This is a genomic window from Halomicrococcus pelagicus (genome assembly GCF_050954125.1).
The window spans coordinates 54531-160764 of the sequence record NZ_JBPBWC010000003.1; the positions used below are offsets into that span (position 1 = coordinate 54531).

The following is a 106234-nucleotide window of genomic DNA, read 5'->3' on the forward strand; positions in this document are numbered from 1 at the left end:
ACGTGGGCGCGGTCCACCGCGAGGTCGGCGGCGAAGATGCGTTCGTCGGCGGAGAGCGACGAGAGGAATCCCCGGGCCGGTCCGCCGGCGAAGCGCTCGCCGCGGACGACGTCCTCCTCACTCATCCGTTTCGCCGCCGTCGGTGGCGACGGCCTGCTTCTCCTCGGCCGCCTTCTCGGCCTCGTTCGCCAGGCGCGCCTGGAACCCGTGGTACTTGGCCACGCCCGTCGCGTCGGCCTGTTCGATGCCCTGGACGGTCTCGGTGTTGAACGACGCGGCGGCCTCCGAGTACACCGCGTAGTCGCTCTCGCGGGCCACCGGACGCGCCTGCCCGCCGTCGAACTTCACCGTCACCGTCCCCGTCACCTTCTCCTGCGTCTCGTCGACGAACCCCTCCAGGGCGTCCATCAGCGGATGGGCGAGCAGCCCCTCGTAGGCCTTCTCGGCCCACTGCTGTTCGACCTGCTGTTTGAAGCTGCGCTCCTCTTTCGTCAGGACGAGACCTTCGAGACCCTCGTGAGCCGCGAGGAGGGTCGTGGCGGCGGGGTGTTCGTAGTTCTCGCGCACCTTCAGACCAAGCATGCGGTCCTCCATCATGTCCGTGCGGCCGACGCCGTGCGCCCCCGCCAGTTCGTTCAGTTCCTCGATCAGATCGACGGCGTCTTTCTCCTCGCCGTCGAGCGCGACCGGGTAGCCCTCCTCGAACTCGATTTCGACCAGTTCCGTCTCCGCGCCGGGGGCGTCGGTCCACTCGTAGATGTCCTCCGGCGGGACGTACCCCGGGTCCTCCAGGTTGCCGCCCTCGATGGAGCGACTCCAGAGGTTCGTGTCGATGCTCCAGACGCCCTCGTTGCCGCCCTCGACGGGCAGGTCGTGGTCGTCGGCGTACTCCATCTCCCACTCGCGGGTCAGGCCGAGTTCGCGCACCGGCGCGACTACGTCGAGGTCGGAGCTACGCCAGACGGCTTCGAAGCGCAACTGGTCGTTGCCCTTGCCCGTACAGCCGTGGGCGAGCGCGTCGCAGTCGTGTTCCTCCGCCACGTCGAGGATGGCCTCGGCGATTATCGGACGTGCGAGCGCGGTTCCGAGGGGGTAGCCCTGGTAGGTGGCGTTCGCTTTCACCGAGTCGAGACACTGCTCGGCGAACGCTTCCGTGGCGTCGACGACGTAGTGTTCGAGACCCAGCGCTTCGGCCGTCTCCTCGGCCTCGTCGAACTCCGCTTCCGGCTGGCCGACGTCGACCGTGACGCCGATGACTTCGTCGTAGTCGTACTCCTCTTCGAGGAGCGGGACGCATACCGTGGTGTCGAGTCCGCCCGAGAAGGCGAGTGCAGCGCGTTTCATCGTACACCACCCCACGAGCTACAGCCCCTTAAATTCTTCTAAGAAAAATTAGAAATAAAGTCGTGGAGTAGACTAACGACGAGTTAGTGTCGAATGAGTCCGTACGAAACGAACGTCGGGTCGCGGTGGAATTGGAATTAGTGGGGCAGGGAGAGCCCCGGTCGTCGCGGGGAGAAGGAGACGGACACGCCGCTGGTCGCGAGGGCGACCTCGAACTGGCGCGTCCGCGTCATTGCTACCCTCTTCCGCCGCGCTCCGAATAAAGGCTTTCGGACAGGCAACGTTTGCAGTCGGAGTGCCGACAGTTCCGGCGAGCCGACCCTACACGTCTACGCGACCGCTCCCCGTATCTCGAAGCGTGCACCGCCGGACTCGCTCTCCGTAACGGAGACGGTCCAGTCGTGGGCGTCCGCGATGTGCCGGACGATGGTGAGACCGAGTCCGGTCCCGCCCCCGGTCGAGTAGCCGTGGTCGTACACGTCCTCGCGCTCTCCCGCCGGGATGCCGGGTCCGTCGTCCGCCACGTAGAACCCGCTCCCGTCGTCGAGCGCGCCGACCTCGACGGTCGCGTCGCGGCCGGCGTGTTCGACCGCGTTCCGGAACAGGTTCTCCAGCAGTTGCTGGAGGCGTTCGCCGTCCGCTTCGACCGTCGGGTCGTCCGCCGTCCGGAGGGTCGCGTCTCCCGTCTCCGTGGTCCGCCACGCGTCGGCGGTCGTCTCGGACAGGTCCTGAGGCGTCTTCCGGGCCCGCGCCTCGCCCTCCCGTGCCAGCGTCAGCAGTTTCTCTATCAGCTCCTCGATGCGTCCGTGCGCGTCCCGGACCTGCTCGAAGTCCTGGGCGTCGCCGCTCCTCTCGGCCGCGTTCAGGTACATCTCCGCGATGCTCAGGGGATTGCGCAAATCGTGTGAGAGCACGCTTGCGAAGTCCTCGAGGCGGTCGTTCTGCCGTCGGAGCACCTCGGCGTCTGCGCGCCGTTCCAGTTCGTACTGCAACCACTGCGAGACGAGTTCGACGAACGCCGACTCGCTGTCGGTGAACGACCGCTGGCGCGGCGGCCCGTCGGCGAAACAGAGCGTCCCGTACAGCTCCCCGTCCACGCGAACCTCCGTTCCGATGTAACAGCCGAGTCCGTACGTCTCGTACGCGGGGTCGTCGGACCATCCTTCGGACGCGGCGTCCCGGACGGCCAACGACTCCTCGCTGTCGAGCGTCTTCCGGCAGTACGTCTCCGAGAGGGGAGCCGTCCGGCCCGACTGGAGCAGTTCGTGGGACCCGACCGCGTCGACGATCTCGAACCTGTCGCCGTCGATGCGAGAGACGAATCCGACGTCGACGCCGAGTCGCTCCCTCCCCAGCGTCAGTAGCCGACGTCGCTTCTCCTCGAACGTCAGTTCGGCGTCCGACGCGGTCCGGTACAGCTTCTGCAGGTACGAGTCGTTCCCCCTGCGCTCGGCCGGGTCGCCGTCGTCGCTCGCAACTGCGTTCTCGACCCGGACCGCCAGGAGACCGAGCGGTTCGTCGTCGCTCCGGCAGTCGAGGTACTCCGCCGCTCCGCGTGCGAGCGCCGCCTCGGCGTCGCCGTCGTCCTCTCGCGCCACGAGGACGTACGGGAGGTCGGGTCGGCGCTCCCGAACGGTCGATAGCAGGTCGAGACCGTCGTCCGCGTCGCCGACGACGCAGTCGAACGACTCGTCGTCGAGCAGCGAGAGACCGCGCTCCCGGCGCTCGACCGTCGTCACCGCGAACTCCCCCGAGTCGTCGAGGGGGTCCACGAACCCCTCCCCGTCCGGCCGGTTTCGAAGATACAGTATCCGAACGGAATCGCCGGATGGCTCCATTGACCTATCCGTTTCTCCCGTCGAAGACTGTTAAAAGTAGTTGCCAGCCTGGTTCCCCCTTGCTTTATTCAGCACCGGCCCGGGACGGGCGACCGCTTCACGACACCGCTCGCGTTCGGCGTCGCCGCAGCGGTGGTCGCGGCTGCTCGCGCGGACGACCGGCATCCTCTTGTAGCGCGGTGGTCGACCTCCCGGCAGTGTACAGCCTCAACGTTCCGGTTCCCGGCGCGGTCGAACGCCGCGCCGAGGAGCTTCGCCCCGCGCTGCTCCCGTTCGACGCCGTCCGGGAGCGACGCACGCTCGTCTGCAAGCGACTCGGGGAATCGCCGGTCGGCGGCGGCCGCGCGAGCGAGGCGGCGCGACGTGACGGCGTCGCGCGCCTGCGAGAGCGGGTCCGGTCCGCGCTCGCCGGCGCCCCCGCGTTCGAGGCCCGCGTCGCGAACGTCGACTACTTCGAGCGCCCCGCGAGCGGCGACGCCCCCGTCGTCTACCTCGCCGTCGAAAGTCCTGGTCTCCGGAAGCTGCACCGCCGGCTGTGTTCGACGTTCGACCCCGTCCCCGGCATCGAGGGCGACGACTACGTTCCCCACGTCACGCTGGCCCGGGGCGGCCCCGTCGAGGCCGCCCGTCGACTGGCCGAACGGGAGGTCGAGCCAGTGACCTGGACCGTCGACCGGCTCAGCCTGTGGAACGCGACGTACGACGAGGCGGTCGATGAGTTCCGTCTCCCCGCCTGAACTACGGCGTCGGCGGGTCGCCGGGCCACGCGTCCCGGTCGGTGTAGAAGTTCAGCATGGCGAACTTCAGTTTCTCCGGCGCGACGTCGACCATCTCCTCGCGCTCCTCCGGCGGGAACGTCTCGCGGACGCTGTACTTGCCCATCTCGGAGACGCTCGCGGCGGTGTAGCGCTCGTCGAGCAGCACGCGGACGCCGAACTCCTCGGGCGACCGGATGACGCGGCCGAGCGCCTGCCGGGTCTTCCGTATCGTCGGAATCTCGACGGCGTACTCCCAGCCGGAGTCGTGGGCCGAGCGGTCGGCGAACGCGCGGTCGTAGGCGTCCTGGACGGCCTTCGACCTGTCGTCGAGGTGCGGATACGGGACGCCGACCACGACCACCGTGCGGGCGTCGTCGCCGTCGAAGCTCACTCCCTCCGCGAGGGTCCCCCAGAGCGAGGTGAAGAGGACGGCGTCGTCGTCCGCGGTGAACGACTGGCGCAGGTCGTCGGCCGAGGTGCCGGCCTCGTCGAAGTACAGCGTCGCGTCGAGGTCGGACTCGACGCGGTCGCGGTAGCGCTCCGCCTCCGAGTAACTCGGGAAGAAGACGAGCGTGTTCCCCGCGGTGAACTCGACGGCGTCCCGCAGCGCGTCGGCGATGACCGCCTGCGTCTCCGGGTCCGAGCGTTCGCTGGCGAACAGCGCGGGCGTCCCGACGGCGAACGTCCGGCGGTTCTCCTCGGGGAACTGGAGACCGTAGGCGAGGGTGATGGGGTCTTCGAGGCCGAGCACGTCCCCGAGCACGTCGAACGGTCGCAGCGTCGCGCTCATCAGGACGGTCGCGTACACTTCCGAGAAGAGCTCCTCCGTCACCTCGCGGGGGATGCAGGTGTACAGCTCGGCCCGGCCGTACACCTCGTCGGTCCCCTCATCGCGGCGCACCGACACCACGGGGTACTGGCCGAGTTCGTCCCCCTCGTCGACGAACGACTTGACGAACCGCGCCGCCTGCAGCGTCTGGCACTCCTTACGCGTCGTCGCGTCGCCGTTGCGGTACGCCTCCTCGTACTCCTCGTCGAGGTCACGGCCGAGCGCGAGCGCGTCGTCGAGTTCCGAGTCGAACCCGGGCCCGGTGTACTCCTGCAGGAAGTTCAGGGTGAGGTCGTCGCGCCTGTCGTCGTTGGCGATGGACACGTCCTCCCAGTTCTCGCCGACCTGCTCGCGCTCGCCGAACGAGAACGAGTCCTCGTAGGTCGTCCGGAGCGCGCGCTGGAACGCGGCGAGGACGTTGAACCCCGCGTCGCTCCGGTGGTCGTCGCTCTCCTGTAACTCGTCGAGAGCGCTGTCGACGGTGTTCTCGGTCAGCGTCCGGGTGGCGTGCTCGCGCGCGACGCCCTCGACGTTGTGCGCCTCGTCGAAGATGGTGACGACGTCCTCGGGGTCCCGGCCCAGCCACCGGAAGAACTGCTCGCGGATGGTCGGGTCGAGCAGGTGGTGGTAGTTGCAGACGACGAGGTCGACGCCCTCCATCCCGTCCTTCAGGAGTTCGTAGCCGCAGAGATGGCGCTGTTCGGCGTAGTCGTACACGTCGTCGGGGGTGCGAACGTCGTCGTACAGCCACTGGTAGAACTCCTCGTTGTCCCCCGTGAGGTTGTTGTAGTAGTGCTCGCAGACGTTCGCGTCCTGCAGGTTCTCCAGTTCCTCCTCGACCGCCTCGAGTTCGTCCATGACGGCGCTGCGGGCCTCGGCGGCCTCGTCGTCGCCCTCCTGGGCCCGTTCGAGCAGCTCCGCCTGGCGCTGTTCGAGTTCGCGCACGTCGCGCTCCGAATCGACCACCTCGTAGGTGTTGTCCCGGAGCACCTGACACTCCTGGTAGTCGACGTCGACGTGGCACATCGACCCCTTGCCGCGGAACACGACCGCGCGCAGGGGTTCCTGGTCGTTGACGGCGCGTGCCTCCCGGACGAACTGGCGCATCTGCTGGTGGACGTTGGTCGTGATGACGACCGTCTTGTCCTCCTCGCGTGCGTACTCTAGCGCCGGCACGAGCGACGACAGCGTCTTCCCCGTCCCACACGCCCCTTCGAAGACCACGTCCTGACCGCGAGACAGACCGTTGTAGATGCGGTCCATCGCCTCCCGCTGATTATCGTAGGGGTCGGCGTACGGGAAAAACCGCATGTACTCGCTGGTGGTCGACACGATACCGGGTATTCGCGCCTTAGTTCAAAAATCCTTGCCTATCCGAGAAGTGTCGTTTCGGCGGACGAACTGCGAACGACGACCGCCCAGTCAGCTGGCCGACTTCGACGTCGTCTCCTGGACCTCGGGCTCGATGTAAATCTTCTTGACGTGCTCGTTGGTGGTCATCATCTCGTCCTCGATGTCGGAGATGCGGTCGTCGATATCGCCGGTGTCGAGCGTCGAGTCGAACGCCACGTCGGCGGTGACGATGAGTCGCTTCGGCCCGAAGTAGACGGTCCGGAAGCCGACGACGTCGACGACGCCGTCCCACTCCTCGAGCAGTTTCCGGAGCGGCCGTTCTTCCTCTTTCGGCAGGCTCTCGCCGAGCAGGAGACGCTTGTTCTCCCACGCCAGCGCGACGGCGAAGCCCATCAGCATCAGGCCGATGAGGAACGCGGACGCCGCGTCGTACATCGGGTTCCCGGTCGTTCGCGAGAGGTAGACGCCGAGGAGCGCGATGCCGGCGCCGCTCAGCGCGATGGCGTCCTCGGTGAGCGCGGTCAGCGTCGTCACGTTGCTGGTCTTGCGGAACGCCTCGCGGAAGCCGCTCCAGTTCCGGCGTTCTATCTCTCCTTTCATCGCGCGGTACGCCTTCATGAACGCGTAGGTCTCGAACAGTATCGCGGCGACGAGCACGGCGTAGTTGACGTAGACGGGAGCGAACGTGACCCCGAGCAGCGTCACGGGGTCGAGCTGCTCCGTGTGGGGGTGCATCAGCGCGTCGTACCCGTGTTTCGCGCTCTCCCAGCCGGCGATGCCGAAGAGGAGAACGCTCACGAGGAAGCTGTAGAAGAACTGTGCCTTGCCGTATCCGAACGGATGTCCGCGGGTGGCCTCGCGCTTGCCGTACCGGATGCCGATGAGGAGGAAAATCTGGTTGCCGGTGTCGGAGATGGAGTGATACGTCTCCGAGAGCATCGCAGCGCTTCCGGTCAGCAGGAACCCGACGAACTTCAGCACCGCTATCGCCCCGTTGGCGAAGAGGGCGGCGATGACGACCGATTTGCTCTCTGCCATTACTCGAATCCCTCCCGGAGAGAGTAAAGAAGTTGTGACGGAAAAACACTCGACCGTGCAGTGCGTACGGTCGCCCGTGATTACAGTCGTCTCCGACACCCACAGCACGTCCGGCCACGAACTGTCCGGGCGACCCCTCGACGCGGTCAGGGAGGCCGACCTCGTCGTCCACGCGGGCGACTTCACGACCGAAGCCGCGCTCGACGCGTTCGACGCCGCGAGCGAGCGGTTGATCGCCGTTCACGGCAACAACGCGACGGCGGGCGTCCGCGAGCGACTGCCGTCGGCGCAGTCGTTCGAGGTGGACGGCGTCCGGTTCGCGCTCACCCACCGCGAGGAGGGCGGTAGCGTGGGGTTAGAGCTGTTCGGTCGTCAGCGCGGTGCGGACGTCGTCGTGTTCGGTCACTCGCACCGTCACGCCGTTCGAGACACTGGAGAGGTGACGCTTCTGAATCCGGGCAGTCACGCCCGGCCGCGTGGAAACCTTCCGACGCACGCCGAACTTCGACCCGACGGCGAGGCGCTGGCGGGGCAGGTTCAGACCCGGGACGGGTCGCTCGTCGAGGAGTTCCGCGTCGAAAGGTAAGGAAAGCCAATGGTGGTGTTTTCGGCGGAGGGCCGAAGCGGGGCGGCCACACCCTCCCCTACGATGGGCTGTATCAAGTAGTCTCGGTAAGCTCAAAAACGCGTTTTAGTTACCGGTTGCGCAGGTACCACCAGGTGGCGCCGAGCGCGAGAACGAGCGCACCCCCGGCGAAAAAGAGCAGTCCCGGCGGAAGCGTGGTCGCCGCGGTCTCGGCGGTCTGCTGTGCGGCGTCCTGCGACGTCGCTTCCATCGTCCCCATCGTCCCGGCCCCTCCGCCGCTCTCCGCGGGCTCCGGGCCGAGTCCGAACAGGTGTTCCTGGAACGCGTACTGCACGGCGGCGCTGACCGCGCCCAGCGCGACCACGATTCCGAGAACGCGCGAGAGAGCGTCTTTCAGTCCGGTCGTCTGCTCTTCCCGTCCGGCGAAGAGGACGAGCGGCTGGTCGGTCGGAGCGTACACCTTCATCTCGCGGCCCTTCTCCGAGTAGATGGTGTCGACTGACTCGATGAGGTCGGCCTCTTCCAAGTTGCCGAGGTGGTACTGGGCGTTCTGGAGCGACGTATCGACTCGCTCGGAGAGTTCCGACGCCGTGGCGGGGTCGTCGTGAAGTTCCGACAGGAGGGTCCGGGCCGTGTCGGACGAGAGCGCACCGAGCAGGTCGTCGGCGTCGTCGCTGTCGACACCGAGGACGCGCGGATCACCGCCCTGTGTCGGTTCGGCGTCCGAACTGGAGGGCAAGAGGTCTGCCATAGACGGGTCTATACGACCGCCAACCAATCAACTTTGTCACTATCCGCCGGAAAAACGTTGTGGCGGGAACGGCGAACCCCCGCCGGGACGCGTGAGTACCCGAAACGACTTTGGTCCGCCGACTGATACTCCGACGTATGACCCCCCTCGGACTCTTCGGCGACCTCCTTCAGGACCCGGTGTTCGTCGGCCTCCTGGTCGTCCTGCTGGCGTTCGTCTTCTTCATCTACCTGTTCGTTCGCCGCACCATCACCGGATTCCAGGAAGGCATCAACAAGGGCCAGCGCTGAGGGTACTCGTCCCGCCCGATTCGTCGGTTCGGACGCCGACGGATTCACCGGGGTAGCACCGATCGAACCGTCGTTCGTTAGAGCGCGTCCCGTATCCGCTCGGCGGCCGCCTCGACGTCTTCGCGGTCGACGTCCCAGTGCGTACAGAAGCGGGCGACGTGCGCGTCGAACTGCGTCCCGAGCACGCCGGCGTCCTCGCAGTCGTCGAGGAACGCGTCGGCGGTCCTGCCCGCGCTCTCGGTGCTGACGAGGACGATATTCGTCTCCGGCGGCTGGACGGCCAGACCGTCCACGTCGGCGAGTTCCTCGGCGAGCACCCGGGCGTTGTCGTGGTCATCGGCGAGGCGGTCGACGTTGTCCAGCGCGAGCAGGCCCGGCGCGGCGACCATCCCGGCCTGACGCATCCCGCCGCCGAACAGCTTCCGGGTCCGGCGCGCACAGGCGACGAACTCCTCGGTCCCGGCGAGCATCGACCCGACCGGCGCGCCCAGTCCCTTCGAGAGACAGAACATCACCGAGTCGACCTGCTCGGTGAACCGGGAGACGGGAACGTCACGAGCGACCGCGGCGTTGCAGACGCGCGCACCGTCGAGGTGGACCGGGACGCCGAGGTCGTGGGCCGCCTCGGCGGCGGCGTCGATCTTCTCCGGCGCGATGGCGACGCCGCCCTTGCTGTTGTGGGTGTTCTCCAGCGTCAGCAGACCGGTCCCGGGACGGTGGGCGTCCTCCTCGACGTACCCCTCGCGGACCTGTTCGGGCGTCGGCACGCCGCGGCTTCCGCCGTCGAGCGTGCGCACCTGGAGGGCGGCGTGCTGGGCGAGGCCGCCGAGTTCCCACTTGTAGACGTGGCTCTCGCGCTCGACCAGGACCTCCTGGCCGCGCTCGGTGTGGACGCGCGCGGCGACCTGGTTGCCCATCGTCCCGGTCGGCACGTAGAGGGCGTCTTCAGTGCCGACGAGGTCGGCCGCCCGCGCTTCGAGTTCGTTCACCGACGGGTCCTCGCCGTACACGTCGTCGCCGACGTCGGCGTCGCGGGCCGCGTCGCGCATCGCCTCGTTCGGCGTCGTCACCGTGTCGCTCCGGAGGTCTATCATGCATCGCTCTTTAGCGCGCCTGGTCAAATAACCGTGGGACGACGCCGAACCGAACGCGGAATCTCGGAGACCGACATCGAAAGCGGTTTTCGTGGGGTGGCAATATCTGCCACTATGGACGAACGCGTTCGGGAACATGCCGAAATAATCGTCAATCACTCGCTGGACGTCGAACCCGGCGACGCCGTCGTCGTTCGCGCACCCTCGGTCGCGGACGAACTGGCAGTCACGGTCAGCGAACTGCTGGGCGAGCGCGGAGCCTACCCCCTCGTGATGTCCGGTCGCCGCGACGCGAAGCAGGCGGCATTCCTCGCGGCCGCCGACCCCGCCGACCTCGACACGCCCGACCACGAGCAGGCGCTGTTCGACGCCGCCGACGCCGTGCTCCACGTCCGGGCGCACGCGAACGCCTCCGAGATGAGCGACGTGGACGCGGACACCCACGCGGCGTACAATCAGGCCTACCAGCCCATCCAGCAGGAGATTCTCTCGAAGCGCTGGTGTCTCACCCAGCATCCTTCCCCCGGGAGCGCGCAACTCGCCGAGATGAGTTCGCGCTCGTACGCCGACTTCGTCTACGGTGCGATGAACAAGGACTGGGAGGAACAGCGCGAACACCAGGAGCAGATGGTCGAGATACTCGACCCTGCGGAGGAGGTCCGCATCGTCTCCGGGGACACCACCGACCTCCGGATGAGCGTCGCGGACATGAAGACCATCAACGACCACGGGAAGAACAACCTGCCGGGCGGCGAGGTGTTCACCGCACCCGTCCCCGACTCCGTCGAGGGCGAGGTCCTGTTCGACAAACCGCTCGTCCACCAGGGACAGATCGTCGAGGACGTTCGCCTGGAGTTCGAGGGCGGCGAGGTCGTCGACTACGAGGCCGGGAAGAACGAGGACGTGCTCACCGGCGTGCTCGAGACGGACGAGGGCGCGCGCCGCCTCGGCGAACTCGGCATCGGGATGAACCGCGACATCGACCGGTTCACCTACAACATGCTGTTCGACGAGAAGATGGGCGACACCGTCCACCTCGCCGTCGGGATGGCGTACGACATCTGCGTGCCGGACGACCGCGAACCGAACGACAGCGCGGTCCACGTCGACATGATCGTCGACATGAGCGAGGACTCGCTCATCGAGGTCGACGGCGAGGTCGTCCAGCGTGACGGCACCTTCCGGTTCGAGGAGTAACGGTCCGAACTGGCCGTGAGTGACCGAGAGAAGCGAGGGAGCGAGCGGGGCGTTTTTGGTCCAGCTTTTTGCGAGGAGTGGTGGGCGAATGAAGTGAGCCCACCCGACGAAGTAAAAAGGTGGGACGCGGACGTTCCGGTTCGAGGAGTAACGGTCCGAACTGGCCGCGAGCGATACGAGTCACTCGAAGAGTGGCTCGGAACACGCGAACGGCATCGCCGTGAGCGAAACGATGGGGACGTTCGTACGCAGGCCGTCCAGCGCGATGCACGGTCGGACCTTCCTATAAAAGCCCTTCTCGGACGTGCTCATTCGGATGATATAAGCTGGAATTAGCCACTGCTATCTTAAACGCAATCGCGCGCCAGGACAGGGTATTATATAATACTTGTGGCCCCTGTGATTTAAGTGGGTGCGATTGTATAGCTGGAAACGTGTCGAAGGTAGCCTGTCCACAGTGCAGTCGTAATATCGCGCTCCACGAACTGGAAACCAAGACGGTCGCGCAGTCCAGCGGGTTCTCGACGAACTACCGCTGTCCGTTCTGCCGGACCGACATCCAGAACGTCGCGGAGCAGCTGTAGGTTCGCGACCGGTCGGTCCTCGCCGGCGACGAGGTGACCGCGCGCCCGTCAGCGAAGGTGCGTGAGTACCCTCGCGAGAAACCGGGACAGGAGTCGGGCGCGAAGTCGTTCACCGTCGACTCGCGTCGGGCGGCAGTCGCCGAGCCGCGAGTGTTCCTCGCGAGCCCAGTCGAGCGTCGCGACGCTGTACCGCGCTTCCGGAATCGACCGCCGAGTCATGCGTCCAGGGAGCAACGGCTCGTTGAAAAGGATTCCCGTCCGCGTCGCCGCACGGTAATCCGACGTTACGACTCGTCGAGCGACGACGCCACTCCCTCCGGTCGCCGTGCGGGCCTGCGGCTGGCAGGGTTCGAGTCCGTCGAGAACGCTCGCTACGCCTAGCTGTAGTGCGGCGAGTGCACGGGCACGATGGGATTTGAACCCACGGCCGTCGGATTAGAAGTCCGACGCTCTATCCGGACTGAGCTACGTGCCCTCGTCGTCCCATTCACGACGATTCGTCATAAGGAATGGGATTCCCGCTACCCGTCGAATCGATACAGAGACGTGACGTACGGGAGCCGATTGAACATCCAGTACGCGACCGGAAGTCCGACGATGGTCACCGCGAGGACGGCGGCGACGTTCGCCCAGAGCCAGCTCAGCCACCAGCCGACGAGGACGAAGTACACCGCCCGGACGACCAGGGACCGCTGGCCCCGTCCCGACCCGGGTTCGAGGCGGGAGCGAGGCTCCTTCAGCGTGAGCACGGTCGGCACCAGGTTGATGAGCTTGATGCCCACCGGCAGGAGGAGTACGGTGGCGTTCAGCGCCCACGCGACGTTGACGAGAATCGGGGTCGCCCACCAGCCGACGAGGAGGAACCAGGCGGCCCGGACGAACAGCGGACGTTGACCCATGTCGTCCCCCAAAGCGGCGACGGAACGAAAACCCGTCGCTACTGGCGGCGCTCCGGACCGCTCCAGTGTACCATAGCACAGCGCTTAAGCAGGGTTCGCGTGAACGAAACAACGATGAGAGTCATCGGGACCGTCGGCTTGCCGGGAAGCGGCAAGGGAGAAGCCGCGGCCGTCGCCGAGGAGCAGGACGTCCCCGTCGTCACGATGGGGGACGTCATCCGGGAAGCGTGCCGCGAGCGCGGCCTCGACCCGGCGGAACACCACGGCGCCATCGCCAAGAAACTCCGCGAAGAAGACGGACCGGACGCCATCGCCCAGCGGTCGCTACCGCGCATCGAGGACGCGCTGGAGGAGTCCGGGACGGTGCTCGTCGACGGCATCCGCTCCGGCGTCGAGGTCGAACGCTTCGAGCAGGCGTTCGGGGACGCGTTCTCGCTCGTCAGCATCGAAGCGCCGTTCGAGTTGCGAGCCGAGCGCCTCGGCGAACGCGGCCGCGACACCAGCGACGCGGACGTCGAGCGTCTCCGGGAGCGCGACGAGCGCGAACTCGGGTTCGGTCTCGACCGCGCGATGGAGCGGGCCGACGCGACCATCGACAACAGCGGGTCGCTCGAAGCGTTCCGCGAACAGGTCCGGGCGCTGTTCGACGACGGCGTCGCGGGACTCGAACGCGTCCAGGCGGCAGAACAAGCATGATTTACAGCATCGACGTCCAGATTACGGCCCCGGTGCGTGACACCGAGGTCCCCGACCGCATCGCCGACGCCATCACGAACGTCTTCCCCGACGCAGACGTGGAGGAGGGCCACGGCGAGATAGTCGCCGAGACCCACAGCGTCGAGCACTTCTCGGAACTGCTCCACCGCCAGGAGATACTCGACACCGCCCGCGGGGAGTTCTTCTCGGACCGCCGCGGCGACACTATCTCGTTCTCGCTGAAGAAGCAGGCCGCCTTCCAGGAGGTCGTCAACTTCGCGGTCGGCAACCCCGACGAACTCGGCGATATCCACGTCCGGATTCGGGTGACGGAGCCGACCGTCGAGGAGTTCGTCGACCACGTCGCTCCGCCAACGGAGGACGGCAAGCCCGTCACCGACGACTCCTGACGAACCATGCCGACAGCCCACAATGGAGACGTCGAACTCTACTACGAGACCGAGGGACCGTCCGACCGCGAGACGGTCGCGTTCGTCGAGGACGTCGGCTACGGCGCGTGGCAGTGGGGCTGGCAGCACGCCGCCGTCGCCGGGCCGTTCGAGTCGCTGGTCTGGGACAACCGCGGGACCGGACGCTCGGACGCGCCGCCCAGCGAACCCCGGCGAACCGACTCCGGTTCGGAGACGCCGGGACCGTACGACGTCGAGACGATGGCGGCCGACCTCGAAGCCGTGCTGTCGGCCCACGGCGCGCGGAAAGCGCACGTCGTCGGCGCGGGTCTGGGCGGGATGGTCGCGCTCCAGTACGCCCTCGACCACTCCCGCGCGCGGACGCTGACCCTGCTCGGCACGTCGCCCGGCGGTCCGCGAGCGCGACCGACGCCGACGGACGTGCGCGAGCAACTGTTGGTTTCGGAGAAATCTCGCGACGAACTCCGCGAGTCGCTGCGCCCTGCGATGAGCGAGGCGTTCTTCGCCGCCGACCCCGAGGAAGTCGTGGAGTGGCGACTGGCAGAGGACGCCGGTCCGGCCGCCCAGCGAGCGCAGTTCGCGGCGATGGACGCCTTCGACGCCAGCGACCACCTGTACGAGATTACCGTTCCGGCGCTGGTGCTCCACGGCACCGCCGACCGCGTCGTCCCGGTTGAGAACGGGCGCTCGCTCGTGGAGAACCTTCCACGGGGCGAACTCCGGGAGTTCGAGGACGGCTCGCACCTCTTCTTCCTCGAACGGTCGAAGGACGTCAACGACGAACTGCTCGGCTTCCTCGACGAACACGCCGAGCAGGACCTGGAGTGACCGCGCCGTCCCGCGGTCGACGCGCGGTTTCGTGGACGAACGTCCGGTCGAGCGAGCGGCGCGACGATACCGTAACGATGCCTTTAAACGCCGCGGAAGGGAAATCAGTCCTATGACGACGCTCTACGACGTTCCGGCGGATGCGCTCATCGACGCGCTCGCCGAGGACTTCGAGGATCGACTCGACCAGCCCGACTGGGCGCAGTTCGTGAAGACGGGCGAACAGCGAGAACTCCCACCCGAGCAGGAAGACTTCTGGGCGCGGCGCGCCGCCAGCCTCCTGCGGAAGGTCGCGACCAACGAACCCGTCGGCGTCGAGCGCCTGGCGACCGAGTACGGCGGCAAGAAGGGCGGTTCGACCCGCTACCGCGTCGCCCCCGAACACCGCACCGACGGCAGTCGGAAGGTCATCCGGACCATCCTGCAGCAGCTCGAGGACGAGGACCTCATCCAGGTCAGCGACGGCGAAGGTCGCCGGATCACCGCCGAGGGTCGCAGTCTCCTCGACGACACGGCGGGCGAGGTCATGGAGGACCTCGACCGTCCGGAACTCGAACGCTACGCCTGAGCCTCCGTCGACGAGCCGTTCTCGCTCCGGAGAGTTCGCACCGCAATACCCCCGCTCCGTAATAGTTTTTGCCAGTGGACAGTAAGTAACACGTAGAGCTATGAGTGGCAGTCCTGACGACGAACGACTCGAAGAACTCCGCAAACAGAAGATGGAGGAGCTGAAAGAGCAGGAGGGTCAAGAGGAGGCCCAGCAGCAGGCCCAACAGCAGGCCGACGCCCAGAAGCAGGCGATGCTTCGCAAGCACCTCACCGACGGTGCGCGCAAGCGACTCAACTCCGTCCGGATGAGCAAGCCGCAGTTCGCCGAGCAGGTCGAGCGCCAGGTCGTCGCGCTCGCCCAGAGCGGTCGCATCAACGGCAAGATAGACGAGGACAAGATGAAAGAGATCCTCCGCGAACTGAAACCCGACTCCAAGAGCTTCAACATCCGTCGCCGCTGAGATGGACCTCGGACTCCTCTACAGCGGGGGCAAGGATTCGACGCTCGCCGCCCTCCTGCTCGACGACTTCTACGACGTGACGCTCGTCACCGCTCACCTCGGCGTCACCGACGACTGGCGACACGCCCGGGAGACGGCCGAGACCACCGGGTTCGCCTTCGAGACGGTGGAACTCGACGACGACGACGCCACGGAGGCGGTCGAACAGATGGTCGAGGACGGCTACCCCCGGAACGGCATCCAGCAGGTTCACCAGCGCGCGCTCGAAGCCGTGGCGGAGATGGACTTCGACGCCATTGCCGACGGGACCCGACGTGACGACCGCGTTCCGACCGTCTCCCGCGCGCAGGCCCAGAGCCTGGAGGACCGCCACGGCGTCGACTACATCGTTCCGCTGGCGGGGTTCGGTCGCGGTGCGGTCGACCGCCTCGTCGAGGCGAACCTCTCGGTCGAGGCCGGACCGAGCGAGGAAGTCCGGAAGGCCGACTACGAGGCGGAACTCCGGGCGCTACTGGCCCGCGAGCACGGCGAAAACGCCGTCGAGGACGTGTTCCCGGACCACGAACAGACGTACGTCACCGGACTGGTCGCCGACCGCTGAGCTCCGGCGTGCCGTCTCACTCGGTCGGCGGCGTGACGTCCGTCTCCTTCGCGGCGTCCCGCCAGGAGTGGACCGGACGCCAGTCGAGCGTCGACCGCGCCTTGGCCGTCGAGAGCGCCGAGTCGTCGCCGGAGACGGCACACTCCTCCGGCACCTGGTCGAACGTCTTCCGGAGCGCCTGCTCGATGGGTCGGTCGAGGTAGTTGTCCGCCGCCGCCACGAGGTACGGTTCGTGGCCGTCGAAGTCGCCCGCCAGCGACCGTTCGACGGCGCTGGCCAGGTCCCGGACATCGACGTACGACCAGCAGTTGCCCGCGCCCGCCGCGAGGTCGCCGCGAACGTCCCGGCAGTCGTAGTCGCCGGGGTACTGCACCCAGGAGGAACGCAGCGATGCGACGGGGACGTCGTGGCGACGGGCGACCATCCCGGCTATCTCCTCGCCGACCACCTTCGCAGTGCCGTGTGGGTCCTCGGGCCGCCGCGGATGCTCCTCGTCGACCGGGAGGTACTCCGGGGGCGTCCGCTCGGCGGAACACGAGAGCCCGTAGGCGCTCTCGCTCGACGCCCACGCGATGCGGGCGTCGTTGCGTCCGGCCGCGGTGAGGACGTTGTACGCGCTCGTCACCTCGTTCTCGAACACGCGCATGCCGGCGTGGCGCTCCGGCGACGGGAGCGCCGTCCAGTGGATGACCGCGTCGGGGTCGACGCTCCGCACGAGTTCCGCCGTCTCCGACTGGTCGGTCAGGTCGGCGGCCCGGAACGCCACGCAGTCCCGAGCGTCGACGCCGTCCGGACACGAGAGGGCTACGCAGGTAACGTCCCACCCGCCCACGTCGAGATGTCCCGTGAGCCACCGCACCGCGCGGTCGCTCCCCCCGGTCACGAGAACGGAATCAGCCATACTGGACCCTCGACGTTTGAGTCTTGGCCATGTGGACAGGCAAGTCCGGTTCTTCAGTAAACATTCTGGCTCTGCGCCGTCATCTTTCCGTAACAGGAGACGCAAATAACGCCGGTCCGGGAAACTTCCGGGCAGTCACGCCGTTCCGGCCGGCGGAACCGCACCGACGACGACGGCGGTTTCGCGCGAAGTTCGGCCCCGGCCCCGAACCGACCGCCGCCGAGCAACGAATCTTTAAACGGTCTCAATCCCTAGACGAGCGTATGAAATGGAAGGCAGACTGGGGGCTTCGGGCCCGGATGGGCCTGACGATGTTCCTGCTGTTCGCGCTGTACGTCGTCTTCGTCGGCGTGCTGTGGGCGTACACCTCGGGGAGCCTGTTGCTCATCGTGTTGCTCATGGGGAGCTTCTCGCTCGGCCAGTTCTTCTTCAGCGACAAACTGACGCTGTGGAGCATGGGCGCGAAGGAGGTGAGCGAGAACGAGTACCCCGAACTGCACGGGACGGTCGGTCGACTCTCCCAGCAGGCCGACTTGCCGAAGCCGAAGGTCGCCGTCGTCGACAGTCGCGTCCCGAACGCCTTCGCGACCGGTCGCTCGCAGAAGAACGCCGCCGTTTGCGTGACGACGGGGCTGCTGAACGCGCTGGACCGCGACGAACTCGAGGGCGTGCTCGCCCACGAACTCGCCCACGTGAAGAACCGCGACATGGTTGTGATGACCATCGCGTCGTTCCTCTCGACCATCGCGTTCCTGGTCGTGCGCTGGGGCTGGTGGTTCGGCGGCGGCGACCGGCGCAACCAGGCGCCAATCTGGGTCGCCATCTTGGCGTCGCTGGTCGTCTGGATAGTGAGCTACTTCCTCATCCGCGCGCTGTCGCGGTACCGGGAGTTCGCGGCCGACCGCGGCGGCGCGACCATCACCGGCAAACCGTCGGCGCTGGCGTCCGCGCTGCTGACCATCGACGGTCGGATGGACCGCGTGCCCCAGGACGACCTCCGCGAGGAGTCGGAGATGAACGCGTTCTTCATCATCCCCGTCAAGAGTGGCTTCGTCGGGAAACTGTTCAGCACGCACCCGAGCACCGAGCGCCGCGTCGAGAAACTGCGCGAACTCGAACGCCAGATGGAGTCGGCCTAATTTAACCGCGACGTCGCGCGCACCCGACCCGCAGACACATTTCCTCGCGGCACCAGTGTATGGTGGGGTTTCCATGTCAGAGGAGAGCGACAAGTACCCGGAGGAGTCCGGACGTCGACGGTTCGTCAAGGGCGTCGTCGGCAGCGCGGCGCTCGCCAGCGTTGGCGTCGGTAGCGCCACCCTCCTGAACGTATCGACCGAACCGTCCGGTAGCGGCGGGGGCATCACGCAGTACTTCGGCATCGAGATCGTCGACGGTCCGGCACCGAGGGGGATGCCACAGATTCCCATCGAGATAGACGACGAGGGGTTCCTGCAGGGCGTGTTCCCGGAAGCCCAGACCGTCGAACGACAGGGCCGGGAGGTCCAGGTCGCCCAGACGCAGATCGGCGGCATCACCTACTCCGCGGAGTGGTTCCAGTACTGCGGCGTCCAGACGTACCCCGGGGTCCGTCCCGACTCCGACCAGGACAACTACTTCCGGTACGCGGAAAGCTCGGAGTACGAGTGGCAGACGGAGGAGGTGTCGGCCGGCGACCGCGTGAACGTCTCCGACTTCGAGGACTACGAGACGTGGGGGAACGACATCGGCGTGGCGGGGCTCGGCAAGCCGGCGATGGCGACGTGGCGCTCCCAGGACGTGCCGCCGTCGGGGACGCTGCCCGTCCAGGTGCTTCGCGTCTCGCCGGACCAGTTCGAGCGGATGCAGGAGAACGTCGACGCCGGCCAGTGGCTGGAGGCGAGCATGCAGGAGAACTTCGTGGCGTGGCTCAACAAGTGCACGCACTTCTGTTGCGTTCCGGCGTTCAAGGGGACGCCCCAGAGCGCCAAGTTCGGGGCCGCCAACGACGTCTACTGTCCCTGCCACCAGTCGGTGTACAACCCGTTCAACCCGGCGGAGTACACGTTCGTCGCACTGCCGCGGCCCGAAGACGAGTGAGTCAGGGCGTCTTGACGTAGGCGTAGCCCTCCGACTGGAGTTTCGTGAGTTCGCCGACGCCGGCGGGGACCGTCTCGACGCCCTCCAGCAGGTCGTCGTTCGAGTAGTCGAACGCCTCCATGCTGTTGGCGCACGCCTTGAACACGACGCCGCTTTCGGCGAGCGACCGCACTTTCTCCGGAACGGTCGAGTCCGTCGTGAGGAGTTTGACGCCGGCGCCGTTGGCGACGAGCGCGACTCGCTCGACGTCCGTGGTGCCGTCGTCGAGGAGGTTCTTCACGTTCGCGGTGGCGTGTTTCTGGTGCTCTTCGCCGCTGCTGAAGTGGAAGACCGTGCTCATCGTTGTCGTCTCCGTGGTCGTCGTTTCGGTGTCCGTTTCGGTGGTCGCGGTCGATTCCGTCCCGGTTTCGGCGTCGGTCGGCGTCGTTCCGGCGTCGGTGCCCGTGCCGGAACAACCCGCGAGCGCGACCGCGGTGCCGGCACCCGCCAGTTCGAGGAACCGACGGCGAGAGTGGGTTCCCATCGGTCGCACGGAGGGGGCGAATCGTCTTTGTTAACTGGTACATAAAATCGCGGGCGTCCGGTCGAACCTCCGAGCCGTCGCCTCCGGCCGCCTACTCGAACTTCTCGAGCAGCCGACCGTAGAAGCCGTCCTCTCCCCCATCTGCCAGCTTCTCGACGATGAGTTCCGGCGTCGAGCGCGCGAGGTGGTCCTTGACGGGCGAGCGCTCGACCACGAGTTCGCCGTCGACCAGGCCCTTCGCCTCGATGCCGTCGACGGCCACCGGGTAGTCGGCGACGTCGCGTATCTCGTCGGCGAGGTGCGAGACGAACACGCCGGTCACGTCGCGTTCGCGGAGTTCTTCGAGGATGCCCGCGATAATCTTCGCGCTCGCGCCGGGTTCCGTGATGGACTCCAGTTCGTCCACGAGCACGAGTCGATTCCGCGCGCCGTCCGCGAGCGCTCCGAACTCGCGTAGCGTGGCCTCGAACGCGCCGGCGTCGAGGGTTCCCTGCGTCTTGGCGTGGTAGTGTAACTGCTCGAACCGCTGGAGGCGCACCGACTCGGCGGGAGCCGGCAGGCCCATCTGGGCGAGGACGACGACGAGCGCGACGAGGTTCAGCGTCGAGGTCTTTCCGCCGCTGTTGACGCCCGAGAGCAGCGCGACGCCGGAGACGCCGTAGTCCACCGGTTCGACTGCCTCGAAGGGGACGTCGAGCAGCGGGGAACGACCGCCCTCTATCTCGAACCCCCGACCGCTGAACTCGGGCATCGTGCAGTCGAAGTCCTCGGCGAATCGCGCGACGGCGAGTTCCACGTCGAGTTCCAGCGCGGCCTCGACCAGCCGTTCGGCCGGCTCGCGCCGGTCGGCCAGCGTCCCGGCGAGTTCCCGCTTCCGGCGCTCGGCCCGCCGCGACTTCGCCGTCTGCAACTCCTCGCGCAACCGCGAGACGACGCTCTCGTCGCGCTCGACCGGGAACGTGGGTTCGTCGGGGAACGCCCGCCGAGCGACCTCGGCCTCGCCGGCGTCGAGGACGAGCGCGTCGACCAGGTGGTCGCGGGCCGCCGCGACGGCCCCGTCGTACTCGTCGGCGAGCTCTCGGGAGAGCAACGAGTCGACGCCGGCACCTTGTTCGACCAGCGAGAGGAGGTCGGACCCCTCGATGGTGACGTCGCGCTCGCGGATGGCCTCGCGCATCCGGTCGTTGGCGACGCTCTCGGCGGCGGAGACGGCGGCGTCGAGGTCGGCCAGCGCGGTCGTCAGCCGGTCGAGTTCCTCGTCGCCCGCCACCTCGCCGTCGGCGTCCACCCGGGCCAGTGCGGCTTCGAGTTCGTCCAGGTCCAGCGGCGCGTCCAGGTCGGCGGCGCGATGGACCTCGGCGGCGGCGAGCAGGCGGTCCCTGTTCGCCGCGAAGAAGGCGAGCGGACGCTCGGGAACGACCTCGGCGGGGTCTTCCGTGGCGTCCGGTTCGACGCGCACGTCGCCCTCGACGGCGACGCCGGCGAACTCCTCGTCGAGCGCGACGACCGTCGAGTACCCCCGCGCGAGTTCGGCGAGTTCGCGCGCGTCGTCGACCACCTCCACAGGGAGTTCCGGGACGGCCTCGCGGGCGGCGGCGTACCGCTCGGCGTCGGTCGTCGCCAGACAGCGGTCTCGTACGGTCACGTCCGGGGGCGACGAGAGCGGTTCGACGCCGGCGAGCGCGTCGAGCACCTCGGGCGCGGGGTCGCGTTCCATCGCCCTCGCGGCGAACTCCCGCACCTCCTCGATGCGGGACTGAGCGGCGCTGGGATAGAACGTTTCGAGGCGCTTCTCGGCGTAGGTCGTCACCGTTCGCTCCTGCAACAGCGAGAGCGCGTCGCGGTAGAGTTCGCGCGCCCTGTCGGTCGCGAGGAACCCGCCGGGGTCGTCGTGCTTGGTCCGGATGGCGGCGCGCGCGATGGACGCCGCCCGCCCCTCGGTGACGCCGGGTGCGCGCGTCAGCGCCGCCACGTCGCCGGTTCTCAACGCGCGCTCCGGGTCGTCGAGTTCCGCCAGCGCGTCGGCCGTCTTCGTCCCGACGCCCGGTATCGCCTCGAACTCCATCGAGCGCGACTTTTCGCGTCACCGTTAAAAAACGTTCCCGACCCGGCGTCGCCCGGGTCGGAGTCGGCGCGACGCGACGGGGCCGACGCGAGGGGCTTTTGCCCGTCCGGACGCAACGACGGTGCATGTCGACTGTCGAGGAGAAACTGTCTGCCGTGCGCGAAGACCTCGCCGAACGGGACGGGGTGCTCGTCGCGTTCAGTGGCGGGGTCGACTCCAGCGTCGTCGCCGCCATCGCTCACGACGCGCTGGGGGACGACGCGGTCGCCTGCACCGCCAGGAGCGAGACGCTCCCCGAGGCGGAACTCGCGGACGCGAAACGCGTCGCCGACGAGATCGGCGTCCGTCACGAACTCGTCACGTTCAGCGAACTCGACGACCCCTCGTTCGTTGCGAACGACGACGACCGCTGCTATCACTGCCGGACGATGCGCCTCGGGAAGATGTTCGAGGCGGCCGAGCGCCTCGACATCGAGGTCGTCTGCGACGGGACGAACGCCAGCGACGTGGACGGCGACCACCGCCCCGGCCTGCGCGCAGTCGAGGAACTCGACGCCTACTCGCCGCTGCTCCAGCACGGCGTCACGAAAGCGGAGGTCCGGGAACTCGCCGACCGGTACGACCTCTCGGTGGCGGACAAGCCCTCCATGGCCTGCCTCTCCTCGCGCATCCCCACCGGACTCGACGTGACCGAGACGCGACTCACGCGCATCGAACGGGCCGAGGCCCTGCTTCGGCAGTGGGGCTTCGAGCAGTTCCGCGTCCGCGACCACGACGGCCTCGCGCGCATCGAGGTCGGCGGCGACGAACTGCCGCGGGCGCTCGACGAGGAGTTCGTCACCGCGGCTCGCGACCACCTCACCGACCTCGGATTCGACCACGTCACGCTCGACCTGCACGGCTACCGGACGGGGAGCGTGAGTCCGGACGAGACGACGGACGCCGCGAGCGCCGGCGACGGGAGCGCGACGGACGAACCGCTCGTCGAGGACGTGTTCGCGGCCGACTATCCGAGCGACGGCGAGTAGAAATCGAAGTGCGTTCGCACCCAAAGGGTGGCAGTTTGCTGGCACGCGAACTGCGGATAGCTGCTGGCACGCGAGCTAGGGTAGGCGCGAACGCTACCGCTAACTTGGAGTTCCACCCCCTTAGTAATCCGCAGGTTACGACGAAGGAAAGCGACCATTGTGACGTCGCCCGGCGAGCGTGCGTCGCGGCGTCGTCCGTCGGTCGCGGGCTACCTTCCCGTCCACTTGAGTAACAGCAGCGTTCCCTCGAACAGGAGGACCATGGTGAGCGCCACCATGAACGGAGCCATCCCGGTCGGGTCGGGGCTGAACAGGAAGGCGAAGCCCAGGAAGCCGCCCCAGAAGTACAGCCGGCGGTTGGCGAGCCACTGGCGGGTCGTCAGCCCCATCATGATGGCGAGCATCATGAGCAGCGGAATCTGGAAGACGACGGCGAGCACGCCCATCATCATCAGGATGAGGTTGAACGTCTTCGTCAACCCGAAGGCGATGGCGATGTCGGCGCTCTTGGTGTAGCTGAGGAAGTACGTGAAGATGGCGGGCAGGACGAGGAAGTAGGCGAACGAGATGCCGACGAACGCCAGCACGAGGCTCGTCGGTACCGCCGCGAGGTAGTACCGGCGCTCGTGGGGATACAGACCGGGACGCATGAACAGGTACGTCTGGTACACCATCACCGGCAGCGCGACGACGAGTCCGGCGAGGCTGGCGACCTTCAGCTCCGTCAGCACCAGCGCCAGGGGGTGAAAGAGCCGGGGTCGCGCCTCGTCGACCGGGAGGATGGAGTTCCAGAGGAAGTTGATGACCGTGTCCGCGACGGGGAAGACGAAGACGCTCACCGTGCCGGCGACGACGAGGACGACCGCCAGCCGCTTTATCATCTCCTCGATGTGGGCCGCGAGCGGCATCTCCTCGTCCTGGAGTGGCTCGCTCGGCTGGTCGTTGACGGCCGGCTCGGGGTCCTCCGGCGCGTACATCTCGGAGTCGTCCGGTGGCTGAGGGGTCTCCTCGGACGACGGCGACTTCGAGATGTTGCTGCCCGGTGAGGCCTCCGACTCTTCGCCCATTCACCCGAAGCGTAACGCCCCAGTTCTTATAGGCTTTCTTCATCCTGGGAGACGAGAAGATTGATAACTGGCACGCGGCTACGGTTCCGAAAGCATGTCCACCTCGGGGAGCAGCGTCATCGACGAGGATACCGCCCAGACGGTCGCCAGCGGTCGCGAAACCATCGGCACGATGCTCTCGGCGGCACAGACCCATCTCCAGAAGGTGTTCATCGTCTTCGTCGTCGGATTCCTGGGCACGTTCTACGCGATGTCGATGGCGGTCTGGCCGTTCCTCAAGCGGGTCACCACGTCGGAGATGCCGCGGGACATCATGAACCAGGTCGAGATAATCGCGGTGACGCCGTTCGACGTCATCCTGCTGCAGGCGAAGATATCGATGGTCGCCGGCGTCGTCTTCGCCATCCCCGCGCTGCTCTACCTCGCTCGCGACTCGCTGCGTCGCCAGCAGTGGTATCCCGACGTCTCCATCTCCTACTGGAAGATAGCCGCCTTCCTCGTGCTCGCCGCCGGCCTGTTCGTCGGCGGTCTCTTCTACGGCTACTCGCTCTTCTTCCCCCTGATGTTCCGGTTCCTCGCGAAGAACGCGGTCAACGCCGGATTCAGCCCGAAGTACGGCATCGTCGAGTGGACCCAGTTCGTCATCATCCTCTCAGTGTCGTTCGGTCTGGCCGCCGAGATGCCGCTCATCATGAGCGGACTCGGCTACACCGGTATCGTCCCCTACGAGACGTTCCGCGACAAGTGGCGGTACGCGGTTCTCGCCATCTTCGCCTTCGGCGCGATGTTCTCCCCGCCCGACCCGTTCACCCAGCTGATGTGGGCTGCGCCGCTGGTCATTCTCTACGGCTTCAGCCTCTACCTGACGAAGACGGTCGTGACCATCAAACGAGGGAGCGGCGACGTGAGCCTGGGCGGGACGCTGCGGCGGAAGTGGAACAACGTCCTGGGTCTCACGCTGTTCGCGGCCGTCGGAACGTACCTCTTCGTCACCCAGGGCGGCGGCGTCTACGTCCAGGAACGACTGCTACCGATGCTTCCGGCGAAGTACAGTCTGGAGACGCTGCCCACCCTCCAGCAACTGTTCGGTCTCCCGCGGGAGACGGCCGTCCTGGCGGCCACCGCCGTCGTGGCGCTGGCCGTGCTGGTCGTGGCGGTGCTGTACTACCTCTTCACCGGCATCCAGGAGACGGCCGCCCCGGGCCAGGGCGAGGCGTCGGTCAGGCCGACCGGCGGTCCGGCCGACCTCGACGTGTCCACCCTCGACGCCTCGGGCGTTCGCGCGGCCCCGCCGGAACTGTTCGCAGAGATGAGCGAGGCCGAATCTCTCCAGCACGCCCAGTCAGCGATGGACGACGACGACCCCGAGAAGGCCCAGGCCATCCTCGACCGCTTCGACGCGGTCACCGAGTCCGGGGACGCCGACGCGGCGGGCGACGAGACCGGAACCGCGGACGCGACGACCGAAGCGGCCGCTGCGGCGAGCGAGGACGACGAGGACGGCGCGCCGCTCGCGGAGGACGTCGCGCGCCAGCCGAGCGAAAGCGGCGGTGGCGGCGGGAACGTCTTCCAGAGCACGGCCGCCGGGATGGCGGACGCGTTCACCGAGGAGGAGACCACCGAGGACGACATCGGCGGCTACTACTACGACCTCGCGTTCATCTTCCAGAGCCTCACCTCGAAGATGTTCCGCATCGTCGCGGTGTTCATGCTGGTGCTCGCGTCGGTGTTCGTCGCGCTCTACCGGGGCGGCATGAGCGCGATAAACGAGGACTTCACGTCGCGGGTCCCCCAGCACGTCATCGCCGAGGTGGTCCAGGACGGCGGCACCCTGCTCCCTATCGTCACCCTCCACCCCGTCGAGGCGCTCGTGTTCGAGGTGAAGATAAGCACCCTGCTGGGCGCGCTGACCGTCCTCCCGATGGTGCTGTACTACGCGTGGCCGGCCATCGAGGAGCGCGGCCTCGTTCGCGGCGGGGGCGACCGTCGCATCTTCTTCGTCTGGGGCGGCGCGCTGCTCGGCGGCCTCCTCCTCGGAAGCGCCATCGGGTACGGGTTCGTCGCGCCGAGCATCATCTCGTGGCTCGTCGTGGACGCAAACCAGGCCAACATGGAGATCGCCTACCGGGTGAAGAACTTCTTCTGGCTGGTGTTCGCGACCACCGTCGGCATCGGCTTCCTCGTCGACGTGCCGGTGACCATGCTGCTGTTCGAGCGGGGCGGCATCGTCTCCTACGACACCTTCCGAGAGCGCTGGCGGGTGTTCGTCATCGGCGTGTTCGCGGTCGCGGGACTGGTGACGCCGGACAGCCTCTACACGATGTTCCTCGTCGCCGTTCCCACCTCGCTCGCCTACGGCCTCGGACTCGCGCTGCTCTGGGTCGTCACCCTCGGCGGCCGGCGCGGCTGACCCCGGCCCACCGTTCTGCGCGAATCCGGCTCGGCGACGCCCTGCGGTGGCGCGTGACTTCTGACGGAGCGTTTAAGTTTCGGACCGATAATATCCGGATATGACCAAGATAAGCGTCGAAGTGCCCGACGAGCTTCTCTCGGACCTGGACGACCACGTCGGCGAGGACGGCAAGTTCGTCAACCGTAGCGAAGCCATCCGGGCGTCCGTCCGGAAGATGCTCGACATCCTCGACGAGATCGACGAACGCCACGGGAGACTGGAGGATGACTGAGGCAGGACGGCGAGGAGACGCGATCGGAACGGGCCAGCTGGCCATCGTCGGACTGTTCGTCACGGCGCTGGTGACAGCCCAGTTGACCGCGGCGAAGGTGTTGCAGTTCGGCCTGCCGTTCTCGCTGCCCGTGACGGGGGACGCGCTCGTCCTGCCGGGGGCGGCGCTCGCCTACGCCCTGACGTTCTTCGGGTCGGACTGCTACGCCGAACTGTACGGCAAGCGGCCGGCCCAGCGGCTGGTCAACGTCGGGTTCGTGATGAACTTCGTGATGCTGGCGCTGGTCTACTCGACTATCGCGGCACCGGCGGCCCGGTCCAGCGTCGACCCCCAGCAGTTCAGGACCGTACTCGGTGCGAGCACCAACATCGTCGTCGGAAGCCTGCTGGCGTATCTCGTGAGCCAGAACTGGGACGTAATCGCCTTCCACAAGATTCGGGAGTGGACGGACGGCGACCACCTCTGGGCGCGGAACGTCGGTTCGACGGCAAGCAGCCAGGCCATCGACACCGTCATCTTCGTCTCGGTGGCGTTCGCCGTCCTGCCGGAACTGGGCGTCAACCCCGAACTCGGCCTGCCGACGGGGGTCCTGCTGTCGCTGATGGTCGGCCAGTACGTCTTCAAACTGCTCGTCGCGGTGTTCGACACGCCGTTCGTCTACGCCGTCGTCGGCTACCTCCGGTCGCGCGGACACGTCGCGTCCCGCCCGCGAACGGCGGACTGACGCCGGGTCAGTCGACGCGTTCTGCGAACCCGAACCGCGGCTTCACCTCGTCGACGCGTATCTCGACCGTCTCGCCCTCCTCCGTGCCGGGAACGAACAGCGTGTAGTTCTCCACCTTGGCGACGCCGTCGCCCTCGCTGCCGACGTCCTCGATGGTGACTTCCAGTCTGTCGCCCTCGCTAACCGGCGCGGTGAGCCGACCCCGGGCGACCAGGTACACCTCCGAGGACTCGTCCCGGGAGGCGTCCGGACTCATCGTTCGGACGTACTGGAACTCGTCCTCGACGTCCGCCCGGAAGTCGTCCAGGTCCGGCCCCTGGAACACCTTCACGACGAAGTCCCCGCCCGATTCGAGCAGTTCCGTGGCCGTCTCGAACGCCTGGCGCGCGAGGTGGACCGAGCGCGCGTGGTCGACGGTGTACTCGCCGGTCATGTTCGGAGCCATGTCCGACATCACCACGTCCGCCTCGCCGACGGTCTCGACGACGTCCTCGCGGGTCTCCTCGTCGGTCATGTCGCCCCTGACGGTCTCGACGCCGTCCAGCGGGTCGATGCGCTGGAGGTCGACGCCGACGACCGTCCCCGACTCGCCGACGCGCTGGGCGGCGACCTGGAGCCAGCCGCCGGGAGCCGCGCCGAGGTCGACCACCGTCGCGCCCTCGTGGAGGAGGTCGGCCTCGTCGTCTATCTGCTGGAGCTTGTACGCCGACCGGGAGCGATACCCCTCCTGTTTGGACTTGTTGTAGTAGTGGTCCTTCGTCATTTACTTGCTGTCACGTTACCGACGCTGGCGTTTACGCGCTTCGCTCTCCCGCCCGGACCATCTCGCCGGCCATCCCAAGTCCGCCCGCGAAGGGTATCGCCATCGTCTTCGCCTCCGGCACCGTCTCGGACCACCGCTCGTACTCCGCCATCGACGCGAAGGAGTTCACGTAGGTGCAGATCTGTCCGTACGCGACCTCCGGGTCGAAGCCGTCCGTCGCGGCGTCGCCCGCGCCGAGCGACAGCACCGCGTCCGACGGAGCGAACGTCATGCTCTCGCGCCCGACCTCCGCGACGACGGTCTCCGCGTCGACCGGCGTCTCGGAGCGGATTCGAACCGTCCCGTCGGTCAGGAACGGGACGAGGAGTGCGTCGAGGTCGCAGTGGAAGTACCTCGTCTCGCCGTCGATGGTGGCCTCGTGGCGCGAGTCGTCGGTGAGACAGAGGTCCTCGACGGCCGGCGGCCAGTCGGTGGCCGTCCGGGCGCGCCGCCGGAACTGGTTGACCCACTCGCCGAGCGTTTCCGGTCGGTCCGAGAGGTCGAACGCCCGTGCGAACCGCGCGCCGAGTTCCGGGGGGACCGTTCGACTTCGGTACGACGATTCTTCGAACGACACCGTCTTTTCTGGGCTGTCGTGCGTCATGCGACTACACTTTGGAACCCGAAGCTATTAAGATACGGAGTCCAAAGTATAAGAGTGGATTCGGAGGTTCGAAGCTATGACCGAGAGCGACTGTCCGACCGGAGACCCGACCTGCTACTGTCCGCTCACCGACGTGATAGACGTCCTGGGGCGAAAGTACGCCATCCCGGTCGTCTGCGCCGTCGACGCGCACGGACGGCTCCGATTCGGCGACCTCGAAACCCACTTCCCGGACGCCAGCACGTCGACGCTGTCGGCGCGGCTGGACGACCTCCAGGCGGCGGGGCTGGTCGACCGGACGCAGTACGACGAGATTCCGCCGCGGGTCGAGTACGAACTCACCGACGACGGGCGCGAACTCGCCGACCGGCTCGAACCGCTGGTGGAGTGGGTCGCCGGCCGGGAGTGACGGGCGAGGAGGATGGACGGGCGGACGAACCCGAGCGGACGAGGACGGCGGGGCGAGGAGGACGGCGGGAAAGGTGGGGGTCGAGCGAGGACCGGCGGACGGAAGAGAGACCGGCGGACGGGAGCGCCTCTCGCGCCCACGCGCGCGAACGGGTGACTTTTTATGGCGGGGTTTCGTAGCCTCCGCCAACATGTTCAAGGCTATCGTGAGTGCCGACACGCTCCGGACTACTATCGACTCCGTGGGCGTGCTGGTGGACGAGTGCAAGATCCACCTCGAAGAGGATGGCCTCTCTATCAAGGCGGTCGACCCGGCGAACGTCGGGATGGTGGACCTGCAGCTCGACGCCGAGGCGTTCGAATCCTACGAGGCCGACGGTGGCGTCATCGGCGTCAACCTCGACCGACTGGACAGTATCGCCGGCATGGCGAACTCCGACCAGCTCGTCGAGATGGAACTCGACGAGGAGACGCGAAAGCTCCACATCCAGATCGACGGCCTGGAGTACACGCTCGCGCTCATCGACCCGGACTCCATCCGTCAGGAGCCGGACATCCCGGACCTCGACCTCTCGGCGAACGTCGTCATCGAGGGCACGGACATCGACCGCGCCGTCACCGCCGCCGACATGGTGAGCGACCACATCGCGCTCGGCGTCGACGAGGACGACGAACTCTTCTACGTCGACGCGGAGGGCGATACCGACGACGTCCATCTCGAACTCACCCGCGAGGACCTCATCGACCTCACCGTCGGCCCGGCGCACTCGCTGTTCTCTCTCGACTATCTCAAGGACATGAACAAGGCAATCCCGAAGAACGGCGAGGTCTCCGTCGAACTCGGCGAGGAGTTCCCCGTCAAGATGCACTTCGAGATAGCGGAGGGGCTGGGGCAGGTCTCCTACATGCTCGCGCCGCGCATCCAGAGCAACTGAGCGTTCTACGTCTCCTTCGGCCTACAGACTCCGGTCGATGACCGACTTCGCGGCCTCCGCCTTCTCCTTCCAGCCGTAGCCCGTCTCGTAGACGTGACGCTTCTCGTCGACCAGTTCCCCGGGCGAGGACTCCTCGAAGCCGCCCCGGTCCCACGTCCCGCTGTCCCGCAGCCACTCGACCACGTTCTCGCGGGTCTCCTCCCAGGAGAGACCGACCATCTCGTACCAGGCGACCATGGCGAAGACGGCGTTGTCGTGACAGCCCGGGACGCTGCCCTTCTCGTAGATGGTGCGCATCGGCTCGATGGTCGGTTCCGAGACGGTCTCGCGGAACTCCTCGGCCGACAGCAGGCGGAGCGCGCCGTCCGTCTCGACGACGCGCTGTTCGTGGCGCAGGCGGTCGAGCGCCGCCTCGTGGAGCGCGTCCCAACTGCCGTGGGCGGCTTCGCGCAGTTCGCGTTCGGTGCGGGCCTCGGCCGAGAGGACGGCCACCACGTCGACGTAGGCCTTCTCGATGTCGGCCCAGGGCTCCCCGTCGAACCGGCAGTCCGGGCCGTGGAGGTTCGTCGTGGTCCGGCAGTCCGGACAGGGGTACTCGAAACGTGGCACGCACCGGCGTTCGAACGCCGCGGTAATAACCCGTTGGGTTCGCTCCGGCGCGGGTAACGTCGCGTTTCCTCCCGGCGTCGAACCGACGCGGCGGGGTAATCGTTCGTTACCGTCGGACCGTCGCGTTTATCGGGGACCGGTTCGGAACGGGATAGCATGAACGCGCTCCACGCCCGGTACCCGTTCCTGTCGGCGGCCCGCGACGCGGTCCGCGAGGCGGACGTGGAGATCGCCGCCGTCGTCTCCGGCGACGGCGACCGCCATCCCGCCGTCGAGCGCGGCGTCGAACGCGTGCGCCGGGCGCTGATGGACGGCACGGTCCGACCGCCCGAGGACGGCCGGCGCTGGAACACGAGCGCGGAACTGCTCTCCTATCCCGTCGCGCGCCTGCTCGTCTCGCTGCTGGACGCGCCGGGGGCCGTGGAGAAGTACGCCAGCGCGGAGGCGGACACCGCCTACGAGACGTTCACGTACGACTTCGAACACCAGGACGACCGGACGCGCGAGACCATCGACCTCGACGCGCTGCTCGCGGACTTCGACCTCGCGGACGCGGTGGAGCGACGGCGGGAGGGGTTCGGCGTCGCGGTCGGCACCTACCTCTCGCTCGCGGCCGACCTGCGCGGGGACCGGTGGCGACTCGCCGGGCGACGACTCGGCGACGGGTGGGTCGCCATTACGGCGGCCGAACTCCACGAACTCCTCCGGGAGTCGGTGAAAGACCGCGTGGCGGCCGACCTCCCGCTGGACGTGCCCGAGGAACTCGCGGCCGGTCTCGCCGACGAGGTGTCGGAACTGGAGTCGTCGTTCACGGACGCCGACTTCTCCCACGACATCGACACGCTCGCACCGCCGCTCTTCCCGCCGTGTATGAAGGCGCTGGTCGAGCGTGCGCGGAGCGACGACGCGCTGGACGACCACTCGTGGTTCTCGCTGGTCGCGTTCCTCACCGGCATCGGTCTCGACGCCGACGAGGTACTGTCGTTCTGTGCGGTCGAGTCCGGGTCCCAGGCCGACAGGGTTCGCTACCGGGTCGAACGCGTCGCCGACGACGGCGACGGCCAGTACGCGCCGCCGAGCTGCGCGACGATGCAGGCGTACGGCGACTGCGTCGACCCGGACGAGCGCTGCGAGTCCATCACGCACCCCATGGCGTACTACGAGGATGCACTGGCCGACGGCGGCGAGGTGACGGACTGGCGCGAACGAGAAGCGTAGTTCTAGTGCTGGTTGGCCAGCCAGTAGCCGATACCGCTCATCAGGACGACGAAGGCGACGATGATACCGACGATGGCGAGCGCTCCCTGCTCCGTCAGACCGCCGCTGTCGAACCGCATGCCGACGACCATGGTCGCGACGATGAAGAACCCGACCGCAGCGACGGAGATGACGATATCGCGGAGCGTTTCGCGCTCGACGTTCATGGGCGTCCGTTCCCGCGGTGGTTTCAAAAACACTGCGTTTCGAAGTCGCTCCGACCGCGTCGAACGCGCAGCGGTCCGACTGCTCTCGCACCCGCCTCGCTCTCCTCGCTCTGCCCGCTCGTTGGCCCCTCGCCCTCCCTCGTCGGCCCCTCGTCGGCCGGTCGAATTGACCACCCCTCTCGGTCGCCGAAGCGGGGGTAGTTCAAGCCGCCGTCACCGCCGAATCTGACCGCGAGAGGCGTGTGAGCTTGCAGAAACAGGTGAAACTCTTACCAGCGTCCAGCCCCTACGATTGGATACGCGGACCCGACGGACGGCGCGACGAGAACGCCGGACAGCGCCGAGACAGTAGCCACGGTAGCCGTGTCGAGACGGACCGCACAGGAGGAAGCAACTATGCCAAACACAGCCGCTTCCAGGAAAGCATCGCTAGTACCGCTCCGCGAGACGGGCGAGGAGGACGCTCGCTCCCAGCGCGCCCGTGCGGAGCGGATGGCCGTCGCTCCGCTCGGCGGCGGTCTCTACGAAGTCGAGAGCCAGAGCAACGAGACGTACTTCGTCGACCTCCCCGGCGGCCGGTGTACCTGCCCGGACCACATGTTCCGCGGTGTCCGGTGTAAGCACGTCCGCCGGGTCGCCATCGAGATCAACGAGGGGCGGGTCCCCCCGCCGGGCGAGAAGGCCGCGGAGTGTACGTCCTGCGGAACGACGGTGTTCGTCGACGAGAACGCCGACGGCGTCCACCTCTGTGAGCACTGCGACCTGCCGACGGGAACGCCGGTCGTCGACCGGGAGTCCGGCGACCTGCTGGTCGTCGTCGAGGTGACCGACCGGCGCGCCGACGAGGTCGACGTGCCGGACCGCGACTGCACCGTCGCGGAGTACCCGAACAACGTCGACTATCCGGACGACGACCCGGTGGTCGAACTGCTCTACCCGCTTCCGAACGACCTCGGCCCGGGAGAGATTCAGCCGCGCCACCTCCGGCGCTACTCGTTCCCGCTCTCGCGACTCGAACGGCGCGAACAGCGGGACGACGAGCAGACGGCGCTGACGGACTTCCCCGCCACGACGCAGGAGGAGTAGGCGGCTACTCGGTGCCGTTCAGCTGGATGTAACGAACTTCTATCATGCGCTCGTCGGCTTCCAGGGCTTCTTTCGCCTCGTCGGTGAGCGCGTCGTCCAGATTGTAGACGGAGAGCGCCTCGCCGCCGATGGTGCCGCGGGCGTTGAACATCCCCGCGATGTTGACGCCGTGCTCGCCGAGAACGGTGCCGACGAACCCGATGACGCCGGGTTCGTCGCGGTTGCGCGCGACGACCATGTGGCCGTGCGGGATGGCGTCGACGCGGTAGCCGTCGATGCGGACGATGCGCGGGTCGTCGCCCGCGAACAGCGTCCCTTCGACGGTTATCTCCTCGTCCTTGCCGGCGACGGTGACCGCGACCAGGCTCTGGAAGTCCTCGGCCTGGCGGGTCTTGCTCTCGGTGACCTCGACGCCGCGCTCCTCCGCTATCTGGGGCGCGTTGACGGCGTTGACCTGCCACTCCAGCGGTTCGAAGACGCCCTTCTGGGCGCTCGCCGTGACGAGTTCCACGTCCTCCTCGGCGATGTCGCCCTCGTAACTCACCTCGACGCGCTCGATGCGCTCGTCCAGCAGTTGCGTGGCTATCTTGCCGGCGGTCTCGCCGATGGCGATGTACGGCTCGACGCGCGGGAACGCGCTCTTCTCGATGGACGGCGCGTTCAGCGCGTTCATCACCGGTTCCTCGTCGAAGGCGGCGAGCACCTGGTCGGCGGTGCTGGTGGCGACGTTCTCCTGGGCGGCCTCGGTGCTCGCGCCGAGGTGCGGCGTGACGACCACGTCTTCGACGTCGAGCAGCGGGTTGTCCGGGGAGACGGGTTCGTCGGCGAACACGTCCACCGCAGCGCCCGCGAGGACGCCGTCTTCGACGGCGTCGGCGAGCGCCTGCTCGTCGACGACCCCGCCGCGCGCGCAGTTGACGACGTATCCGCCCTCGAGCTGCGCGAGCTCCTCGTCGCCGATGAGTCCCTCCGTCTCGGGGGTCAGCGGCGTGTGGACGGTGAGGAAGTCGGCGCGAGCGAGGCAGCCGTCTAGGTCGACGAGTTCCGCGCCGAGCTGGGCGGCGCGCTCCTCGCTGATGTAGGGGTCGTAGGCGACGAGGTCCATCCCGAGGCCGTCGAGCTTGCGTGCGACCTCCTGGCCGACCCGACCGAGGCCGAGGATGCCGAGCGTCTTGCCGTTCAGTTCGGTGCCGAGGTAGTCGCCTTTCGCCCACTCGCCGTTCCGGAGGCGGGCGTGGGCCTGCGGGATGGAGCGCGCGACCGCGAACGCCATGGCGACGGTGTGCTCGGCGGCGGCGCGGACGTTGCCCTGGGGCGCGTTGGCGACGATGACGCCGTGTTCGGTGGCGGCGTCGATGTCGATGTTGTCGACGCCGATGCCGGCGCGGCCGACGATGACGAGGTCGGACGCGGCTTCGAACACCTCGCGCGAGACGTCGGTCCCGGAGCGGACGACGAGCGCGTTCGCGTCCGAGACGGCGTTCAGGAGCGCATCACCCTCGACGTCGTAGGCGGTCTCAACGTCGTGGCCCGCCTCGCGGAACCGTTCGAGGCCCGCGTCGGCGATAGGGTCCGTTACGAGTACCTTCATAGCAAGATAGGACGTTCTCATCGGGATAACCCTTTCTCTGTCTGCGAACCTTGCCAATATATTTCTACAATTAAAATGGGGAAATTTTCTGGGCGGAGCTGTCTGACGTTCGTGCGGGTGAGAAGAGCGGGGTCCGAACTCCACCCCGCGCCAGCCAGCGGCGGTGCGCGGATGGACCCGGCGAACCGGGAGGGCGACGACCGCGAGCGTTCGACGTTACGCCTCGGGGGCGAAGTTCCGCACGACGTAGACGGCACCGGCCGAGAGTACGGCGACCACGACGCCGACGAGGGCGGCGTTGAGCAGCAGATTGCTCACGGCGAGCTTCGTCCCGCCGACGAGGATGGCCGATGGGATACCCTCGACGGCACCCATGCCGGCGCTGGTGGTCATCTGCGCTTCGGTGCTGAGCTGCTGGGCCTGGCTGGAGAGCTCGGGGCTCGGGACGGGCTCTATCTGGGTCGAGGCAAGGAAGCCCACCAGCGTCACCAGCACGAACGAGCCGACGGCGGAACTCGCGGCGGCGTTGACGTACGCCTCGCGGTCCTCGACGTCGAGGGTGGTGCCGACGTACGTGCCGGTGAGGACGCCGAGCAGGGCCGCGAGCAGCGGCGCACCGTTGATAGCCTGCGACGCCAGCCGGTTCATGTGCATCTGGCTAAGTATCGCGCCGAGGTTCTCGACGTTGTCCTCCAGCACGTTCGACACCGTGCCGCTGAGGTCGGGCTGGAGCACCGCACCGCCGAGGAGGCCGACGGCGACGAGACTCAACCCGACGGCGAGTCCGACGATGGCGTACGTTCCGGTGAAGAACTTCAGGTACTCCTTCGTGCGCGGCTTCGTCAACAGCTGCCCGAGCGACTCCTGCTGCGGATGTGCGCCGGGTTGCGGTTGTGGTTGCGCCGGGGTCTGCCCCTGCGTCTGTACGTTCGCTTGTTGGCCGCTGTCTGACTGTCCTGACATCAGACACCAAATACGAACGATAGGTTTTATAATTTTGCTTATTGGCAGGGTGGCGGATAGCTTTTCGTTTCTTTACTGCCAAACAAGGTTAAATTCCAATGGGTCCGCATCCCGTTCCGACCGAACGGACGACTATCTGCCGGGAACACCCTCTTTTAACCCGGCCGACGACGAACGCGGGAGTGAATGAAGGTAGTCGCGTTCGACTTCGACGGCACGCTCTCGGACTCGGAGATGACGGTCCTGCTCGGCGAGCGCCAGGGGACCGTCGAGCGACGGTCGACGGACGGCCGCGCGGAGAGCGTCGACGTCGCCGAGGAGATGGCCGCCATCACCGCGCGGGCGATGAACGACGAGATCAGTTACGCGCGGAGTCTGCGGGACCGCGCCGCCCTGCTGGAGGGGCTCTCGCTGGAGGCGGCCGAGGAAGCCTACGGCGACGTGACCCTGCGGCCGGGCGCGGCCGACCTGCTCGACGCGCTCGCGGAGAAGGGAACGTACGTTGCCATCCTCACCGGTGGCTTCGAGGACGGCGTCCGCGCGGCCCTCGAACGCGAGGGCGTCGCCGTCGACGAGATAGTCGCCAACCGCCTGCCGGACGACGGCGAGGCGCTGACCGGCGAGGTGGAGGGTTCGCTCATCGAGGGAACGAAGGACGAGGCGCTGGAGCGACTCGCCGCGGAGAACGACGCCGACATGGTGAACACCGTGGTGGTCGGTGACGGTGCGAACGACCTGCCGATGCTCGAGGTCGCCGGTCTGTCGGTCGGCTTCGAGCCCAAGCCGGCGGTCGAACCGGCCTGCGACGTGGTCGTCTCGGACATGGTGGAACTGCGCGAGGTGCTGGAACGAAAGAACGCTATCTGACGGCGATTCCCGGCAGAGGGGCTGCCGACCGTGATATCACGCTTCTCGCTATCTTTATCTACTCTCGGAGCGTCTGAATTATCGGTGGATTTCGATGGAACGTTACACCCTCTTCGAGGAGATGGACCGGATGTTCGACCAGATGCGCTCGCAGATGTGGCTGCTGAGCGGCGCGGACGTGCGCGGGCACGGCGACGCCGGCGGACGGACCCCGGACGTACCGGAGACGCGACGTTCCGGCGACGTGACCGTCGAGACGACCGACGAGGCGGACGTCGAGCGTCGTGACGGGTCGACTGCGCCCGCGACCCGCGAGTACGATAGCGCCGCGACCGGCAGCGAGCAGTGGGGCACTCGCCTCGTCGAGCGCGACGGCGAGTTCGTCCTGGTCGCGGACCTCCCCGGCTTCGAGACGGACGACATCGAACTGACGTTCGCGGACGGCACCCTCGCCGTCGCGGCGAGTCACGAAGACGGCGAGGAGTCGTTCGCCCGTTCGCGCGAGGCGTCCGAGCGCGTCTCGATTCCGAAGGACGTCGACGCCGACGCCATCACCGCCAGCTACCGCAACGGCGTGCTGGAGGTCCGTCTTCCCCTCCTCGCCGACGAGGACGCCGTCCGCCGCATCGAGATAGACAGCTGAACGCTCCGTTCGGTCGCGAGCGCGTGACGCCTCGGGCCGGACGACGTGACCCGGACGGTCGCGTCACTGGTCCGGCGGCGAACGTCTTCCGAGCGTCACTCGGACCTGCTGGCGCTCGCCGTTCCGGACGACGGTCATCGCCACCGTCTCGCCGGGCCGCGACTCCGCGAGGACGCTGGAGAGGTCCTCGGCGGACTGGACCGGCTGGCCGTCGACGCGGACGATGACGTCACCGCCGACCGGTACCTCCACGCCCTCGACGGTTCGGGTGCGCTGGCTGCCCTGCAGGACGCCGCTCGCGGGGCTGTTCGCCAGTACGTCGACGACGAGCACGCCCTGCGCGCGTTCGAGGCCGTTCGCCTCCGCGACGACCGGCGACAGCTCCGTCGAACTGATGCCGAGAAACGCGTGACTGTAGCTCCCGTTCTCGACGAGCGAGGGGACCACCCGGCGTATCACCTCTGCCGGGATGGCGAACCCGAGGTTCTCGCTGGCCCGGATGCCGGCGGTGTTGACGCCGACGACTTCGCCGGCGCAGTTGACCAGCGGACCGCCGCTGTTACCGGGGTTGATCGGTGCGTCGGTCTGGATGACGTCCGGGATGGAGAACCCCTGCTGGCTGGGAATCGTCCGGTTGAGTCCGCTGACGATGCCCCGGGTGATGGTTCCCTGGAGGCCGAGCGGGCTCCCGAGCGCGGCGACCGGTGCTCCGGGTTCGGCCTGGCCGTCCGCCACCGGCAGCGGCGCGGCGTACCCCGGAACGTTCCGGACGCGCAGTACCGCGAGGTCGCTGTACGGGTCGGTGCCGACGACGGTCGCCGTCCGCCACTCGCCGCGGTCGAACTGTAGCTCCACGTTCGTCGCGTTGGCGACGACGTGCTGGTTCGTGACGACCAGGTTGTCGTCGTAGAGGAACCCCGACCCCAGGCCGGCCTGGCCGTCCTCGGTGGTGACCCGTACCGAGACGACCGAGTCGATGGCCCGGTCGTACAGTTGCGTGAAGTTACACTGTCGGCCCTGCTGCTGTTCCTGTTGGCCCGACGCCCGGTCGTCCTGTTGGCCGACGGACGCCGTCGCTGCCACCCCTCCCGCGCTCGCGGTCACCAGCGCGACCACGAGTATCGTGACGAGTCGATTTTGCATCCCGGACCTCCCACGACGCCGCGAGCAATGAAAGCCGCGGCCCACGAGTTGGGTATCGGCGAGCGGCGTGCCGCGACGCCGCGGTCTCCGGCCGCCGCTTCGACCACTATTCCCGGAACGACTCGACGGCGTCGCGGACGTACTCGGCCATCCGCTCGGCGCGGCGCTCGGCCTCCTCGCCCGTGACGTTCCCCTGCAGGAACAGCGACCGGATGTACGACACAGTGTTGACGAGTCGGTAGACGTCGCCTCGCTCGTCGAAGCCGTCCGGAAGCGGCCGCACCGACTCGTAGCCGGTGCGGAACGCCGACTCGGCGCGCTCGCCCTCGTTACTGCGTAGCGGAATCGCCGTCCGCCAGTAGTCGTGTTCGCCGGGACCGGCGAGCGCGTGCTCGAAGTCGATGACGCAGGTCACGTCCCCGCCGTCGGTCCCGACGTGGTCCGGCAGGTAGTTGCCGTGACAGAGGACGGGGTCGCCCGCCCCGGCGAGCAGTCCGGGACGGTCCCGGACGAACGCCAGCGCGTCGGCCGCCACGTCCGCGTACTCCCGTCCCCGGTCGTGGGTCGCCAGGAACGCCTGCCGGTCGGCCAGGAACGCACAGACCGCCTCGTGCCACGTCTCGCGGGCGTCGAGAGCGAGTTCGCCGCCCGCCGACTCGAAGAAGCCGGGGGCGTCGACGGTGGTCTCCTCGTGGAGCGTCGCCAGTCCTGCGCCCATCGTCCGGGCGCGCGCCTCGTCGACCTCTCCGGTCTCCTGCGGTGCGTCGTCGCACCACGCCGTGACGAAGTGGTCGGCACCCGCGGCGAGGACCCGGGGGACGGAAATCGACGTCTCCCGTCCGACGTGCCGCAGGATTTCGGCTTCGGTCGCCGGGTCGCCCTCGTCGCTCGTCGCTAGCTTGCAGACGGCGCGCCGCCCGTTGAGCGTGACCTCGTAGGTGACGTGGGGCGGTACCTCGTGGAGGGGGCCGCGAACCTCGTACTCGTCGGCGTGCGATGCCAGTCGCTCGCGTACGTCTCGTTTGCGTACGTCTCGTTCGTCCTCGTACATGGTTGGTTCGCCGCGTGACGGGCGGCGACCGGCCGGAGCGCATCGACCCTCGAGCGCGGGTGCTGCGGCTCCGGCCGAGAAGATAGACGGCTCACTCTTCTCCGCTTTCCGTCATAAATCTTCGGTCGTGGGTGAGCCCCGGAAAACGCTGTTCGTACGCCGCGATGCCGGTCGATGACCGCGATTACCGCGTCATCGCGACGGGACTACTCGTAAGCGGCAATCCCGGTCAGATCCTCTCCCAGCACCAGGGTGTGGATGTCGTGGGTACCCTCGTAGGTGTAGACGGTCTCCATGTTGGCCATGTGGCGCATCGGGGGGTAGTCGGTGGTGATGCCGTTACCGCCGAGCATCTCGCGGGCGACGCGGGCCTGGTCGCGGGCCATCCGGACGTTGTTGCGCTTGGCCATCGAGACGTGCTGGGGGCGCATGTCGCCGCGCTCTTTCAGTTCCGCGAGCCGGTGGGCGAGCAACTGGGCGGTCGTTATCTGGGTTGCCATCTCCGCGAGCTTCTCCTGCTGGAGCTGGAACCGCGCGATGGGGCCGCCGAACTGCTCGCGGTCGGTGGCGTAGTCGCGGGCCGTCTCGAAGCAGTCCCGGGCCGCGCCGACCGCGCCCCACGCGATGCCGTAGCGGGCCTGCGTGAGACACGACAGCGGCCCCTTCATCCCCTCGACGTCCGGCAGGACGTTCTCCTTCGGAATTCGGACGTTCTGGAGGCCGATTTCGCCCGTGACGGAGGCCCGCAGCGAGAGCTTCTCCTTGATCTCGTTGGTCGTCACGCCGTCGCGGTCGGTCTCGACGAGGAAGCCCCGGACGGGGTCGTCCTCGGCGGAGTGGTCGCGTGCCCAGACGACCGCCACGTCCGAGATGGGCGAGTTGGTGATCCACGTCTTCGAGCCGTTCAGCACGTACTCGTCGCCCTCTCTCTCGGCGCGAGTCTCCATCCCCGTGGGGTTCGAACCGTGTTCGGGTTCGGTCAGGCCGAAACAGCCCACCGCCTCGCCCGTGCCGAGGTCCGGCAGCCAGCGCTCTTTCTGCTCCTCGGAGCCGTAGGCGTAGATGGGGTACATCACGAGCGCACCCTGCACGCTGGCCATCGAACGCAGACCGGAGTCGCACGCCTCCAGTTCCTGCATCAGCAGGCCGTATGCTGTCTCGCTGACTCCGGGCAGGCCGTACCCCTCCAGGTTCGGCGCGTAGAAGCCGAGTTCGCCCATCTCTGGGATGACCTCGGTCGGGAAGGTGCCCTCCTCGAAGTGTTCGCCGACGTTCGGCTTGACGTTCTCCTCGACGAACTCCCGGGCGGTGTCCCGTATCATCCGCTCCTCCTCGTCGAGGTCGGCCTCCAGTGAGACGTAGTCCAGCATGGTTGTCCCTGTGGGACCGGACGTGAAAAACGCTCCTACTCGACGACCCAACACCTTCTGGTTCCGGCGACGGTCGTCGATTTACGCGTCGGTCGAGCGGCGAACGTTCGTCGGTCACTGAGTCGTGACGTCGGGGCCGCGACCCGTCTCCCGTCGCTCCAGATCGCTCGACGGCCGCCAGCACCGCGGATAGTCGGTCAGGTTCTCGTACCCCGATTCGGTGACGACGACGAGATCCTCGATGCGTACCCCGCCACGGTCGGGGTCGTAGACGCCCGGTTCGACCGTCACCACGTTGCCCGCTTCGAGTTCGGCGTCGCTCGACAGCGAAGGCGCTTCGTGCAGCGAGCGGCCGACGCCGTGGCCCGTGCCGTGGTACATGCCGACCTCGACAGCGCCGGAGTCGAAGCCGTGGTCGCCGAGCACGTCGGTCGCGCGCTCGTGGACGGCGCTCGCCCGTGTGCCGGCACCGCCGTCGAGCACGGCGAACGCGGCGTCCTGGGCGTCACAGACCGCGTCGTAGGCCGCCTGCTCCCACTCGCCGAGCGGACCGACGACGAACGTCCGCGTGCAATCGCCGTAGTAGCCCGCCGGGCCGCGCGGCGAGAGGTCGAGGAGGACGGTCTCGCCCGGCCGTATCTCGGCGTCGCCGGTGAAGTGGAGGTCGGCGCAGGTCGGCCCCGCGCCGACGACGGTGTTCCCCGCGCTCCGGACGCCACTGCCGGCGAGGACGGCGTTCACCTCGCGCCGGAGTCGCTCGGTCGTCAGCGGTTCGCCGTCCCGGAACACTTCTTCGGTTCCCGGCGTCGCGTCGGCGAGCACCGCCTCGGCGCGGGCCATCCCGCGCCGGGCTGCCGCCTGGACCGCCGCGATGCGGTCGCGCTCGGCCTCGGTCTTTCGCGCCCGGCCGAAGTCGGCGTCCGTGGTGGCGACGGCGAACGTCTCGGCGAGCGTCGAGACGGCATCGTACGGGGCGCTTCCGGGGACGAGCAGTCGCTCCACGCCGTCGAACTCCTGCAGGGTCTCGGTCGCTCGCTCGGCGGCGGTCGTGCCGTCCTGGCCCGCGGCGGTCCGTACGTCGCCCGGGAACTCCCGGCGCGCCTGCTCGGCGAAGAGGCGCGGCGCACAGAGCACCGCCCGGCCGTCGGCGTAGACGACGGCGTAGTCGCGGTCGGGGCCGGAGAATCGCGTGAGATGCCGGAGCAGGTCGTCGAACCGGTCGCCGACGTGGACGAAGGCGTCTGCCGCCCGGGCGTCGAGTCGGGTTTCGACGGCGCTGCGGACTCGCTCGAACGCCGCGTCGGAGTCGCTCGCGCCGGATGCGTCCGCTCGGAACGAGCGGCGTCGGTCGTCGCTCATGGCGTCACCACTCGTCGGTCGGTGATGAGCGTTCGCATACCGGGAGAACGCTCCGGAAAACATCGGCGTCGAACGAGCAGCAGTCTCCGGTCAGTCCTCGAACGACACGGCGTCGTCCCGCGTTATCGCGATGTCGAGGTAGGCCTCGGCCTGCTCGGCGTGAACGCCCTGGTCGACCAGGTCGCGGTCGTCGTCGTACTGGACGAGACCCGCCATCGCGAGCTTCGGCAACTGGGTGTGCCGCAGGGACGTGCGGACGTTCTGGAGGTGCTCGTTCGAGACGAGGTCGATAGCCTTGTCGGTCTCCCACGCCGCGACCGACTCGACGAGTTCGGCGGCCGTCACCGGCGTCTCGTTGTGGCGAAGGTAGTGGAGGACGTATCGACTACGTCGGGACGCGAGTGCATCGAAGAGGGCGTCTTGCGAGAGTGACGGCACGTTGGAGTCCGGTCCTGCCGGAGCCGACGTGCCCTGTGTCAAGCTTTCCTCCCTGTCCGTCGACTGGTTTCCCATATCAATAGGGAAAGTCGCGTTCAAGGGTGACTTTGGTGGCTAACTATTCATGCCGTTTATATCTTCGGCGAGCACCGAACCGACCGAACCGCAGTACTGCGGAGGGGCGCCGTCCGCGCCGGGGAAAACGGTGGAGATTCGACGAAAGTGGACCGACGCCACGAGCGAACGGCGGGCGAGGCGGGAACCGACCCTGGGCGGCGAGCCGAACGCTCGGTCGCTCTCACGCCGGAACCTCCCGCACGTCCCGGACGTAGTCGAGGAAGTTCTCGAAGACGAGTTTCGCCTCGCAAGCCGCGTCGTGGTTCTCGTCGGTGATGCCGTCGAGGACGCGCCGGATGCGGTCGTCCGGCAGGTCCTTGCCCCGGGTGACCTCCTCGGCGGTGGCCGTGTCGTACTCGGGGTGGAACTGGACGCCGAAGACGTCGCCCTTTCGGAAGCCGTGGTTGCCGTACTCGTTCTCGGCGATGGACTCCGCGTCGGGCGGCAGTTCGGCCACCTCGTCGGAGTGGGTCGTGAACGCGACGAAGCGCTCGTCGACGCCCTCGAACAGGGGCGAGTCGCCCGAGTGCCGTATCTCGCGGTAGCCGATCTCGTACTCGCCCATGTCCCGGACTTCGCCCCCGAGCACGTCTGCGAGCAACTGGTGGCCGTAACAGACGCCCAGCATCGGCATTCCGGTCTCGACGGCCTGCTCGACCCACTCTTTCACCTGCGATATCCACGGCTCGTCCCAGTAGACGGACGAGCGCGACCCGGAGACGACCGCACCGTCGAACTCGAAGTCGCCGGGGAGATGGCCAGACGTCACGTCGAACTCGACGAGGTCGGCGTCGAGTTCCCGACGGAAGTTCCGTCGCGTGTTCTCGCCCTCGTGAGCGGCGTTCAAGAACGCTATTCGGAGACGGCTCATCGTAGGAAAAGACTCAGTCCGGAGACAAGTGGGTTTCGCTCCCGGGAATCCTGCCGCTACTCCTCGTCGGTCTCGAACTGCCGCCGCAGCTTCGCCCGGTCGAGTTCCCCGGTCGGACGCCGCGGGAGCGCCCCGACCACCTCGACGGCCCGGGGCACCTCGTGGGACGCCAGTCGCTCCTCGGCGAACTCCCGGAGCGCGCCGGGGGCCACGTCGCCGACGACGACCGCCTTCGGCGCGGGACCCCCGGTCTCGTCCGCGGACTCGACGACGCCCGCCGCGACGACGCCCGGCGCGGTTTCGAGCACGGCCTCGACTATCCGCGGGTGGACGTGCTCGCCCGCGTGCTCGAACCGCTCGCCGACGCGCCCGACGAGCGCGTACGCGCCGTCCTCGCGCCGGAACAGGTCGCCCGTCGGCACCCACCCGTCGGACGGCGCGCCGTCGAGGTCCCCCCGGGCCGTCGTCGGTCCCCGGACTTCGAGTTCGCCGACGGTCGCGTCGCCCGTCTCGGCCCGCTCCTCGACCTCGGTCTCCGCGAGTCGCAGTTCGACGCCGGGGAACGGTCGACTCGCGGCGTCGGGGTCCTCGGCGGTGCCCCGGAGGACGTTGACGCCGACCTCGGGTCGGCCGTAGGCGCGCACGAGCGGCAGCGGGAACGCCTCGCGAACGTCCGCCGGAACCCGGGCGCGAGTCGCCAGCCAGTCCACCGACGACCAGTCCGTCTCCGCTGCCCCCTCGTCGGCCAGTTCGCGGAACTCCGTCGGTCCCCCGGTGGCGCAGGTGACGCCGTGGCGCTCGACGGCCACCGCCACGTCCTCGGGGTCGAACGCTCGCTGGACGACGACGCACCCCCCGACCGTGAGTAGGGGGAGCACGAACCTGAGCAGGCCGTCGGCGTCCGAGAGCGGCAGCAGCGTCGCGGTGCAGTCGTGCCGGCCCAGGCCCCACCCTGCTGTCGCCGCCGCGCAGTTCGCCGCGACGGTGCGCGCCGGCAGGTCGACGACGCGGCCGCCCTCCTCGTCGCCGACGTGCAGGTAGAGCAGCGAGTCGTCGGGAGCGGGCGGGGTCGCTTCGCGGGGGTCCGTGTCGACGTGGCGGAGTTCCCCGAACGAGCGCGTCCGGTCGAACCCCCGAACGAGGTCGCGCTGCGCCGACTCGTGGACGACGACCGCGGGGTCGATTCGTTCGACCGGTGCCGTCACCGTCGCGGGGGTCAGCCGGTGCGGCACGGGCGCGAACGCCGCACCGAGGCGGCGGGCCGCGAACAGCAGCGTGAGAACCTCGACGCGGTTGCGCGAGACGACCGCGACGGCGTCGCCCGCCCCGACGCCGAGCGCCGCGAGTCGCCCCGCGGTCTCCTCGGCGCGGGCGGCCAGTTCGGCGTACGACGCGTACTCGTCGTCGTCGACGACCGCCGTCCTATCCCCCCAGAGGTCGCCCAGTCGCGCGATTGACAGCGACATACTCGACCTGGGACGGGAGAACGGTTAGTAGTTCCGCGGGGTGCGGGCGGTGCTCCGCGCCCGGGCCGGACGCCCCGTCTACAGCCGCCGCTCGATGTAGTCGACGAGGATTCGGTACTGGCGGATGCGTCGCTCGGTGTCGGTGGAGCCGTGACCCTCCTCACCGAGTTCGTGGTACTCGAAGTTGCCGTCCTCGCCCTCCGTCCACCCCATGTCCTCCAGGGCGTCCCGGAAGAGACGGGCCTGGGAGACGGGACAGCGCGGGTCGTTGACCCCGTGGAGGATGCCGATGGGGCGCTCCATGTTCTCGACGTGGGTGACGGGCGAGCGCTCGCGGTAGAAGTCGGCGTTCGCCTCCGGGTCGCCCAGATGCTGTTCCAGCGTGGTCTTGAAGTGCGGCATCGACTCCTCGTAGAGCCGCCGGAGGTCGGTCATGCCGACGATGGCGACGCCGGTCGCCCACAGCTCCGGGTACGTCGTGAGCTGGCAGTAGGTCGAGTAGCCGCCGTACGAGCCGCCGAAGACGGCCACGCGGTCGTCGTCGACCCACTCGCGGCCTTTCAGCCAGCGGCCGGCCTCGGCGACGTCACCCTGCTCGTCGCCGCCCCAGTCGCCGTGAACCGCGTTCTTGAACTCCCGGCCCTTGCCCGTCGAGCCGCGGTAGTTGGGTGCGAAGACGGAGTACCCCTGCGCGACGAGATACTGGACGAACGGGTCGAACCGACGGAGCGTCTGGGCGTGCGGTCCGCCGTGGACCATCACGAGCGCGGGCGAGGGACGCTCGCCGGAGTCGTACAGCAGTCCGTCTATCTCCATCGAGTCGTGCGACTCGTAGGTGACGTACTCGGCGTCCGCGAACGCGGCGGGGTCGACGTCGCCGTACTCGGCTTCGATGAGAGATTCGTGGTCGCCGCTCGCGAGGTCGTAGGCCACGAGTCGCTGGCGGTCGGTGGCGGTGCCGAAGGAGGTCACCACGTGCCCGTCGTCGGTGACGACCCGGGAGGTCCCGGTGCCGACCGGCGCGGCGACGCCCTCGGGGAGGTCGAACTCCTCGCCGTCGCCGTCGGGGTCGTCGTAGCGGACGGGCAGTATCGCACACTCGCGGGTCCGCATCGCCAGCACGTCGCCGTCCGGCGTGAACCGGACCGCGTACTCCTCGTGGTCGCCGGGGCCGTACCACGTGACCTCGTCGCGTCGGAGGTCGTACACCCCGACGCGCCCGAGGTCAGCGCTGTTGTCGTCGACCAGCAGGCGGTCGCCGCGCCAGTCGCTCATCCCGGCTTCGGCACCGGTCTCGCCGACGTTCAGGTTCCGGGGGTTCGAGCCATCGGCGTCCGCGACGTAGACGTCCCGGTTCTCCAGGTCGTCGGCCTCGTTCGTCCGGTAGGCGATTCGCTCGCCGTCGGGGCCGTAGATGGCGTCCCAGACGGGCCGGTCGTAGTCGGTCAGTTGCTCGCTCTCGTCGCGTTCGAGGTCGTAGCGGTAGAGGTTCTTCTGCTCGCCGGCGGTGCTGGTGAACAGCAGGTAGCGGCCGCCCGGGTCCACGTCCTCCAGCACGCACTGGCCCTCGTGGGTGACCAGCGGTTCGCGCTCGCCGTCGAGCGTCATCGCGTGGATATCGTTCTGTTCGTCGCCGTCGTCGTCCTCGTGGAAGAAGATACGCTCTTCGTCTCGGCTCCAGGCCAGCGGGTAGCGCGCGTCGCGCGGGACGTTGCCGTCGCTTATCCGCTCGCGCTCGCCGGTCCGCAGGTCCTGGACGTACAGTTCCACGCGGCCGGTCTCGTCGTAGTAGAAGGCGATGCGCTCGCCGTCGGGCGAGACGACGGGATTGTAGTAGTCGGGCAGTCGGATGAGGTCTTCGAGCGGGAACGCCGCGCCCGCTCGCGCGTCGTCGTTCGGAGCGCCCTGCGAACGGTCGGCGTCTCCCGTCCGTCGGTCGCGGGAGTCGTCCGTCGGGGGGTCGGTGGAGCCGTCCGTCGAACCGTCTCGTGGTGTTTCGTCTGTCATGGTGAGATGTCGTCCTGTCGAGTGGTCGGATGGCGATACGCCGTCGTCCTCGGCACGCCCACGCCTCGCGGGACCGACCGTCGAGCGTGCTCTCGGCCCGGGTCCCGGGGTCACGTCGTCCGTCGTCCGTCGTCCGTCGCGCGTCGCCGGTCGCCGTCGGTCCGGGTGCGAGTCGTCCGTAGAGCGTCCGGACCTCGCCAGCGACGGAGCAGGAGCTATGCGGAACTGATAGAAAAAGACACTGATTTTATTTCTAACTATTCTACTCATAAATATTCGAGGGCTGGATAATAAAGACTTCGGTGAATGCGGCCTGCCGGTCCGCTGGCCAGGGGACCCGCGGACGACGCCTACTGGTATCGTCCGCGCCCCTCGACTTCGCGGAGTCGGTCGAGCACCGACTCGTCGCCCGCGTCGCGGTAGGCGTCCTCGAACGCCGTCTGCAACGCCGCCGCGTCGTCCGCGGTCCCGGCCAGGCTCTGTCCGAACACGTGCAGGTCCATCGCGTAGTCCTCCACGTCGTCGGTGTAGTAGCCGAGGCCGAAGTCGATGAAGAAGGTCCGCTCCGCGCCGACGCGGACGTTCCGGGTCGTCGGGTCGCCGTGGACCAGTCCGGCACCGTGCATCGCCGCGAGGTGACGACCCGCGTCGCGCACTCGCGAGGGGGTCAGCGTCTCGCGGAGGTCGGCGTCGCCCACGCGCTCGAACTCTAGGACGGCCTCCCGGCGGTCCACGTCGTAGACGACCGGCGTCGGCACACCCGCGCGGCGCGCGTCGCTCGTCAGGCGCGCTTCGAGCACCGTCCGCTCGCGTCGGAGGCGTTCGTCCAGTTCGGGATGCCGATAGGACTTCGGCAGGCGACGCTTCACGACGCGGTCCTCGCCGATTTCGACGGTCGCCTCCGCGCCGCGAACCTCGTCTTCCTCGTCTATCCGCGGTACCGCGGACTCCGCGTCGTCTCGCCATGTAACGTCGACCTGGTCCGGCCGGAAGTTCGGATTCACGCCCGACTCCTCGACCGCGAGCGTGTCGCCCGCCGCCAGCATCTCCGCGCCCAGCACCGCTATCATCCCGGCGTTGTCCCGGAGGAAGCGCGGTTCCGGTGCGAAGAAGTCCGCACCGCGCTGCTCGCACATCTCCTCGAGCATCTCGCGGAGGCGGGCGTTCTGCCCGACGCCGCCGCCGAGCACGAGTTCGTCCCGGCCGGTCAGCGACAGGGCGCGCTCTGCGACCTCGGTGAGCATGGCGAAGACGTTCTCCTGGAGCGAGAAGCAGACGTCCTCGACGGGCGTGCCGTCGTCGTAGGCGTCCTTGGCGGCGCTCATGATGCCCGAGAAGGAGAAATCCATCCCCTTGACGACGTACGGCAACTCGACGTACTCGCCGTCGCTCGCCGCCGCCTCCACCTTCGGCCCGCCGGGATGGGTCCAGCCGACGTGCCGGGTGAACTTGTCGATGGCGTTGCCGACGCCGGTGTCCATCGTCTCCCCGAGTACGCGATAGCGGCCATTGCGGTAGCCGAGCACGTGCGCGTTTGCGCCGCTTGCGTTCAGGCAGACGGGCGATTCGAACCCCGAGCGCTGGCGACCGATCTCCAGGTGGGCGACCATGTGGTTGACGCCGACGAGCGGCACGTCGAGCGTCTGCGCCAGTGCTCGCGCCGCCGTCCCGACGATGCGCAGGCAGGGACCGAGGCCGGGGCCGCGCGAGAACGCCACCGCCTCGATGGGTTCGTCGGCCCGGTCCAGCGCCGTCTCGACGACCCGGGGGATGGCGTCGCCCATGTGCTCCGCGGCCTCGCGCGGATGGATGCCGCCGCTGTCCGGTTGGTAGGCGTCGGTCTCGATAGAAACCGCGTTCGTTTCACGCGTGAAGACGGCCGCGCTGGCCGCCCACGCCGTCCCTTCGATGCCGAGTACGGCCATCCCGCGTCGCTACTTCCACTCGGTGTAGCTGCACTTGCCGCAGTGGAGACGGTCGCCGTGGTCCGCGAGGAAGGTGTCCCCACAGCGCGGGCACTGCTGGCTCTCCGTCGAACCGTCGTCGCCGTAGAGCTCGTGGCGCGCCATTATTCGGCCTCCTCCGCCTCGGTCTCGCCCTCGGCGTCGGCGTCGGCGTCGGCGTCGGCGGTGATCTTGTTGCGTTCGAGCATGTGGTCCTGCTCGACGTCACGGGCGTGTTCGGGACTGTCGTACACTTTCGCGTAGCCGACCGTCTTGCGCATCCCGAACTTCGTGTTCATCTCGTGAACGACGACCTCGTCGGCGTCCTTGTCGAGTTTCGCCGCGAGGCTGTCGCGAACCGACAGCCGTGACGGGGTCGCGTCGTCGTGAACGATCTGGAACCGCACTTCGGACCGGTGGAGCATGGGATTTTGCTCCTCCGAGAGGATTTCGACTTCCATGTGTAACACTCAGTTGTACACTGTTTCTCCCCGAAGCGTGTAAAAGGATTTCGAAGTGAGCGATTATGACGGTGAGACGCGCGAACGCCCGCGCTTCTCGCCGGTCCGGCCGCGGCGGGAATTTTACAGCTGGGAGTGACGGAAACTATACGGGCAACCACGGCGACGTCAGGTCCCGCCCCGTGAAGTGCCACCGTTCCTGGCCGCCGTCGGCGGCCCGGTACTCGATGACGGCGTCGAACAGCGACGCGAACGCCTCGACCGTCTCGTGGTCGCGCTCGTAGGGGAGGACGAAGTGGCCCATCCCGTTCGCGCCCCGGACCTGGCCGGTCACGATGCCGAGAAACTGGCGGACGACCCTGCGGTCGTACCGGTCCATCAGCGCCGAAAGCGAGTCGAGACAGACGCGCAGTTCGCCCGGTTCCAGTCCGCCGCTCTCGGTGTCGAACGACGTTACCGCCTCCGAGATGGCCGATCCGAGTTCGGCGAGGCCGTTGTCGACGTGGCGTCCGGGAATCTCCGGGTCGACGCTTCGCGGTTCGTCGCCGTACGTGACGAACCGGACGGTCTCCACCGCGTCGGCGGTCGGCAGGCGACCGCCGGACGAGCGGGCCGACCCGGCGAGCACCAACAGTCGGTAGCGGCGCTCGCTCGCGTCTCCCAGTAGCTTCCGGCTGGCCGCCGTCAGCACGGGGTCGGGAACGGTTCCGACGAGCAACAGGTTACAGCCCCGGCGCTTGAGGCGCTGGAGGGTCCGCGTGAACTCCGCCTCGACGCTCAAGTCGTCGCCCATCGTCGCATGCTGACATCTCTTGAGCTATAAATTTTTCTAGTCTTCGGCAGCGGATTTACTCGGTATCGTATTCTATCGGCCGTTCGGTGACAATCTCTCGAATCCTCGTGTCCGGCGGGGGCCTGGCGGGTGCGCACCCACGAGTCGGGGCCGACGCCAGCGAGCGAAGCGTTCCGCGAGCGAAAAGCCGGGACTGAAAAGCCGCGAGTGAAAATCGAACGTTCTCAGGACGGACTCGAGTACTCCGCGCAAGGGTCGAGTTCGAACTGCGTCGTCAGTCGGCGAGTACGTCGAAGAGTCGGTCGGGGTCGCCGTCCATCCGCGACAGTATGTCCCGCACCGCCGCGCGTGCGTCCTCGTCCACGCGAACGTGGACCATCCCCTCGTCCGGCTGGCCGTAGACGACGCTCGCCCCCTCGGGCACAGCCAGCACCGCGGGGAGCGCGGCGAGGTCCTCCTCGCCCGAGACGGCGATCACGGTCTTCTCCGGTGCGTCGACGGCGGCGACGAGCGCGTCGAGCAGGTCCGCGGTGAGCGTCCCGGCCGGGTTCGTGACCGTGACCCGGCGGGCGTCGTCGCTGACCGCCGCTTCGACTTCGGGAGCGACCGTCTCGCGCTTCGTCAGGCCGTCGACGAGCGCCACGTCCGGCGTGACGCCGGCGCGTTCGAGGTGGTAGGTGACCACGTCGCCGACTGCGACGAGCGGGTCGCCAGCGTCCGCGAGCAGTCGCTCGGCGTCCGTGACGACGGGACCCAGCGGCTCCTTCAGTTCGGTGCGCATCGCCTCGGGGAGCGAGACGACGACGTCGCTTCCGGCGCCGTCGCTCCCGTCGGCGGACCGTGGTTCGTCGGTCACGTTACCGGACCTTCAGCGCGTAGCTGCCCGCTTCCGTGACCTCCATCTCCTCGGCGATCTCGCTCTCCTCGGGGTGCGCGATGACGACGTACCCGCTCCAGTCCTCGGTGAGACTGCTCGACCCGCAGATGGGACACAGCTCCTCGTCGGGTTCGACGACGGCGTGACACTCCCGGCAGGCGAGTCGGTCGCTGGCCATCGTCACTCACCTTCCGTGGTCGCCTGACGTTTCTGGCGGTCCTCTTCCAGCCAGCCGTGCTTGCCGAGTCCGACCTGCTTCGCGGTGAGACCGATCTTGCTCTCGCGCGGATTGCGCTCGTCGATGCTCTTGGTGACGATGCGCGCCCGGACGCTGTCGCCGACGCCGAGCGTGCGGTTCGACTCCCGGGAGGCGAGCTGCTGGTTCTCCTCGTCGAACGCCAGGTACTCGTCGGAGATCTGGGAGACGTGCAACAGGCCGTCGACGGGGCCGATACCGACGAACGCCCCGAAGTTGACGACCTCGACGACCTCGCCGTCGACGACTTCCTGCATCTGGGGGTCGAACGTGACCGCGTCGAACTCGGCCTCGTAGTAGACGCCGGGCCGGTTCGGCAGCACCGCGCCTTGCCCGATGTCGTGGACCTTGGTGACGCTGACGACGCTCCCCACGTCCTCGTCCATCCTGCCTTCGAGTTTGTCCTGCAGTAGCCGCTGCACCAGTTCCGGCGACACGTCCGCGAGGAACTGGGGGGGCACCTCGACCGTATCTTTCAATCTAACCCGTTTGTACATGCTAAGGTTTGCTAACTGCGAGTTTGTTCTGGGCCCTTATATGAATTACCGGAACGCCGGCGTCGAGCAGGCGTTCCCGCAAGGGCGCGTCGTTCGTGACGACGTAGTCGAACCGTGGACCGAGTTCGACCAGCGCGTCGTCGGCGTACGATACCTCGTGGTCGACGGTTCGACACCGCGTCGCCAGGTCCGCGCCCACGCTCGCCGCGGTGGCCTCCTCGCCGCCGCCTTGCGAGAGCGAGTCGAGTTCCTCGACCACGGCGCGGGGGACCACGCAGTCGTAGTCGCCCACCACGCGGTCGAGTTCGTCGAACAGCCTGACACCGGCTTCGACCGGCATCATGAGGGCGCTGGTGTCCATGGCGACGACCGTCATCTAGTCTTTGAGGGTACCGATGCCGATGAGTCGCCACCGAGCGCCGATGCGGCGGTTGATGGCGATTTTCGCTCCCTCGGGCGCACAGACGGGGCGCTTGAGCGCGACCTCGCACTCGCCCTCGCGCGCGCTGGTGACCGACCCGACGGTCGTCGCGGTGCCGACGGTCAGCATCAGCGGTTCGCCGGTCGATATCTCGTCGACGTCCTCGTCGTCGAGACCGACGAGGCGGTCGAGGAGGTCCACTTCCATCGTGAACTGCCGCCACGTCGGCGGCAACGTCCCGGGCGGGCCGGCGACCTGGCCGGCCAGCGCGTCGCCCTTCGTGAGGCTCGGGTCCAGTCCGGTACCGACGCCGAGCAGACCGCCCGGCGTCACCTCGTCGACGGTCTCGCCGCCCGCCTGGAGCGAGCGCACCTCGGTCTGGATGGGTTCCCAGTCCGTCTGGCCGCCCTCCTCGACCTCGCGGCCGGGGCGCAGTTCGAGTTCGTCGCCCGACTTCAAGTTCCCCTGAACGAGGCTCCCCCCGAGAACGCCGCCCATCAGGCTGTCCCAGGTGGTGCCGGGACGGTTGATGTCGAAGCTCCGGGCCACGTACATCTGCGGGTCGGCGTCCGGGTCGCGGTCAGGCGTCGGAATCTCCTCCTCGACCGCCTGCATCAGGAGGTCGACGTTGACCTCCTGCTGGGCGCTGATGGGGACGATGGGGGCGTCTTCGGCAACGGTCCCCTCGACGAACTCCTGAATCTGTTCGTAGTTCTGACGGGCCTGGTCGCGGTTGACCAGGTCTATCTTGTTCTGGGCGATGACGATATTGTCGATGCCGATGATGTCGAGCGCCATCAGGTGCTCTTCGGTCTGGGCCTGCGGGACGGGTTCGCTGGCGCTCACGACGAGCACCGCGCCGTCCATGATGGCCGCTCCCGACAGCATCGTCGCCATTAGCGTCTCGTGACCGGGCGCGTCGACGAACGAGACGGTGCGAATCGGCTCGCTCTGGGAGCCGTCCGGGCACGTCTCGTCGACGGTGTAGCAGTCCGGTTCGTCCAGGTCGGGACAGCGTCGGAACGTGGCGTCGGCGTATCCGAGGCGGATAGAGATCCCCCGCTTCATCTCCTCGGAGTGTTGGTCGGTCCATTCGCCAGAGAGCGCCTGAACCAGCGTCGTCTTTCCGTGGTCGACGTGGCCGACGAGTCCGATGTTCACCTCCGGTTGGTTGTGGTTTTCAGTCAACGTTTACCTCCTGAGAGTAATTTGGTGTAGATTCGCCCCGAACGACTGATAAACCTGCTGTTCTAGAACGGACGCTGCCAAATGACAGATGTAGAACCAAAACGAAATACACGGAAGGTTTTAGCCGCCCCTCGTAGATAGTTGACATATGAGCAGCGAAACTGGCGAATCGAGCTTTCAGGACTGCGAGGACTGCCTGGCTCCGGCGGAGGCGTTCTCCGTCATCGCCAACGAGACTCGGCTCTCCATCCTCGAAGCCCTCTGGCAGTCGCCCGAGCGGCCGGTCAGCTTCTCGGAGCTTCGCAAGGAGGTCGAGATGCGCGACAGCGCGCAGTTCAACTACCACCTCCAGCAGCTGACCGACCACTTCGTCGTCCAGACCGACGCGGGCTACGACTTCCGGCAGGCCGGCAAGAAGGTCGTCCGGGCCGTTCTCGCCGGGTCGTTCAACGAGCGCCCCCAGGTGAAACCCATCGAGTTGAGCGAGACGTGCGTCGACTGCGGGGCACCGCTCCGGGCCGACTACCACGACGAGATGCTCGGCATCGAATGTCCCGACTGCGGGAAGCCCCACGGGCGCTATCCGTTCCCGCCGGGCGGCCTGAACGACCGCACCGACGACGAGGTGATGGACGCGTTCAACCAGCGCGTGCGCCACCTCCACTGCCTCGCGGCCGACGGCGTCTGCCCCGAGTGCAACGGGAAGATGGGAACGACGATAACCCGGGACACCGAGGATCTGCTCGGACTCGAAGTCCGCGTTGACCACCGCTGCCAGCAGTGTCACCACCAGCTGTACTCCGCGGTCGGACTCTCCCTGCTAGACCAGTCCGAGGTCGTCACCTTCCACCGCGACCACGGCATCGACCTCTGTACGAAACCGTACTGGGACCTCGCGTGGTGCGTCAGCGACGAGTACACGACCGTACTCTCGACCGACCCCTGGAAGATACGGGTGACGATTCCGCTGGACGACGAGGAACTGCGTGTCACCCTCGACGGCGACCTCGCGGTGCTCGGTACGGAGCGCGTCGACGCGACGACCGCGCCGGACGCGAAACAGCCGGTTTCGTAGCTCGGTCGCTTCTCCGGGCCCTACCCCGGACGCTCGCGTCCCTGCTGAACGCGCTCCCGCTCGTCGGCGTCGTGCTCGTCGGAGTCGGTCCGACGTCTCACCGCACTCGCGCCGAGGGGTGCCATCGCCGTGCCCGTCGCCTGGATGACGAGCATCGCCGCCGCCGCTGCGCTTCCGTTCGTCGTCGTCCGGGCCGCGGTCCCACCCTCGAACGGTTCCAGTAGCGAGCGCCACGGTCGGTCCGGCGAAAACGCTTATCGAACTCCGCGCCGCTCTGTATCGTTGGGTGATACCATGTGTCATCCTCGGGACCACCGAAGTGAGGAGTACGAATCGACCAGAGAAACGGAGCGTGACCCGATTCCCGACTGGAAGCGCGAACGGTTCCCGGACGATGACCGGCGGGAGGACGAGGAGTGGGAGCGGCGGAAGCGCGACGGACTGATAGCGCGGGTGACTGCCAGCGTCGCCTCGCTGTTCTAGGGAGCGACGGGATCACGTCGGAATCGAGGAGGGACCGGACCGACCACCGACGGGCGTCGTCCTTCCTCGAACTCGTCGACAGCGAACGGCTTTTCTCGCGCGCGTTCGTGGTGGCAGTCGTGCGAGAGTACCCGTTCGAACTGGCGCTGTGCGCCCACCTCGAGGCGACGACCGACCGGGTCGTCGCCCGGCAGATCGGTGCGGGCGTCCACGCGCCCGGCAATCGGGTGCTCGACGTGGTCTGCGTCGAACCGGGACCGGAGTTCGAGGAGCGCGCGGCGCTGACGAGCGAGACCATCCCGCCCCTGGCCGTCGAGAGCGAGGCGGGCGTCGGCCGTGCGCGCCCCTGGCGCGACGCCGTCGGCGCCTCCGCCGACCACGCCCGGCGCGTCGTCGACCGGGCGGTCGAGGTCGGATTCTTCGAGCGCGAGCGCCAGCGCGGCCGCGAGTACGTCCGGCAGGTCGCGCGGTACCCCGACTGGGTCGGTCGCCTCGTCGGCGTCGAGAACAAGCCAGACCTCGGCGACCCCGGCGACCTCGAAACCCAGCTCCGGAAGGACGTGAGCCTCGCGCTCGTCGACGAGATCGTGCTGGCGACCGAGAGCTACGTCACCCGCGCGCACTGCAACCGCCTCCCCGACGAGGTCGGTATCTGGCGCTTCGACCCCGAGACGGGCGAGCGCGAGGTCGTCCGCGAGGCCGAACCGCTCGCGACCGACGAGGCGGGCGTCGAACTGCTCGACGTCCACCCCGGCCGCACGGATGTGCGCGTCGCCGGTGCCGACGCGAAGGCGAGACGACGCCGGCGGATGGCCGAGCGCGCCTACGGCAAGGGCTGGCGACCCGATGCCCTCCCCGCGTGCGCCGAGGCCGCGGCGCGCGACGGCGGCCTCCCGCACTGTCGCTGGAAGGGGACGGTCGTCGACCCCCGCGAGTGCGGCCCGGCGTGTCCGGGCCACGACCCGGCCGACCCACCCGAGTTCGACGCCGACGCCGAGCGCGACGACCGCTCGCCCTGGGTCGCCGACCCGGAGGGCCGCGCCCGGCGGCAGGCCGGCCTCGACCGGTTCGGGTAGCGCCGGCTGCCGCTACGAAGGGAACCGAAGGAATCTTGAAGTGTATTGCGCGGCTACTTAGATATGACAATGGCAGACGCCCGCACGAGAGGGGGGAGAGACGAACTGGCGACCGTCATCGGTCTGTACGCCCTCGGGGAGTTGACGCTGGGAGAGGCGGCGGACCGTCTAGACATCTCCCGGTACAAGATGCGGGACATTCTCCGTGAGTCGGGCGTCCAAGTGAGGCTTGGACCTGAATCTGCCGAAGATGCCCGAGACGACGCATCGAACGCCCTGGATTTTGAATAAATGCCGTCGGAAGAAGAGACTCAGGTCGTTCTCGACGCCACTGTTCTGTCAAATTTTGCGTATATAGGCGAGATAGATTTCCTCGCGTCGACGTTCAACAACCCTGTAACCGTGGCGCAGGTCGCCGAAGAACTCCGTGCTGGCGTTGATCGGTATCCTCGCCCGCGACGCGTTCTCGCTCGAACAGGCCGACGAATGGTTGACTACGTTGGTCGAAGATACTGGGTATTATTCGCCCGTCGAGAGTATCACGGAAGTCCTGCCGGACGACATGGAGTGACCGCCAGTCAGTGTAGTGTAACACGCGAACGCTCACCCGGGCCGACGGTGTATCCGATAACCCTTTTATCCACAGTGCGAACCGTCGCCTATGGAGCAGTATCTCGGACTCGTCGAGCGCATACTCCGGGACGGGACCTACAAGCCCAACCGGACCGGCGTCGACACCGTCTCGTCGTTCAGCCAGCACTACGAGGTGGACCTCCAGGAGGGCTTCCCCCTCCTGACGACGAAGCGGATGGACGGGTTCCGCTGGGACTCGATGATTCACGAACTGCTGTGGTATCTCTCCGGTGAGGAACACGTCCGGAACCTCCGCGAGAAGACCGGCATCTGGGACGAGTGGGCGGACGAGGAGGGCCACCTCGACACGGCCTACGGGCGTTTCTGGCGGCGCTTCCCCGTCCCCGAGGAGGGGTTGCCCGGCGAGTCGTGGCCCGAGGACGACCACCGCTGGCGGAACGACGACGGCACCTTCGACCAGATTCGGTACGCCGTCGACCAGTTGCGGGAGAACCCCCGCTCGCGGCGCATCGTCGTCAACGCCTGGCACCCCGCGAACGCGGCGGTCAGCACCCTGCCGCCCTGCCACTACACCTTCGTCTTCAACGTCCAGGGCGACCGGCTGAACCTCCACCTCACCCAGCGCTCGGGCGACGTGGCGCTCGGCATCCCGTTCAACGTCGCCGCGTACGCCCTCCTCGCCACCGTCGTCGCGCGCCAGACCGGCTTCGAGGTCGGCTCGTTCGCCCACACCGTCGTCGACGCACACGCCTACTGCGGCGAGGGCGAGCGCGGCGAGTGGTACCGCGACAACCTGCCCGAACTCCAGGAGCGCATCGCCGACGTCGAGTCCCGCGAGGAGTTCTCCGACGTGCGCGACTGGCTCGACGCCGAAGCGCCGGGCGACAACGACGACCGGATGGACCACGTGCCCGGCCTGCTCACCCAGCTCTCCCGCGAGCCGAAGTCCCGCCCCGCCATCGAGGTGGACGCCGGCTCGCTCGCCGACCTGGAGTACGAGGACGTTCGCCTCCGCGACTACGACGCCCACCCCGGCATCTCCTTCGGGGTCGCGGAGTGATGGACCACGTTCTCGTCGCCGCCGTCGCCGAGAACGGCGTCATCGGCCGCGACGGCGGGATGCCCTGGCACTATCCCGCCGACCTCGAACACTTCAAGGAGACGACCACGGGCCACCCCGTCGTCATGGGTCGAACGACGTACGAGAGCATCGCCACCGACCTCGGCGGCCCGCTCCCCGACCGGACGAACGTCGTCCTCTCGCGGAGCGACCCCGACCTGCCCGACGACGTGGTGGTCGTCGAGGGCGTCGACGCGGCCGTCGAGGCCGCCGAGCGCGCGGCCGAGGTGCGTGGCGTCGACGTCGCGTACGTCGTCGGCGGCGCGTCGGTGTACGAGCAGTTCCTCCCGCGCGCCGACGCGATGGTTCTCACCGAGATTCACGACGCCTACGAGGGCGACACACGCCTCCCCGGCTGGAGCGAGGACGACGGCTGGAACGCCGAGGGCTGGACGGAGGTCGAGCGCGACGACCGCGAGGAGCTGTCGTTCGTCCGGTACGAGCGCCCCTAGTTGGCGGCCTCGCGCCGTCCTCTCCCTACGTTTCGCCACGCCGCGACCGCGCCGATAGCGAGCGCGACGACGCCCGCGGCGAGCGCTATCGGCAACGCCGTCGTTCCCCTCGCGGGGTCGGCGTCGAGCGCGGACGAGAGCAGGAGCACCACTATCCAGCCGACGATGCTGAACACCCACACCTGCCGGTAGGAGACCGGCAGCCGACCGGTGGCATACGCTTTCTCCTCGGGTCGCGCGCCCCGGCGTGCACGCACCGACCGCCAAACTACAAGCCTCGGGGCACCCAACCGACGAGCATGCGACTGTTCGTCAGCATCGACCTCGCCGCCGACCTGACCGAGAGCGTCGCGGGCGTTCAAGAACGGTTCGCGGACGCCTCGGGGCTGAACTTCACCGACCCGGAACAGGCGCACGTCACGCTGAAGTTCCTCGGCGACACCGACCCGGACCGCGTCCCCGAGATAGCCGAGGCCATCGAGACCGCCGTCGACGACGTGGACTTCGGTCCGTTCGGGACGGAGTTCGGCGGACTGGGCGTCTTTCCGAGCCTGGAGTACATTAGCGTGCTCTGGCTCGGCGTCAGCGACGGTAGCGAGGAGATGACGCTGCTCCACGAGGCCGTCGAACCGCGGCTGTACGACCTCGGGTTCGACCCCGAGGAACACGACTTCACCCCGCACGTCACCCTCGCGCGCATGGAACACGCCGGCGGCAAGGAACTCGTCCAGGAGAACGTGCGCGAACTCGACCCGACCGTCGGCACGCAGCGCGTCGAGACGATTCGGCTGACCGAGAGCGAACTCACCGCAGACGGGCCGGAGTACTCGACCGTCGAGGCGTTCGACCTGTAGCGCGCTCTAAAAGGAACAAGATTTTATGCGACGGCGGGGAAGACCCTACCACTATGGGTAAGAAATCGAAGGCCAAGAAGAAACGACTGTCCAAGCTGGACCGTCAGAACAGCCGCGTTCCCGCGTGGGTCATCATGAAGACCGACCGCGACGTGATGCGAAACCCCAAGCGCCGTAGCTGGCGGCGCAGCAACACGGACGAATAATGAGCGCGAGCGACTTCGAGGAGCGCGTCGTGACGGTGCCGCTCCGGGACGTCAAGGCCGAAGCGAAGCACAAGCGCGCCGACAAGGCGATGACCATCGTTCGCGAGCACCTCGCTCAGCACTTCAAGGTCGACGAGGACGACGTGCGCCTCGACCCTTCGATCAACGAGGCCATCTGGTCGCAGGGTCGCAAGAACCCGCCGAGCAAGCTTCGCGTGCACGCGGCCCGCTTCGAGGAAGAGGGCGAAGCGGTCGTCGAAGCCGAATACGAAGAGTAGAGCGTTGCTTCGCGCCGCCTTCATCGGTTCGTCGTACGTCGGCGTCTTCGCTCGCAGCACTGACGAGTATCTCCTGATTCGTCCCGACCTCGACGACGACCTCGTCGCCGACGTGACCGACGAACTCGGCGTCGACGCCATCGAGACGACGGTCGGCGGTTCATCGACCGTCGGCGCGCTCGCCACCGGCAACGAGAACGGCCTGCTGGTCAGCAGTCGGGTCACCGACCGCGAGCGCGACCGCATCGAGAACGTGGTGGACGTGCCGGTCACCGGACTGCCGGGGCGCATCAACGCCGCCGGCAACGTCGTGCTGGCCAACGACAGCGGCGCGTACGTTCACCCGGACCTCTCCCGGGAGGCGGTCCAGACGGTCTCGGACGCGCTCGACGTGTCCGTCGAACGGGGCGAACTCGCGAGCGTCCGGACTGTCGGCACCGCGGCCGTCGCGACGAACTCGGGCGTGCTCTGTCACCCGAAGACGACCGACGACGAACTCGACGCGCTGGAAGCCGCCCTCGACGTGCCGGCCGACATCGGCACCATCAACTACGGCGCGCCGCTGGTCGGCTCCGGCCTCCTGGCCAACGCCCACGGCTACGTCGTCGGCCAGGACACCACGGGCCCGGAACTCGGCCGTATCGAGGACGCGCTCGGTTACATCGACTGACCCTTTCTCCGTCTCGACGACGAGCGCCATTGCGAGCGAACTACTCGTCCCCACCCTCGTCGCGTAGCGCCCGCGGCGTCTCGTCGGACTCGCGTTCGAGCACGACCACGTGCCGCGTCAGCGACCGGTGGACGCGGCGCTCGAACGCGTCGGTGACGGTCCAGCCGGCGTCGCGGGCCGCGTCCGCCCACGGTCGGTCCCCGACGACCACCGCGCGCGGCGCGACCCGGCGGGCTTCCGCGAGCGCGCCCGCCACGAGGTCGTCCAGTTCGAGGTTGGCTATCTTCGACTGGCGGCCGTAGGGGGCGTCGAAGACGACGCCGTCGACCGCGTCGTCGGGGAACGGGAGGTGGGTCGCGTCGCCCCGAACCGTGGCCCAGTCGGCGTCCGGGGCGTAGCGAGCGAGGTTCTCGGCCGCGCCGCGGGCCATCTTGCGCTGGGCGTCCACCCCGAGCGCTCCCGCGCCGACGAGCGCGGCCTCGACGAGCACGCCGCCGGTGCCGCACATCGGGTCGAGAACCGTCGCTCCGGGGCGCGCACCCGCCACGTTCGCCAGCGCCCGGGCGAGCAGCGGGTCCATGCTTCCCGGCTGGAAGAACGGGCGGTCGGTCGGCTTCCGGGTGCCGAAATCGCGACGGCTCTCGGCGACGAGCCAGCCGAGCAGGCAGGTATCGTCACTGTACAGTGCGCGGAGTTCGTGGTCGGGGTCGTCGAGGTCGACGGCGAAGCCGCGGTCGACGAGCACCTGACCGAGTTCGCGCTCGACGCGCTGGGTGTCGATGCCAGCGCTGTTGCGCACGTCGCGGGCGCGCACGGCGACCGTCCCCGTCCGGTCTATCGACGCGGCCTCCAGCAGCGCGCGGGCGCTCGCGGGGTCGGCGTCGGTCTCGCCGACCAGTTCGCTGGCCCGGTGGGTGTACGCCAGGTCCCGGACGCGGTCGGTGAGCGCCGTCGCTCGCGCGAGACCCGGTGCGACCACCGCCACGTCTGTCGCGGCGCTTTCGGCCTCGCGAGCTGCGAACGCGTCGTCTTCGCCGCCGAGTTCGAGTGCGTACATCTTTGGTGGGTCTCCGACCGTCTCTTCGACGACGCGTCTCAGTTCCCCGTCGCACCGAGCTCGGCGAGCATGTGCGAGACGTGGATGCGGCCGCTGGTGCCCTCGGTGAGGTCCATGTCGACCTCGCCCGCGAGACGGTACGCCTCGGCGAGTCGGTCGCCGGTGTAGCGGTTCGACCGCGAGATGACCTCGAGCATTTCTTCGAGCACCTCCTGGCCGCTGTACCCCTCGTCGATGAGCAGTTCGTCGAGCGTCTTGCGCGCGTCGGTGAACTCGCCGGCCTCGGCGTCTTCGAGCATCTCCTCGACGCGTCCGCGAACGCCGAACTCCCGGAGCACCTCGTAGGCGTCGGTCGTGACGGCGTCCTCCTGTTCGTACAGCAGTTGCGCGCCCAGGATGGCTTTCCGGAGGTCGCCCCGGGCGTAGCCCGCGACGAACTGCAGGCCCATGTCGTCGTACTCGACGCCCTCCGCCACCAGTATCGGTTCGAGCACGGAGACTATCTCGTCCTCGGTCGGCGCGCGCACGGCGACCGGGAAACAGCGCGACTTGATGGGCGGGATGAGCTTCGTCGGCTGGCGCGTCGTGACGACGAACTGCGTCGTCTCGTGGTACTGCTCCATCACGCGACGCAGCGCCTGCTGGAAGTCCTCGCGAATCGCCTCGGCGTTGTCGAGCACGACGGTCTTGTACGACCCCGAGACGGGCTGGTAGCTCGCCGACTCCTTGAGCACGTGGTTGATGAGGTCGGCCTTCGAGGAGTTGCGCCGTCGCTTGCTGTCGATGAAGGACGCGAATCGGGGGTCCTCGCTGATCTCCTTTTTCGTCATCCCGAAGAAGTCCGCGACGTTGATCTCCACGAGGTCGTTGTCCGGGTCGTCGTGCGCTTCGCGCGCCAGCGCCCGCACGGCGGCCGTCTTCCCGCTCCCGCTCGGGCCGTAGAGCACGAGGTTGAGCGGCTCCTCGACCGCCCGCTGGAGGTAGTCGCGCACCTCCGGCTGGGGCAACTCGGAGAGGTCCGGCGCGTGCGTCTCGGTCCACAGCGGCGCTTCCATTCTGCCCTGCTCTAGACAGCGGCCGGGTATGAATCGGTCGATTGCTGGCCGCCCGGACCTCCCCGGTCCGGACCTCCCGTGCGGTCGGCCGCGACCTCACGGCCGTTCGCCGACGGCGACGGTGGCCGGTTCGTCGACGCGAACGCCGACGGCTGGCTGAGGGGCGTCCGGTTGCTGGTCGGCTCGTCGTCGGTCGGTCGATGGACGAAAGAAGCAGAAATCGATGGTCGCCGGTTCGATGCCGAACTGCCTGGACGTGGCGTCTCAGGCTTCGGCGGTCGTCGTTTCCTCTGCGGCCGTCTCGTTGGCGACGGCCGTCGTCGTCTCTTCTGCGACCGGCGTGGTCGTCTCCGCTTCAACCGGCGTCGTCGTTTCTTCTTCGATTGGCGTCGTGGTCTCTTCTTCGACCGGGGTCGTCGTCTCTTCCTCGACCGGCGTTGTGGTCTCCGCCTCGACCGGGGTCGTGGTCTCTTCTTCGACCGGGGTCGTCGTCTCCGCTTCGGCCGGCGTGGTCGTCTCTTCCTCGGCCGGCGTGGTGGTTTCCTCTGCCGGCGTGGTCGTCTCGGCCGTCTGCAGCGTGATGGCCGCTATTGCGCCGAAGTTGCGCGTGTAGACGCCGTGCGTGTACGTACCGGGCGCAACGTCGCTGGTGTCGACCTCGTACGTTATCGACGTGCTCTCGCCCGGACCGAGCGTGACGTTCTTGCGCTGGATTACGTCACCATCGAGCCGGAAGTCAACCGGCTGGGTGAGCTCCTGGTCGGTCGGGTTGGTGACGGTCACGTTGACCATCAGCGTCTCGCCGACCGTGGCGTTCAGCGGCGCTTCGAGATCCATCACGTCGAGCGACGGCCCGAGGTCCGACACGTTCTCGACGCCCTCGGCGGGCGTCGGGGTCTCCTCTTCAGCCGGCGTAGTCGTCTCTTCCGCGGGCGTCGTCGTTTCTTCCTCGACCGGCGTGGTGGTTTCCTCTTCAGCCGGTGTCGTGGTTTCTTCTTCGACCGGTGTGGTGGTCTCTTCCTCGACCGGCGTCGTGGTTTCTTCTTCAACCGGCGTGGTAGTCTCCTCTTCTTCAACCGGCGTCGTGGTCTCTTCCTCGGCAGGCGTAGTGGTTTCCTCCTCGGCCGGCGTGGTCGTCTCGGCTCCCTCGACGCTCACCAGCGCAGGGTCGATGACGACCTGGTTGTCGACGACGTACGGGATGTCCTTCTGGCCGTCCGACTTCGAGAAGTCGTACACCTGGTTGCCGTTGGTGTCCAGGTGCGGCATGGCGATGAGGACCTGGCTCCGATCTATCGGCTCCTCCAGTCTCACCGTCACGTCCTCGTGGGTGCCGGGTTCGAGGTACTGGGACGCCCCGACGACGCTCCCGACCACGTTCCCGTCGAGCAGACTCCGGTCGTGGACGACGACGAAGCCGCCCTCGGACATGCTCACGGAGTCGACGGTGACGGTCTCACCGGACGTGGTCTGGTTCTCGAACGTGACGTTCGCCGACAGCCGCGAGACGTCCTGCGGCTGTTCGGGTGCGCCCGGCATCGCCGGCATCTGGACGTCTCGGGGCACCTCGAAGGTGAAGGTCACGTTCTCGACGGTGACGTCGGACAGCACGACGCGAACCGTCTCGATGTCGCTCGGTGCGTCGGTGTCAGCGTCCTCGGCCTGTTCTTGAGCGTCCTCGGCCTGCTCCTGGGCGTCCTCGGCGACCGCCTCTATTTCCTCCTGGTCGGTCCCGCTGACCGACTCCTCGACGGTACCGCCCATGAGGAGTTCGGTGAGGTTCACGTCGACCTGCTGGTCGCGCAGCGTCACGTCGCTGACCCGCACGGTGCGGTCTGGCTCGGTGCTGTCACCGATGATGAACGACCACTCGTCGATGTTCATCTCCTCGACCTGAAACACCAGCTCTTCGGTCGGCTGGGCTTCCTCGGTCGGGGCACCGACGGTGACGTCGGCCTGGTCGATCACCGCTTCGCCGGCCGACGTGTACGGACCGTCGACGTCTCCCCCGCCGATGACGAAGTCGTACACCTGGTTGTCGTTGGTGTCCAGGTGCGGCATGGCGATGAGCGACTGGCTCTCGTTGATGGGTTCGGCGAGCGTGACGGTGACGTTCTCGTGCGTGCCCGGTTCGAGATACACCGAGTTGCCGCGCACGCTGTCGATTACGTCGCCCTCGAGCAGGCTCTGGTCGTGGATGGCGACGAAGCCGCCCTCGGACATCGTCACCGACTCGATGACGATCTGCTCGCCGTCACTCCTCTGTTCGTTGATAGTAATGTTCGCTTCCGTCTGATCCGTCTCCTCTTCCTGTGTATTCAATAACTCTGTGCCTGTTGCCGCGTTGGTCGACGTCGCTGCCGCCAGCGATACGGCTGCTCCACTGGCGAACACGACGAGGACGACCATGACGGCGACGCTAACAGTTCTCGGGTCGCGTGTCATATCTCCCTCCTGAGCCGCACGATACCGAACGACGAGTCCCCGGATAAACGCGCCAGACCGTTCACGGGGACCCTCTTCGACGCCGACAGTTAGGCCGGACCTGCCGGCGGTCGCCCGTCCTCTAATCGCATCGTTAAGTTCGCGTTTCGACCGCGGTCCTCGTTCGCCGGAGCAGTCGCGGTTTCGAAGCCGGTTTAGCGGTCCAGCCCCCAACGTCGAACGACTGATGTCGATGCGCGTCACCTTCCTCGGAACCAGCGGGGCAGTGCCGACCACGAGGCGAAACCCGAGCGCCGTCTTCGTCAACCGCGAGGGCGACCGCCTGCTGTTCGACGCCGGGGAGGGAACCCAGCGCCAGATGATGCGCTTCGGCACCGGGTTCGCCGTCTCGGACGTCTTCGTCTCCCATCTCCACGGCGACCACGTCCTCGGGATTCCCGGTCTCGTCCAGACGATGGACTTCAACGAGCGCGAGGACCCCCTGACCATCCACGCTCCTCGCGGCACCGGCGACGACGTGAACGACCTGGTTCACGCCGCCGGCAACCGCCCGTCGTTCCCCGTCCGCGTCTCGGAGGTCGCGCCGGGCGAGACGGTCGTCCGCCGCGAGGAGTACGAGGTCCGGGCGTTCCGCACCGACCACGACGCCAGGGCCGTCGGCTACGCGCTGGTCGAGGACGACCGCAAGGGCCGATTCGACCGCGAGAGGGCCGAGGAACTCGGCGTTCCGGTCGGTCCGAAGTTCTCGAAGCTCCACGAGGGTGAGCCGGTCGAACTCGACGACGGCACGGTCGTCCGTCCCGAGCAGGTCGTCGGCGACCCCCGTCCCGGACGACGGTTCGTCTACACCGGCGACACCCGGCCCAGCGAGCAGGTCGTCGCCGCGGCGGAGGACGCCGACCTCCTCGTCCACGACGCCACGTTCGCCAGCGACCGCGCCGACCGCGCCGCCGACACTGCCCACTCCACCGCAGCCCAGGCCGGCGAAATCGCCCAGCGCGCCGGCGCTGTCCGACTCGCGCTCACCCACATCTCCTCCCGGTACGCCGGGGACGTCTCCGCACATCTGACGGAGGCCAGCGAGACCTTCGACGGCGAGGTGTTCGTCCCCGAGGACGGCGAGACGCGCGAGATTCCATATCCGGACGGTTGAGTCTGACCGGTCGTCCTCCGGACTCCTCGACCCGTGCTGAAGATTTTTGACGGTCGAGCGAGAGTCGATGGTATGCGTCCCCACTTCGCGCTCCTCGTCGCCGCCCTCTCCGGAGCGGTCGGTCTCGGCTACGCCGTCGGCGGCGTCGACGGCGCGGCCACCGCCGGCGTCGCCGTCGCACTCGGCGTCGGCATCGTCGTCGGCTTCCTGCTCGTCGCCAGCGCCCTCGGCGCGACGGTCGACGACTCCGCGCCGTGGCCCGCCGTCCCGGTCGCGGCGGTCCTCCTCGCTGCACTCGCCGCGCCCGAGTACCTCCCTGCGGCGGACGGGCTGGCGTCGTTCGAACGCCTCGCAGCCGCGTTTCTCGCCGGCGGTCTCCTGCTGGGGGTCGCCGGCGGCGACGCGCGTCGGGGCCTGTGGTTCGGCATCGTCGCCGGCGGGGTGGCGGGCGTGGGATACGTCTTCGTCGCGGTCCACCAGTCGTTCGCGACGCGGCCCGAACTCTGGCTGTTCGTCCTCGTCGCGAGCGTCGTCGCGCCCGCCGTCGGTAGCGCGCTCGCCGGTGCCGGCGGCGCGCTGGGTGGGGCGCTCGGTAGCTCGTTCGACCGCGCCGACGGCGTCGCCGACCGCTGACTCGCGCTCGCCGCCCGAGCGGTCCGGCTTCCGGGACGCCGGGACCGCCGCTTCTCTCAGTCGCCGATTCGCGACGACCGCTCTGTCACCGATTCGACGGCAGGGACCCGCTTCGAACGTCGAAGTGGATGGCTTTTTCACCGGGGATACCGCCGGTTCGAGCATGCGCGTAGACCTCGGCAACGCCTTGGACGACGTCGCCTCGCCCGGTGTCGCCCGCGCGGAGTTGGAAACGCTCGACGAACGGGTCGCGGACGCCCACGAGCGCATCGCGGACGGCCGGGCGAACGACGAGCACGGCTACGCCGCGCTGAACCTTCCCGAAACGGCCGACGCGGACGAGATACGGTCGGCGGTCGAACCGTTCGCGGACGCCGACGCCGTCCTGACGGTCGGCATCGGCGGGAGCGCGCTCGGCGCGGCCACGCTCGCCGACGCGCTCGACTCGGACGTCGACGCCTACTTCCTCGACAACGTCGACCCCGAGCACGTCGCGGGGCTCCTCGACGACCTCCCCCTGTCCGACACCGCGGTCAACGTCGTCTCGCGCTCCGGAACGACCGCGGAGACGCTGGCGAACTTCCTCGTCGTCCGCGACGCGATGGACGCCGCGGGCGTGGACTGGACCGACCGAACCTTCGTCACGACCGGCGAATCGGGCAACCTCCGGGACCTCGCCGACCGCCACGACCTGCCCGCGCTCGACGTGCCCGAGGGCGTGCCGGGACGGTTCTCGGCGCTGTCGACCGTCGGGCTGGCCTGCGCCGCCATCCAGGGACACGACCTGGACGCCATCCTCGCGGGAGCGGGCGACGCGGCCGACGGCCTCTCCGGGTCGCTGTTCGAGTCGCCGGCGTACGCCTACGGTGCGGCCTGCTACGCGCTCGACGAGCGCGGGGCGAGCGTCAACGCGATGATGCCGTACGCCGAGTCGCTGGAGACGTTCGCGGAGTGGTTCGCCCAGCTCTGGGCCGAGAGCCTCGGCAAGGACGGCGTCGGCCAGACGCCGACCCGCGCCCTCGGCGCGACCGACCAGCACTCCCAGCTCCAGCTCTACCGCGCCGGCCCGCGCGACAAGATGGTGTCGTTCGTCCGCCCGACCGAGCGCGAGGACTGCGAGATTCCCGAGACGGACCTGCCCGGCCTGGAGTACCTCGGGGGGTCGTCGCTCGGCGAACTGCTGGACGCGGAGTTCGAGTCGACGGAGGCGAGCCTCGCGGCGGCCGGCCGGCCGAACGTCCGCGTCGAGATAGAGCGCGTCGACGAGCGCGGCCTCGGCGAACTGCTGTACAACATGGAGGCGGCCTGCGTCCTCACGGGCGAACTGTACGGCGTCGAGACGTTCGTCCAGCCGGCGGTCGAGTGGGGCAAGCGCGCGGCCCGCGGCCTGCTCGGCGGCGGCGACTTCGAGGAAGCCGCGGCCGTCGACGAGAAGACGACGCTGACCGTCGAGTAGAACGCGGGCGGGGACCCGACTACTTCCGCTCGTCGGGGAAGAAGGCGAGGTCGTGGAGGCGGTCGTCGTCGGTGAGTTCCGGGTGGAAGGAGAGGCCGACGACGGGGCCGTCCCGGACGGCGACCGGGTGGTCGTCCCACGACGCCAGCACGTCCGCCTCGCCCACGTCGGCGATGCGCGGCGCGCGGATGAACACCGCCGGGAACGGGTCGTCGAGTCCGTTCACGTCGAGCGGCGCTTCGAAGCTGTCCTTCTGGCGGCCGAACGCGTTGCGCTCGACGGTCGCGTCGACGAGGTCGAGCGTCTCGACGCGCTCGTCGCCGGCGTCCGTCGCGGCGACGATGAGGCCGGCGCAGGTCGCGAGCACCGGCTTTCCATCGGCGACGTGGTCGCGTATCTCGGGCGCGATGCCCTCGGAGTGGAGGAGTCGCGAGATGGTCGTCGACTCGCCGCCCGGGAGCGACAGGAGGTCGCAGTCGGGGACGACGCCGGACTGACGTATCTCGACGACCGTCACGTCGCGGCCGCGGGCGTCGGCGGCCCGACGGACGGCGTCGGCGTGTTCGCTGACGTCGCCCTGGACCGCGACGACGCCGGCTGTGAGACTCATGGGCGTGTTACGAAGCGGGCGGAAAAAAGGGCCTCGCTACAGCGCGAGGAAGTTCAGGACGATGATCAGGACGCCGAAGAAGACGCCAAACGCGACGATCGACTTGGGGTCGATGCGGATGGCGTTTCGGTCTTCGGCGTCGAAATATCGGACGAGTCCGGCGCTGGACATCAGTCCGCCGGAGTTCTGGCCACTGCTCATACCTCGGGGTCCGTCTCCGTCAGGTGTAAAGGTTTCGCCACGACTGCGACGGTGACGACCGGCGACGGTTCGCCGTCCGGCCACCCGGTGTCTTTTTTCTCGCCGGATTCGGGTCGACGAATCGGTTCGCCGGCAGCGCGGCGGTTCCGGTCGCGGCAAGCCACGGGGAGTGGGAAACCCTTATGCGCGGGACAGACTAATGTCCAGGAAGAGACCATGACTGTGAGGCTACTGGACTTCTACGCGGACTGGTGTGGCCCGTGCAAGACGCAGGACCCCATCCTGGAGGACTTAGAAGAGGACTGGGGCGACAGCGTCGAGTTCGAGAAGGTCGACGTGGACGAGCATCAGGACGTGGCGAACGAGTACCAGGTCCGCTCGATTCCGACCATCGTCATCGAGGACGACGAGGGCGTCGTCGAGCGCTTCGTCGGCGTCACCCAGCGCGAGGACCTCGAAGGCGTCCTCGAAGAGGCTGGCGCGTAACCCGACCGCCGACTCGTCGGGCCGAGAGCCGGACCACCGACGGCAGTTCACCGTTTTCTGCGAGGGAATCCGTTGTGACACCGGGGAGCGACCCGCTCGCTCGGGTCGTCCGCACCGCGGCGCGTCGATTCAGCGCGTGACGCGTCCGACGACGGAGGGGTACGCCAGGATACCGCCCTGGGCGACGCCGTTGATGACGAACACCGCGGCGAGCGGGAGCGGCCACCGGAGACCGACGTACGACAGCGCGCCGAGGACGGCCAGACCGACGACGGCGGCGACGTACCCGACGTTCCCTTCCGGGCGGCCGTCGAGCGCGCGCCACGCCGCCAGCGCGCCGACGGCACCTCCGAACGCGGCGACCGAATCGATACTCGGCGCGGCGGCGGTGCCGAAGTCGCCGCCGAGGCTCGTGACGACGACGGCCGAGGCGGCGACGACGGTCGCGACCGCGAACATCGGCAGCGGCCGCCAGTCGACGACTTCGACGACGAAGGCGAGGTAGACGAGGCCGACGACGAGGCCGACGACGACGTCGACCGCGAAGTGGACGCCGATGGCGAGTCGGGAGAACCCCACGAGCGCGACGACGACCGTCGCGACGGTGACGCGTATGCGGTGGTGCGCGCGCTCGATGGAGAGCGCCAGCAGCCCCCAGACGACCGTCGACCCGATGGCGTGACCGCTCGGGAAGCCGTAGCCCGACGCGTGGGCGAACCTGAGCGCCTCGCCCGGTCGCGGGCGAGCGAACACCCCTTTCAGCGTCAGCGTCAGGGCGAGCGCGCCGACCGTCGCCCCGATGACGAACCCCCAGCGTCTGCGTCGGTCGCCGAACCAGTACAGCACCGCGAGGACGACGAAGAAGAACCACGCGTCGCCGAGTTGCGTCAGCACCGAGAACGCCTCGCGGACGACGGTCGGTAGCAGTTCGCTGAGCCATTCGGTAACGCCCCACCCGCGGCTCATGGTTACGACCGCCAGTCCTCGACGCGGCCGACGACCCGTCCCGGGACGCCGAGTGCGTTCACGCCGAAGCCGACCAGCAGCATCAGCGCGTACAGTCCGAGCGTCGACAGCCAGACGACGACCATTCCCGCGATGGCCCAGCCGCCGTCGAGCCAGCGGAACGCGCCGAGCGTCATCAACGTCCCGTACAGCAACACGAGATACGGCCCCCATCCGCGGGCGTGGCCGCGGCGCATCCGGCTACGGACGTACTGTTTGAGCTCCGATTCTAGCTGTGGCTTCTCGACCGTTCTCTCGTCGACGTCGCGCTCGAAATCCTCGAGTTCCGACTGGACCTGTCGCAGGTCGTCGCGCAGTTGGAGGATATCCGGCGCTGATTGATCAGTATCGTCGGTCATGTGGTCCCCTCGGTCTTCCTGCTGTCTTTTCTTGGCGTCCGCCGCGTCTTTAGTTTTCCTGAACGACTTACGCCTCGCGAGGACGACGTTCACCACCACGCCGAGCAACAGGAGGATGCCGCCGAAGTACAGGAGCGTCACGAGCAACAGCGCGCCGCCGAGCACGCCGTAGACCGCGAACTGCCCCGCCTGCTCGAAGTACGCCTGGAAGCCGGCCTGGAGGACGGTCCAGCCCACCGTCGCTACCAGCGCGCCGGGCAGCGCCTCCCGGAGCGAGACGCCGGCGTCGGGGAAGACGTAGTACAGCGGAAGGAAGACGGGAAGGAGCGAGAACAGGAGCACGACCGACGCCACGAGGCCGGCGAACGGCACCCACGCGAACGTCGACAGCAGCGCCTCGACGGCGACTATCGCGCCGACGGCGGCGCCGATTATCGCCAGCACGGTCACCGCGTCGACGACGGTCTCGACGAAACTGTCGTCGTCGTGAGTGTCGTAGACCCGCGAGAACGCCTCGTCCAGGCCCCGGAACACCTTCAGCGTGCTCCACAGGAGGACGGTCGACCCGACGACCGTCGCGCCGCCTCGCCCCGACCGGTCGCGAATCACGTCTCCGACGATCTCCGCGGCGGCGGGGCTGAGAGACCCCTGGAGTGCCGCCTGGACCTCGGCGGCGAGCGCCTCGCCGCCGAAGAAGGAGGCGGCAGCGACCGCCAGCAGCAGTGCCGGGATGATGGAGACGAACGCGTAGTAGGCGATACTGGCCGCGAGAAACGTTATCTGCTGGGCGCGCGCCTCGGCGACGATGTCGCGCACCGTAGTCGCAAATCCGCCATATGCCGTCGTCACGGTCTTCGTTTCGTCGGAACCTACAAAAACTCCGCCACTGTTGGGACCGAACCGCGGACACCGTCCCGTTTTTGGTCGTGCAGCGCCGACGCTCTGGCATGGGAACGCCGCTGCCGACCGAGGAGTCCAGCGAGTCGGGGAACCGCGTCCGCGCGGCGAAAGCCGTGGCGCCGTTCCTCGCGCTGGGACTGTTCGACCTCCTGCTGCTCATGGGTTGGGGAGTGGACCCGCTGTGGGGGTTCGCCATCCTCCCGCCCATCCTGTTCATCAGCGTGCTGGCGTGGATCGGGTTCAAGTCCGGGTTCATCACTGACCACAACGACCACGGCGACTGACCGGGGCCCCGGACTCCCCGGTGTCTCGACGCCGCGTCGAGTCACGGTCGACTCGTCGGCTTCGCTCTCCCGAATCGCTAAGGCACGCCGGACCGTTCCGGCGAACGTGCTCGACCACTATCCCGACCTCGACCCCGACGCGGACGAGGTGCTGACCGAGGAACTGGCCGTGAGCGACGACGTGCTCGTGAAGGCGTTCGCGCTGGGTCCCGGCGCGGAACTCGACCCCCACGAACACGGCGACAGCACGAACGTCTTCCACGTGCTGGACGGCGAGGTCGTCGTCGTTCAGGGCGACGCGGAGGCGGTCGTCGACGCGCCCGGCGTCGTCGTCCACGAGCGCGGCGAGGTCCACGGCGCGCGAAACGAGTCCGACGACGTGGCGGTCTTCACCGCGAGTCTCTGCCCGCTCCCCTGACCGGGTTCCCGGTCGCGACTCCTTTCGGAACGAATTTGAAAGCGGCACGCATGGCGGCACGCATGAACCGCATCATCGGGGAGCGCGACCTGTCGGAGACGCCGTTCTCCGCGGAGGAGTCGCGCGAGACCTTTCGACAGATGGTCCGGGCGCGGCAGTTCGACGAGCGCGCGCTGGCGCTCCAGCGCCGCGGCTGGATGAGTAGCTGGCCGCCGTACCGCGGCCAGGAGGGGTCGCAGGTCGGCGCGGCGCTGGCGATGGCCGACGACGACTGGCTCTTCCCCACCTATCGGTCGAACGCGATGCAGATAGCTCGCGACGTCCCGATGAGCGACGTACTGCTCTTCCGTCGGGGCCGCCCCGAGTTCGCGTCGGGCCACGACGTGCCCAACTTCCCGCAGGCGGTGCCCATCGCCACCCAGATTCCCCACGCGACCGGCGCGGGGATGGCGATGAACCACCGCGGCGACGACGGGGCGGTGCTGTGTTACTTCGGCGACGGCGCGACCAGCGAGGGCGACTTCCACGAGGGGCTGAACTTCGCCGGCGTCTACGACGCGCCCGTCGTCTTCTTCTGCGAGAACAACAACTGGGCGATCAGCCTGCCGCGCCACCAGCAGACCGCGAGCGACAGCATCGCGGAGAAGGCCCAGGCGTACGGCTTCGGCGGCGTGCAGGTGGACGGCAACGACCCGCTCGCGGTGCGGGAGACGGTCGCCGAGGCGCTCCGGTCGGCCCGCGACGGCGAACCGGTGCTCGTCGAGAGCCTGACCTACCGCCAGGGGGCGCACACGACCAGCGACGACCCGAGCAAGTACGAGGACGCCGAGCAGGAGCTTCCGGAGTGGCGGAGAGCCGACCCGCTCGACCGCTACGAGGAGTACCTCCGGGAGCAGGGCGTCGTCGACGACTCGTTCGTCGAGAGCGTCGAGGAGGAAGCGGGGACGGCGCTGGACGAGGCGATCGAGACCGCCGAGTCGGCTCCGGAGCCGGACCCTCACGACGTGTTCGACCGGGTGTACGAGGAGGTGCCGCCGCGCCTGCGCGACCAGCGCGGCTGGCTCGACTCGTTCCTCGAGGACAACGACGTGTACGAACTCGACCACTGAGCGATCGGTTCGCTCCGCAGGTCGTACGAACTCGACGTTCCGCAGGTCAGTCGATCGCCATGTAGGTCTTGGTGTCGACGACGCCGTCCAGTTTCTGCACGTCCGACGAGGCGGTCTGGAGCACGTCGTACACCTCGTCGGCGTCGACCTCGACGACGATGTCGTAGTCGCCGGCGACGATGTGGGCCTCCTGGACGACGTCGAACCCCCGAACCGCGTCGAGCAGGTCCTGTGACTTCCCGGCAGCGGTGTTGACCATGATAAACGCGTGCACCATGTCGCTGTGTCATACTCTACCACGCGAGAAAAACCTTCCCCCGGAGAAAAGTTATTCAACCCGTCCGCCGTACCGTTTCGCATGCGATTCGTTATCACTGGTGCAGGGCGCGTCGGCTTGCGGACTGCCCGCGTGCTCCGGGAGGAGGGCCACGACGTCGTGCTGGTCGAGCGCGACTCGAACAAGGCGGACCGGGCGCGCAACGACGGGTTCGAGGTCGTCGATGGCGACGCCTCCAAAGAGGAGGTGCTCGAGGAGGCCGACCTCGAATCGGCGGACGCGGTCGGCGGACTGACGGGCGACCTGAACGTCAACTTCGCGGCCTGCATGGTCGGCAAACACCACGGCTGCCGGACCGTCCTGCGCATCGACGAGGACTACCGCGAGGACATCTACCGGAAGTTCGCCAGCGACGTGGACGAGGTCGTCTACCCCGAGCGTCTCGGTGCCATCGGCGCGAAGAACGCCCTGCTGGGCGGTAACGTCCGCGCCATCGCCGACATCGCCCAGAACCTCCAGGTGGTCGAGTTGACGATAACCGACGAGTCGCCGATGCGGGGCTACTCCATCAGCGAACTTGAACTGCCAGCCAACTCCCGGCTGCTCGCCTTCGGCAAGCAGGACGAGCCGATGAGAATCCCGTTCCCGGACGATTCGCTCGAGATGGGCGACCGCATCGCCGTACTCGCCGACTTCGCCGTGCTGGAGGACGTGCGCCAGATTCTCGTCGGTAACGCCAGTCGCGCCACCGCGGGAGGTGTCTGAGATGGTTCCCGCCTACATCATGGTCAAGGCGAACACGAGCGAGGCCGACCGCCTCAAAGACTCCATCCGTGACCTCGACGGCGTGGAGGACGCTCACATCGTCGCCGGAGACGTTGACCTCATCGTGAAGGTCACGGTCGACAGTCCCGCCGAGGTGAAAGAGATCGCCGCCACCGGCATCCAGGGTATCAGCGGCGTCGAGGACACCCAGACCTACATCGCGATGGACTAGCCGTTCTCGTTCACCGGCGCTCTCGCGTCCCCTCCTCCCCCTCGTCGTAGTTCTGTCGCGCTCGATCGATCAGCCCCGCCGCCGGTTCGCGGTAGTCGTAGCCCGGAACGATGCCCTGTACCCAGGTTCCCTCCGCGTACTCCACGACGGCCAGCGCGTCCTCGGGGGCCGGCGTCGTCGAGAACGAGACGGTGAGAACCACCTCGGCTCCCTCGCGTCCTATCTCCGGGGGCGCAGCGTCGTCGGCCCGCGCGACGGTGTGGACGTCGTCGAGGCGACGCTCCAGCGTCTCGTACCAGCCGTCTTCGACGACCTCCGCGACCGTCTCGTCGGCGACGACGGCGTCCAGCGTCGGCAGCCGAACGGTCACCGCGGCGTCGCCGTCCGTCTCGCCGTCGCTCTCCTCGTCCGCCGTGCGCACCGTCGCGTCGAACGGCGTCGTCGTCGCGACGAACTCGCCCGTCTCCAGTCGCTCGAAGGCGTCGTGGGTCTCGAACGACCGCCGTGCTCGCGTCTCGTCGGTCATCGGTCGCGCTACGGACGCGGCAGTGAAGGGCGTTACGAGAGGCCGGCGGCCACCGCGGTGGTCGCCCGACCGTCGTCGCCCTCGCGGTCGTCCGGCCGGTTCAGAGGTCGAACCACTCGGTCGTGTAGCCGGTCGTCCGGAGGTGCCACCGCTGTTGCGCCCCGGCGTCGCGGGCGCGCAGTTCGACGACGGCGTCGAACTTGCTCGCGATGGCACGCACGGGCCGCGAGCCGTACTCCACCGGCAGGACGTAGTGGGCCATTCCAGAGACATCCTCGACCGCCCGGCAGATGGGGCCGAGGAACGCGTCGATCTCGTCCTCGGCGTTGTCTTCGACGACCGGCCGGAGCGAGTCGAAGCAGAGCCGGAGTTCGGCCGGGTCGAACTCGCGCTCGTCGTCCAGTCGCTCGATGGTGTCGACGACGGTCTCGCGGAGGTCGTCGGCGTCGCCCGTGACCGGTTCGACGGTCGGGTCGACGGGTCGCGAGTCGGCGTCGGCGGCCGAGCGCGCACCGGTGTGGTAGTTTATGACGTGGGCGTCTTCGCCCGAGGAGTCCGCCATCGAGAGCCGGTTGCTGGCCGTCGAGACGCCGCGGTCGTGGAGCGCGAACACCCGGGTCCGGCCGCAGGCGGTCTCGCCGAGCAGGAGCGTGCTCGCGGCGTCGAAGACGGTGTCGGGGACCGCCCCCACGACGAGGAGGTTACCGCCGCGCTCCTTGATTCGCGCGAGGCCGGGCTGGACGGTCACGGTGCCGTCGCCGTTGACGGTGACGTGGTGTCCGTACAGGGAGAACGAGAGGCGGCCACCCCTGCGCGGGGTTCCGTCGCCCCGCGGTTCGAAGAGCTTGTCGAGCGCCTCCGGGTCGATGACGTCGTACAACTGTTCGGGGATGTCGGACGGTTCGACGCCTGCCGCGTCGGCGACCGCGACCGTTATGGTCGTGCTCAGCGCCTGGTCGCTGTCCAGGTCGTGATGTACGCGGTGGACTTCGCTCTCGTCGGGGGACCGGTCCCCGTCGATACCGTCCATGTGTTTCCTGACACTCCGGAGTCCAGAGGGAAAAACTCATCGTCACGAGAATGACAGCTACTCACAAAATTCGGCGATGGCTCCGGACTCCGGCGGCTCGACCGCTCCCGTCATCGCGGTAGCGTGTCGCAAACGTCGAGAGTGTTCACGATTATCTAAGGGACAGGTATCGCCGTCGCGGGAGCCGCGGGGACGAACCGAACGGTTCGCGCTTCCGATAGGGAGTGAGCGGAGCGAACGCCGATTGGCCGATAAGACGGTACCGAGGGCAACGGCTCCGACCGAGAACCGAAGCGACGCAGTAACCGTCGGAAGGTGGTCGTGAAGGCCAGGTATCGGACGACGCGAAAGCGGCGTTCGAGAAATGAGGTGAGACCAACCACGGTCGACGGGTCGTGGAAAACGTCTCCCGTTCGGGTCCTAATCGCGCTCTCGCGTCCTTCTCACTACCGATTTGGACCGGCAGCGACGCGTTTCCAAACCGTTTATACCCGAGGATGCGCAATCCCGCGGTATGGCAAAAGAGCAGAAGGAAGTGCGCGACCTTCAGGAAGGAAACTACGTGATGATCGAGGACGCTCCCTGTCAGATAAACTCCTACAGCACGGCCAAGCCCGGCAAACACGGCAGTGCCAAGGCCCGCATCGAGGCCGAAGGCGTCTTCGACGGCAAGAAGCGCAGCCTCAGCCAGCCGGTCGACGCGAAGATCTGGGTCCCCATCATCGAGCGCAAGCAGGGTCAGGTCGTCAGCGTCGAGAGCTCCACCGTCGCGCAGGTGATGGACCTCGAGACGTACGAGACCATCTCCATCCAGACGCCCGAGGACGTCGACCTCTCGCCCGACGACCAGATCGAGTACCTCGAGATGGAAGAGCAGCGCAAGATCCTCGAATAGATGTTCCCTGGAGCGGTCGCCGACCGTGAGACGGCCGATTTCGTCGTCGTCGGTGCGCCGCTCGACGTTTCTACTACGTTCCAGCCCGGCACCCGGTTCGGCCCCGACCGCGTCAGGAGGTTCGCCCGGACGTTCGACGACTTCGACCACCGGACCGGCCGGCACTTCTCCGACCTCGCCGTCCACGACCACGGCGACGTCCGCGCGTGGGACGACGCCGCCGAGTATCTGGAGTATCTCGAGGGCGTCCTCACCGACGTTCGCTGGGACGACGCCGTCCCCCTTCTTCTCGGCGGCGAACACACCGTCACCGTCGCGGGCGTTCGCGCGACCGACCCGGACGTCTTCGTCTGTCTCGACGCCCACCTCGACCTTCGCGAGGCCTACGACGGCAATCCGTTGAGCCACGCGACTGTCACCCGACACGCCCTCGACATTGCCGACGAGGTCGTCGTCCTCGGCGCGCGGACCGGCGACGAAGGCGAGTGGGAACGCGCCGCCGAGGACGACGTGACCGTCGTCCCGCCCGAGGACGTGGCCGACTGGACGCCCGGCGTCGACGGCCCGGCGCTCGACGGCGACGTCTACCTGAGCGTCGACGTCGACGCCGCCGACCCGGGCTTCGCCCCCGGGACCGGCACGATGGAGCCGTTCGGCCTCTCGCCCCGCGAGATGCGCGATGTGGTTCGGGCCGTCGCGGACGACGTGGCCTCGACCGACGACGCCGCGGTCGTCGGCTTCGACGCCGTCGAGGTCAACGACCGCGACGACGGCCAGGCCGCCGCCCTCGCCGGGAAACTCCTCCGCGAGTTCGTCTTCGCCGTCGCCGGGTGAGGCGATGGACCGCCGTCGCGCGTCGCAGGCCACCGAGATTTAATACGTCTCGCTCGTCTGCCGGGATATGGGCACGATGGAGGGTCTCGAAGTGACGGAGTGTACGCGCTGTCCGGCGCTGGTCGAGTGTCGGAGTCAGATAGTCAACGGCGTCGGCCCCGGGGACGCCGACCTGCTGTTCGTCGGCGAGGGTCCCGGCAAGCAGGAAGACCAGCAGGGCGAACCGTTCGTCGGGCGCAGCGGGAGCGTCCTCGACGACAAACTGGAGGAGTTCGGCATCGAGCGCGAGGACGTGCGCATCACCAACTGCGTGCGCTGTCGTCCGCCGGAGAACCGCGACCCGACGAAGGAGGAACTGAACAACTGCCGCGAGTACCTCGAATCCGAGATCGACCAGGTCGACCCCGACGTGGTCGTCACGCTCGGGAAGGTCCCGAGCGAGCACCTCCTCGACCGGGACGTCGCCGTGACGAAGGAGGCCGGGTCGGTCGAGACGGTCGAACTCGGCGGCCAGCGCCGCGACGTCCTGATATGCGTCCACCCGGCGGCGACTCTCTACGACGGCAGCCAGGAGTCGACGCTGGAGAACACGCTCGACACCGCGGCGACGATGGCCGGCGTCGAGACGGACGGCGGCCAGTCGCGCCTCGGCGAGTTCTGACTCAGTCCTGGCCGGTCTCGACGTCCACGCCCTCGAAGGTGACCGACACCGACTCGGCGTACCGGTCGCCGTTCGTCTCGTCGTGGCGCATGAACGCCGGCGCGTCGATTTCGACGTGGACGTCGTAGGAGCCGTCTCCGGGCACCTCGACGTTCTTGCCGTAGTGGTGGAGTCCGGGATGCCAGACGAACGGCACCTCGAACGGCCCGACCTCCTCGCCGTCCCTCGGACTCCAGGGTGGCGCGAACCGTCAACTCCGGGACGAACCGGTGGTCGGCCGCGTCGGCGACCGCCACCTCGAGGTGGCAGTTCTCCTCGTCCGGTTCGACCCACTCCAGGCCGTCGTCCGTCGGGTGGTACATCCCCTCGGCTTCCTCCTGGGCGATGCCGACGAGGAAGTCGCCCGCCTCCTGCGTGTCGCCGGTGTGAGCGACCTCCGTCGCCATGTACTGCAGCGCCTCGTGGTATGCGTCGCCCTCCTCGCGGGCCAGTTCGAGTTGCTTCTCGTCCACCTCGTCGCTCGGCCGTTGCTGGTTCGCCATGGCGTCTTCCCTTCCGCCCGCGAGTCGGATGAGTGTCGTGGCCGGGGTCGTCGCTCGGCCACGAACTTATAACCGAGCGCGAGACAACCAGCAGAGTAATGGCAACGGTGAGCGCCGAGAATCCGTACGTCGAGGACCCGTCGACCGACTTCGCCCCCGTCGAGGAGCTGAGCGAGGAGGCGGCGCGCGAGCAGGCCGAGCAGTTGCGGGAGGCCATCCGCTACCACGACTACCGCTACTACGTCGAGAACGACCCTCTCATCGCCGACCGTACCTACGACGCCCTCTTCTCGCGCCTGCAGGACCTCGAATCGGCGTTCGACCTCCGGACGCAGGACAGTCCCACGCGACGGGTCGGCGGCGAACCGGTCGATGAACTCGGCACCGTCGAGCACGTCGCGCCGATGCTCTCCATCGACTCCAGCGGCGACCCCGACGACGTCCGCGCGTTCGACGAGCGGGTGCGCCGCGAGGTCGACGGCGTGGACTACGTCTGCGAGCCGAAGTTCGACGGCCTCTCCCTGGAGGTCGTCTACGAGGACGGCGAGTTCGTCCGCGCCGCGACCCGGGGTGACGGGGAGACGGGCGAGGACGTCACCGAGAACGTCCGCACCATCGCCAGCGTTCCCCACCGACTGCGCGGCGACCACCCCGATTTCCTCGCCGTCCGGGGGGAGGCGTACATGCCCCGGGACGCCTTCCGGGCGTTCAACCGCGAGCGCGTCGAGCGCGGCGAGGAGCCGTTCGCCAACCCCCGGAACGCGGCGGCGGGCTCGCTGCGCCAGCTCGACCCCTCCGTGACCGCAGAACGCCCCCTCGACTGCTTTTTCTACGACGTGCTGGCCGTCCGGTCGAACGACGACGGCGTCTCCGAGGAGTACGACTCGAACTGGGCGGAACGGCAGGCCCTGCCGGAGTACGGCCTCCCGGCCACCGACCGCACGGAGCGCGTCGACACCATCGAGGACGCCATCGACTACCGCGACGACCTCGCGGCCGACCGCGAGGACCTGAACTACGAGATCGACGGCGTCGTCATCAAGGTCGACGACCTGGAGAAGTGCGAACTGCTGGGGACGACCGCCCGCCACTACCGCTGGGCGTACGCGTACAAGTTCCCGCCGCGCTCCGAGGAGACGCCCATCACGGACGTGACGGTGCAGGTCGGCCGCACCGGCCGGCTCACCCCCGTCGCGCTGCTCGAACCGGTCGACGTCGGCGGCGTCACCGTCTCGCGCGCCAGCCTCCACAACCCCGAGGAGATAGCGGAGAAGAACGTCAACGTCGGCGACGTGGTGCGGGTCGAGCGCGCGGGCGACGTCATCCCGTACGTCGACGAGGTGGTCGAGAAGCGGAGCGAGGGCCACTACCAGATGCCCGACCACTGCCCGGTCTGTGACAGCGCCGTCGAGCGCGACGGCCCCATCGCTTACTGCACCGGCGGTCTGGCCTGCGACGCGCAGTTGCGCCGCGCCGTCGAGTACTACGCCAGCGACGACGGCCTCGACATCGAGGGGCTGGGCGAGGAGCGCGTCGACCAGTTGCTCGACGCCGGCCTCGTCGAGGACAGCCTCGCCGACCTCTACCGCCTCGAGAAGGCGGACCTGGCCGACCTGGCGGGCTGGGGAGAGACGAGCGCGGAGAACCTGCTCGCGGAACTCGAAGACTCGAAGCGGCCGTCGCTCGCCGCCTTCCTGTCGGCCATCGGCATCCCGAAGGTCGGCCCGGCGACGGCCCGGGAACTCGCCCGCGAGTTCGGCGACGTCGAGCGCGTGCGGTCGGCGTCCCGCGAGGAACTGACGTCGGTGTCCGACGTCGGACCGAAGGTCGCCGACCAGATTCGGGAGTTCTTCGACTCCGAGCGGAACGCGGCCGCGCTCGACGACCTGCTGGAGTACGTCGACCCACGGCCCCCCGAGACAGAGGGCGGCGACGAACTGGCGGGCCTCACCTTCGTCTTCACGGGGTCGCTGGACCGGTCACGAGGCGAACTCGAAGAACTGGTCGAGGCGCACGGCGCGAACGCGACGGGCAGCGTCTCCGGCAACACGGACTACCTCGTCGTCGGCGAGAATCCGGGGACGACCAAGCGCCGGGACGCCGACGACGAGGGCGTGCCCGAACTCTCGGGCGATGAGTTCCGCGACCTGCTCGCGGAGCGGGGCGTGGACGTCGGATAGAACGCGGGAGGTCTCCGCCGGGCCGACGTCGGAGCAGTCGAGGCGGCGGCGCGATTGGCGGACGGTCGGGGACGCCGCTCAGAGCTCGGCGTCCCTGAACACGAGATAGCCGACCGCGACCGGGACGAACAGCCAGACGAGCATGTAGGCGGCGACGAAGATGTCGCCGTAGTAGACGGGCAGCGGCTTGCCGATGGCGTTGGCGGCGGGCTGCCGGGTGAAGAAGCTGAACGTGGTGATGCGGGCGTTGAACTGGCTGCCGAGGAGCGCCGTGTCCAGCAGCGTCTTGTACGCCGCGGTCGGGTTCAGCAGTTTGATGAACAGCACGGTTTTCAACTGACCGGCGGTGCCCACGTCGAGCCCCTTCTTCAGCAGTTCGGCGACCTGGTTGGCGAAGGCGTTCCAGAGGACGACCATGAACATGTAGACGCCGGTCGAGACCACCATCGCGCGGCGACTCGTGCTCGCGACGGCGGAGACGCCCGTCGCGAACCCGACGAACACCAGGCCGAGCAGGAGCGTCAGGAGTACGAACACCAGGTAGTTGACTATCTTGAACTGGAGTCCGACGACCACCAGCGCGACGGCGGTGACGACGACGCCGACGAGGATGGAGAGGCCGACGACGGCGCTTCGCCCGAGCACCTTGCCGAACACCACGTCGTCGCGGGAGTGTGGCAGCGAGAGCAGCAGCTTCAGCGTCCCCGACTCGCGCTCGCGGGTGATGGAGGCGTACGCGACGACGATGGAGATGAGTGGCACGAGGATGGACGTCCCCTGCTTCATTAGGAAGAGGTAGGCGTCGCTGCTGCCGGACCCCTGCCTGGGCGCGTTGCCGAGTCCCCCGCCGAAGATGAGGAGCGCGGGCGCGGCGAACACGACGACGAACAGCGCGGTCAGCACCCACAGCCAGCGCGAGCGCACGGCGTCCTGGAAGTCCTTGCGTGCGACGGCCTGCCAGCTCATGCCGGCACCTCCCGGTTCTCGGTGTAGGCCACGAACAGGTCTTCGAGCGACGCCTCGCGCGTGTCGAAGTCCCGCACGTCGACGCCCGCGTTCTCCAGCGCCGCGATGACGGCCGTCTTCGCGCTGGCCTCGCAGTCGACGAGGAGCACGTCGGCCTCGCGGGTGACGCCGGAGACGCCGTCGATGGCACGGATATCATCGATAGCGCCGGCGGGGTCCGACGCCGTCTCGACGCGGAGCGTGGTGCCGGTGCCGACGGCCTCGCGGAGCCCCGCGATGGAGTCTTCGGCGACCAGTTCGCCCTCGCGGAGGATGCCCACGCGGTCACAGACCGCCTCCACCTGCCCGAGGACGTGACTGGAGAAGAACACCGTCGTGCCGCCGTCGGCCTCCTCGCGGACTATCTCGCGCATCTCTCGCGCGCCGTTGGGGTCGAGTCCGGTCGAGGGTTCGTCGAGGATGAGCAGGTCGGGGTCGCCGACGAGCGCCATCCCGAGCGCGAGGCGCTGGGCCATCCCCTTCGAGTAGCCGCCGGCCTTCCTGTCGGCGGCGTCGCTGATGCCCACGCGGCGCAGGATAGCGTCGACGTCGTCGTCGACCTCCTTCGACTCGACGGCGAACTCCACGTGCTGGCGGCCCGTCAGTCGGTCGTAGACGGAGAAGCCCTCGGGGAGCACGCCGGTCCGTCGACGGATGGCGACGCTGTCTTCCTCGGCGTCGTAGCCGAGCACGCGCACGTCGCCCTCCGTCGGGCGGATGAAGTCGAGAAGCAGGTTGATAGTAGTGGATTTACCGGCCCCGTTGGGACCGAGGAACCCGAACACCTCTCCCTCCTCGACGGACAGAGAGAGGTCCCGGACGGCGGTGACGTCGCCGAACCGTTTCGTCACCCCGCTCAGTTCGATTGCAACCATGGTTGGCGGTTACGCCAACTCACATAAAGTCTTACTGTTCCATGCTAAACGGTAACTATCAGGGGTAGAGGGCCTCACTGTCGGTTTCGGGGATTCCACCGTCGGTCGGTCGACGGCCCCGACGGTCCCGTCAGACGGTGGAGTCGGGGTCGTGCTTCTCGGCCATCCGGGAGGCTTCGGCGGCGTAGCGTTCCCGCTCCTCGTCGTCGTCGACGCGCGTGAGGCGGTCGGGTGCGACGTCGATGGCCGCGGTCGCGTCGCCGCCCAGGTGGCCCGACCGCTCCTTCCGCAGGTAGCGCTCGCCGTCCGGCGTGGCGTACACCAGCGTGATGAGGTCGCGCTGCGTGTACGTCCGCTCGACGAGCCAGAGCCGTTCGTCGTCCATGCCCGTCCGTTCCGGGCCGCCGGATTTGTATCTGGTGGGCCGCCACCGGCGGTACGTGCGGTGCCGCCCCGGATTCGGGCGCTCGCCCGGTTCTCCGTCGTCGAGTCGGCCCGCCGGTGTCAGGCGAGCGACGCCCGCCGGTCGAAGGGTCGTCGCTTCGACGGCGGAAATCTATAGCGAGAGATAGGTTCGGGCGTCGAGCGTCGATGGCCCGAGAAACGGGAGCCGCAATCTTATTTATGTCTGTGAGTGCATCGATAAACGATGCACGAGTCCCCGCTGTCCCAGACGACGGACGACCGTCTGGCGGATATCCTGTTCGCGGGCGAGGAGATAGAAGAGGAGATCACGGTCGACGATGCCCGGATAGCGGTGACGAGCCACCGCGTCCTGGCGTTCATGCCGGGTGGCGGGGACCGCCAGTTCGACCACGCCGACAGGCCGAATGTCGTGGACGCGAGCGTCCAGACCACGGGGCGTCGGCGGTATCTCTCCTGGGCCGTCCGGAGCGTCGTCTACGGGGCCGTCCTCGTCGGCGGCGGCTACCTCCTGCACAGCAGCGGCGTCCTCTCGACGTTCGACGGGACCTCCGTGCCGAACAACCAGGCCGTCGGCGACGTCGGCCGGATGATAGGGACCTTCTCGAACCTCTTCGGCGTGCTCACGGACGTCCTCGTGCTGGTCGGCGTCGTCCTGCTCGCCGTCGCGGCCGCGCTCGCCGGCCTCTACTACGCCAGCCGGTCCGAGGAACTCGTCATCGAGCGCGCCGGTCGGGAGCCGATTCGCGTTCCGGTCGGCGGCGAGCAGGCCGAGGCGGCGGCCAGCCGGATTCGCTCGCTGGTTGGGACAAGTTCAAAGCCACGGAACGACTAGACGGCGCCGATGGACGGGGTGACGGTCAGGGAGCGCGCAGGAGAGTTGCCGCGCGAACCGGGAGTGTACCAGTTCCTCCAGGGAGAGACCGTTCTGTACGTCGGCAAGGCGGTCGACCTCTGCTCGCGCGTTCGTTCGTACGCGGACCCGCGGAGCGACCGTATCGCGCGGATGGTCGACCGCGCCGACGGCGTCGACTTCGCTGTCACGGACACCGAGACGCAGGCGCTGTTGCTCGAGGCGAACCTCATCAAGCGTTACCAGCCCCGGTACAACGTTCGGCTGAAAGACGACAAGTCCTACCCGCTCGTCCAGGTGACCGGCCACGAGTTCCCGCGCATCGAGGTGACCCGCGACCCCGACCGGGACGGGGCGACCGTCTTCGGCCCGTTCACGAACAAATCGACCGTCGAGACGGTGGTGAAGGCGCTCCGGGAGACGTACGGCGTCCGCGGGTGTTCGGACTACAAGTTCAGCAACCGCGACCGTCCCTGTCTCGACTACGAGATGGGCCTCTGTACCGCTCCCTGCACGGGCGAAATCGGCCGCGAGTCGTACCTCGCGGACGCCGAGAGCGTCGAGCGCTTCCTCGGCGGCGAGGCGGACGTGCTGGCGGACCCTCTCCGCCGAGAGATGGAGCAGGCCGCACAGGAGCAGGAGTTCGAGCGCGCGGCGAACCTCCGAGACAAGCTCGACGCCGTCGAGCGGTTCCACGGCGGCGACGCCGACGCCATCGCGTCCCAGGGAGACGAACGTCGCGTCGACGTGCTCGCGGCGGTCGTCGAGGGCGAGACGGCGACCGTCGCCCGCATGCACAGCGAGGGCGGCCAGCTCGTCGACCGGGACCGCCACGCGCTCTCGGTGCCCGAGGGCGGGAACGAGGAGGGCGACGTCGCGGCGGTGCTCGGAGCCTTCGTCACGCAGTTCTACGCCGAGCGCGAACTGCCGGACGCGCTGTTGTTCTCCGAACGTCCCGACGACGAGGACGTGACCGACTGGCTCGAACGCGAGGGCGTCGCGGTTCGCGTTCCGGGCGCGGGCCGGGAGGCGACGCTGGTCGACCTCGCGCTGAAGAACGCCCGGCGGGGTGCGAGCGACCCCGACGAACTCCGGGCGCTCGCCGACGCCCTCGACCTCGATTCCGTCGAGCGCATCGAGGGCGTCGACGTGAGCCACGCCCAGGGGTCGGCGGTCGTCGGGAGCGACGTGGTCTTCGTCGACGGCTCGCCGGAGAAGTCCGACTACCGCCGGAAGAAACTCGACGAGCGCAACGACGACTACGGGAACATGCGGTCGCTCGTTCGCTGGCGCGCGAAGCGGGCGGTCGAGGGCCGCGACGACCGCCCCGGCCCCGACCTGCTGCTCGTCGACGGCGGCGAAGGGCAACTCGACGCCGCGCGCGAGGCGCTGCGCGAAGTGGGGTGGGACGTTCCCGCCGTCGCGCTCGCGAAGGCCGAAGAGCGGGTCATCACCCCCCACGGAACCCGCAACTGGCCGAGCGACGCGCCGCACCTCCACGTGCTCCAGCGGGTCCGAGACGAGGCCCACCGCTTCGCGGTCCAGTACCACCAGACGCTGCGCGACGAGGTGTCCACCGAACTGGACCGCGTCTCCGGCGTCGGCCCCGAGACCCGTCGGAAGCTTCTCCGGCGGTTCGGCAGCGTCGACAGCGTCCGGACGGCGTCGGACGACGAGTTACGCGAGATCTCCGGCGTCGGCGAGAAGACGGCCGAGGCGCTCCGGCGACTCTGACGACGTCGGTCGCGTCGCAGACCGTCGCCGACGCTACCCGGGAGCAGTGTCCGAAAGAAGTTCAACTGCCAGTACCGCGAACGGTCGCTACTTGCCGTGGCCCTTCTTTTTGCCGCGGTCCTTCCCGTCTTTCTCGTCCTTGTCGTCCTTGTCGTCCTTTCCGTCCTTCTCGTCCTTCTTGTCGTCACCTTTCTTCGCGTGCTCGGGCGGACCGCGGTCACCGCCTTCCTTCGCGTGGTCGCTCTTCTTGTCCGCGCCGGGGTTGTTCTCGGTCACCCACTCCGAGATGGCCTGACCCGGGTGGTCGACGCTGCTGTCGTTGAGGACGTCGTCGACGTACGCCGAGACGCGCTGACCGAACGGCCCGTCTTCTTCCTCGTCGCTCTCGCTCACGGTCAGCGTGGCCGTCGTCGTCGCGCTCAGGTTGCCATGCTCGGCGACGACCTCGACGGTCACGTTCTCGGCGGGCGCGGGGAGGCTCACGGTCCCGTTGGCGTCGGTCGTCGCCGTCCCTTCGCCCGCGTACGAGGAGTTGTTCAGCGCCGTGACCGTGACCGAGGCGTTCTCGACGGCGGTCCCGTTCTCCGTGACGGTGATAGTTACGCCGTCTGACTGTTCGACACCGACCGACAGTCCCTCGGAGCCGCTCGTGCCCGCGAGCGCGGGCGCAGCGACCGAGACGAGGAGGACTGCCGCGAGCGACACTGCGATTACATTTCGTTTCGTCGTCATGAACGCTACCCGATAGACCGGGGAAAGATAAAGCCGTGTCGCCGTTTGGAATCGTTCGCTTCGTACACGAACGGAACAGAAGCCCCGAGAGCGTTTAAAACCACATCTCATCGTTCAATTCCAAACTTATGTAGGACGAGTTACGTCTATCGTCTAGCATAAGTATAATTGGAACTGGAGTGAAGGGGAGCTCACTCGGTAGCTCGCTCGATAGCGGCTTCTGCACGCTCTTCGGCTCGCTCTCGAACAGAATTCTCGTCGAGAGTGAGTATATCTCTATCGCGCATGAGGATGGTACCATCACAGATCGTATGTCTCACGTCGCTGCCGCGCGCGGCGTACGCGAGGTGGCTCACGAGGTCGTGGTGGGGAGTGAGGTGGGCCGCCGAGAGGTCGACGACCGCGAGGTCGGCGTTCGCGCCCGGTTCGATGCGGCCGCCGTCGAAGCCGAGCGCGGCGGCGCTGCCCGCGGTCGCCATCTCGACGACGGACGCGGCGTCGACCGCGCTGGCGTCGTCGGCCGCCAGTTTCCCGAGCATCGCGGCGTCGCGCATCTCGTCGAACATGTCGAGGTCGTTGTTCGAGGCCGCGCCGTCCGTTCCCAGGCCGACGGAGACGCCCGCATCGAGCATCGCCTCCACGGGGGCCATCCCGCTGGCGAGTTTCATGTTCGACGCCGGACAGTGGACGACGCTCGTGTCGCTGTCGGCGAGCAACTCGATTTCGGTCTCGTCGACGTGGACGCCGTGCGCGACGAAGTCGTTCGCCGCCGTCATGCCGAGGTCGTGAGCGCGTTCGAGCGGGCGCTCGGCTTCCGCCTCGACGATGGGCGCGACCTCGTCTTCGGTCTCGTTCGCGTGGTAGTGGAGCGGAACGCCGGCCTCGCGCGCCTTCGGGACGTACTCCCGGAGGTACTCGTCGCCGACGGTGGTGAGGCTGTGGGGGGCGACGAACGTCGAGACGCGACCGTCGGCGGCCCCGTCGTACTCGCGAGCGAAGTCGAGGCTGGTCTCGAAGTCCTCGCGGGCCGCGGCGTCGTCCTTGCCGACCGTGACGACGCCGTGGCCGAGTCGCGCCCGCAGGCCAGCCGCCTCGACCGCCGCCACCACCTCGGGTTCGTGGAAGTACATGTCCGCGAACCCGGTCGTGCCGGAGCGAATCATCTCCGCGAGCGCGAGTTCCGTCCCGGCGCGGACGTCCTCGGCGGTCAACGCGCCCTCGACCGGCCAGATGTCCTCCCGAAGCCACGCGTCGAGCGGCTTGTCGTCGGCGTACCCCCGGAGCAGCGTCATCGCGGCGTGCGTGTGGGCGTTCACGAGGCCGGGCATCACCAGACAGTCCTCGGCGTCCAGCCGCTCGTCGCCCTCCGGCGTGTCGCCGACCGCGAGGACGTCGCCGTCATCCCGGTCGACCAGCACGTCGCCGCGTTCGACGGTCGCGTCCGGAAGCAGTACCTTCCCGCCGGCGATTCGGAGCGTGGTCATGAGTACGGGTTGTGACGGCGTCAGTGTTAATCCACCGAGTCTCCCCCGACACGGTGGGGCGTGCCTCGGCGTGACAGTCGTCGCCGGGAAAGGAAGAATAATCCGTCTGGCGCGTCGAGAACCAGTCGATGCGTATTGCTGTCCCCAACAAGGGCAGGCTGCACGACCCGTCGATGGAACTGCTGGAACACGCCGGACTGCATGTCGTCGACGGTGCTGACCGCAAGCTCTACGCGAACACGGTCGACCCAGAGGTGACGCTGCTGTTCGCTCGCGCGTCCGACATCCCCGAGTACGTCAGCGACGGCGCGGCGGACGTCGGCATCACCGGTCTCGACCAGGTGCGTGAAGCCGACCCCGACAATGTCTCCGACCTGCTGGACCTGGAGTTCGGTCGATGTCGTCTCGTCCTCGCCGCGCCGGAGGACGGCGACATCACCGACGTCGGCGACCTCGCGGGCAAGACCGTCGCCACGGAGTTCCCCCACATCGCCGAACGGTACTTCGCCGACACCGGCGTCGACCCGGACATCGTCGAAGTGAGCGGCGCGACGGAACTCACGCCCCACGTCGACATGGCCGACGCCATCATCGACATCACGAGCACGGGGACGACGCTGCAGGTGAACCGCCTCGCCATCGTCGACGAGGTCTTGGAGAGTTCGGTCTACCTCTTCGGTCGCGACGACGTCCTCGACGACCCGAAGGTCGAACAGGTCGTGATGGCGCTCCGGTCGGTGCTGTCCGCCGACGGCAAGCGCTACCTGATGATGAACGCCCCGGAGGACCGGCTCGACGAGATACGCGACGTGATGCCCGGTCTCGGCGGCCCGACGGTGATGGACATCGCCGGCGGCGACAAGGTCGCTGTCCACACCGTCGTCGACGAGCGCGACGTGTTCGAGACCATCAACGAGGTCAAGGAACTCGGCGCGAGCGGCATCCTCGTCACGGAGATCGAGCGACTCGTCGACTGAGCCACCTGCTCTTCTTTCGTCGTCTTCGCCCTTGGCCGACGAGCACGCGACCGGGACGCGGTGGTCCGGCGTCACGGGCGCGCACAGAGAGAAGTCGTGGAGGCCACCTGACCCGCCCGACTCAGAACGAGACCTGGCCGGGACCGGCAGTGCCGAGCGTCGTGGGGTCGCGGTCGCTGTAGTGGCGGCGACCGACGGCCTTGCTCGAGAGCGCGCAGTACATCGCCTCGCGAGCCTCGCGCGGTGAGTCGTACGTCTCCTGGCCGACGCGCTCGAACACGTCCCCGAGCGTCTCGGAACCGTTGGGGAGGTCGAGTTCGTGGTCGCCGTGGTCGGCGACGAGTCGTTCGGTGTCGGTCGGATATTGGTGGTCGTCGAGCAACCGGGTCGCTTGCTGTAGCGTCATCACCACAAACAGGGCTAAAGATAATTATAAACTTTGTCGCCTAGGAATACGGTCGAATATAATGCCCTAGACCGTGTTTAATGCACACCGCAAACGCCTTGCCGCGACGCGAACGAGATAGCGCATGAGCGTCTTCGCGGACCTCCACGTTCACACGACCAACTCCGACGGGGCGATGGACCTCGACGCGGTGCCGGCGGCCGCCCGCGAGGCCGACGTGTCGGTCGTAGCCGTCACGGACCACGACAGGCTCCACCCCGACCTCCAGACGCCCGTCACCGTCCTCGACGGCGTGACGGTCGTCCACGGCATCGAACTCAAGGTGGAAGCCCCGCACGGCGAGCACGTCGACCTGCTCGCGTACGGCGTCTACCCCACGCCGGACCTCGCCGCGGAACTGGAACGCCTCCAGGAAGACCGGGTCGACCGCGGTCGGGCCATCATCGAGTGCGTCGAGGACCGCCTCGGCGTCGACCTCGACCTCGAAGCGCGCGAGGGCATCGGTCGGCCTCACGTCGCGCGGGCCGTCGACGCCCATCCGGACACCGACCACGACTACGAGGGCGCGTTCGAACACCTCATTGGCGACGACGGTCCCTGCTACGTCGCCCGCGACGTGACGGCGTTCGAGCGCGGCGTCGAGCTGCTCTCGAACGCCAGCGGGCTGGTCGGCCTCGCGCACCCGCTTCGCTACGACGACCCGGGCGCGGCGCTGGAACTGACGAGCGAACTCGACGCCGTCGAGCGCTACTACCCCTACGGTCGCGAGGTCGACGCCCGGCCGGTCGAACGGGCGATCGCGGAACACGACCTCGTTCCGACCGGCGGTAGCGACGCCCACGACGACGACCTGGGGAAGGCCGGCCTGTCGAAGGCCGAGTACCGCCACTTCCGGTCCGCGGTGTCGGTGAACGGGTGAGGACCCGGCGTCCCGACGACGGGACGGATGGCCTCCGGCGGACGACGAGGGCGTAGCGTTAAGGTGGGTCGAGCACCTACGTGTTCCCATGCAGTGTCACTACTGCGACAGGGACGCGACGTTCGCCCCGGAGAGCGACGGTATCCGGGTCGGACTCTGTGACGAGCACTTCCGCGAGCAGTTCGAAGAGCTAGCGGAGACGGAGGCGATGGAGTCCCTCCGCGAGCAGTTCGACGTCGACCGCCTCGAATAACCCGAACCCTACCCTACCGTTTCTCGGTCGCACTGAACGCGACGCCCTCGTAGACGTAGACGCGCCCGGACTGCGGCGGGGCGTCGGTGTCCGTCGTCGGGTCGCGGTACGCGCTGGCGAGCACCGTCTGTGCGTACGTGCTGCTGCTCGTTTCGACCCGCACTTCGGTCACGTCCTCGGAGAGGAGGTAGGGCAGTCCGTTCCGGAGCGCGTACGACTGGACGACCTGCTCGGTGACGAGCGTCGCCGGACGGGCGGGGTTCGTCGTCCGCTCTACGACGAGCGTCTCCGGGTCGTCGGTCTCCTTCGCGCGACCCGTCGTCACCGTCAGCACGTCGCCGTCGCGCTTCGTGGCGGCGACGTCGGTCGGTTCCAGCGCGAGGGGGTCGCCGGTCACCTCGAACAGGACGAGCGCGCTGGCGTGCGCGAACGCATAGACGCCCGGGCCGAGATGCTGGATTCTGGCGGTGCTCCCCATCGCCTCCTCCTCGACGTTCGCGTCCCCGATGCCGAACCGCCACGTGAACCGCTGGCCCGGTCGAATCTTGGTGTACGGCTGCGGCACGGCGTGGGGTGCGACGTACGCCCATCCGTCGTCGAGACGCTTCGTGACGGTCCACGCGAAGGGGTTCATCCCCACCGACTCGTCGCTCCCGTTGTACAGCGTGAACCGTGTCGAGTCGGACGGTCGCTCCAGCACCTCGCGTTCGGGGACGACGTACGCGGTCTCGTGAACGCCGGATTCGAGCGAGTGGTAGCAGACGGTGTCGTCGAAGAACCCGGGGCAGGGTTCGCCCTCGAACCACGAGTCGCGGACGGCGAGCGGTTCGCCCTCGGACGACCGGGAGGTCGTCCCGGTTCCGTCGCCGGTCGAGGTTCCGTCTGTCGTCGTACGGTCCGTCCCGGTGGGGGAAGCGGTCGTTCCGCCGGGACTCCCGGGCGAGCGGTCGCCGAGACAGCCGGCGAGCGCGCCCGACCCGAGGAGTGCGAGGAGTCTACGGCGTCGCATACGCGATAGCTCTTTCCGGCGAGATAAAGGCTTTCAGTAGACTCAAACGGTCGTTTGACCAATCGGGTCGCGGCGACCGGCGAAGCGAAAAGTAGCGCGAATCAGACGCGGCCGGCGTCCACGTCGATGGCGTCCACTGGGCAGACGTCGACGCAGAGCATGCAGTCGATACACTGGGCCTCGTTGGCCGGGTCGGCCTTCTTCTCGCTCTCGGGGTGGTCGGGGGTGTCCACCCACTCGAACACGTCGACGGGACAGTCCTCCAGACACGCACCGTCGGCGATACAGAGGTCGAAGTCGACGGCGACGTGGGTGCCGTGGATGCCCAGTTCCTCGGGCTCGTCGACCGGACCCCAGACGTCGTGTCCCTCGTGTTCGTCTACCTTCTCGCGATTTTCGGTGAACTGCGGATCTATAGCCATCGTTGACCACCTGTGCATACCAAGGTGGAAGCGATACTTAAACCTCCCGACCAAACTTAAATGCATCGTCCCCGGGCGAGGTTTAGGCAAGGCTAAAAACGGTGGCGAGAGGAGCGCGCTCGCGGATTCTCGCTCTCACCCCGATGAAGGATTTAAATAGGACTATCGTCGTTGGTCGCGCCGACGTCGCCGGCCGGTCGACGGACCCTGGCCGCGACCGAGACGACATCGCCGTCCGGTCGGCGAGACGGGTCGCCCGGGCGACGAGGACACGGTCGACGGGTGGTTTTTTCGCGCCGCGCTCGGTATCACGGAGCATGGAGAAGGTTCGCATCGACGACGTGTCGTCGTACGCGGGGCCGGCGGACGTGAAGCGACCGCTGACCGACGCGCTCGGCGCGGAAGACGTCGCGGTCAACTACTACGAACTCGCACCGGGCGACAGCTTCGCCTTCGGCTATTACGCCCACGAGGACCAGGAGGAGGTGTTCTACGTCCAGTCCGGCACGGTCACGTTCGAGACGGAGGCGGGCGACGTGGCGGTGGCCGGCGGCGAGGCCGTGCGGTTCGGTCCCGGCGAGTTCCAGCGCGGCGTGAACGAGACCGACGAGCGCGTCGTCGCGCCGCGCGACTCCGAACTGACCGAACTGCGCCGACGCTGCGGGGAGTGCGGCGAGCGCACGCCGAACGAGATAGAGGCGACGGACGACCGCGATGCGCTCCTGACTCGCTGTCTCGACTGCGGGTCGGTGACGGGACGCTTCGACTGACCGTCGCCGGGTCCCGCAGCGTTCCCCCCGGAGGCGACGCTGGACCGGGCCGTGCGCGAGACGGGAACCGCCGAGCGGTCTCCGCGGGCCACCATTGTCCCGCTACGTCAGCGCGAGGTACGGGCCGAGCGCGACGAGGACGACCGCCAGCGCCCGCTTGAGCCGACGGGGGTCGCTGGCCTGCGCGAGTCGCCAGCCAGCGACGACGCCGACGAGCTGGGGAACCCCGATGGCGACGGCCAGGGGGAACGAGACCGTTCCGCGGACGAGATAGCCCGCGGTCGCGAACCCGGCGACGAACACCGACTGGACCTGCGCGACCGCCACGGCGACGAGCATCGGAACGCCCGCGGCGACCAGCAGCGGGACCGCGACGACCGGGCCGCCGACGCCGAGCAGTCCGCTCGGGACGCCGACCGCGAACCCGATGGCGGTCACGAGCGTTCGTCCGCGGACGCCGGCGAGGTCGAACCCGTTCGCCGTCCTCCTGTCGGTGCGGGTGCGGTACCAGACGAGCACGCCGGTGAGTGCGAGGAAGGCACCGAGGAGCAGTCCGAACAGTCGCTCCGACACCAGCGCGTTGAGGCGAACGCCGACCAGCGCGCCGACGAGGCCTGCGACGCTGAGCAGGAGCGCGGCGACGCGCTCGGGGCCGGCGGCGAGTTCGCCCGACCGCAGGTAGGCCGCGCTCCCGAGCAGTCCCGTGGCGACGAACGTCGCGCTGGCCGTGCCGGCGACGGTTCCCGGCGAGGCGGCCGTCAGCGCGTACAACGCCGCGGTGACGAAGACGCCGCCGGGACCGACGGCCGTGATGCCGACGCCGGCGAACAGCGAGACGGTGACCAGCGCGACGAGCGTCGGCGTGGCGAGTCCGGCGACCATGTCCTGCTACAGTCCCCCGCTCAGGATGGCGTCGATGACCGTCCGCCCGGCGGTGACGGCCGAGTAGACTGCCAGCAGGATGAGCGCGCTGTTGAGGGCGTTGAGCTTCCAGCCGTTCGTGTGCCCGCCCATCACGTCGTCGTCGTTGACCGCCCAGAACAGCAGCAGGATGGTGATCGGGAGTCCGACGACGCCGTTGTACGCCGGGAAGAGCAGGATCATGTCGATGACGCTCAGGCCGAGGTACTGGTGGACCAGCGGGGAGAGGCTGCCGAGCGCGACGCCGACGACGTAGATGACGACGAACGCCCGGCGGCTGTCGGCGTACCGCTCTCCCAGCGCCTCGCGGAGCATGTAGCCCGGGGCCCACATGATCGGGATGATGCTGTTGAACGCGGCTGTGAGCGTTCCGACGAGGAAGACGGCCATCGCCCACTCGCCGAGCACGTTCGCCAGCGCCCGTCCGGGCGTGAGGAACGTCCGCAGTTGCGTGTAGCCCGCGGGGCGCAGGACGGCGGCCGCGGTAACGACGATGGCGACGGTGGTGAGACCGCCGACCGCGTAGCCGATGCCGAGGTCGCGGCGCATCGTCGACACGGCCGAGACGTCCGTCCATCCCTTCTCCTCGACGAGTTCCGATTCGAGGAAGAAGTTGGGCCAGAGGGCGGTCGTCCCGAGGATGCTCACCGCGAGCGCCATCCCGCCGACGTCGCCGGCGACGGGGACGAACCCTCGCGCGACGGCGACGAGATCGGGGCCGCTCGCGCCCGCGACGACGACGTAGGCGACCAGCAGCCCGAACATCATCAGCGTCATGATGCGTTCGACCCAGTCATACCCCAGGACGCCGACGACCATGGCCGCCAGGCCCGTGAGGTAGGCGAACGGCTGCCAGCCGACGCCCTGGAGGCCGAGGAGGACGACGATACCCTTGCCGACTGCGGCGGTGAGTTCGAGCGTCCACGCGACGCAGCCGACAGAGAGCGCGAGCATGAGGATGGTCGCACCGGTCCGCCCGAGCTTCTCGCGGGCGAAGCCGGCGAGCGAATCGCCGAAGATGCCAAGGCGCGCGCTCATGTCCTGCCCGAGGTAGCCGAGCAGGACCGCGCCGACGACTGCCCACAGCAGGGCGTAGCCGTATCGGACGCCAGCGGAGCTGGCGATAAACACTGAACCGGAACCGAAGTAACTGGCGACCATCACGAACGCCAGGCCGTACTTGCCGAAGAAGTCGGTAATCGTCGAATCGACGCCGAAGACCGAACGGAGATCGTAGTCTCGTTGGAATATGTCCATAGGGTGTGAAATGGCGAATCAGTGCAAGCGACTGACGAGCGGCGACCGTCGAGCGACAGCAGTGGCTGTCGCGTTCCGACCGGAGAACGCCCCGGCTTCGTCGCTCGAACGGCAACTCTCTGCCGGAATAACCGAGGTGAATGAATGTAATCACGGACGTAACTTATGCGCTGTGGCTACCCACCGTTCGGGGCGGGCGTCCGCCTCACGCCGCCGTCGTCGACTGCTTCGAACGAGCGCGGTGGGTGCTCCTCGCGGTATCCGCGACGGGCCGTCCGGAGTCGACCGCTCGCCCCACGCGAAACTCTGCCGCCGCCGAACCGTCTGCGCCGTCTCCACTCGAAACGGAGGGGTGGGTCAACGAATCCCAAACTCGCCGGCGGTGGGCGAAAAATCTCCGCAAAGCGGACTGCCAGAATACCCAACTGCTACCCGAAGCAGTCGGAGTGGGAACGACTCACGCACCCCTCTGTTTCGACTGGAACGAACGAAAACGCGAGCGAGGACGACGCGTCGGCCGGGAGCGCACGTCCGTCGACGCCGGAACCGTACCGCCGACGCCGCAGGGGCCCCGACGTCGCTCCTACTCCCCGTGCCGTCCCACTGGGACGAGGAGGACGGGGGTCGGACTCGCCCGGACGACCTTCTCCGAGACGCTGCCGAGCAGGAGTTTGTCCACGCCGCGGCGGCCGTGCGTGCCGATCACGACGAGGTCGGTGTCCTCCGCGGCCGCCAGTATCTCGCGATAGGGCTTTCCGTGGACGACCTCGCCGTCGGCGTCTATGCCGCGCTCCTCGGCGGTCGCCACCCCCGCTTCGACGGTGTCCTCCGCCGCCGCTTCCAGACGGTCGAAGAGGATGTCCTCGGTCACGTCCCGGGCCATCATCTTCTCGTCGACGACGGAGAGCAGGTGAACGCGCGCATCGGCGGTCTCGGCGAGGTCGAGCGCGTGGTCGAGCACCGCGTCGGACTCCTCGCTGTCGTCCAGCGGCACGAGAATGCGTTCGTACATCACACCGTCTCTCGGCCGCGACCGTCAAAGACGTGTCGGCGGTCGCGGTCCTCGGCGGTCGATTCGCCGGGCGAGCGACCGCTGGAAGGGAACGCCCGCGGTCGCCCGCGACGCAGAGAACCGCCGTTTCGTGACGCTACCGCAGTCGTTCGCGGGCGCTGGCCATCCCAGCCTCGATGTCGACGTTCTCGCCGGCTTCGAGCATGGCCTCGCCGACGGTCCGGACGCCGCGGAGAATCTGCTCGTCGGAGAGGTTGCCCATGTTGCTCACGCGGAATATCTCGCCGCCCAGGTGGGCCTGTCCGCCGCTGATGCTCACGCCGCGCTCCTCGACGGCGTCGAAGAAAGCGTCGGGGTTCTCGCGGACGGTCTGAGGGAGCGAAATCGCGGTGAGGGTGTTCGAGAACTCCGAGACGTCGTTGCGCTCCGGGAACGGCGAGAGACCCATCGCGGTGAACGCAGAGCGGAAGGCCGCCGACTGGCGGCGGTGCCGCGAGATGCGCTCCGGCATCCCCTCGTCGACGATGTGCTCGACGGCGACCGCCAGCCCGCGGAACAGCGGGACGGCGCTCGTGAACGGCGTCTGGTGACTGTCGGCCTTCCGGAGATGCCAGTCCAGGTCCTCGTAGAACGGCGCGTCGTCGCCGTCGAAGGCGTCCTGGGCCTGCGGCGTCGCGTAGAGGGCGCTCAGGCCGGGCGGCGCGGCGAGACACTTCTGGGCGTCCGTAATCGCGACGTCGACGTTCCACTCGTCGACGAGGAACTCGTCGCCGCCGATGGAGGTGACGCCGTCGACGACGAAGCGGGCGTCGTGCTCAGCGGCGATCTCGCCCACCTCCGGGACGGGGTTCAACAGCCCCGTGCTCGTCTCGTTGTGAACTATCGTCACCACGGTGGTGTCGTCGGAGACGGCGTCGGCGACCGCGTCGGGGTCGACGGACTGGCCCCAGTCGAACTCGACCGGCGTCACGTCGGCGTGGCGGTCGGCGATGCGCTTGAACCGCCGACCGAACTTCCCGTTGACGACCGCGACGACCTCGTCGTCCTCGCCCGCGAGGTTGGCGACCGCGGCTTCCATCGCCATCGTCGCCGTTCCGTTGAGTATCAGGCTGGTGCCGCCCTCGGTCGTGGCGGTGCCGTCGAGCGACGACCGCTCGAAGACGGCGTCGAGCGCGTCCTGGGCGCGCTCGTACACCGCCTCGAACTCGGCCGAGCGATGCGACACCATCGGCTCGCTCATCACCTGACGGACGTCTTGCCGGAGGGGAACCGGACCCGGATTGAGCAGGAGGAAGTCCTCTCGCATACGCTCCGGTTACACGGCGGGGCAGATAAACGTCGCCCGTGGCGCAATTTCCGCCACTACCGGGCGCGGTGCTCCCGTCGGCTACTCCGAGCCGTTCCCGGCCCCGTTCGACGGCAGGTTCGGGATGAGCCACGCCAGGAACGCGTCCGTGCTCCGGGACTGCGTCCAGATGTTGCCCGGTCCCTCGAACTCGCAGACCAGCCCTTCGCCGCTGAACAGCGTCGACTTCAGCCCGCCGACTCGCTCGACGGAGAAGTCGACGGTGTCCTCGAACGCGACGACGTGGCCCGTGTCGACGACGTGGCGCTCGCCAGGGTCGAGGCTCACGACCGAGATAGCGCCATAGCTGGAGAGGAAGGTCAGTCCCCGCCCGCTCAGTTCGAGCAGGAACAGTCCCTCGCCGCCGAAGAACGACCGGCTTCCGCCGAACTTCGTGTCGAGGTCGACGCCCGTCTCGGCGGCGAGGAAGGAACTCGACTGGACGAACAGCGACTCGTCGCGGAGTTCGTACTGGACGACGTCTCCCGGCAGTGCTGGTGCGAGCGTCAGCGTTCCCGGACGCTCGGCCTCGAACGTGTTGACGAAGAACGACTCTCCGCCCAGAACCGACCGCTTCAGCGACGATAGCAGCCCCCCTTCGGCCCTCGTCTCGACAGTCACGCCTTCCGAGTGGCTGACCATCGACCCCGCTTCGGTCCGGACCTCGTCTCCCTCGTCGAGCGTGAGCTCCAGTTCCGTGAACGACGGCCGGTGGTGTCTCTCGTAATCCATGTCGTCGTCTCACGGCATCGACGCGGATATACTTGCCCGCCACCGTACCACCATCTCCCACAGCTTAAGCGCGTCGGGGGCGTAGCGCGGACAGTCATGGAGGTGAACTGCGAGGGCTGTGCGGGCTGTTGCATCGACTGGCGCGCGCTCGCGTCCGAGCGGTCGGACCACGAGCGCCGCGGCCCCCGGACGCCGCTCGACGACGCGTACAATCTCGTCCCGCTCACGCGCGGCGACGCTCGCGACTTCCTCGACGCGGGGTTGGCGGACGCGCTAACGCCCCGACTCTGGCGCGACGAGAGCGGCGTGACGGTGGACGGCGTCGAACTGGCCGCCATCGACGGCAAGCCGGTCTTCTTCCTCGGGCTTCGGAAGCCGCCGAAGCCGGTCGCGCCGTTCGACACCGACCCGCGCTGGCTCCCCACCTGCGTCTTCCTCGACCCGGCGACGCTGCAGTGTCGCATCCACGACCGCCCGGAGTATCCGACGGAGTGCGCGGAGTATCCCGGCCACAACCTCGAACTCGGGTCGACGACGGAGTGCGAACGCGTCGAGGCCACGTTCGGCGGCGACCGACTGCTGGACGACGACCCGCCGGACGACCTCTCCGGCCTCTTGCTCGGTCCGCAGGCGGTCGGCGAGAAGGTGTTCGTCTACCCCGACCCGGACGACCTGGCGGGCGTCCTCGCCCGACTGCTCGCCGACGACCTGACCCGCGAGGACCGTGCGCGGTTCGTCGCCGCCGCGGTCGCGGGCCGCCCCGGTACGACGAGCACCGACCGCGAGCAGTTCGCCGCGGCGTTCGCCGACGCGAAGGTCGCAGACTCGTGGGCCGGCCGCGCCGTCGCCGAGTGGGAGTCGCTGGAGGACGGCGGCGACGCTCCCCGACCGGACGCGGCCGAGCGCGTCGAGGACGACCGCGGCGCACCGCCGACGCCTGGCTGGTAGCGGCGTCGAACCGCGAGCCATCCGCTCGCGAAGACGACGGCGAGAAAACCCGAAACGTCCGCTCGCTTCGACGAGCGACTGCGGAACTGCGTTACTCGGACTTGATGTCTTCGAACTGCTCGAGGAGATCCTCGGTCGAGTCGCCGGAGTCGTACTCTACAGTCCCGTGGTAGTTCGACCGGTCGTCGTCGAAGCTCGCGTCCACGGAGCTGTTTTTCCGTTCACGGCGCTCGTGTTCGTCTTCGTCATAGGCACCCATTGACATGACAACCACACCCATACTTGGCGGTAACCGACCATCAATGTAACGGATAATCACATCATTCGAACCGCCTGTAAAATCGTCAGACACGGGAGACGCCGGCGGGATTCGAACAGTACGGTGAGCACAAGGCGTAAACATCTCCGACCGCTAGTACGACGCGTGGCAAGCCCGCTCCGCTTTCGCCGCTCCACGGAGCGGTGGGACGACGACCGCATCGACCGAGAGGTGTACGCCGACCTCGACGAGAATCTCGGCGCAGCCTCGCCGACGCCTCATTACTCGGGACCGAACGGCTACCGGACCCGCCGATTCGAGATGGACAACGGCGACTTCGCCCTGTTCGCGTGGAACGACGAGGAGGCGTTCTGGCTCGGCAACACCGAGACGCCCTCGGCGCTGTGGCGCACGACGAAGTACACGTTCGACGAGGTTCCGTATCCGATAGCGCGCTGGGCGCAGCGCGAACTGCTGGCCGACCTCGCGGTCGAGTCGCCGTGGCTCGCCGAGTACGACTACGTCTCCTGGTTCTTCCTGCCCGTGTTCCTCTCGAAGGACGGCCGGGAGAGCACCCGGACCTTCTTCCGGGACCACGCCGCCGGCTTTCCGGACGCGACCCGCGACGAGGGGCTGGAGTTCTACGAGCGGTTCCTCCGGACCGGCGCGCTGGACGACTACCGGTACACGATGGCGTCGAAGCTCGGGACGAGCCAGCACGTCGACCCCAGTCGGATGAGTTCCGCGATGAGCGAGTTCACCGTCGCGAAGCTGCTGACCGACGCGGGGTACGACGTGACGCCCGAGATAGAGGTGACGACCGGTCACTCGCTGGACTTCCGGGCCGACCCGGCCGCGGGGACGCCCGGCGGCTCCGTGCTCGTGGAAGCGACGCGTCCGCGCCCGCCGCGCCGTCGCGGGGCCGACAACCCCGTGACCGCGCTCCGGGAGACGGCGGAGACGAAGACGAACGGTCAGCTCAGCGAACACGGCGGCGGTGCGGTCCTGTTCGTCGACTGCTCGGGATTCCGGGACGACGACTGGACCGCCATCGCCGGCGAGAAACCCGAAGTCCGCCACCGACCCGCGGTGGTGTTCCGCGCGCGCCCCGACGGCCGCGTCGAGGGGTACGCGAAGGGGTCGGTGCCGCTCTCGCTCGACGGCGCGCTGACCTGGGTGTGAGAAACGCCCGACGCCGCGACCGACCGCATCGGCCGCTGGCGGTGGCGACGCCGCGTCGACCGTTCGACCGTCACTCCCCGCCGCGGACGACGTGACCGTACTTCAGGATAGCGACGAATATCACGCCACCGACCGCGTTACCGGCCGTCGCGAGTGCGAGGAAGGCGAGATAGTCGACCGCGCCGATCGCCGGGGAGACGAGCGTCGCCGCCAGCACCTCGATGTTGCCGGCGATGGAGTGGGGGAGATGGGCGAGTCCGATACTGGTGGTGACCAGCCAGACGACGATGATGCGAGCAGTGCTCCCCTTCGCGGCCGTGAGCAGCCACGAGAGCAGTCCCATCAACCAGCCGGCCGTTACACCCCCGGCGAGTATCAGCCACCAGACGTGGTCGACGAGGTTCCGTCCGATTTCGACGAACGCCGACTGGTCGGCGATGCCGTAGGCCGGGGCGAAGTAGACCATCGAGACGGCGAACATCAGGCCGCCGACGACGTTCCCGCCGTAGACCAGCGCCCACAGCCGACCGACCTGACCGACGGACGCCCGGCCGTCGATCGCCGGCAGCGCCGCTCGCGTCGTGTGTTCGGTGAACAGTTCGGACCGCCCCCCGATCACGAAGATGAAGCCGACCGCGTACGCGTTCGCTACGACGATGCGCGTTAACGGGTCGCCCCACGTTCCGCCGACGAGCGTGAGTATCACCGCCATGAGCAGCGGACCGAAGCCGAGGTCGAGTCCGGCCGACAGCCCCGAGAGGAACAGACCGCTGCCCGGCCGCTCTAGTTCCCGAAGTCCCTCCTGTATCTCCTCGGCGAGTATCTCCTGTTTCGACTTCTGAGTCAGTTCGGGCGACTCGTCGGCGATGCGCTCGTCGAGCTCCTCTTTTGCCACAACTAATGTGGTCGGACTTGCCGCCGAAAAGCGACGTGGCCACGCCGCCTCTCGCCCGTCGGACGCAGGCGTTAAAACGGTGGAATGGCGAGGTATCGGTATGTCGAACGCCAAGGGGGATCGCCGGGAGCGCGAACTCGTCAATCGGCTCGACGAGGCCGGGTTCGCAGTCATGCGTGCACCGGCGAGCGGGAGCGCCACGGAACGGGAACTCCCGGACGTGCTCGCCGGCAACGGCGACGTCTTCTACGCTATCGAGGCGAAATCGAGCGCGGGCGACCCCATCTATCTCACCGGCGAGGAGGTCGAGGCGCTCGTCTACTTCTCGCAGAACTTCGGAGCGAAACCGAAGATCGGCGTCCGGTTCGACCGCGAGGACTGGTACTTCTTCCACCCCGCCGACCTGTACGTCACCGACGGGGGCAACTACCGCGTGAAGAAGGAGACGGCGCTCGCGGACGGCACGGACTTCCCCGAACTCACCGGTCGGTCGACGAAGACGACGCTGGACGAGGTCGACGAGGACGGCGGGGACGACGAAGACGAGGCGGACGCCGGCGACGACCGCGTCCTCGACGTGCTGACCGCGGTCGAGCAGGGCGTGCTCTCGCCCGACGAGGCGGCGTCGATGCTCGACTGAGTAGGCCGCTCGCCGCCTCGCGACCGTGGTGACCGCCGACCGGCGGTCGATTCGCCGTCGCGACTCCCGACGGCCGCTCGACTCGTCCGGACGACCCCGCCGTCGCGAACCTTTTTGAACGAGGACGGGACCAGACCCGGTGCGACGCCGGGAGCGGGCGGTCCGCTCCCGCGGTCCGACTGCCGATGCGCCAGCGGTGGTGATACGACGCCCCTCGAACGGTCCCGATACGCCCACGTCCCGCCGGGAGAGCACCACTCAAGTAGCCGCCCGTCCATCGTCCGACTCGTGTCGAACGACGACCCGAGTGACGAGCGTCCGACGAGCGACGCCGGAGACGCAGACTCGGCCGAACGCGCCGCGAACGGCGGCGCTGCGGTCGAGAGCGACGATGCGAACGCCGGCCATCCCGGTAGCGGCGGCGAACGCCTGTTGACGGGCTACTCGGGCCGACTCCTGCTGACGGTGTCGCTCGGTTGGACCGCCATCCAGACCGGCCGGCTCGTCCTCTCGCCGATGCTCCCCGCCATCATGGACCGGCTGACCATCTCGGAGTTCGAGGCGGGGCTGGCGCTCACCCTGCTGTGGGGGCTGTACGCGCTCGGCCAGTACCCCAGCGGCCGGCTCTCGGACCGCCTCTCCCGGAAGACGCTGCTCGCCGGCGGCCTCACCCTGCTCGTCGTCGGTTTCGCGGCGCTGGCGAACGCCCCGGGCTACCCCGCCTTCCTGGTCGGCGCGGCGCTCGTGGGGACCGGCGCCGGCCTCTACCCGACGCCGGCCCGCGCGCTCGTCTCCGACCTGTTCGTCGACCGCCGCGGGCAGGCGTTCGGTCTGCACACCGCCTCGGGGGACGTCGGCGGCGCGATAGCGGCGGGGCTCGCGGTCGTCGTCCTCGCAGTTGCGACGTGGCGGGCCGCGTTCGTGCCGGTCGTCGCGGTGCTCGCGCTCGTGCTGGTCCTGCTCCACCGGTGGAACCGAGAGCCGTACACGCCGCCCGCGGTGGACCGGGCTGCGCTCTCCACGGTGCGCGCCGACCTGGCCGCGACCGCGGAACGGTTCGGCGACCGCCGGACGGCGGCGCTGCTCGTCGCCTACTCGCTGTACGCGTTCGTCTGGCAGGGCGTGACCGGCTTCCTGCCGACCTTCCTCCAGTACGCGAAGGGGTTCGGTGCCGCGCTCGCCGGCGGGGGATTCGCCGCGCTGTTCGTCGTGGGCGCGGTGGTGAAGCCGGTCGCCGGCTCGCTCGGCGACCGCGTCTCCCGGCCGGTGGTCGCGGCCGGCGCGCTCGCGGTGGCGGCCGGCGCGCTGGCGGGCGTCCTCGCCGCTGCGTCCACCGTGCTGGTCGGCGCGGGCGTCGTCGCGTTCGCCGCGGGGCTGATGGCCTACCCGCCGGTGATGCAGGCCCACCTGATGGACGCGTTCCCGGACGGGAGCATGGGCGGCGACCTCGGGGCGACCCGGTCGGTGTACATCGGTATCGGCAGCCTCGGCACGACCTACGTCGGCTTCGTCGCCGGGCGCGCCGGCTACACGACGGCGTTCGCCGGACTGCTCGCCTGCCTGCTCGTCAGCGCGACGCTCGTGCTCGGCCTGGCGCGGACCCGTTAACTGCGGCGGGCATCGGACGGCCGCTCCTCGGCCGGCGGCAGCGGTTCGAACTCCGAGAGCGCACTCCGGAGCGCGTCGGGGTCGTCGCGGCCGGGGAGCGGTTCCGCGGCGGTTCGGCACGGCGCGTCCACGCCCAACCGCTCGCAGACGTGGTCGGCGACGCTCTCCGCCATCAGGCGGTACGTCGTCAGCTTGCCGCCCACGATGGTCGTGAACCCCGACACGCCGTCGCGCTCGCCGTGGTCGAGCAGCGTGTAGCCGCGGGTCACCGAGCGGCCCGCCTCGAACTCGCTCGCCTCGCCGCCGAACAGCGGCCGCACTCCCCAGTACGACCGGACGACCGGGGCCGTCTGCAGGTCGGGGACCATCTCACCGGCCTTCTCGACCAGCAGGTCGACCTCCCACTCCTCTTTCGGGTACTCGTCCGGGTCGTCGACCGCCTCGCTGGTCGTGCCGAGGACGGCGGTCGAGTCGTGGGGCACGACGATGTCGCCGTCCGTCGCCGGGCGCGCCCGGTTGACGACGGCGTCGACCGGCGGGTAGTCGACGACGACCATGGCTCCCTTCGAGGGCCGCATCGGAATCTCGACGTCTGCCAGCGACCCCACCTCGCCCGCCCACGCGCCGGTGGCGTTGACGACGTGGTCGGCGCGTACGGTCTCCGTCCCGGTCGCGCCGGGGCGGCGAATCTCCGCGCCGGTCACCTCGCCGCCGTCGACGAGGAGGTCGACGACCTCGGCATCGGTGTGTACCGCGCCGCCGTGTTCCCGCACGTCGACGGCGTTCGCGACCGCGAGCGGGAACGGGTGGACGACTGCGTCCGGGACCCGGAGGAGCCGCTCCGTCTCCGGCGAGAGGTACGGTCGGTCGCGCCGCACCGACTCGACGTCGACCGGCTCCGCGACGATGCCGCAGTCCCGGCAGCGGTTGCGCAGCCGCTCGAAGTAGCCGTCGTCGTCCTCGGGCAACTGGGCGAAGAATCCGCCGGTCGGGTCGATGCAGTGCGGGGCGACCTCCCGCAGGACCTCGTTCTCGGCGATGCACTCTCTCGCGCTCTCGGGGTCCGACGTCGCGTAGCGCGCGCCGCTGTGCAGGACCCCGTGCGTGTTTCCGGTCGCGCCGCCGGTGAGTCCGTTCCGTTCGACGACCACCGTCTCGACGCCGCGCAGACCGAGGTCGCGCGCGACGCCGACGCCGGTCGCTCCGCCCCCGACGACGAGAACGTCCGTCTCTCGATTCACGTGCTCGGTTCGGGAGCCAGTCGCTTCACGGTGTCGCCGCGTTCCCCGTCGAGCGCCGGTCGACCGTCGACGGCGACGCGGTCGGACTCCCGACGGTCGCGTGCGGTCGTCAGGAGAGGTGGTCGAGCACGCCCGCCGTGTCGGCCGGGACGGGTTCGGGGTCGGCACCGGCGGCGGCCGCGGCGTCCGGGTCTTTCAGCAGGTGGCCGGTCGTCAGGCAGACGACGCGCTCGTCGCTCCCGACGACGCCCGCGTCGCGGAGCTTCCGCAGGCCGGCGACGGAGGCGGCGCTGGCCGGTTCGACGCCGACGCCGTCGCGTGCGAGCGCGCGCTGGGCGTCCGTTATCTCGTCGTCGGAGACGGCGACGGCGGTGCCGCCCGTCTCCCGAATCGCGGGCAGCGCCTTCGGGGCGTTGACGGGGTTGCCGATGCGGATGGCGGTCGCCCGGGTCTCCACGTCCGCCCAGCGCCGGACCGTCTCGCGGTCCTCCTCGACCGCCTCGACCATCGGCGCGGCCCCCTCGGCCTGGACGCCGGTCAGCGTCGGCACCTCGTCGACAGCGAGTTCGCCGGCGGCGACGAGTTCGCGGAACGCCTTGTACAGCGCGGCGGTGTTGCCGGCGTTGCCCACCGGGAGGACGATGCGGTCCGGCAGGTCGCCGGTCTGGTCGCGGAACCCTTCGAGCATCTCCAGGCCGATGGTCTTCTGGCCCTCCAGCCTGAAGGGGTTCAGCGAGTTCAGGAGGTACGCCTCCCCGCGGTCGGCGAGGTCGGCGACGACGTCGAGGCAGTCGTCGAAGTTGCCGTCGACTTCGAGGATTCTGGCCCCGTGGAGGCTGGCCTGCGCGACCTTGCCGGCGGCGACCTTCCCCGCGGGCAGCAGGACGAGCACCTGGGTCCCGGCCCGTGCGCCGTAGCACGCGAGGGCGGCGCTCGTGTTGCCCGTGCTCGCGCAGGCGAGGCGGTCGACGCCGAGTCGCTCGGCGACGCGAACGCCGACGGTCATCCCGCGGTCCTTGAAGC

Annotated in this window: 124 protein-coding genes and 1 tRNA gene (2 of these 125 only partly in view); 58 read left to right on the forward strand and 67 right to left on the reverse strand. The window is 68.3% G+C overall.

What is annotated here, in order from left to right:
• The 3 genes from argH to ACRYA2_RS07850 all read right to left on the reverse strand — a co-directional run.
• A protein-coding gene (gene argH / locus ACRYA2_RS07840; RefSeq protein ID WP_433626178.1) for an argininosuccinate lyase crosses the window boundary here: on the reverse strand, positions 1-125 show its start. Its footprint begins 1333 nt before the window's first position; 125 of the gene's 1458 nt are visible here — the first part of the coding sequence; its start codon is at positions 123-125; its stop codon lies beyond the left edge, outside the window.
• Positions 118-1344: an argininosuccinate synthase gene (locus tag ACRYA2_RS07845; protein ID WP_433626181.1), complete on the reverse strand. Its 1227-nt coding sequence runs from the start codon at positions 1342-1344 to the stop codon at positions 118-120. The genes argH and ACRYA2_RS07845 overlap by 8 nt, the downstream gene beginning before the upstream one ends.
• Before the next feature lie 329 nt (positions 1345-1673).
• Positions 1674-3182: a sensor histidine kinase gene (locus tag ACRYA2_RS07850; protein WP_433626184.1), complete on the reverse strand. Its 1509-nt coding sequence runs from the start codon at positions 3180-3182 to the stop codon at positions 1674-1676.
• Positions 3183-3379: 197 nt separating this feature from the next.
• Between ACRYA2_RS07850 and ACRYA2_RS07855 the strand changes: the two genes are divergently transcribed.
• Positions 3380-3919, forward strand: a complete 540-nt coding sequence (locus tag ACRYA2_RS07855; protein ID WP_433626186.1) for a 2'-5' RNA ligase family protein — start codon at positions 3380-3382, stop codon at positions 3917-3919.
• A gap of 1 nt (position 3920) precedes the next feature.
• Here ACRYA2_RS07855 and ACRYA2_RS07860 read toward each other — a convergent pair whose 3' ends face one another.
• Positions 3921-6101 carry an ATP-dependent DNA helicase gene (locus ACRYA2_RS07860; protein WP_433626189.1) on the reverse strand — a complete coding sequence of 727 codons (2181 nt, stop codon included), beginning with the start codon at positions 6099-6101 and terminating at the stop codon, positions 3921-3923.
• Positions 6102-6191: 90 nt separating this feature from the next.
• Complete coding sequence (locus tag ACRYA2_RS07865; protein WP_433626191.1) at positions 6192-7160, reverse strand: cation diffusion facilitator family transporter; 969 nt, start codon at positions 7158-7160, stop codon at positions 6192-6194.
• Positions 7161-7236: 76 nt separating this feature from the next.
• On the opposite strand from ACRYA2_RS07865, the gene ACRYA2_RS07870 reads away from it, so the two are divergent.
• The gene (locus ACRYA2_RS07870) at positions 7237-7746 is read left to right on the forward strand and encodes a metallophosphoesterase (protein WP_433627088.1); all 510 of its coding nucleotides are present in this window, start codon (positions 7237-7239) and stop codon (positions 7744-7746) included.
• Positions 7747-7855: 109 nt separating this feature from the next.
• Here ACRYA2_RS07870 and ACRYA2_RS07875 read toward each other — a convergent pair whose 3' ends face one another.
• Positions 7856-8497 carry an ArsR/SmtB family transcription factor gene (locus tag ACRYA2_RS07875; protein ID WP_433626194.1) on the reverse strand — a complete coding sequence of 214 codons (642 nt, stop codon included), beginning with the start codon at positions 8495-8497 and terminating at the stop codon, positions 7856-7858.
• Positions 8498-8634: 137 nt separating this feature from the next.
• On the opposite strand from ACRYA2_RS07875, the gene ACRYA2_RS07880 reads away from it, so the two are divergent.
• Positions 8635-8787: a DUF7859 family protein gene (locus ACRYA2_RS07880; protein ID WP_433626196.1), complete on the forward strand. Its 153-nt coding sequence runs from the start codon at positions 8635-8637 to the stop codon at positions 8785-8787.
• Between the two features lie 77 nt (positions 8788-8864).
• On the opposite strand, the gene ACRYA2_RS07885 is transcribed toward ACRYA2_RS07880, so the two are convergent.
• Positions 8865-9881 carry a threonine aldolase family protein gene (locus ACRYA2_RS07885; protein ID WP_433626198.1) on the reverse strand — a complete coding sequence of 339 codons (1017 nt, stop codon included), beginning with the start codon at positions 9879-9881 and terminating at the stop codon, positions 8865-8867.
• Positions 9882-9995: 114 nt separating this feature from the next.
• Between ACRYA2_RS07885 and ACRYA2_RS07890 the strand changes: the two genes are divergently transcribed.
• Both ACRYA2_RS07890 and ACRYA2_RS07895 read left to right on the forward strand, forming a co-directional pair.
• Positions 9996-11078 carry an aminopeptidase gene (locus tag ACRYA2_RS07890; protein ID WP_433626201.1) on the forward strand — a complete coding sequence of 361 codons (1083 nt, stop codon included), beginning with the start codon at positions 9996-9998 and terminating at the stop codon, positions 11076-11078.
• A gap of 434 nt (positions 11079-11512) precedes the next feature.
• Entirely contained in the window at positions 11513-11662 is a 150-nt protein-coding gene (locus ACRYA2_RS07895) for a hypothetical protein (protein WP_433626204.1), read from the forward strand.
• 48 nt (positions 11663-11710) lie between these two features.
• On the opposite strand, the gene ACRYA2_RS07900 is transcribed toward ACRYA2_RS07895, so the two are convergent.
• The 3 genes from ACRYA2_RS07900 to ACRYA2_RS07910 all read right to left on the reverse strand — a co-directional run bounded on the left by ACRYA2_RS07900 (position 11711) and on the right by ACRYA2_RS07910 (position 12561).
• The gene (locus ACRYA2_RS07900; protein ID WP_433626207.1) at positions 11711-11881 is read right to left on the reverse strand and encodes a hypothetical protein; all 171 of its coding nucleotides are present in this window, start codon (positions 11879-11881) and stop codon (positions 11711-11713) included.
• A 181-nt stretch (positions 11882-12062) separates the two neighbouring features.
• Positions 12063-12137, reverse strand: a tRNA-Arg gene (locus ACRYA2_RS07905).
• Positions 12138-12183: 46 nt separating this feature from the next.
• Positions 12184-12561: a YccF domain-containing protein gene (locus tag ACRYA2_RS07910; protein ID WP_433626209.1), complete on the reverse strand. Its 378-nt coding sequence runs from the start codon at positions 12559-12561 to the stop codon at positions 12184-12186.
• Between the two features lie 114 nt (positions 12562-12675).
• Between ACRYA2_RS07910 and ACRYA2_RS07915 the strand changes: the two genes are divergently transcribed.
• The 6 genes from ACRYA2_RS07915 (at position 12676) to ACRYA2_RS07940 (ending at position 16127) form a co-directional block, all read left to right on the forward strand.
• Complete coding sequence (locus tag ACRYA2_RS07915; protein WP_113274706.1) at positions 12676-13257, forward strand: AAA family ATPase; 582 nt, start codon at positions 12676-12678, stop codon at positions 13255-13257.
• Positions 13254-13667 (forward strand): RNA-binding domain-containing protein, encoded by a 414-nt coding sequence (locus ACRYA2_RS07920; protein ID WP_433626212.1) that lies wholly within the window; start codon positions 13254-13256, stop codon positions 13665-13667. The genes ACRYA2_RS07915 and ACRYA2_RS07920 overlap by 4 nt, the downstream gene beginning before the upstream one ends.
• Before the next feature lie 6 nt (positions 13668-13673).
• Positions 13674-14516: an alpha/beta fold hydrolase gene (locus ACRYA2_RS07925; RefSeq protein WP_433626214.1), complete on the forward strand. Its 843-nt coding sequence runs from the start codon at positions 13674-13676 to the stop codon at positions 14514-14516.
• A 112-nt stretch (positions 14517-14628) separates the two neighbouring features.
• On the forward strand, positions 14629-15084 hold the full coding sequence (locus tag ACRYA2_RS07930) for a 30S ribosomal protein S19e (RefSeq protein WP_433626217.1): 456 nt from the start codon (positions 14629-14631) through the stop codon (positions 15082-15084).
• 100 nt (positions 15085-15184) lie between these two features.
• Positions 15185-15526: a DNA-binding protein gene (locus ACRYA2_RS07935; protein WP_113274710.1), complete on the forward strand. Its 342-nt coding sequence runs from the start codon at positions 15185-15187 to the stop codon at positions 15524-15526.
• Position 15527: 1 nt separating this feature from the next.
• The gene (locus ACRYA2_RS07940) at positions 15528-16127 is read left to right on the forward strand and encodes a DUF7411 family protein (protein ID WP_433626220.1); all 600 of its coding nucleotides are present in this window, start codon (positions 15528-15530) and stop codon (positions 16125-16127) included.
• Between the two features lie 16 nt (positions 16128-16143).
• On the opposite strand, the gene ACRYA2_RS07945 is transcribed toward ACRYA2_RS07940, so the two are convergent.
• Complete coding sequence (locus ACRYA2_RS07945; RefSeq protein WP_433626222.1) at positions 16144-17028, reverse strand: NAD-dependent epimerase/dehydratase family protein; 885 nt, start codon at positions 17026-17028, stop codon at positions 16144-16146.
• Between the two features lie 263 nt (positions 17029-17291).
• On the opposite strand from ACRYA2_RS07945, the gene htpX reads away from it, so the two are divergent.
• Together htpX and ACRYA2_RS07955 are read left to right on the forward strand one after the other, a co-directional pair.
• On the forward strand, positions 17292-18167 hold the full coding sequence (htpX, locus tag ACRYA2_RS07950) for a zinc metalloprotease HtpX (protein ID WP_433626225.1): 876 nt from the start codon (positions 17292-17294) through the stop codon (positions 18165-18167).
• A 73-nt stretch (positions 18168-18240) separates the two neighbouring features.
• A complete protein-coding gene (locus ACRYA2_RS07955; protein ID WP_433626227.1) occupies positions 18241-19107 on the forward strand; it encodes a ubiquinol-cytochrome c reductase iron-sulfur subunit in 867 nt (288 codons plus the stop codon).
• 1 nt (position 19108) lies between these two features.
• Here ACRYA2_RS07955 and ACRYA2_RS07960 read toward each other — a convergent pair whose 3' ends face one another.
• Positions 19109-19630 (reverse strand): DsrE family protein, encoded by a 522-nt coding sequence (locus ACRYA2_RS07960; protein ID WP_433626229.1) that lies wholly within the window; start codon positions 19628-19630, stop codon positions 19109-19111.
• 91 nt (positions 19631-19721) lie between these two features.
• Positions 19722-21695, reverse strand: a complete 1974-nt coding sequence (locus tag ACRYA2_RS07965; protein ID WP_433626232.1) for a MutS-related protein — start codon at positions 21693-21695, stop codon at positions 19722-19724.
• Positions 21696-21820: 125 nt separating this feature from the next.
• Here ACRYA2_RS07965 and larE point away from each other — a divergent pair, with 125 nt between their 5' ends.
• The gene (gene larE, locus ACRYA2_RS07970; RefSeq protein WP_433626235.1) at positions 21821-22723 is read left to right on the forward strand and encodes an ATP-dependent sacrificial sulfur transferase LarE; all 903 of its coding nucleotides are present in this window, start codon (positions 21821-21823) and stop codon (positions 22721-22723) included.
• A 209-nt stretch (positions 22724-22932) separates the two neighbouring features.
• On the opposite strand, the gene tatC is transcribed toward larE, so the two are convergent.
• A complete protein-coding gene (gene tatC / locus ACRYA2_RS07975) occupies positions 22933-23790 on the reverse strand; it encodes a twin-arginine translocase subunit TatC (RefSeq protein ID WP_433626238.1) in 858 nt (285 codons plus the stop codon).
• 94 nt (positions 23791-23884) lie between these two features.
• Here tatC and ACRYA2_RS07980 point away from each other — a divergent pair, with 94 nt between their 5' ends.
• The 3 genes from ACRYA2_RS07980 to ACRYA2_RS07990 all read left to right on the forward strand — a co-directional run bounded on the left by ACRYA2_RS07980 (position 23885) and on the right by ACRYA2_RS07990 (position 27198).
• A complete protein-coding gene (locus ACRYA2_RS07980; protein ID WP_433626241.1) occupies positions 23885-26200 on the forward strand; it encodes a twin-arginine translocase subunit TatC in 2316 nt (771 codons plus the stop codon).
• Positions 26201-26300: 100 nt separating this feature from the next.
• The gene (locus ACRYA2_RS07985) at positions 26301-26474 is read left to right on the forward strand and encodes a ribbon-helix-helix domain-containing protein (RefSeq protein WP_113274720.1); all 174 of its coding nucleotides are present in this window, start codon (positions 26301-26303) and stop codon (positions 26472-26474) included.
• A complete protein-coding gene (locus tag ACRYA2_RS07990) occupies positions 26467-27198 on the forward strand; it encodes a queuosine precursor transporter (RefSeq protein WP_433626243.1) in 732 nt (243 codons plus the stop codon). The genes ACRYA2_RS07985 and ACRYA2_RS07990 overlap by 8 nt, the downstream gene beginning before the upstream one ends.
• Positions 27199-27205: 7 nt before the next feature.
• On the opposite strand, the gene ACRYA2_RS07995 is transcribed toward ACRYA2_RS07990, so the two are convergent.
• Both ACRYA2_RS07995 and merB read right to left on the reverse strand, forming a co-directional pair.
• Positions 27206-27961 carry an RlmE family RNA methyltransferase gene (locus ACRYA2_RS07995; protein WP_433626246.1) on the reverse strand — a complete coding sequence of 252 codons (756 nt, stop codon included), beginning with the start codon at positions 27959-27961 and terminating at the stop codon, positions 27206-27208.
• A gap of 31 nt (positions 27962-27992) precedes the next feature.
• Complete coding sequence (gene merB, locus ACRYA2_RS08000) at positions 27993-28604, reverse strand: organomercurial lyase (protein ID WP_433626248.1); 612 nt, start codon at positions 28602-28604, stop codon at positions 27993-27995.
• A 76-nt stretch (positions 28605-28680) separates the two neighbouring features.
• On the opposite strand from merB, the gene ACRYA2_RS08005 reads away from it, so the two are divergent.
• Together ACRYA2_RS08005 and ACRYA2_RS08010 are read left to right on the forward strand one after the other, a co-directional pair.
• Positions 28681-29013 (forward strand): winged helix-turn-helix transcriptional regulator, encoded by a 333-nt coding sequence (locus tag ACRYA2_RS08005; RefSeq protein WP_433626251.1) that lies wholly within the window; start codon positions 28681-28683, stop codon positions 29011-29013.
• A gap of 190 nt (positions 29014-29203) precedes the next feature.
• Entirely contained in the window at positions 29204-29947 is a 744-nt protein-coding gene (locus tag ACRYA2_RS08010; RefSeq protein WP_113274725.1) for a DNA polymerase sliding clamp, read from the forward strand.
• 21 nt (positions 29948-29968) lie between these two features.
• Here ACRYA2_RS08010 and ACRYA2_RS08015 read toward each other — a convergent pair whose 3' ends face one another.
• Positions 29969-30556, reverse strand: a complete 588-nt coding sequence (locus ACRYA2_RS08015) for a DUF7474 family protein (protein ID WP_433626253.1) — start codon at positions 30554-30556, stop codon at positions 29969-29971.
• A gap of 156 nt (positions 30557-30712) precedes the next feature.
• On the opposite strand from ACRYA2_RS08015, the gene ACRYA2_RS08020 reads away from it, so the two are divergent.
• Positions 30713-31774 (forward strand): DNA primase large subunit PriL, encoded by a 1062-nt coding sequence (locus ACRYA2_RS08020; RefSeq protein WP_433626256.1) that lies wholly within the window; start codon positions 30713-30715, stop codon positions 31772-31774.
• 2 nt (positions 31775-31776) lie between these two features.
• On the opposite strand, the gene ACRYA2_RS08025 is transcribed toward ACRYA2_RS08020, so the two are convergent.
• Positions 31777-31980 (reverse strand): DUF7472 family protein, encoded by a 204-nt coding sequence (locus ACRYA2_RS08025; protein ID WP_433626259.1) that lies wholly within the window; start codon positions 31978-31980, stop codon positions 31777-31779.
• Positions 31981-32376: 396 nt separating this feature from the next.
• Here ACRYA2_RS08025 and ACRYA2_RS08030 point away from each other — a divergent pair, with 396 nt between their 5' ends.
• Positions 32377-33066, forward strand: coding sequence for an SWIM zinc finger family protein (locus tag ACRYA2_RS08030; protein ID WP_433626261.1), 690 nt, complete (start codon positions 32377-32379; stop codon positions 33064-33066).
• Between the two features lie 4 nt (positions 33067-33070).
• Here ACRYA2_RS08030 and serA read toward each other — a convergent pair whose 3' ends face one another.
• Positions 33071-34657, reverse strand: coding sequence for a phosphoglycerate dehydrogenase (serA, locus tag ACRYA2_RS08035; RefSeq protein WP_433626264.1), 1587 nt, complete (start codon positions 34655-34657; stop codon positions 33071-33073).
• 216 nt (positions 34658-34873) lie between these two features.
• Entirely contained in the window at positions 34874-35620 is a 747-nt protein-coding gene (locus ACRYA2_RS08040; protein WP_433626266.1) for a hypothetical protein, read from the reverse strand.
• A gap of 186 nt (positions 35621-35806) precedes the next feature.
• Here ACRYA2_RS08040 and ACRYA2_RS08045 point away from each other — a divergent pair, with 186 nt between their 5' ends.
• Positions 35807-36487, forward strand: coding sequence for an HAD family hydrolase (locus ACRYA2_RS08045; RefSeq protein WP_433626269.1), 681 nt, complete (start codon positions 35807-35809; stop codon positions 36485-36487).
• 94 nt (positions 36488-36581) lie between these two features.
• Positions 36582-37130: an Hsp20/alpha crystallin family protein gene (locus ACRYA2_RS08050; protein WP_433626272.1), complete on the forward strand. Its 549-nt coding sequence runs from the start codon at positions 36582-36584 to the stop codon at positions 37128-37130.
• Positions 37131-37193: 63 nt separating this feature from the next.
• Here ACRYA2_RS08050 and ACRYA2_RS08055 read toward each other — a convergent pair whose 3' ends face one another.
• From ACRYA2_RS08055 to ACRYA2_RS08135, 17 genes are all read right to left on the reverse strand, one after another.
• A complete protein-coding gene (locus tag ACRYA2_RS08055; protein ID WP_433626275.1) occupies positions 37194-38273 on the reverse strand; it encodes a S1C family serine protease in 1080 nt (359 codons plus the stop codon).
• A gap of 106 nt (positions 38274-38379) precedes the next feature.
• Positions 38380-39324, reverse strand: coding sequence for a phosphotransferase family protein (locus ACRYA2_RS08060; RefSeq protein WP_433626278.1), 945 nt, complete (start codon positions 39322-39324; stop codon positions 38380-38382).
• Between the two features lie 206 nt (positions 39325-39530).
• A complete protein-coding gene (locus ACRYA2_RS08065) occupies positions 39531-40694 on the reverse strand; it encodes an acyl-CoA dehydrogenase family protein (protein ID WP_433626281.1) in 1164 nt (387 codons plus the stop codon).
• A gap of 114 nt (positions 40695-40808) precedes the next feature.
• The gene (locus tag ACRYA2_RS08070; protein WP_433626283.1) at positions 40809-42053 is read right to left on the reverse strand and encodes a M24 family metallopeptidase; all 1245 of its coding nucleotides are present in this window, start codon (positions 42051-42053) and stop codon (positions 40809-40811) included.
• Positions 42054-42143: 90 nt separating this feature from the next.
• Complete coding sequence (locus ACRYA2_RS08075; protein ID WP_433626286.1) at positions 42144-42533, reverse strand: DUF7344 domain-containing protein; 390 nt, start codon at positions 42531-42533, stop codon at positions 42144-42146.
• Positions 42534-42789: 256 nt separating this feature from the next.
• Complete coding sequence (locus ACRYA2_RS08080) at positions 42790-43479, reverse strand: type 1 glutamine amidotransferase (RefSeq protein WP_433626289.1); 690 nt, start codon at positions 43477-43479, stop codon at positions 42790-42792.
• A 56-nt stretch (positions 43480-43535) separates the two neighbouring features.
• A complete protein-coding gene (locus tag ACRYA2_RS08085) occupies positions 43536-44945 on the reverse strand; it encodes a class I adenylate-forming enzyme family protein (protein ID WP_433626292.1) in 1410 nt (469 codons plus the stop codon).
• Positions 44946-45023: 78 nt separating this feature from the next.
• On the reverse strand, positions 45024-46952 hold the full coding sequence (locus ACRYA2_RS08090; protein ID WP_433626294.1) for a S9 family peptidase: 1929 nt from the start codon (positions 46950-46952) through the stop codon (positions 45024-45026).
• Between the two features lie 350 nt (positions 46953-47302).
• A complete protein-coding gene (locus tag ACRYA2_RS08095; RefSeq protein WP_433626297.1) occupies positions 47303-48877 on the reverse strand; it encodes a bifunctional N(6)-L-threonylcarbamoyladenine synthase/serine/threonine protein kinase in 1575 nt (524 codons plus the stop codon).
• A gap of 9 nt (positions 48878-48886) precedes the next feature.
• The gene (locus ACRYA2_RS08100; protein WP_113274743.1) at positions 48887-49021 is read right to left on the reverse strand and encodes a 30S ribosomal protein S27ae; all 135 of its coding nucleotides are present in this window, start codon (positions 49019-49021) and stop codon (positions 48887-48889) included.
• Positions 49021-49356: a 30S ribosomal protein S24e gene (locus ACRYA2_RS08105; RefSeq protein ID WP_433626301.1), complete on the reverse strand. Its 336-nt coding sequence runs from the start codon at positions 49354-49356 to the stop codon at positions 49021-49023. Before ACRYA2_RS08105 ends, ACRYA2_RS08100 begins: the two co-directional genes overlap by 1 nt.
• A gap of 145 nt (positions 49357-49501) precedes the next feature.
• A complete protein-coding gene (locus tag ACRYA2_RS08110) occupies positions 49502-50149 on the reverse strand; it encodes a DUF7504 family protein (RefSeq protein WP_433626304.1) in 648 nt (215 codons plus the stop codon).
• Positions 50150-50423: 274 nt separating this feature from the next.
• The gene (locus ACRYA2_RS08115) at positions 50424-50930 is read right to left on the reverse strand and encodes a GTP-dependent dephospho-CoA kinase family protein (protein WP_433627091.1); all 507 of its coding nucleotides are present in this window, start codon (positions 50928-50930) and stop codon (positions 50424-50426) included.
• A gap of 76 nt (positions 50931-51006) precedes the next feature.
• Complete coding sequence (spt4, locus tag ACRYA2_RS08120; RefSeq protein ID WP_113274746.1) at positions 51007-51204, reverse strand: transcription elongation factor subunit Spt4; 198 nt, start codon at positions 51202-51204, stop codon at positions 51007-51009.
• A 2-nt stretch (positions 51205-51206) separates the two neighbouring features.
• Positions 51207-51779: a DNA-directed RNA polymerase gene (locus tag ACRYA2_RS08125; protein ID WP_113274747.1), complete on the reverse strand. Its 573-nt coding sequence runs from the start codon at positions 51777-51779 to the stop codon at positions 51207-51209.
• A 1-nt stretch (position 51780) separates the two neighbouring features.
• On the reverse strand, positions 51781-52155 hold the full coding sequence (locus ACRYA2_RS08130; protein ID WP_433626309.1) for a DUF188 domain-containing protein: 375 nt from the start codon (positions 52153-52155) through the stop codon (positions 51781-51783).
• Positions 52156-53388, reverse strand: a complete 1233-nt coding sequence (locus ACRYA2_RS08135; RefSeq protein WP_433626311.1) for a translation initiation factor IF-2 subunit gamma — start codon at positions 53386-53388, stop codon at positions 52156-52158. It lies immediately after the preceding gene.
• A 148-nt stretch (positions 53389-53536) separates the two neighbouring features.
• Between ACRYA2_RS08135 and ACRYA2_RS08140 the strand changes: the two genes are divergently transcribed.
• Positions 53537-54463, forward strand: coding sequence for a DUF7351 domain-containing protein (locus ACRYA2_RS08140; protein WP_433626314.1), 927 nt, complete (start codon positions 53537-53539; stop codon positions 54461-54463).
• A gap of 20 nt (positions 54464-54483) precedes the next feature.
• Here ACRYA2_RS08140 and ACRYA2_RS08145 read toward each other — a convergent pair whose 3' ends face one another.
• Positions 54484-54618, reverse strand: coding sequence for a hypothetical protein (locus ACRYA2_RS08145; protein ID WP_433626317.1), 135 nt, complete (start codon positions 54616-54618; stop codon positions 54484-54486).
• A 139-nt stretch (positions 54619-54757) separates the two neighbouring features.
• On the opposite strand from ACRYA2_RS08145, the gene ACRYA2_RS08150 reads away from it, so the two are divergent.
• The 6 genes from ACRYA2_RS08150 to ACRYA2_RS08175 all read left to right on the forward strand — a co-directional run bounded on the left by ACRYA2_RS08150 (position 54758) and on the right by ACRYA2_RS08175 (position 58188).
• Entirely contained in the window at positions 54758-54946 is a 189-nt protein-coding gene (locus tag ACRYA2_RS08150; RefSeq protein WP_433626320.1) for a hypothetical protein, read from the forward strand.
• A 119-nt stretch (positions 54947-55065) separates the two neighbouring features.
• Positions 55066-56022, forward strand: coding sequence for a DUF5787 family protein (locus ACRYA2_RS08155; RefSeq protein ID WP_433626323.1), 957 nt, complete (start codon positions 55066-55068; stop codon positions 56020-56022).
• Positions 56023-56091: 69 nt separating this feature from the next.
• Positions 56092-56313, forward strand: coding sequence for a UPF0175 family protein (locus ACRYA2_RS08160; RefSeq protein ID WP_433626326.1), 222 nt, complete (start codon positions 56092-56094; stop codon positions 56311-56313).
• A 136-nt stretch (positions 56314-56449) separates the two neighbouring features.
• Complete coding sequence (locus tag ACRYA2_RS08165; RefSeq protein ID WP_433626328.1) at positions 56450-56593, forward strand: hypothetical protein; 144 nt, start codon at positions 56450-56452, stop codon at positions 56591-56593.
• Between the two features lie 90 nt (positions 56594-56683).
• Positions 56684-57676: a thymidylate synthase gene (gene thyA / locus ACRYA2_RS08170; protein ID WP_433626331.1), complete on the forward strand. Its 993-nt coding sequence runs from the start codon at positions 56684-56686 to the stop codon at positions 57674-57676.
• The gene (locus ACRYA2_RS08175) at positions 57676-58188 is read left to right on the forward strand and encodes a dihydrofolate reductase (RefSeq protein ID WP_433626334.1); all 513 of its coding nucleotides are present in this window, start codon (positions 57676-57678) and stop codon (positions 58186-58188) included. The genes thyA and ACRYA2_RS08175 overlap by 1 nt, the downstream gene beginning before the upstream one ends.
• Here the strand turns inward: ACRYA2_RS08175 and ACRYA2_RS08180 are convergent.
• Positions 58185-58445, reverse strand: coding sequence for a hypothetical protein (locus ACRYA2_RS08180; protein ID WP_433626337.1), 261 nt, complete (start codon positions 58443-58445; stop codon positions 58185-58187). The two genes, ACRYA2_RS08175 and ACRYA2_RS08180, sit on opposite strands and share 4 nt — an antisense overlap.
• Before the next feature lie 42 nt (positions 58446-58487).
• On the opposite strand from ACRYA2_RS08180, the gene thpR reads away from it, so the two are divergent.
• Genes thpR through ACRYA2_RS08200 form a run of 4 tightly spaced genes read left to right on the forward strand, consistent with a single transcriptional unit; the run spans position 58488 to position 60196 of the window.
• A complete protein-coding gene (gene thpR / locus ACRYA2_RS08185; RefSeq protein ID WP_433626340.1) occupies positions 58488-59042 on the forward strand; it encodes an RNA 2',3'-cyclic phosphodiesterase in 555 nt (184 codons plus the stop codon).
• A 53-nt stretch (positions 59043-59095) separates the two neighbouring features.
• A complete protein-coding gene (locus tag ACRYA2_RS08190) occupies positions 59096-59248 on the forward strand; it encodes a 50S ribosomal protein L39e (RefSeq protein ID WP_113274757.1) in 153 nt (50 codons plus the stop codon).
• Complete coding sequence (locus tag ACRYA2_RS08195; protein ID WP_433626344.1) at positions 59248-59526, forward strand: 50S ribosomal protein L31e; 279 nt, start codon at positions 59248-59250, stop codon at positions 59524-59526. Before ACRYA2_RS08190 ends, ACRYA2_RS08195 begins: the two co-directional genes overlap by 1 nt.
• A 4-nt stretch (positions 59527-59530) precedes the next feature.
• Positions 59531-60196, forward strand: coding sequence for a translation initiation factor IF-6 (locus tag ACRYA2_RS08200; RefSeq protein WP_433626346.1), 666 nt, complete (start codon positions 59531-59533; stop codon positions 60194-60196).
• A gap of 40 nt (positions 60197-60236) precedes the next feature.
• Here the strand turns inward: ACRYA2_RS08200 and ACRYA2_RS08205 are convergent, their stop codons facing one another.
• From ACRYA2_RS08205 to ACRYA2_RS08215, 3 genes are all read right to left on the reverse strand, one after another.
• Positions 60237-61253, reverse strand: coding sequence for a methyltransferase domain-containing protein (locus ACRYA2_RS08205; RefSeq protein ID WP_433626348.1), 1017 nt, complete (start codon positions 61251-61253; stop codon positions 60237-60239).
• A gap of 38 nt (positions 61254-61291) precedes the next feature.
• A complete protein-coding gene (locus tag ACRYA2_RS08210; protein WP_433626351.1) occupies positions 61292-62308 on the reverse strand; it encodes an AAA family ATPase in 1017 nt (338 codons plus the stop codon).
• 264 nt (positions 62309-62572) lie between these two features.
• Positions 62573-64753 carry a DUF7282 domain-containing protein gene (locus ACRYA2_RS08215; RefSeq protein ID WP_433626353.1) on the reverse strand — a complete coding sequence of 727 codons (2181 nt, stop codon included), beginning with the start codon at positions 64751-64753 and terminating at the stop codon, positions 62573-62575.
• Between the two features lie 226 nt (positions 64754-64979).
• Here ACRYA2_RS08215 and rnz point away from each other — a divergent pair, with 226 nt between their 5' ends.
• From rnz to ACRYA2_RS08230, 3 genes are all read left to right on the forward strand, one after another.
• Positions 64980-65906 carry a ribonuclease Z gene (rnz, locus tag ACRYA2_RS08220; protein WP_433626356.1) on the forward strand — a complete coding sequence of 309 codons (927 nt, stop codon included), beginning with the start codon at positions 64980-64982 and terminating at the stop codon, positions 65904-65906.
• A 72-nt stretch (positions 65907-65978) separates the two neighbouring features.
• Positions 65979-66539: a hypothetical protein gene (locus tag ACRYA2_RS08225; RefSeq protein ID WP_433626358.1), complete on the forward strand. Its 561-nt coding sequence runs from the start codon at positions 65979-65981 to the stop codon at positions 66537-66539.
• A 163-nt stretch (positions 66540-66702) separates the two neighbouring features.
• Positions 66703-67995, forward strand: coding sequence for a glucose-6-phosphate isomerase (locus tag ACRYA2_RS08230; protein ID WP_433626361.1), 1293 nt, complete (start codon positions 66703-66705; stop codon positions 67993-67995).
• 19 nt (positions 67996-68014) lie between these two features.
• On the opposite strand, the gene pdxT is transcribed toward ACRYA2_RS08230, so the two are convergent.
• Both pdxT and ACRYA2_RS08240 read right to left on the reverse strand, forming a co-directional pair.
• Positions 68015-68605 carry a pyridoxal 5'-phosphate synthase glutaminase subunit PdxT gene (gene pdxT / locus ACRYA2_RS08235; protein ID WP_433626363.1) on the reverse strand — a complete coding sequence of 197 codons (591 nt, stop codon included), beginning with the start codon at positions 68603-68605 and terminating at the stop codon, positions 68015-68017.
• Between the two features lie 36 nt (positions 68606-68641).
• Positions 68642-68806: a preprotein translocase subunit Sec61beta gene (locus tag ACRYA2_RS08240; protein WP_113274768.1), complete on the reverse strand. Its 165-nt coding sequence runs from the start codon at positions 68804-68806 to the stop codon at positions 68642-68644.
• An 87-nt stretch (positions 68807-68893) separates the two neighbouring features.
• Here ACRYA2_RS08240 and trxA point away from each other — a divergent pair, with 87 nt between their 5' ends.
• A complete protein-coding gene (gene trxA / locus ACRYA2_RS08245) occupies positions 68894-69292 on the forward strand; it encodes a thioredoxin (RefSeq protein WP_433627094.1) in 399 nt (132 codons plus the stop codon).
• 129 nt (positions 69293-69421) lie between these two features.
• On the opposite strand, the gene ACRYA2_RS08250 is transcribed toward trxA, so the two are convergent.
• A complete protein-coding gene (locus ACRYA2_RS08250; RefSeq protein WP_433626366.1) occupies positions 69422-70258 on the reverse strand; it encodes a phosphatase PAP2 family protein in 837 nt (278 codons plus the stop codon).
• Between the two features lie 2 nt (positions 70259-70260).
• Positions 70261-71505, reverse strand: coding sequence for a YihY/virulence factor BrkB family protein (locus ACRYA2_RS08255; RefSeq protein WP_433626369.1), 1245 nt, complete (start codon positions 71503-71505; stop codon positions 70261-70263).
• A 98-nt stretch (positions 71506-71603) separates the two neighbouring features.
• Between ACRYA2_RS08255 and ACRYA2_RS08260 the strand changes: the two genes are divergently transcribed.
• The 3 genes from ACRYA2_RS08260 (at position 71604) to ACRYA2_RS08270 (ending at position 73367) form a co-directional block, all read left to right on the forward strand.
• Positions 71604-71840 carry a DUF8142 family protein gene (locus ACRYA2_RS08260; RefSeq protein ID WP_433626371.1) on the forward strand — a complete coding sequence of 79 codons (237 nt, stop codon included), beginning with the start codon at positions 71604-71606 and terminating at the stop codon, positions 71838-71840.
• A gap of 106 nt (positions 71841-71946) precedes the next feature.
• A complete protein-coding gene (locus ACRYA2_RS08265; RefSeq protein ID WP_433626374.1) occupies positions 71947-72258 on the forward strand; it encodes a cupin domain-containing protein in 312 nt (103 codons plus the stop codon).
• 62 nt (positions 72259-72320) lie between these two features.
• Positions 72321-73367 (forward strand): thiamine pyrophosphate-dependent dehydrogenase E1 component subunit alpha, encoded by a 1047-nt coding sequence (locus tag ACRYA2_RS08270; protein WP_433626376.1) that lies wholly within the window; start codon positions 72321-72323, stop codon positions 73365-73367.
• 46 nt (positions 73368-73413) lie between these two features.
• Here the strand turns inward: ACRYA2_RS08270 and ACRYA2_RS08275 are convergent, their stop codons facing one another.
• Complete coding sequence (locus tag ACRYA2_RS08275; protein ID WP_433626379.1) at positions 73414-73644, reverse strand: Lrp/AsnC ligand binding domain-containing protein; 231 nt, start codon at positions 73642-73644, stop codon at positions 73414-73416.
• An 81-nt stretch (positions 73645-73725) separates the two neighbouring features.
• Between ACRYA2_RS08275 and ACRYA2_RS08280 the strand changes: the two genes are divergently transcribed.
• Together ACRYA2_RS08280 and ACRYA2_RS08285 are read left to right on the forward strand one after the other, a co-directional pair.
• Entirely contained in the window at positions 73726-74409 is a 684-nt protein-coding gene (locus tag ACRYA2_RS08280; protein ID WP_433626381.1) for a potassium channel family protein, read from the forward strand.
• 1 nt (position 74410) lies between these two features.
• Positions 74411-74641 carry an Lrp/AsnC family transcriptional regulator gene (locus tag ACRYA2_RS08285; RefSeq protein ID WP_113274777.1) on the forward strand — a complete coding sequence of 77 codons (231 nt, stop codon included), beginning with the start codon at positions 74411-74413 and terminating at the stop codon, positions 74639-74641.
• A 10-nt stretch (positions 74642-74651) separates the two neighbouring features.
• On the opposite strand, the gene ACRYA2_RS08290 is transcribed toward ACRYA2_RS08285, so the two are convergent.
• Positions 74652-75167 carry a DUF5813 family protein gene (locus tag ACRYA2_RS08290; protein WP_433626384.1) on the reverse strand — a complete coding sequence of 172 codons (516 nt, stop codon included), beginning with the start codon at positions 75165-75167 and terminating at the stop codon, positions 74652-74654.
• Between the two features lie 100 nt (positions 75168-75267).
• Positions 75268-76197, reverse strand: coding sequence for a DUF7504 family protein (locus tag ACRYA2_RS08295; RefSeq protein ID WP_433626387.1), 930 nt, complete (start codon positions 76195-76197; stop codon positions 75268-75270).
• Between the two features lie 514 nt (positions 76198-76711).
• Between ACRYA2_RS08295 and ACRYA2_RS08300 the strand changes: the two genes are divergently transcribed.
• The 3 genes from ACRYA2_RS08300 (at position 76712) to ACRYA2_RS08310 (ending at position 78587) form a co-directional block, all read left to right on the forward strand.
• The gene (locus tag ACRYA2_RS08300; RefSeq protein WP_433626390.1) at positions 76712-77092 is read left to right on the forward strand and encodes a translation initiation factor IF-5A; all 381 of its coding nucleotides are present in this window, start codon (positions 76712-76714) and stop codon (positions 77090-77092) included.
• Complete coding sequence (speB, locus tag ACRYA2_RS08305; RefSeq protein WP_433626393.1) at positions 77093-77926, forward strand: agmatinase; 834 nt, start codon at positions 77093-77095, stop codon at positions 77924-77926.
• A 67-nt stretch (positions 77927-77993) separates the two neighbouring features.
• A complete protein-coding gene (locus tag ACRYA2_RS08310; RefSeq protein ID WP_433626395.1) occupies positions 77994-78587 on the forward strand; it encodes a uracil-DNA glycosylase in 594 nt (197 codons plus the stop codon).
• A gap of 1 nt (position 78588) precedes the next feature.
• On the opposite strand, the gene ACRYA2_RS08315 is transcribed toward ACRYA2_RS08310, so the two are convergent.
• Positions 78589-78783 (reverse strand): iron transporter, encoded by a 195-nt coding sequence (locus ACRYA2_RS08315; protein ID WP_433626398.1) that lies wholly within the window; start codon positions 78781-78783, stop codon positions 78589-78591.
• A 73-nt stretch (positions 78784-78856) separates the two neighbouring features.
• Here ACRYA2_RS08315 and ACRYA2_RS08320 point away from each other — a divergent pair, with 73 nt between their 5' ends.
• Both ACRYA2_RS08320 and ligA read left to right on the forward strand, forming a co-directional pair.
• A complete protein-coding gene (locus ACRYA2_RS08320; protein WP_433626400.1) occupies positions 78857-79201 on the forward strand; it encodes a hypothetical protein in 345 nt (114 codons plus the stop codon).
• Between the two features lie 26 nt (positions 79202-79227).
• Complete coding sequence (gene ligA / locus ACRYA2_RS08325) at positions 79228-81309, forward strand: NAD-dependent DNA ligase LigA (protein WP_433626403.1); 2082 nt, start codon at positions 79228-79230, stop codon at positions 81307-81309.
• Between the two features lie 78 nt (positions 81310-81387).
• Here ligA and ACRYA2_RS08330 read toward each other — a convergent pair whose 3' ends face one another.
• The 3 genes from ACRYA2_RS08330 to ACRYA2_RS08340 form a co-directional block, all read right to left on the reverse strand.
• Entirely contained in the window at positions 81388-82275 is an 888-nt protein-coding gene (locus ACRYA2_RS08330) for an ABC transporter permease (protein WP_433626406.1), read from the reverse strand.
• The gene (locus ACRYA2_RS08335; protein WP_433626409.1) at positions 82272-83189 is read right to left on the reverse strand and encodes an ABC transporter ATP-binding protein; all 918 of its coding nucleotides are present in this window, start codon (positions 83187-83189) and stop codon (positions 82272-82274) included. The genes ACRYA2_RS08330 and ACRYA2_RS08335 overlap by 4 nt, the downstream gene beginning before the upstream one ends.
• 130 nt (positions 83190-83319) lie before the next feature.
• A complete protein-coding gene (locus ACRYA2_RS08340) occupies positions 83320-83574 on the reverse strand; it encodes a DUF7967 family protein (RefSeq protein WP_433626411.1) in 255 nt (84 codons plus the stop codon).
• A 264-nt stretch (positions 83575-83838) separates the two neighbouring features.
• Between ACRYA2_RS08340 and ACRYA2_RS08345 the strand changes: the two genes are divergently transcribed.
• Positions 83839-84447, forward strand: a complete 609-nt coding sequence (locus ACRYA2_RS08345; protein WP_433626414.1) for a hypothetical protein — start codon at positions 83839-83841, stop codon at positions 84445-84447.
• A 9-nt stretch (positions 84448-84456) separates the two neighbouring features.
• Positions 84457-86199 (forward strand): excinuclease ABC subunit C, encoded by a 1743-nt coding sequence (locus tag ACRYA2_RS08350; RefSeq protein ID WP_433626417.1) that lies wholly within the window; start codon positions 84457-84459, stop codon positions 86197-86199.
• Positions 86200-86286: 87 nt separating this feature from the next.
• Here ACRYA2_RS08350 and ACRYA2_RS08355 read toward each other — a convergent pair whose 3' ends face one another.
• Together ACRYA2_RS08355 and ACRYA2_RS08360 are read right to left on the reverse strand one after the other, a co-directional pair.
• Complete coding sequence (locus tag ACRYA2_RS08355; protein ID WP_433626419.1) at positions 86287-86931, reverse strand: hypothetical protein; 645 nt, start codon at positions 86929-86931, stop codon at positions 86287-86289.
• Positions 86932-87122: 191 nt separating this feature from the next.
• Positions 87123-88415 carry an amidohydrolase gene (locus tag ACRYA2_RS08360; protein ID WP_433626422.1) on the reverse strand — a complete coding sequence of 431 codons (1293 nt, stop codon included), beginning with the start codon at positions 88413-88415 and terminating at the stop codon, positions 87123-87125.
• 128 nt (positions 88416-88543) lie between these two features.
• On the opposite strand from ACRYA2_RS08360, the gene hisG reads away from it, so the two are divergent.
• On the forward strand, positions 88544-89392 hold the full coding sequence (hisG, locus tag ACRYA2_RS08365) for an ATP phosphoribosyltransferase (RefSeq protein WP_433626425.1): 849 nt from the start codon (positions 88544-88546) through the stop codon (positions 89390-89392).
• Positions 89393-89513: 121 nt separating this feature from the next.
• Here the strand turns inward: hisG and ACRYA2_RS08370 are convergent, their stop codons facing one another.
• Positions 89514-89798: a DUF5789 family protein gene (locus ACRYA2_RS08370; RefSeq protein ID WP_433626428.1), complete on the reverse strand. Its 285-nt coding sequence runs from the start codon at positions 89796-89798 to the stop codon at positions 89514-89516.
• Between the two features lie 124 nt (positions 89799-89922).
• On the opposite strand from ACRYA2_RS08370, the gene ACRYA2_RS08375 reads away from it, so the two are divergent.
• Together ACRYA2_RS08375 and ACRYA2_RS08380 are read left to right on the forward strand one after the other, a co-directional pair.
• Positions 89923-90717, forward strand: coding sequence for a PHP domain-containing protein (locus ACRYA2_RS08375; RefSeq protein ID WP_433626431.1), 795 nt, complete (start codon positions 89923-89925; stop codon positions 90715-90717).
• A gap of 88 nt (positions 90718-90805) precedes the next feature.
• Complete coding sequence (locus tag ACRYA2_RS08380; RefSeq protein ID WP_433626433.1) at positions 90806-90970, forward strand: DUF6757 family protein; 165 nt, start codon at positions 90806-90808, stop codon at positions 90968-90970.
• 13 nt (positions 90971-90983) lie between these two features.
• Here the strand turns inward: ACRYA2_RS08380 and ACRYA2_RS08385 are convergent, their stop codons facing one another.
• Both ACRYA2_RS08385 and ACRYA2_RS08390 read right to left on the reverse strand, forming a co-directional pair.
• A complete protein-coding gene (locus ACRYA2_RS08385; RefSeq protein ID WP_433626435.1) occupies positions 90984-91979 on the reverse strand; it encodes a hypothetical protein in 996 nt (331 codons plus the stop codon).
• 101 nt (positions 91980-92080) lie between these two features.
• Positions 92081-92401 carry a 4Fe-4S dicluster domain-containing protein gene (locus ACRYA2_RS08390; RefSeq protein WP_113274796.1) on the reverse strand — a complete coding sequence of 107 codons (321 nt, stop codon included), beginning with the start codon at positions 92399-92401 and terminating at the stop codon, positions 92081-92083.
• Positions 92402-92718: 317 nt separating this feature from the next.
• On the opposite strand from ACRYA2_RS08390, the gene ACRYA2_RS08395 reads away from it, so the two are divergent.
• Positions 92719-93171: a cupin domain-containing protein gene (locus ACRYA2_RS08395; protein WP_433626438.1), complete on the forward strand. Its 453-nt coding sequence runs from the start codon at positions 92719-92721 to the stop codon at positions 93169-93171.
• A gap of 102 nt (positions 93172-93273) precedes the next feature.
• On the opposite strand, the gene ACRYA2_RS08400 is transcribed toward ACRYA2_RS08395, so the two are convergent.
• The 5 genes from ACRYA2_RS08400 to ACRYA2_RS08420 form a co-directional block, all read right to left on the reverse strand.
• Positions 93274-94053, reverse strand: coding sequence for a sulfite exporter TauE/SafE family protein (locus ACRYA2_RS08400; protein WP_433626441.1), 780 nt, complete (start codon positions 94051-94053; stop codon positions 93274-93276).
• 6 nt (positions 94054-94059) lie between these two features.
• Positions 94060-95349 carry an NRAMP family divalent metal transporter gene (locus tag ACRYA2_RS08405; RefSeq protein WP_433626444.1) on the reverse strand — a complete coding sequence of 430 codons (1290 nt, stop codon included), beginning with the start codon at positions 95347-95349 and terminating at the stop codon, positions 94060-94062.
• Positions 95350-95932: 583 nt separating this feature from the next.
• Positions 95933-96361 (reverse strand): universal stress protein, encoded by a 429-nt coding sequence (locus ACRYA2_RS08410; RefSeq protein ID WP_433626446.1) that lies wholly within the window; start codon positions 96359-96361, stop codon positions 95933-95935.
• Positions 96362-96497: 136 nt separating this feature from the next.
• Positions 96498-97667 carry a pyridoxal-phosphate-dependent aminotransferase family protein gene (locus ACRYA2_RS08415; protein ID WP_433626448.1) on the reverse strand — a complete coding sequence of 390 codons (1170 nt, stop codon included), beginning with the start codon at positions 97665-97667 and terminating at the stop codon, positions 96498-96500.
• 81 nt (positions 97668-97748) lie between these two features.
• The gene (locus tag ACRYA2_RS08420; RefSeq protein WP_433626451.1) at positions 97749-98438 is read right to left on the reverse strand and encodes a TIGR00266 family protein; all 690 of its coding nucleotides are present in this window, start codon (positions 98436-98438) and stop codon (positions 97749-97751) included.
• A gap of 96 nt (positions 98439-98534) precedes the next feature.
• On the opposite strand from ACRYA2_RS08420, the gene ACRYA2_RS08425 reads away from it, so the two are divergent.
• Positions 98535-99386, forward strand: coding sequence for a YkgJ family cysteine cluster protein (locus ACRYA2_RS08425; protein ID WP_433626453.1), 852 nt, complete (start codon positions 98535-98537; stop codon positions 99384-99386).
• A 91-nt stretch (positions 99387-99477) separates the two neighbouring features.
• On the opposite strand, the gene ACRYA2_RS08430 is transcribed toward ACRYA2_RS08425, so the two are convergent.
• Entirely contained in the window at positions 99478-99651 is a 174-nt protein-coding gene (locus ACRYA2_RS08430) for a DUF5786 family protein (RefSeq protein WP_433626455.1), read from the reverse strand.
• Between the two features lie 159 nt (positions 99652-99810).
• On the opposite strand from ACRYA2_RS08430, the gene ACRYA2_RS08435 reads away from it, so the two are divergent.
• A complete protein-coding gene (locus ACRYA2_RS08435; RefSeq protein ID WP_433626458.1) occupies positions 99811-100827 on the forward strand; it encodes a DUF5784 family protein in 1017 nt (338 codons plus the stop codon).
• Positions 100828-100897: 70 nt separating this feature from the next.
• Here the strand turns inward: ACRYA2_RS08435 and ACRYA2_RS08440 are convergent, their stop codons facing one another.
• On the reverse strand, positions 100898-101695 hold the full coding sequence (locus ACRYA2_RS08440; RefSeq protein WP_433627096.1) for a formate/nitrite transporter family protein: 798 nt from the start codon (positions 101693-101695) through the stop codon (positions 100898-100900).
• 127 nt (positions 101696-101822) lie between these two features.
• Between ACRYA2_RS08440 and hjc the strand changes: the two genes are divergently transcribed.
• The gene (gene hjc, locus ACRYA2_RS08445; RefSeq protein ID WP_433626461.1) at positions 101823-102362 is read left to right on the forward strand and encodes a Holliday junction resolvase Hjc; all 540 of its coding nucleotides are present in this window, start codon (positions 101823-101825) and stop codon (positions 102360-102362) included.
• A gap of 288 nt (positions 102363-102650) precedes the next feature.
• Positions 102651-103970: an MFS transporter gene (locus ACRYA2_RS08450; RefSeq protein ID WP_433626464.1), complete on the forward strand. Its 1320-nt coding sequence runs from the start codon at positions 102651-102653 to the stop codon at positions 103968-103970.
• On the opposite strand, the gene ACRYA2_RS08455 is transcribed toward ACRYA2_RS08450, so the two are convergent.
• Positions 103967-105211 carry an FAD-dependent oxidoreductase gene (locus ACRYA2_RS08455; protein WP_433626466.1) on the reverse strand — a complete coding sequence of 415 codons (1245 nt, stop codon included), beginning with the start codon at positions 105209-105211 and terminating at the stop codon, positions 103967-103969. The two genes, ACRYA2_RS08450 and ACRYA2_RS08455, sit on opposite strands and share 4 nt — an antisense overlap.
• Before the next feature lie 109 nt (positions 105212-105320).
• On the reverse strand, positions 105321-106234 hold the 3' portion of the coding sequence (thrC, locus tag ACRYA2_RS08460) for a threonine synthase (RefSeq protein WP_433626469.1). It continues 352 nt past the right edge of the window; 914 of the gene's 1266 nt are visible here — the last part of the coding sequence; the start codon falls outside the window, past its right edge — the gene reads right to left on this strand; it ends in the stop codon at positions 105321-105323.

Coding starts and splice junctions, on each gene's coding strand:
- ACRYA2_RS07915 (WP_113274706.1), top strand. CDS start 12,676: ATGAGAGTCATCGGGACCGTCGGCTTGCCGGGAAGCGGCAAGGGAGAA.
- hjc (WP_433626461.1), top strand. CDS start 101,823: ATGTCGAACGCCAAGGGGGATCGCCGGGAGCGCGAACTCGTCAATCGG.
- ACRYA2_RS08045 (WP_433626269.1), top strand. CDS start 35,807: ATGAAGGTAGTCGCGTTCGACTTCGACGGCACGCTCTCGGACTCGGAG.
- ACRYA2_RS07925 (WP_433626214.1), top strand. CDS start 13,674: ATGCCGACAGCCCACAATGGAGACGTCGAACTCTACTACGAGACCGAG.
- ACRYA2_RS08010 (WP_113274725.1), top strand. CDS start 29,204: ATGTTCAAGGCTATCGTGAGTGCCGACACGCTCCGGACTACTATCGAC.
- ACRYA2_RS08250 (WP_433626366.1), bottom strand. CDS start 70,258: ATGAGCCGCGGGTGGGGCGTTACCGAATGGCTCAGCGAACTGCTACCG.
- ACRYA2_RS08175 (WP_433626334.1), top strand. CDS start 57,676: ATGGACCACGTTCTCGTCGCCGCCGTCGCCGAGAACGGCGTCATCGGC.
- ACRYA2_RS08270 (WP_433626376.1), top strand. CDS start 72,321: ATGAACCGCATCATCGGGGAGCGCGACCTGTCGGAGACGCCGTTCTCC.
- ACRYA2_RS08300 (WP_433626390.1), top strand. CDS start 76,712: ATGGCAAAAGAGCAGAAGGAAGTGCGCGACCTTCAGGAAGGAAACTAC.
- ACRYA2_RS08085 (WP_433626292.1), bottom strand. CDS start 44,945: ATGTCGCTGTCAATCGCGCGACTGGGCGACCTCTGGGGGGATAGGACG.
- ACRYA2_RS07890 (WP_433626201.1), top strand. CDS start 9,996: ATGGACGAACGCGTTCGGGAACATGCCGAAATAATCGTCAATCACTCG.
- ACRYA2_RS08260 (WP_433626371.1), top strand. CDS start 71,604: ATGGGAACGCCGCTGCCGACCGAGGAGTCCAGCGAGTCGGGGAACCGC.
- ACRYA2_RS08275 (WP_433626379.1), bottom strand. CDS start 73,644: ATGGTGCACGCGTTTATCATGGTCAACACCGCTGCCGGGAAGTCACAG.
- ACRYA2_RS08025 (WP_433626259.1), bottom strand. CDS start 31,980: ATGAACGTCGAGCGCGAAACGCTCCGCGATATCGTCATCTCCGTCGCT.
- ACRYA2_RS08115 (WP_433627091.1), bottom strand. CDS start 50,930: ATGCGCACCGAACTGAAGGAGCCGCTGGGTCCCGTCGTCACGGACGCC.
- ACRYA2_RS08360 (WP_433626422.1), bottom strand. CDS start 88,415: ATGACCACGCTCCGAATCGCCGGCGGGAAGGTACTGCTTCCGGACGCG.
- ACRYA2_RS08210 (WP_433626351.1), bottom strand. CDS start 62,308: ATGGAAGCGCCGCTGTGGACCGAGACGCACGCGCCGGACCTCTCCGAG.
- ACRYA2_RS08345 (WP_433626414.1), top strand. CDS start 83,839: ATGCACGAGTCCCCGCTGTCCCAGACGACGGACGACCGTCTGGCGGAT.
- ACRYA2_RS08240 (WP_113274768.1), bottom strand. CDS start 68,806: ATGAGCAGTGGCCAGAACTCCGGCGGACTGATGTCCAGCGCCGGACTC.
- ACRYA2_RS08070 (WP_433626283.1), bottom strand. CDS start 42,053: ATGAGCGACGACCGACGCCGCTCGTTCCGAGCGGACGCATCCGGCGCG.
- ACRYA2_RS08090 (WP_433626294.1), bottom strand. CDS start 46,952: ATGACAGACGAAACACCACGAGACGGTTCGACGGACGGCTCCACCGAC.
- ACRYA2_RS07865 (WP_433626191.1), bottom strand. CDS start 7,160: ATGGCAGAGAGCAAATCGGTCGTCATCGCCGCCCTCTTCGCCAACGGG.
- ACRYA2_RS07955 (WP_433626227.1), top strand. CDS start 18,241: ATGTCAGAGGAGAGCGACAAGTACCCGGAGGAGTCCGGACGTCGACGG.
- ACRYA2_RS08410 (WP_433626446.1), bottom strand. CDS start 96,361: ATGTACGAACGCATTCTCGTGCCGCTGGACGACAGCGAGGAGTCCGAC.
- speB (WP_433626393.1), top strand. CDS start 77,093: ATGTTCCCTGGAGCGGTCGCCGACCGTGAGACGGCCGATTTCGTCGTC.
- larE (WP_433626235.1), top strand. CDS start 21,821: ATGTCGACTGTCGAGGAGAAACTGTCTGCCGTGCGCGAAGACCTCGCC.
- ACRYA2_RS08100 (WP_113274743.1), bottom strand. CDS start 49,021: ATGGCGCGCCACGAGCTCTACGGCGACGACGGTTCGACGGAGAGCCAG.
- ACRYA2_RS07980 (WP_433626241.1), top strand. CDS start 23,885: ATGTCCACCTCGGGGAGCAGCGTCATCGACGAGGATACCGCCCAGACG.
- ACRYA2_RS08050 (WP_433626272.1), top strand. CDS start 36,582: ATGGAACGTTACACCCTCTTCGAGGAGATGGACCGGATGTTCGACCAG.
- ACRYA2_RS07875 (WP_433626194.1), bottom strand. CDS start 8,497: ATGGCAGACCTCTTGCCCTCCAGTTCGGACGCCGAACCGACACAGGGC.
- ACRYA2_RS08160 (WP_433626326.1), top strand. CDS start 56,092: ATGGCAGACGCCCGCACGAGAGGGGGGAGAGACGAACTGGCGACCGTC.
- ACRYA2_RS08195 (WP_433626344.1), top strand. CDS start 59,248: ATGAGCGCGAGCGACTTCGAGGAGCGCGTCGTGACGGTGCCGCTCCGG.
- ACRYA2_RS08020 (WP_433626256.1), top strand. CDS start 30,713: ATGAACGCGCTCCACGCCCGGTACCCGTTCCTGTCGGCGGCCCGCGAC.
- hisG (WP_433626425.1), top strand. CDS start 88,544: ATGCGTATTGCTGTCCCCAACAAGGGCAGGCTGCACGACCCGTCGATG.
- ACRYA2_RS08335 (WP_433626409.1), bottom strand. CDS start 83,189: ATGGTTGCAATCGAACTGAGCGGGGTGACGAAACGGTTCGGCGACGTC.
- ACRYA2_RS08425 (WP_433626453.1), top strand. CDS start 98,535: ATGGAGGTGAACTGCGAGGGCTGTGCGGGCTGTTGCATCGACTGGCGC.
- ACRYA2_RS08110 (WP_433626304.1), bottom strand. CDS start 50,149: ATGGGCGACGACTTGAGCGTCGAGGCGGAGTTCACGCGGACCCTCCAG.
- ACRYA2_RS08415 (WP_433626448.1), bottom strand. CDS start 97,667: ATGCGAGAGGACTTCCTCCTGCTCAATCCGGGTCCGGTTCCCCTCCGG.
- rnz (WP_433626356.1), top strand. CDS start 64,980: ATGTCGATGCGCGTCACCTTCCTCGGAACCAGCGGGGCAGTGCCGACC.
- ACRYA2_RS07935 (WP_113274710.1), top strand. CDS start 15,185: ATGAGTGGCAGTCCTGACGACGAACGACTCGAAGAACTCCGCAAACAG.
- ACRYA2_RS08190 (WP_113274757.1), top strand. CDS start 59,096: ATGGGTAAGAAATCGAAGGCCAAGAAGAAACGACTGTCCAAGCTGGAC.
- ACRYA2_RS07845 (WP_433626181.1), bottom strand. CDS start 1,344: ATGAAACGCGCTGCACTCGCCTTCTCGGGCGGACTCGACACCACGGTA.
- serA (WP_433626264.1), bottom strand. CDS start 34,657: ATGAAGGTACTCGTAACGGACCCTATCGCCGACGCGGGCCTCGAACGG.
- ACRYA2_RS08350 (WP_433626417.1), top strand. CDS start 84,457: ATGGACGGGGTGACGGTCAGGGAGCGCGCAGGAGAGTTGCCGCGCGAA.
- ACRYA2_RS08290 (WP_433626384.1), bottom strand. CDS start 75,167: ATGACCGACGAGACGCGAGCACGGCGGTCGTTCGAGACCCACGACGCC.
- ACRYA2_RS08205 (WP_433626348.1), bottom strand. CDS start 61,253: ATGTACGCACTCGAACTCGGCGGCGAAGACGACGCGTTCGCAGCTCGC.
- ACRYA2_RS08380 (WP_433626433.1), top strand. CDS start 90,806: ATGCAGTGTCACTACTGCGACAGGGACGCGACGTTCGCCCCGGAGAGC.
- thyA (WP_433626331.1), top strand. CDS start 56,684: ATGGAGCAGTATCTCGGACTCGTCGAGCGCATACTCCGGGACGGGACC.
- merB (WP_433626248.1), bottom strand. CDS start 28,604: ATGACGCACGACAGCCCAGAAAAGACGGTGTCGTTCGAAGAATCGTCG.
- ACRYA2_RS07985 (WP_113274720.1), top strand. CDS start 26,301: ATGACCAAGATAAGCGTCGAAGTGCCCGACGAGCTTCTCTCGGACCTG.
- spt4 (WP_113274746.1), bottom strand. CDS start 51,204: ATGGCCAGCGACCGACTCGCCTGCCGGGAGTGTCACGCCGTCGTCGAA.
- ACRYA2_RS08395 (WP_433626438.1), top strand. CDS start 92,719: ATGGAGAAGGTTCGCATCGACGACGTGTCGTCGTACGCGGGGCCGGCG.
- ACRYA2_RS08105 (WP_433626301.1), bottom strand. CDS start 49,356: ATGGAAGTCGAAATCCTCTCGGAGGAGCAAAATCCCATGCTCCACCGG.
- htpX (WP_433626225.1), top strand. CDS start 17,292: ATGAAATGGAAGGCAGACTGGGGGCTTCGGGCCCGGATGGGCCTGACG.
- ACRYA2_RS08030 (WP_433626261.1), top strand. CDS start 32,377: ATGCCAAACACAGCCGCTTCCAGGAAAGCATCGCTAGTACCGCTCCGC.
- ACRYA2_RS07965 (WP_433626232.1), bottom strand. CDS start 21,695: ATGGAGTTCGAGGCGATACCGGGCGTCGGGACGAAGACGGCCGACGCG.
- ACRYA2_RS07880 (WP_433626196.1), top strand. CDS start 8,635: ATGACCCCCCTCGGACTCTTCGGCGACCTCCTTCAGGACCCGGTGTTC.
- ACRYA2_RS08080 (WP_433626289.1), bottom strand. CDS start 43,479: ATGAGCCGTCTCCGAATAGCGTTCTTGAACGCCGCTCACGAGGGCGAG.
- ACRYA2_RS07945 (WP_433626222.1), bottom strand. CDS start 17,028: ATGGCTGATTCCGTTCTCGTGACCGGGGGGAGCGACCGCGCGGTGCGG.
- ACRYA2_RS08145 (WP_433626317.1), bottom strand. CDS start 54,618: ATGCTCGTCATCCAGGCGACGGGCACGGCGATGGCACCCCTCGGCGCG.
- ACRYA2_RS08055 (WP_433626275.1), bottom strand. CDS start 38,273: ATGCAAAATCGACTCGTCACGATACTCGTGGTCGCGCTGGTGACCGCG.
- ACRYA2_RS08095 (WP_433626297.1), bottom strand. CDS start 48,877: ATGGCCGTACTCGGCATCGAAGGGACGGCGTGGGCGGCCAGCGCGGCC.
- ACRYA2_RS08355 (WP_433626419.1), bottom strand. CDS start 86,931: ATGACGACGAAACGAAATGTAATCGCAGTGTCGCTCGCGGCAGTCCTC.
- ACRYA2_RS08405 (WP_433626444.1), bottom strand. CDS start 95,349: ATGGACATATTCCAACGAGACTACGATCTCCGTTCGGTCTTCGGCGTC.
- ACRYA2_RS08375 (WP_433626431.1), top strand. CDS start 89,923: ATGAGCGTCTTCGCGGACCTCCACGTTCACACGACCAACTCCGACGGG.
- ACRYA2_RS08310 (WP_433626395.1), top strand. CDS start 77,994: ATGGGCACGATGGAGGGTCTCGAAGTGACGGAGTGTACGCGCTGTCCG.
- ACRYA2_RS08060 (WP_433626278.1), bottom strand. CDS start 39,324: ATGTACGAGGACGAACGAGACGTACGCAAACGAGACGTACGCGAGCGA.
- ACRYA2_RS08215 (WP_433626353.1), bottom strand. CDS start 64,753: ATGACACGCGACCCGAGAACTGTTAGCGTCGCCGTCATGGTCGTCCTC.
- ACRYA2_RS08125 (WP_113274747.1), bottom strand. CDS start 51,779: ATGTACAAACGGGTTAGATTGAAAGATACGGTCGAGGTGCCCCCCCAG.
- ACRYA2_RS07940 (WP_433626220.1), top strand. CDS start 15,528: ATGGACCTCGGACTCCTCTACAGCGGGGGCAAGGATTCGACGCTCGCC.
- ACRYA2_RS08295 (WP_433626387.1), bottom strand. CDS start 76,197: ATGGACGGTATCGACGGGGACCGGTCCCCCGACGAGAGCGAAGTCCAC.
- thpR (WP_433626340.1), top strand. CDS start 58,488: ATGCGACTGTTCGTCAGCATCGACCTCGCCGCCGACCTGACCGAGAGC.
- ACRYA2_RS08130 (WP_433626309.1), bottom strand. CDS start 52,155: ATGACGGTCGTCGCCATGGACACCAGCGCCCTCATGATGCCGGTCGAA.
- ACRYA2_RS08400 (WP_433626441.1), bottom strand. CDS start 94,053: ATGGTCGCCGGACTCGCCACGCCGACGCTCGTCGCGCTGGTCACCGTC.
- ACRYA2_RS08420 (WP_433626451.1), bottom strand. CDS start 98,438: ATGGATTACGAGAGACACCACCGGCCGTCGTTCACGGAACTGGAGCTC.
- ACRYA2_RS07920 (WP_433626212.1), top strand. CDS start 13,254: ATGATTTACAGCATCGACGTCCAGATTACGGCCCCGGTGCGTGACACC.
- ACRYA2_RS07885 (WP_433626198.1), bottom strand. CDS start 9,881: ATGATAGACCTCCGGAGCGACACGGTGACGACGCCGAACGAGGCGATG.
- ACRYA2_RS07850 (WP_433626184.1), bottom strand. CDS start 3,182: ATGGAGCCATCCGGCGATTCCGTTCGGATACTGTATCTTCGAAACCGG.
- ACRYA2_RS07900 (WP_433626207.1), bottom strand. CDS start 11,881: ATGACTCGGCGGTCGATTCCGGAAGCGCGGTACAGCGTCGCGACGCTC.
- ACRYA2_RS08330 (WP_433626406.1), bottom strand. CDS start 82,275: ATGAGCTGGCAGGCCGTCGCACGCAAGGACTTCCAGGACGCCGTGCGC.
- ACRYA2_RS08370 (WP_433626428.1), bottom strand. CDS start 89,798: ATGACGCTACAGCAAGCGACCCGGTTGCTCGACGACCACCAATATCCG.
- ACRYA2_RS07960 (WP_433626229.1), bottom strand. CDS start 19,630: ATGGGAACCCACTCTCGCCGTCGGTTCCTCGAACTGGCGGGTGCCGGC.
- ACRYA2_RS07910 (WP_433626209.1), bottom strand. CDS start 12,561: ATGGGTCAACGTCCGCTGTTCGTCCGGGCCGCCTGGTTCCTCCTCGTC.
- ACRYA2_RS08340 (WP_433626411.1), bottom strand. CDS start 83,574: ATGGACGACGAACGGCTCTGGCTCGTCGAGCGGACGTACACGCAGCGC.
- ACRYA2_RS08390 (WP_113274796.1), bottom strand. CDS start 92,401: ATGGCTATAGATCCGCAGTTCACCGAAAATCGCGAGAAGGTAGACGAA.
- ACRYA2_RS08225 (WP_433626358.1), top strand. CDS start 65,979: ATGCGTCCCCACTTCGCGCTCCTCGTCGCCGCCCTCTCCGGAGCGGTC.
- ACRYA2_RS08150 (WP_433626320.1), top strand. CDS start 54,758: ATGTGTCATCCTCGGGACCACCGAAGTGAGGAGTACGAATCGACCAGA.
- ligA (WP_433626403.1), top strand. CDS start 79,228: ATGGCAACGGTGAGCGCCGAGAATCCGTACGTCGAGGACCCGTCGACC.
- ACRYA2_RS07995 (WP_433626246.1), bottom strand. CDS start 27,961: ATGACGAAGGACCACTACTACAACAAGTCCAAACAGGAGGGGTATCGC.
- ACRYA2_RS08140 (WP_433626314.1), top strand. CDS start 53,537: ATGAGCAGCGAAACTGGCGAATCGAGCTTTCAGGACTGCGAGGACTGC.
- ACRYA2_RS08040 (WP_433626266.1), bottom strand. CDS start 35,620: ATGTCAGGACAGTCAGACAGCGGCCAACAAGCGAACGTACAGACGCAG.
- ACRYA2_RS07990 (WP_433626243.1), top strand. CDS start 26,467: ATGACTGAGGCAGGACGGCGAGGAGACGCGATCGGAACGGGCCAGCTG.
- ACRYA2_RS08230 (WP_433626361.1), top strand. CDS start 66,703: ATGCGCGTAGACCTCGGCAACGCCTTGGACGACGTCGCCTCGCCCGGT.
- ACRYA2_RS08280 (WP_433626381.1), top strand. CDS start 73,726: ATGCGATTCGTTATCACTGGTGCAGGGCGCGTCGGCTTGCGGACTGCC.
- ACRYA2_RS08005 (WP_433626251.1), top strand. CDS start 28,681: ATGACCGAGAGCGACTGTCCGACCGGAGACCCGACCTGCTACTGTCCG.
- ACRYA2_RS08385 (WP_433626435.1), bottom strand. CDS start 91,979: ATGCGACGCCGTAGACTCCTCGCACTCCTCGGGTCGGGCGCGCTCGCC.
- pdxT (WP_433626363.1), bottom strand. CDS start 68,605: ATGAGTCTCACAGCCGGCGTCGTCGCGGTCCAGGGCGACGTCAGCGAA.
- ACRYA2_RS08285 (WP_113274777.1), top strand. CDS start 74,411: ATGGTTCCCGCCTACATCATGGTCAAGGCGAACACGAGCGAGGCCGAC.
- ACRYA2_RS08430 (WP_433626455.1), bottom strand. CDS start 99,651: ATGTCAATGGGTGCCTATGACGAAGACGAACACGAGCGCCGTGAACGG.
- ACRYA2_RS07930 (WP_433626217.1), top strand. CDS start 14,629: ATGACGACGCTCTACGACGTTCCGGCGGATGCGCTCATCGACGCGCTC.
- tatC (WP_433626238.1), bottom strand. CDS start 23,790: ATGGGCGAAGAGTCGGAGGCCTCACCGGGCAGCAACATCTCGAAGTCG.
- ACRYA2_RS08065 (WP_433626281.1), bottom strand. CDS start 40,694: ATGCTGGACTACGTCTCACTGGAGGCCGACCTCGACGAGGAGGAGCGG.